94 protein-coding genes (1 of these 94 running past the window's edge) are annotated in these 115,343 nt (G+C 38.9%); 58 read left to right on the top strand and 36 right to left on the bottom strand.

Going from position 1 to position 115,343, the window contains the following annotated elements; all coding sequences use genetic code 11:
* The 4 genes from I6F50_RS09605 to I6F50_RS09590 all read left to right on the top strand — a co-directional run.
* A protein-coding gene (locus I6F50_RS09605; RefSeq protein WP_165728412.1) for a DNA-3-methyladenine glycosylase 2 family protein crosses the window boundary here: on the top strand, positions 1 to 1,127 show its 3' portion. 226 nt of this gene lie to the left of the window's left edge; the window shows 1,127 of its 1,353 coding nt (coding positions 227–1,353); its start codon lies off the left edge, out of view; the stop codon is at positions 1,125 to 1,127.
* Positions 1,127 to 1,597 carry a methylated-DNA--[protein]-cysteine S-methyltransferase gene (locus tag I6F50_RS09600; RefSeq protein ID WP_197119911.1) on the top strand — a complete coding sequence of 157 codons (471 nt, stop codon included), beginning with the start codon at positions 1,127 to 1,129 and terminating at the stop codon, positions 1,595 to 1,597. Before I6F50_RS09605 ends, I6F50_RS09600 begins: the two co-directional genes overlap by 1 nt.
* Before the next feature lie 75 nt (positions 1,598 to 1,672).
* Positions 1,673 to 2,515, top strand: coding sequence for an amino acid ABC transporter substrate-binding protein (locus I6F50_RS09595; RefSeq protein ID WP_165740471.1), 843 nt, complete (start codon positions 1,673 to 1,675; stop codon positions 2,513 to 2,515).
* Positions 2,516 to 2,857: 342 nt separating this feature from the next.
* Positions 2,858 to 3,451, top strand: a complete 594-nt coding sequence (locus I6F50_RS09590) for a thymidine kinase (protein WP_007582344.1) — start codon at positions 2,858 to 2,860, stop codon at positions 3,449 to 3,451.
* Here I6F50_RS09590 and ltaE read toward each other — a convergent pair.
* Complete coding sequence (ltaE, locus tag I6F50_RS09585; protein WP_197176092.1) at positions 3,425 to 4,429, bottom strand: low-specificity L-threonine aldolase; 1,005 nt, start codon at positions 4,427 to 4,429, stop codon at positions 3,425 to 3,427. The two genes, I6F50_RS09590 and ltaE, sit on opposite strands and share 27 nt — an antisense overlap.
* Before the next feature lie 40 nt (positions 4,430 to 4,469).
* Complete coding sequence (gene rlmF / locus I6F50_RS09580; protein WP_165728408.1) at positions 4,470 to 5,402, bottom strand: 23S rRNA (adenine(1618)-N(6))-methyltransferase RlmF; 933 nt, start codon at positions 5,400 to 5,402, stop codon at positions 4,470 to 4,472.
* A gap of 128 nt (positions 5,403 to 5,530) precedes the next feature.
* Here rlmF and I6F50_RS09575 point away from each other — a divergent pair, with 128 nt between their 5' ends.
* Positions 5,531 to 6,433 (top strand): alpha/beta fold hydrolase, encoded by a 903-nt coding sequence (locus tag I6F50_RS09575; RefSeq protein WP_165741399.1) that lies wholly within the window; start codon positions 5,531 to 5,533, stop codon positions 6,431 to 6,433.
* A 165-nt stretch (positions 6,434 to 6,598) separates the two neighbouring features.
* Here the strand turns inward: I6F50_RS09575 and I6F50_RS09570 are convergent, their stop codons facing one another.
* From I6F50_RS09570 to I6F50_RS09560, 3 genes are all read right to left on the bottom strand, one after another.
* Entirely contained in the window at positions 6,599 to 8,032 is a 1,434-nt protein-coding gene (locus I6F50_RS09570; RefSeq protein ID WP_165728406.1) for a sulfotransferase, read from the bottom strand.
* Between the two features lie 90 nt (positions 8,033 to 8,122).
* Positions 8,123 to 10,705, bottom strand: coding sequence for a TonB-dependent siderophore receptor (locus I6F50_RS09565; protein WP_010553992.1), 2,583 nt, complete (start codon positions 10,703 to 10,705; stop codon positions 8,123 to 8,125).
* Between the two features lie 310 nt (positions 10,706 to 11,015).
* On the bottom strand, positions 11,016 to 11,186 hold the full coding sequence (locus I6F50_RS09560) for an oxidoreductase-like domain-containing protein (RefSeq protein WP_010553991.1): 171 nt from the start codon (positions 11,184 to 11,186) through the stop codon (positions 11,016 to 11,018).
* Positions 11,187 to 11,298: 112 nt separating this feature from the next.
* Between I6F50_RS09560 and I6F50_RS09555 the strand changes: the two genes are divergently transcribed.
* Both I6F50_RS09555 and I6F50_RS09550 read left to right on the top strand, forming a co-directional pair.
* Positions 11,299 to 11,721, top strand: a complete 423-nt coding sequence (locus tag I6F50_RS09555) for a hypothetical protein (protein ID WP_007582356.1) — start codon at positions 11,299 to 11,301, stop codon at positions 11,719 to 11,721.
* 87 nt (positions 11,722 to 11,808) lie between these two features.
* Positions 11,809 to 13,173 carry a M17 family metallopeptidase gene (locus tag I6F50_RS09550; protein ID WP_197176091.1) on the top strand — a complete coding sequence of 455 codons (1,365 nt, stop codon included), beginning with the start codon at positions 11,809 to 11,811 and terminating at the stop codon, positions 13,171 to 13,173.
* 37 nt (positions 13,174 to 13,210) lie between these two features.
* Here I6F50_RS09550 and I6F50_RS09545 read toward each other — a convergent pair whose 3' ends face one another.
* Positions 13,211 to 13,597: a VOC family protein gene (locus I6F50_RS09545; RefSeq protein WP_197176090.1), complete on the bottom strand. Its 387-nt coding sequence runs from the start codon at positions 13,595 to 13,597 to the stop codon at positions 13,211 to 13,213.
* A 70-nt stretch (positions 13,598 to 13,667) separates the two neighbouring features.
* Positions 13,668 to 14,747, bottom strand: coding sequence for a ketoacyl-ACP synthase III (locus I6F50_RS09540; RefSeq protein WP_197153068.1), 1,080 nt, complete (start codon positions 14,745 to 14,747; stop codon positions 13,668 to 13,670).
* 330 nt (positions 14,748 to 15,077) lie between these two features.
* Between I6F50_RS09540 and I6F50_RS09535 the strand changes: the two genes are divergently transcribed.
* The 6 genes from I6F50_RS09535 to I6F50_RS09510 all read left to right on the top strand — a co-directional run bounded on the left by I6F50_RS09535 (position 15,078) and on the right by I6F50_RS09510 (position 19,233).
* A complete protein-coding gene (locus tag I6F50_RS09535) occupies positions 15,078 to 15,482 on the top strand; it encodes a DUF4440 domain-containing protein (protein WP_197176089.1) in 405 nt (134 codons plus the stop codon).
* A gap of 61 nt (positions 15,483 to 15,543) precedes the next feature.
* Positions 15,544 to 16,785, top strand: a complete 1,242-nt coding sequence (locus tag I6F50_RS09530) for a sensor histidine kinase (RefSeq protein WP_197176117.1) — start codon at positions 15,544 to 15,546, stop codon at positions 16,783 to 16,785.
* On the top strand, positions 16,782 to 17,309 hold the full coding sequence (locus tag I6F50_RS09525) for a response regulator transcription factor (protein WP_197176088.1): 528 nt from the start codon (positions 16,782 to 16,784) through the stop codon (positions 17,307 to 17,309). The genes I6F50_RS09530 and I6F50_RS09525 overlap by 4 nt, the downstream gene beginning before the upstream one ends.
* 24 nt (positions 17,310 to 17,333) lie before the next feature.
* Positions 17,334 to 17,756: a thiol-disulfide oxidoreductase DCC family protein gene (locus I6F50_RS09520; RefSeq protein WP_197176087.1), complete on the top strand. Its 423-nt coding sequence runs from the start codon at positions 17,334 to 17,336 to the stop codon at positions 17,754 to 17,756.
* A gap of 102 nt (positions 17,757 to 17,858) precedes the next feature.
* On the top strand, positions 17,859 to 18,137 hold the full coding sequence (locus I6F50_RS09515; protein ID WP_008171402.1) for a peptidylprolyl isomerase: 279 nt from the start codon (positions 17,859 to 17,861) through the stop codon (positions 18,135 to 18,137).
* Between the two features lie 133 nt (positions 18,138 to 18,270).
* Entirely contained in the window at positions 18,271 to 19,233 is a 963-nt protein-coding gene (locus tag I6F50_RS09510; RefSeq protein WP_197176086.1) for a DUF2971 domain-containing protein, read from the top strand.
* Between the two features lie 819 nt (positions 19,234 to 20,052).
* Here I6F50_RS09510 and I6F50_RS09505 read toward each other — a convergent pair.
* From I6F50_RS09505 to I6F50_RS09485, 5 genes are all read right to left on the bottom strand, one after another.
* Entirely contained in the window at positions 20,053 to 20,712 is a 660-nt protein-coding gene (locus I6F50_RS09505; protein ID WP_197176078.1) for a DsbA family oxidoreductase, read from the bottom strand.
* Positions 20,713 to 20,833: 121 nt separating this feature from the next.
* Entirely contained in the window at positions 20,834 to 22,054 is a 1,221-nt protein-coding gene (locus tag I6F50_RS09500; RefSeq protein ID WP_197176075.1) for a Xaa-Pro peptidase family protein, read from the bottom strand.
* A 73-nt stretch (positions 22,055 to 22,127) separates the two neighbouring features.
* Positions 22,128 to 22,739 carry a flavin reductase family protein gene (locus I6F50_RS09495; protein WP_197176073.1) on the bottom strand — a complete coding sequence of 204 codons (612 nt, stop codon included), beginning with the start codon at positions 22,737 to 22,739 and terminating at the stop codon, positions 22,128 to 22,130.
* A 9-nt stretch (positions 22,740 to 22,748) separates the two neighbouring features.
* Entirely contained in the window at positions 22,749 to 23,471 is a 723-nt protein-coding gene (locus I6F50_RS09490) for an SDR family NAD(P)-dependent oxidoreductase (protein ID WP_197176071.1), read from the bottom strand.
* On the bottom strand, positions 23,468 to 23,866 hold the full coding sequence (locus I6F50_RS09485) for a thiol-disulfide oxidoreductase DCC family protein (RefSeq protein WP_165740764.1): 399 nt from the start codon (positions 23,864 to 23,866) through the stop codon (positions 23,468 to 23,470). The genes I6F50_RS09490 and I6F50_RS09485 overlap by 4 nt, the downstream gene beginning before the upstream one ends.
* Before the next feature lie 120 nt (positions 23,867 to 23,986).
* Between I6F50_RS09485 and ppc the strand changes: the two genes are divergently transcribed.
* Positions 23,987 to 26,632 (top strand): phosphoenolpyruvate carboxylase, encoded by a 2,646-nt coding sequence (ppc, locus tag I6F50_RS09480; protein ID WP_165724946.1) that lies wholly within the window; start codon positions 23,987 to 23,989, stop codon positions 26,630 to 26,632.
* A 159-nt stretch (positions 26,633 to 26,791) separates the two neighbouring features.
* A complete protein-coding gene (gene cdd / locus I6F50_RS09475) occupies positions 26,792 to 27,718 on the top strand; it encodes a cytidine deaminase (RefSeq protein ID WP_197176062.1) in 927 nt (308 codons plus the stop codon).
* Positions 27,719 to 27,903: 185 nt separating this feature from the next.
* On the opposite strand, the gene udp is transcribed toward cdd, so the two are convergent.
* Entirely contained in the window at positions 27,904 to 28,659 is a 756-nt protein-coding gene (gene udp / locus I6F50_RS09470) for a uridine phosphorylase (protein WP_197176060.1), read from the bottom strand.
* 464 nt (positions 28,660 to 29,123) lie between these two features.
* Between udp and I6F50_RS09465 the strand changes: the two genes are divergently transcribed.
* The 7 genes from I6F50_RS09465 (at position 29,124) to I6F50_RS09435 (ending at position 39,248) form a co-directional block, all read left to right on the top strand.
* Positions 29,124 to 30,233: an arginase family protein gene (locus I6F50_RS09465; RefSeq protein WP_166420019.1), complete on the top strand. Its 1,110-nt coding sequence runs from the start codon at positions 29,124 to 29,126 to the stop codon at positions 30,231 to 30,233.
* Positions 30,234 to 30,362: 129 nt separating this feature from the next.
* A complete protein-coding gene (locus tag I6F50_RS09460; RefSeq protein WP_197160476.1) occupies positions 30,363 to 31,052 on the top strand; it encodes a transporter substrate-binding domain-containing protein in 690 nt (229 codons plus the stop codon).
* Between the two features lie 149 nt (positions 31,053 to 31,201).
* Positions 31,202 to 32,503: a hemolysin family protein gene (locus tag I6F50_RS09455; RefSeq protein ID WP_197139336.1), complete on the top strand. Its 1,302-nt coding sequence runs from the start codon at positions 31,202 to 31,204 to the stop codon at positions 32,501 to 32,503.
* Positions 32,504 to 32,792: 289 nt separating this feature from the next.
* Positions 32,793 to 33,962 carry an efflux RND transporter periplasmic adaptor subunit gene (locus I6F50_RS09450; protein WP_007582389.1) on the top strand — a complete coding sequence of 390 codons (1,170 nt, stop codon included), beginning with the start codon at positions 32,793 to 32,795 and terminating at the stop codon, positions 33,960 to 33,962.
* 12 nt (positions 33,963 to 33,974) lie between these two features.
* On the top strand, positions 33,975 to 37,109 hold the full coding sequence (locus I6F50_RS09445; RefSeq protein WP_165728365.1) for an efflux RND transporter permease subunit: 3,135 nt from the start codon (positions 33,975 to 33,977) through the stop codon (positions 37,107 to 37,109).
* The gene (locus I6F50_RS09440; protein WP_197176058.1) at positions 37,106 to 38,524 is read left to right on the top strand and encodes an efflux transporter outer membrane subunit; all 1,419 of its coding nucleotides are present in this window, start codon (positions 37,106 to 37,108) and stop codon (positions 38,522 to 38,524) included. The genes I6F50_RS09445 and I6F50_RS09440 overlap by 4 nt, the downstream gene beginning before the upstream one ends.
* 97 nt (positions 38,525 to 38,621) lie before the next feature.
* Positions 38,622 to 39,248: a TetR/AcrR family transcriptional regulator gene (locus I6F50_RS09435; protein ID WP_197176056.1), complete on the top strand. Its 627-nt coding sequence runs from the start codon at positions 38,622 to 38,624 to the stop codon at positions 39,246 to 39,248.
* Positions 39,249 to 39,314: 66 nt separating this feature from the next.
* On the opposite strand, the gene I6F50_RS09430 is transcribed toward I6F50_RS09435, so the two are convergent.
* The 6 genes from I6F50_RS09430 to I6F50_RS09405 form a co-directional block, all read right to left on the bottom strand.
* The gene (locus I6F50_RS09430; RefSeq protein WP_197176054.1) at positions 39,315 to 40,427 is read right to left on the bottom strand and encodes a HupE/UreJ family protein; all 1,113 of its coding nucleotides are present in this window, start codon (positions 40,425 to 40,427) and stop codon (positions 39,315 to 39,317) included.
* On the bottom strand, positions 40,424 to 41,449 hold the full coding sequence (locus I6F50_RS09425; RefSeq protein ID WP_197176052.1) for a hypothetical protein: 1,026 nt from the start codon (positions 41,447 to 41,449) through the stop codon (positions 40,424 to 40,426). Before I6F50_RS09425 ends, I6F50_RS09430 begins: the two co-directional genes overlap by 4 nt.
* A gap of 53 nt (positions 41,450 to 41,502) precedes the next feature.
* On the bottom strand, positions 41,503 to 42,012 hold the full coding sequence (locus I6F50_RS09420; protein ID WP_197176049.1) for an Ig-like domain-containing protein: 510 nt from the start codon (positions 42,010 to 42,012) through the stop codon (positions 41,503 to 41,505).
* 11 nt (positions 42,013 to 42,023) lie between these two features.
* Positions 42,024 to 43,616, bottom strand: coding sequence for a DUF4331 domain-containing protein (locus I6F50_RS09415; RefSeq protein ID WP_197176047.1), 1,593 nt, complete (start codon positions 43,614 to 43,616; stop codon positions 42,024 to 42,026).
* Positions 43,617 to 43,774: 158 nt separating this feature from the next.
* Positions 43,775 to 44,458: an anti-sigma factor gene (locus I6F50_RS09410; RefSeq protein ID WP_197176045.1), complete on the bottom strand. Its 684-nt coding sequence runs from the start codon at positions 44,456 to 44,458 to the stop codon at positions 43,775 to 43,777.
* Complete coding sequence (locus I6F50_RS09405; protein WP_007582398.1) at positions 44,455 to 44,979, bottom strand: sigma-70 family RNA polymerase sigma factor; 525 nt, start codon at positions 44,977 to 44,979, stop codon at positions 44,455 to 44,457. The genes I6F50_RS09410 and I6F50_RS09405 overlap by 4 nt, the downstream gene beginning before the upstream one ends.
* 349 nt (positions 44,980 to 45,328) lie before the next feature.
* Here I6F50_RS09405 and I6F50_RS09400 point away from each other — a divergent pair, with 349 nt between their 5' ends.
* Positions 45,329 to 46,948 carry a diacylglycerol kinase family protein gene (locus I6F50_RS09400; RefSeq protein WP_024593136.1) on the top strand — a complete coding sequence of 540 codons (1,620 nt, stop codon included), beginning with the start codon at positions 45,329 to 45,331 and terminating at the stop codon, positions 46,946 to 46,948.
* Positions 46,949 to 46,998: 50 nt separating this feature from the next.
* Here the strand turns inward: I6F50_RS09400 and I6F50_RS09395 are convergent, their stop codons facing one another.
* Positions 46,999 to 47,307, bottom strand: a complete 309-nt coding sequence (locus I6F50_RS09395) for a VF530 family DNA-binding protein (protein ID WP_010553962.1) — start codon at positions 47,305 to 47,307, stop codon at positions 46,999 to 47,001.
* A gap of 54 nt (positions 47,308 to 47,361) precedes the next feature.
* The gene (locus I6F50_RS09390; RefSeq protein ID WP_165728355.1) at positions 47,362 to 47,664 is read right to left on the bottom strand and encodes a DUF1496 domain-containing protein; all 303 of its coding nucleotides are present in this window, start codon (positions 47,662 to 47,664) and stop codon (positions 47,362 to 47,364) included.
* A 138-nt stretch (positions 47,665 to 47,802) separates the two neighbouring features.
* On the opposite strand from I6F50_RS09390, the gene I6F50_RS09385 reads away from it, so the two are divergent.
* Positions 47,803 to 48,036 carry a TIGR02647 family protein gene (locus I6F50_RS09385; protein WP_007582405.1) on the top strand — a complete coding sequence of 78 codons (234 nt, stop codon included), beginning with the start codon at positions 47,803 to 47,805 and terminating at the stop codon, positions 48,034 to 48,036.
* A gap of 33 nt (positions 48,037 to 48,069) precedes the next feature.
* On the opposite strand, the gene maiA is transcribed toward I6F50_RS09385, so the two are convergent.
* Both maiA and hmgA read right to left on the bottom strand, forming a co-directional pair.
* Complete coding sequence (gene maiA, locus I6F50_RS09380; RefSeq protein ID WP_165741414.1) at positions 48,070 to 48,699, bottom strand: maleylacetoacetate isomerase; 630 nt, start codon at positions 48,697 to 48,699, stop codon at positions 48,070 to 48,072.
* A 2-nt stretch (positions 48,700 to 48,701) separates the two neighbouring features.
* The gene (hmgA, locus tag I6F50_RS09375) at positions 48,702 to 50,003 is read right to left on the bottom strand and encodes a homogentisate 1,2-dioxygenase (RefSeq protein ID WP_165741415.1); all 1,302 of its coding nucleotides are present in this window, start codon (positions 50,001 to 50,003) and stop codon (positions 48,702 to 48,704) included.
* A 153-nt stretch (positions 50,004 to 50,156) separates the two neighbouring features.
* Here hmgA and I6F50_RS09370 point away from each other — a divergent pair, with 153 nt between their 5' ends.
* A complete protein-coding gene (locus I6F50_RS09370) occupies positions 50,157 to 50,588 on the top strand; it encodes a MarR family winged helix-turn-helix transcriptional regulator (RefSeq protein WP_197176043.1) in 432 nt (143 codons plus the stop codon).
* A 52-nt stretch (positions 50,589 to 50,640) separates the two neighbouring features.
* Here I6F50_RS09370 and I6F50_RS09365 read toward each other — a convergent pair whose 3' ends face one another.
* From I6F50_RS09365 to I6F50_RS09355, 3 genes are all read right to left on the bottom strand, one after another.
* The gene (locus I6F50_RS09365) at positions 50,641 to 53,754 is read right to left on the bottom strand and encodes a TonB-dependent receptor (protein ID WP_165741878.1); all 3,114 of its coding nucleotides are present in this window, start codon (positions 53,752 to 53,754) and stop codon (positions 50,641 to 50,643) included.
* 336 nt (positions 53,755 to 54,090) lie between these two features.
* Positions 54,091 to 57,264: a TonB-dependent receptor gene (locus I6F50_RS09360; protein WP_197176041.1), complete on the bottom strand. Its 3,174-nt coding sequence runs from the start codon at positions 57,262 to 57,264 to the stop codon at positions 54,091 to 54,093.
* Between the two features lie 43 nt (positions 57,265 to 57,307).
* Positions 57,308 to 58,162, bottom strand: coding sequence for a S1/P1 nuclease (locus tag I6F50_RS09355; protein WP_166420036.1), 855 nt, complete (start codon positions 58,160 to 58,162; stop codon positions 57,308 to 57,310).
* A gap of 251 nt (positions 58,163 to 58,413) precedes the next feature.
* Between I6F50_RS09355 and I6F50_RS09350 the strand changes: the two genes are divergently transcribed.
* Together I6F50_RS09350 and I6F50_RS09345 are read left to right on the top strand one after the other, a co-directional pair.
* Positions 58,414 to 59,280, top strand: a complete 867-nt coding sequence (locus tag I6F50_RS09350) for a hypothetical protein (RefSeq protein WP_197176115.1) — start codon at positions 58,414 to 58,416, stop codon at positions 59,278 to 59,280.
* The gene (locus tag I6F50_RS09345; RefSeq protein WP_197176039.1) at positions 59,273 to 60,217 is read left to right on the top strand and encodes a hypothetical protein; all 945 of its coding nucleotides are present in this window, start codon (positions 59,273 to 59,275) and stop codon (positions 60,215 to 60,217) included. Before I6F50_RS09350 ends, I6F50_RS09345 begins: the two co-directional genes overlap by 8 nt.
* Positions 60,218 to 60,246: 29 nt before the next feature.
* Here I6F50_RS09345 and ushA read toward each other — a convergent pair whose 3' ends face one another.
* Both ushA and I6F50_RS09335 read right to left on the bottom strand, forming a co-directional pair.
* The gene (gene ushA / locus I6F50_RS09340; protein ID WP_197176038.1) at positions 60,247 to 61,881 is read right to left on the bottom strand and encodes a bifunctional UDP-sugar hydrolase/5'-nucleotidase UshA; all 1,635 of its coding nucleotides are present in this window, start codon (positions 61,879 to 61,881) and stop codon (positions 60,247 to 60,249) included.
* Between the two features lie 92 nt (positions 61,882 to 61,973).
* Positions 61,974 to 62,144 (bottom strand): hypothetical protein, encoded by a 171-nt coding sequence (locus I6F50_RS09335; RefSeq protein WP_165741117.1) that lies wholly within the window; start codon positions 62,142 to 62,144, stop codon positions 61,974 to 61,976.
* A 240-nt stretch (positions 62,145 to 62,384) separates the two neighbouring features.
* On the opposite strand from I6F50_RS09335, the gene I6F50_RS09330 reads away from it, so the two are divergent.
* Positions 62,385 to 63,134, top strand: coding sequence for a peptidylprolyl isomerase (locus tag I6F50_RS09330; RefSeq protein WP_197176037.1), 750 nt, complete (start codon positions 62,385 to 62,387; stop codon positions 63,132 to 63,134).
* 232 nt (positions 63,135 to 63,366) lie between these two features.
* On the opposite strand, the gene I6F50_RS09325 is transcribed toward I6F50_RS09330, so the two are convergent.
* Positions 63,367 to 63,783: an MAPEG family protein gene (locus I6F50_RS09325; RefSeq protein WP_197176036.1), complete on the bottom strand. Its 417-nt coding sequence runs from the start codon at positions 63,781 to 63,783 to the stop codon at positions 63,367 to 63,369.
* A 239-nt stretch (positions 63,784 to 64,022) separates the two neighbouring features.
* Here I6F50_RS09325 and I6F50_RS09320 point away from each other — a divergent pair, with 239 nt between their 5' ends.
* Positions 64,023 to 66,905: an insulinase family protein gene (locus I6F50_RS09320; RefSeq protein ID WP_197176035.1), complete on the top strand. Its 2,883-nt coding sequence runs from the start codon at positions 64,023 to 64,025 to the stop codon at positions 66,903 to 66,905.
* Positions 66,906 to 66,972: 67 nt separating this feature from the next.
* Here the strand turns inward: I6F50_RS09320 and I6F50_RS09315 are convergent, their stop codons facing one another.
* The 4 genes from I6F50_RS09315 to I6F50_RS09300 form a co-directional block, all read right to left on the bottom strand.
* Positions 66,973 to 68,355 carry a Na+/H+ antiporter NhaC family protein gene (locus I6F50_RS09315; protein WP_007582429.1) on the bottom strand — a complete coding sequence of 461 codons (1,383 nt, stop codon included), beginning with the start codon at positions 68,353 to 68,355 and terminating at the stop codon, positions 66,973 to 66,975.
* Between the two features lie 457 nt (positions 68,356 to 68,812).
* Positions 68,813 to 69,421, bottom strand: coding sequence for a PqiC family protein (locus I6F50_RS09310; RefSeq protein ID WP_007582431.1), 609 nt, complete (start codon positions 69,419 to 69,421; stop codon positions 68,813 to 68,815).
* Entirely contained in the window at positions 69,421 to 71,076 is a 1,656-nt protein-coding gene (pqiB, locus tag I6F50_RS09305) for an intermembrane transport protein PqiB (RefSeq protein ID WP_165740449.1), read from the bottom strand. Before pqiB ends, I6F50_RS09310 begins: the two co-directional genes overlap by 1 nt.
* A complete protein-coding gene (locus tag I6F50_RS09300) occupies positions 71,073 to 72,239 on the bottom strand; it encodes a paraquat-inducible protein A (protein WP_024593151.1) in 1,167 nt (388 codons plus the stop codon). Before I6F50_RS09300 ends, pqiB begins: the two co-directional genes overlap by 4 nt.
* Positions 72,240 to 72,403: 164 nt before the next feature.
* On the opposite strand from I6F50_RS09300, the gene I6F50_RS09295 reads away from it, so the two are divergent.
* Entirely contained in the window at positions 72,404 to 73,150 is a 747-nt protein-coding gene (locus I6F50_RS09295; RefSeq protein ID WP_024593152.1) for an ABC transporter substrate-binding protein, read from the top strand.
* Here I6F50_RS09295 and I6F50_RS09290 read toward each other — a convergent pair.
* Complete coding sequence (locus tag I6F50_RS09290) at positions 73,139 to 73,954, bottom strand: thioesterase family protein (protein WP_024593153.1); 816 nt, start codon at positions 73,952 to 73,954, stop codon at positions 73,139 to 73,141. The two genes, I6F50_RS09295 and I6F50_RS09290, sit on opposite strands and share 12 nt — an antisense overlap.
* 242 nt (positions 73,955 to 74,196) lie before the next feature.
* On the opposite strand from I6F50_RS09290, the gene dnaK reads away from it, so the two are divergent.
* The 12 genes from dnaK to I6F50_RS09230 all read left to right on the top strand — a co-directional run bounded on the left by dnaK (position 74,197) and on the right by I6F50_RS09230 (position 87,361).
* Positions 74,197 to 76,110 (top strand): molecular chaperone DnaK, encoded by a 1,914-nt coding sequence (gene dnaK, locus I6F50_RS09285; protein WP_008171317.1) that lies wholly within the window; start codon positions 74,197 to 74,199, stop codon positions 76,108 to 76,110.
* Positions 76,111 to 76,312: 202 nt separating this feature from the next.
* On the top strand, positions 76,313 to 77,452 hold the full coding sequence (gene dnaJ, locus I6F50_RS09280) for a molecular chaperone DnaJ (protein ID WP_010553942.1): 1,140 nt from the start codon (positions 76,313 to 76,315) through the stop codon (positions 77,450 to 77,452).
* Positions 77,453 to 77,548: 96 nt separating this feature from the next.
* The gene (ybaK, locus tag I6F50_RS09275; protein ID WP_010553941.1) at positions 77,549 to 78,010 is read left to right on the top strand and encodes a Cys-tRNA(Pro) deacylase; all 462 of its coding nucleotides are present in this window, start codon (positions 77,549 to 77,551) and stop codon (positions 78,008 to 78,010) included.
* Positions 78,011 to 78,160: 150 nt separating this feature from the next.
* Entirely contained in the window at positions 78,161 to 78,565 is a 405-nt protein-coding gene (locus I6F50_RS09270; protein WP_024593154.1) for a DUF1761 domain-containing protein, read from the top strand.
* 92 nt (positions 78,566 to 78,657) lie between these two features.
* Entirely contained in the window at positions 78,658 to 79,026 is a 369-nt protein-coding gene (locus I6F50_RS09265; RefSeq protein ID WP_024593155.1) for a response regulator, read from the top strand.
* A 146-nt stretch (positions 79,027 to 79,172) separates the two neighbouring features.
* Positions 79,173 to 79,424, top strand: coding sequence for a hypothetical protein (locus I6F50_RS09260; protein ID WP_165729466.1), 252 nt, complete (start codon positions 79,173 to 79,175; stop codon positions 79,422 to 79,424).
* A gap of 203 nt (positions 79,425 to 79,627) precedes the next feature.
* Positions 79,628 to 79,891, top strand: coding sequence for a hypothetical protein (locus I6F50_RS09255; protein WP_010553937.1), 264 nt, complete (start codon positions 79,628 to 79,630; stop codon positions 79,889 to 79,891).
* Between the two features lie 170 nt (positions 79,892 to 80,061).
* Positions 80,062 to 81,792, top strand: coding sequence for a cache domain-containing protein (locus tag I6F50_RS09250; RefSeq protein WP_024593156.1), 1,731 nt, complete (start codon positions 80,062 to 80,064; stop codon positions 81,790 to 81,792).
* On the top strand, positions 81,785 to 83,149 hold the full coding sequence (locus tag I6F50_RS09245) for a sigma-54 dependent transcriptional regulator (RefSeq protein WP_024609208.1): 1,365 nt from the start codon (positions 81,785 to 81,787) through the stop codon (positions 83,147 to 83,149). Before I6F50_RS09250 ends, I6F50_RS09245 begins: the two co-directional genes overlap by 8 nt.
* 174 nt (positions 83,150 to 83,323) lie before the next feature.
* Positions 83,324 to 84,280 (top strand): porin, encoded by a 957-nt coding sequence (locus I6F50_RS09240; protein WP_024593158.1) that lies wholly within the window; start codon positions 83,324 to 83,326, stop codon positions 84,278 to 84,280.
* Positions 84,281 to 84,288: 8 nt separating this feature from the next.
* Positions 84,289 to 85,764 (top strand): DASS family sodium-coupled anion symporter, encoded by a 1,476-nt coding sequence (locus I6F50_RS09235; protein WP_165729468.1) that lies wholly within the window; start codon positions 84,289 to 84,291, stop codon positions 85,762 to 85,764.
* Between the two features lie 178 nt (positions 85,765 to 85,942).
* Positions 85,943 to 87,361, top strand: coding sequence for a coniferyl aldehyde dehydrogenase (locus I6F50_RS09230; RefSeq protein WP_197176034.1), 1,419 nt, complete (start codon positions 85,943 to 85,945; stop codon positions 87,359 to 87,361).
* A gap of 130 nt (positions 87,362 to 87,491) precedes the next feature.
* Here the strand turns inward: I6F50_RS09230 and I6F50_RS09225 are convergent, their stop codons facing one another.
* Positions 87,492 to 88,217: a tetratricopeptide repeat protein gene (locus I6F50_RS09225; RefSeq protein ID WP_007582012.1), complete on the bottom strand. Its 726-nt coding sequence runs from the start codon at positions 88,215 to 88,217 to the stop codon at positions 87,492 to 87,494.
* A gap of 731 nt (positions 88,218 to 88,948) precedes the next feature.
* Here I6F50_RS09225 and I6F50_RS09220 point away from each other — a divergent pair.
* The 7 genes from I6F50_RS09220 to I6F50_RS09190 all read left to right on the top strand — a co-directional run bounded on the left by I6F50_RS09220 (position 88,949) and on the right by I6F50_RS09190 (position 96,825).
* On the top strand, positions 88,949 to 89,812 hold the full coding sequence (locus I6F50_RS09220) for a DUF6279 family lipoprotein (RefSeq protein ID WP_166377205.1): 864 nt from the start codon (positions 88,949 to 88,951) through the stop codon (positions 89,810 to 89,812).
* A gap of 85 nt (positions 89,813 to 89,897) precedes the next feature.
* Entirely contained in the window at positions 89,898 to 90,926 is a 1,029-nt protein-coding gene (locus I6F50_RS09215; protein WP_197176033.1) for an XdhC family protein, read from the top strand.
* Positions 90,920 to 91,513, top strand: a complete 594-nt coding sequence (locus I6F50_RS09210) for a nucleotidyltransferase family protein (protein ID WP_010553929.1) — start codon at positions 90,920 to 90,922, stop codon at positions 91,511 to 91,513. The genes I6F50_RS09215 and I6F50_RS09210 overlap by 7 nt, the downstream gene beginning before the upstream one ends.
* 199 nt (positions 91,514 to 91,712) lie before the next feature.
* Entirely contained in the window at positions 91,713 to 92,201 is a 489-nt protein-coding gene (locus I6F50_RS09205) for a (2Fe-2S)-binding protein (protein WP_007582016.1), read from the top strand.
* 12 nt (positions 92,202 to 92,213) lie between these two features.
* Complete coding sequence (locus tag I6F50_RS09200) at positions 92,214 to 94,505, top strand: xanthine dehydrogenase family protein molybdopterin-binding subunit (protein ID WP_197176032.1); 2,292 nt, start codon at positions 92,214 to 92,216, stop codon at positions 94,503 to 94,505.
* A 140-nt stretch (positions 94,506 to 94,645) separates the two neighbouring features.
* On the top strand, positions 94,646 to 95,617 hold the full coding sequence (moaA, locus tag I6F50_RS09195) for a GTP 3',8-cyclase MoaA (protein WP_197176030.1): 972 nt from the start codon (positions 94,646 to 94,648) through the stop codon (positions 95,615 to 95,617).
* Positions 95,618 to 95,787: 170 nt separating this feature from the next.
* The gene (locus I6F50_RS09190) at positions 95,788 to 96,825 is read left to right on the top strand and encodes a diguanylate cyclase (RefSeq protein WP_197176028.1); all 1,038 of its coding nucleotides are present in this window, start codon (positions 95,788 to 95,790) and stop codon (positions 96,823 to 96,825) included.
* Positions 96,826 to 96,835: 10 nt separating this feature from the next.
* Here the strand turns inward: I6F50_RS09190 and I6F50_RS09185 are convergent, their stop codons facing one another.
* Entirely contained in the window at positions 96,836 to 97,774 is a 939-nt protein-coding gene (locus I6F50_RS09185) for a LysR family transcriptional regulator (protein ID WP_165729475.1), read from the bottom strand.
* A 119-nt stretch (positions 97,775 to 97,893) separates the two neighbouring features.
* On the opposite strand from I6F50_RS09185, the gene I6F50_RS09180 reads away from it, so the two are divergent.
* From I6F50_RS09180 to I6F50_RS09140, 9 genes are all read left to right on the top strand, one after another.
* Entirely contained in the window at positions 97,894 to 99,063 is a 1,170-nt protein-coding gene (locus I6F50_RS09180) for an efflux RND transporter periplasmic adaptor subunit (RefSeq protein WP_197176025.1), read from the top strand.
* 9 nt (positions 99,064 to 99,072) lie between these two features.
* Positions 99,073 to 102,225 carry an efflux RND transporter permease subunit gene (locus I6F50_RS09175; protein ID WP_165729477.1) on the top strand — a complete coding sequence of 1,051 codons (3,153 nt, stop codon included), beginning with the start codon at positions 99,073 to 99,075 and terminating at the stop codon, positions 102,223 to 102,225.
* A complete protein-coding gene (locus tag I6F50_RS09170; RefSeq protein WP_165729478.1) occupies positions 102,218 to 103,630 on the top strand; it encodes a TolC family protein in 1,413 nt (470 codons plus the stop codon). The genes I6F50_RS09175 and I6F50_RS09170 overlap by 8 nt, the downstream gene beginning before the upstream one ends.
* Positions 103,631 to 103,640: 10 nt before the next feature.
* Positions 103,641 to 104,669 carry a zinc-binding dehydrogenase gene (locus I6F50_RS09165; protein ID WP_165722564.1) on the top strand — a complete coding sequence of 343 codons (1,029 nt, stop codon included), beginning with the start codon at positions 103,641 to 103,643 and terminating at the stop codon, positions 104,667 to 104,669.
* Between the two features lie 334 nt (positions 104,670 to 105,003).
* Positions 105,004 to 107,259 (top strand): acyl-CoA dehydrogenase, encoded by a 2,256-nt coding sequence (locus I6F50_RS09160; RefSeq protein WP_165740175.1) that lies wholly within the window; start codon positions 105,004 to 105,006, stop codon positions 107,257 to 107,259.
* 457 nt (positions 107,260 to 107,716) lie between these two features.
* A complete protein-coding gene (locus I6F50_RS09155; protein ID WP_197176024.1) occupies positions 107,717 to 108,523 on the top strand; it encodes a hypothetical protein in 807 nt (268 codons plus the stop codon).
* A complete protein-coding gene (locus tag I6F50_RS20300) occupies positions 108,523 to 113,373 on the top strand; it encodes an RHS repeat domain-containing protein (RefSeq protein ID WP_231613003.1) in 4,851 nt (1,616 codons plus the stop codon). Before I6F50_RS09155 ends, I6F50_RS20300 begins: the two co-directional genes overlap by 1 nt.
* A gap of 15 nt (positions 113,374 to 113,388) precedes the next feature.
* Entirely contained in the window at positions 113,389 to 114,030 is a 642-nt protein-coding gene (locus tag I6F50_RS09145; protein ID WP_197176023.1) for a hypothetical protein, read from the top strand.
* 330 nt (positions 114,031 to 114,360) lie between these two features.
* Positions 114,361 to 115,335: a transposase gene (locus tag I6F50_RS09140; RefSeq protein WP_197176021.1), complete on the top strand. Its 975-nt coding sequence runs from the start codon at positions 114,361 to 114,363 to the stop codon at positions 115,333 to 115,335.
* Positions 115,336 to 115,343 lie beyond the last annotated feature (8 nt).

Below are 115,343 nucleotides of genomic sequence, written 5' to 3'. Positions count from 1 at the left end.
CTTGGCAGGGTACAAAAACCACAGCTCTGAGAGCTAAGCAATTAATTGATCAGCACGATGAGCACGACTGCGAAAAATTAGCAGCTCGTTTAGGTATAAGCAGTCGTTATTTAAGACAGTTGTTTAAGCAGTATTTTGGCGTGTCGATTACGCAATACCGATTATTTAACCAGTGTCACTTTGCTAAAAAGCTGATTCAAGAAACACATTTACCTCTTACCGAAATAGCATTTGCCGCTGGCTTTAAAAGCATTAGGCGCTTTAATGATGCATTTTTACAGCAGTTAAATATAGCTCCCTCGAAGCTGCGCAGTGGCGATAAAAAACCAACGTCAAAACTCACTTTAACCCTGCCATTTAGGCCGCCTTATAATTGGCCTGCTTTGCAGGGCTTTTTACAACGGCGCTTGATAAAACCAATGGAGTGGATAACACAAACGAGCTACGGACGTACTTTTGCAAGTGAGGAATATAAAGGAAGCTTTACCGCTGAATTTATAGCGAGTAAAAACCACTTTAGTGTATCTATCAATATAGACAATACGGTGTACTTACAACCCGTTATAAATAATATACGCCGTGTGCTTGATTTAGATGCCGATATTAATTTAATTGAAACGCATTTAAGCGCCAATATTAACAATGCGTTTACAGTGTGTGAAGGGCTCAGACTTCCAGGGATTTGGTCAAGTTTTGAAGCCGGTATAAGGGCGGTACTCGGACAACAAGTGAGTGTTACTGCGGCGCATAATTTAGTAACAAAGTTAGTTGATGAATTAGGCGAAAAAGAGGGCGGTGTTATTTACTTCCCTACGGCTAAAATTGTCGCTAATAGTGATTTTGCATTTTTTAAAATGCCACAAGCACGCAAAAATGCGCTACACAACTTAGCCCAGTTTTGTGCACTAAATCCTGAAAATGACGATTTAGACGAATGGCTTAATTTAAAGGGAATTGGTCCTTGGACAGTAAATTATGCAAAGTTGCGAGGGCAAAGCCAGCCCGATATATTACTTGATGGCGACTTAGGTGTTAAAAAAGCTCAAGCGGCGGCAAACCCTTTCGTACCTGCTAACAGCGCTCCTTTTCGCTCTTACTTAACTTTTCAACTTTGGCAGCAATTATAATGATCATTCAAACATCCATTTCGAGCCCTATAGACGACATAATTATTCAAGCGACCGAGAAAGGCGTGAGTTACGTTGGGTTTTATCCACCAGTTGAACACCCTCATACGCCATTTGAACAAGTCGCTAACAAGGCGGTGCTTATTTGTGCTGCGCAGTTAAATGAGTACTTTGCAAAAAAACGCACTACTTTTGATGTACCACTTGATACAAACGGTACAGCATTTCAACAAAGCGTATGGCAAGCACTATTAACGGTGCCTTTTGGGCAATCACAAACATACGGCTATATTGCAAACCAACTCAATAACCCAAAAGCAGTGAGGGCAGTAGGTGCTGCGAATGGTAAAAATCCGATTAGCATTATAGTGCCTTGCCACCGAATTATTGGCGCAAATGCAAAGTTAACGGGCTATGCTGGTGGGCTTGATAGGAAACTTTGGTTGCTGAAACACGAAGGATTAATGTAAATTAATTTAACGAATATTTTGTATGTTTAGTTCTACATACTACACTGTAGATTTAGTTTATAAATAAAAATCACTATGAAAATTAGAACGTTACTTTATATTTTTGTTTTGAAGTGTATTGTTTTTTGCGATGGAGTTACGGCCAAAGAATTACTTTTTTGTTATGAAGATAAAAATGCAGCACCACTATTTTTAGGTGTTGATAAGGCTATACCTATTGATCAACCTGATGCCTCAGTTGAGGTTTTAAGTTTATTAGATAAAGCGATTGATGGTGTTGAGATTAAGTTTGTTAGAAAACCATGGCGTAGATGCTTAAGCGATTTAGAATTTAATCGAGTTAATGCTGTTATTGCCAGTTACCGCAAAGGACGAGAAAACCTTGCTGTTTACCCTGTTGATCAGCAAGGTAAGTTACAAGATGACTATGCAGTAAGTGAATTTAGTAGCTGCCTTATAGGGCGTTATAAATTTCATAAAGAATGGGAGACTCGCGAAGTATTTCAAAATAAAGCATTTACGATAGCTATTCCTAATGGCTATGGACTAAATAGCGCGTTGAAAGAAGAACCATTTTTTATTCATAATACGTTTTCTAAAAGCAAAGCTTTTGAGTTGCTAGATAAGGGCGTGGTGCAGGCGAGCGTTGATATATGCCAAGTTGATGGTTTAAAAGTGTCGAGTTATCCGTATAAAGGTAATAACGTTAAACCGATTTACCCACCGTACGAAACAAGCCATGGTTATCTTATTTTTTCAAAACAATTCTACGAAGAAAATAACGCTCTAAGCTTGCAAATGTGGCAGTGGTTATCAAAATTTGAAAGTGCACCTATCTATATTAAATATTTACAAACACTTAGGGCCTGTTTATCTTTCGAGGTTGAATTTGCAGCAGACTGTTTGGTATTTAGGTAAGGCAGAGCCTATATATGTGGTTATTCCCCATAAATAGGCGATAACGCAGCATAAATGCCAAACATGCGCTGCCCGAAGGGTTCTGCCTAGGGGCAATTTACTCTTTGTTGCCTACATGGATGTAGGTAAGGGGCGTGAGCAGGACGCGGAAGCTTTGCTCGGTTTTTACTTAGCCCGCTAGGTTACAAACCTCACGCCGCGATTAAATAGCCCCTAGGTTGAACAAATTTTAATCCTGAAAGGTCAGCAGGCCCTAATAACCTCGTTAAATTCGCGTTTGTAAATTGGTATTAATTTAATATTAAGGTAGCATAAGCGCACTTTTTATAAAATGGCACTGCAATGGCTCAATTATACTTTTACTACTCTGCAATGAATGCAGGTAAATCAACCACGTTATTACAATCTGCATTTAATTATAAAGAACGTGGCATGGAACCTGTGATCCTTACTGCTGCCATTGATGATAGACAAGGCGTGGGTAAAGTATCGTCTCGTATTGGCTTGCAAGCAGATGCGCATGTATTTGATGCTAGCAAAGATGTTTTTGATCTTATTCAATCACTCAACAATGATAAAAAACGCCATTGTGTATTAGTTGACGAGTGCCAATTTTTATCAAAAGAACAAGTAATGCAATTAACCGATGTGGTTGATGAATTAGGTATACCGGTATTGTGTTATGGCTTGCGTAACGACTTTAGAGGCGAGCTATTTATAGGGTCGCAATATTTGCTTGCGTGGGCTGATAAGTTAGTTGAGCTTAAAACTGTATGCCACTGTGGACGTAAAGCAAACCATGTACTGCGTACCGATGAAAATGGTGAAGCAATAGCCGATGGTAACCAAGTAGAAATTGGCGGCAATGACCGATACGTTTCGGTATGCCGCAAACATTATAAAGCCGCGTTAAATATGGGCCGACAAAGCATTTAAAAATGTATCAATATCTTCGCGCGTAATATCTAAATGCGTCACTAGCCTAAGCTGCTTGCTTGGGCTAAATAGTATACCTTGTTGTTTAAGTGCCTCAGCAATCTCTTCAATGTTTATACTGCTAGTGTATGTTGCGTAAACCATATTAGTGGTGTTACTCATATCTACAGTAAAGCCACTGATTTCACTTAATTGTTGAGCCAAATAACGTGCATTTGCATGATCGTCTTTTAAGCGCTCTACATTGTGCTCAAGTGCAAACTGCCCGGCAGCTGCAAGCATTCCGGCTTGGCGCATACCGCCACCAAGTACTTTTCTCCATCGTCTTGCTTTATTAATAAGTGCTGGTGAGCCTAATAATAAAGAGCCTACGGGCGCCCCCAAACCTTTAGATAAACAAATAGAAATTGAGTCAAAGTGCTTTGTGATTTCAGTGATATCAATATTTAGCTCAACAGCGGCATTAAAAGCACGTGCGCCGTCTAAGTGCAGCGCTAAATTATGCGTATTAACAAAGTCACGAGCTTGGGCTAAGTACTCAAGCGGGAGCACTTTTCCGCCTATGGTATTTTCTAAGCTAAGTAATCGCGTGTTTGCAAAATGGCAATCGTCTGGTTTTATTGCTGCAGCTATTTTACTGAAGGGGATGCTACCATCGGCTTCATTTTCAATAGGCTGTGGTTGCACAGACCCTAAAACAGCTGCGCCGCCGCCCTCAAACTTATAATTGTGAGCATTTTGGCCACATATGTATTCGTCACCTCGCTCACAATGCGCCATTATTGCAAGTAAGTTGGCTTGTGTACCTGAGCTACAATAAAGAGCAGCTTCAAAGTTAAAACGCTCATACGCATAAGCTTCTAGCTGGTTAACGCTTTCATCATCACCGTATACATCGTCACCAACCGGTGCGCTGTACATAATATCGCGCATTTCTTTTGTTGGTTTTGTAACTGTATCAGAGCGAAAATCTATCATGATTGCCTTATCCTTTTTATTGTTTTTAATAAAATTGGTACTAAGCCAGCTCGCTACAAATTTGTTCACGAGTTTCTTTATCAAAGTAGCTCCATGCAATAAAGCGGCTAATTTTTTGACCTTGTGCCATATCAACTATTTTATATTGTGCTATTGGGTGGGCTTTTAATACTTCTTCAAGGGCTGCAATATTATCTTTTTTAGAGACTAACGACGTAAACCACAGTACTTGCTCTGCAAAGTCTTCGCTCTCTTTAATCATGTTAGAGATAAACTGTACTTCACCGCCTTCACACCATAATTCATTATTATGACCACCAAAATTAAGCGTGCTACTGGGTGTTTTTCCTAGGTTTTTCCATTTACGTTCACTGCCTTTACTTGCCTCTTCTTCACTTGCATGAAACGGAGGGTTGCAGAGCGTTAAATGGTATAAATCTTTTTGATTTACAACGCCTTTAAAAATATGTGATGCGTTTTTTTGTTGTTTTAGGGTTATTTTTAAACTATTAAACTGAGCAATTTGCTTTGCTATTTTTACCGAAGCTGCATCAATATCAGTCCCTGTAAAATGCCACTTATATTCACTTGTACCAGTAAGCGGATAAACTAAGTTAGCGCCAGTGCCAATATCAAGCACTTTAATTTGCTTACCTAAAGGTATTTGTTGTTGATTATCATCACTTAATAAGTCAGCTAAGTAATGAATGTAGTCAACACGCCCAGGTATAGGTGGACATAAATTGTGCTCAGGAATATCCCAAAAATCAATATTATAATGTGCTTTTAAAAGAGCTTGATTGAGTGTTTTAACGGCTTTGTTATCACTAAAATCAATACTTTTAGTACCTGCAGGTGTGGTTATAACAAAAGGCAGTAGAGCAGGGTGCTCTGTTGTTAATAAATCGAAGTCGTACCCATTTTTATGTAGGTTACGAGGGTGTAATTTTGAACGTGCTTTATTTTCTTTCATGGCTTCATTTTAACAACAGATATGATGTGGTGATTGTAACAAATGCTGATGAGTAAAGTGCAGACATTTCCTTTGGTATATTTAATATTGCTGGTAGGATGAGTTGAAAATAATAAAAAGGAATAACTGTGGCGATTTCTCAGCAATCAATAATTATCAATTTAGACGCTCACCAAACACTTCATTTACGTCGAATCAGCGATGATAATCAGCAAGGGCCTGTCGTATTTTTTATGCATGGAGCTGTAGAAAACGGTAAAATTTTTTACACCCATTCTAATAAAGGGCTTGCCCCTTTTTTGGCTGAGCATGGGTACCGATGCTATGTGGCTGATTTACGTGGACGAGGTGATAGTAAGCCAATTATTTCGAGCGAGTCCGAATATGGACAAACTGAGTCTATCCTAGAAGACATCCCTACCTTTATTAAGCAAATAGAGTTGATTGAAGGCAAGAAGCCTGACTACTGGGTCGCTCACTCTTGGGGCGGGGTATTGATGAACAGCGCGTTTGCACGTTTTCCAGAGTATATTAATGATGTAAAAGCGTGTGTGTATTTTGGCTCTAAGCGTTCTTTATTTAATAACCATCCTCAAAAATTATTACAAGCCAATTTAATTTGGTATTTTATGGCACCTTTACTTGCTAAAAAACACGGCTATTTAAATGCTAAAGGTTATAAGTGGGGAAGCGATAACGAAACTCAAAAGTCGCATTATCAAAGTATGCAATGGGCTAAAAAGAAGCCATGGATAGATTCTGATGATAATTTTGATTATGCAAAAGCTCTAAACAACCTGCATTTACCGCCAACGCTTCATATTGCTGCGGTAAAAGATAAAGCATTAGCGCAACCAATCGATATTCAAAAGTTTATGGACGAATCAGGGCCTGGCATTCAACAAATGCGAATTTACGGTCGTAAACACGGGCATAATTTTGATTACGATCATATTAATATGCTTACCCACCCAAGTGCGCGTGATGATCAATTTAAAGATTTACTTAATTGGTTTAAAGCACATCTGTAGGACCTGTTGACCTTTCAGGGTTGAACCCAAAAGGCAGCGCATGTTTGGTCTTTATGCTACGTTATCGCCTATTTATGGGGAACAACCACACTACATAGGCTCTGCCTTGCCTAAATACCAAACAGCCTACTGCAAATTTAACCTCGAAAGATAAACAGGCCCTAATTAATTCTCATCAAGTAACTTTAAAAGCGGTGTTTTGTAACGCTCCCACTTAGCGATTGCGGCGTTATTAATAGGTTGGCGAATAGCATGTTTACTCAACGTGGTTACCGGTGTTTTTTGTTTATAAAACGCTAAGCAACGCTGTTCAAAATGACAGTTTAAAAAACCAAGTAACTGCGTTAGCTGCTCTTTTGGGTTGCTCACTAAATCTTCGTAACTGACATCATAAATTGGCATACTTTTAAAGGAGTACCAATGGCTCATCAGTTTTTCATACACACTATGGTAAAGCTTAAACTCAGGTAGTGAGCAAAAATAAGGCTCGTTTTCGGCAAAGTAATTAGTGAAAATAGAAAACGCAGTAGCATTAAAGTTGCGGCTTAAGTTTATAAATTTGGCATTTGGAAATAGGATATATATTAGTCCGAGCGACTGATAATTACTCGGCAGTTTATTTATTATAAAAGGTCTGATGGGCGATGCTGTTTTTAATGTTGCGATATAAAGCTCGCGGGCTTTTTTGATTAAGTCAGGCGTTAAATGCGCTAAACATTGCGGGTAAGCAACTCCCGTTTTTTGCTCGATAAAAGCAACCGCGTTATTACTAATACTCGTACTTTCTCCTAGGCTCGAAAACTGACTATGGCTTGCCAACATTTGCTCCAAAAGGGTAGAGCCACTACGAGGCATACCAATAATAAATACAGGTGTAATATTACCTGTAAATTTTTTATCGGCAGAGGCAATAAATTCCTCGGTGTTGTATTTTATTATTTCATCGTAAAAAGGGATTAAATCTTTAGTGTTAAATTCACTTAATTTTCTTTGTAATTTATTTGCCAATATAAAATAATTAAATGCTTGCTCGGTATCTTCAAGTGCATCGTAACTGTTTGCTAATGCGTAGTAACACACCATTTTTAAACGTAAATTGCTCGTTTGAGTTAGTAAGTGGTGCAAATTACTTACATAATTATGCTCTTTATCAAACCGGCCTAACTGCACAAGTTCAAATAAAATATAAGCTGTTACAGGGTATACCCCAATACTGAGTGCATGAGCAAAGGTTGTATGGGCTTTATCTAACTCGCCATGTGTTAAATAGTGCTGTGCTAAGTAATAATGAGGCTCTGGGTTATGACTTGCTAATTTTTTTGCGTATTCGAGCACCGTTAACGCATCGTTTGGCGAATTAACACCGTTAAATGCATCAGCAAGGGCATGTAATGGTTCAAGCATATGAGGCATGCGCTCACACGCTTTTTGGAGTAAGTACACGGCAGCGTCATAACGCTCTAATCGTAGGGCAATTCTGCCTAAGCCAAATAAAGCTTCACCATTTTCGGGATTACTATTTAATAGCGTTTTAAAATGAAACTCAGCTTCTTTGAGTTTATTTTGTTGAAATAATTGGTTGGCTTTATTAAGTAACATAGTTAGACATTATTATTATTTTTATTAACTATAAAATTAAAAAGGCGAAATGTCTTTAACATTTCGCCTTTGGTTCTTCATGAAAATAGTTTAAAAAGTATATGTTGCTTTAGCGTAGTAAAAGCCACCGTTAATACCAAACGGAGATGTTTCGTAGAACTGACCACCCCAGTTGTTATTAGGGATACCCGTTGCATCTGCAAAATCAAGTTTTTCAGCATCTTGGTCGAATAAGTTTTGAGCGCCTACAGAGAAGCTAACTGATTCATTTAAGAAGTAAGTTACTTCAGCATCAATAGTGACTGCAGCATCTGCTGTTTTAGCTGTTGCATCATAATCAACGTGAACACCTTGGTATTCGCCGTAGTAGTTTGCACGAGCAAATGCAGAAACTGATTCCCATTGTTGAGACAATGTGAACGTTGCACGATGGTTAGGTAAATCTTCTTCTAAGCGTTTAACTTTAAACGCACCTGTAATCTCACTAAATTGAGTTACTTCAGTATCATTCCAGTTATAAGCAAGGCTAAATGTAGAGCTACCGCCCATTAGTTCAGCAGTATAGTTTGCAACTAAATCGATACCTTGAGTTGTTGTATCAAAGTCATTTGTAAAAAAGCTTACTTGAGCAAGACCTTGTACATTAGGCACGCCAGCCGCTGTAAGCGTATCTTTATCTGCTTGGCTTAAGTTGATTTTATCTGATTGGCTAATACGGTCATCTACTTGAATGTTGTAGTAATCAAGCGTTAAAAATAACTCGCCGATTGTGTATACAGCACCAAGCGTATAGCTTTGTGATTCTTCTGGTTCAAGCTCTGTACCACCTAATTGCACTGCAATAGGGTTTGTTGGTGGAAGAAGCGCTGAATCTTGTAATACACCGCTGTCTAAGCTTGTTTGTACGTTACTTACGTTAGCTTGACCAACTGTAGGTGCACGGAAACCGCTACTTACAGAACCACGAATATTTAAATCTTCAGTTAAATGGTATTGAGCCATTACTTTGTAGTTAGTTGTAGTACCAAAGCTGTCGTAGTCTTCAAAGCGAAGCGCTACGCCCATTAAAAAGTCTTCAGTAAAGGGTGCTTCAACATCAACATACGCTGCATAGTTACGACGAGAAAACTCACCTGCTTGTGATGGTTTAAAACCAGGGAAGCCGTTAGAGCCAATACCAAAACCTTGTGCTGTTAAAGGGCCTGCTGTGTAAGATTCTTCATCACCAGAAATGATAGTGAATGTTTCTTCATGCCATTCAAAACCACCGGCAATGTTTACATCATAAGCTAAACCAAAGTCGACACCCTTTGATAAATCAAAGTTAAAGTTTTTCTCTAGCTGTTCATATTTACCCGGACTGAAGTCACGTGGCGTATCCGCACCTAAAGAAGCATTAACCGTGTCATAGATGAAGTAACGTGATTCATTTAAACCCACAGTACCGCTTAAGTCATAGTAAGTATCTTTTAAGAAACCACCAGTGAATCGCCCTTTAGTACCAATAGTTAAAGAAGTATCAGTAATGTTGCCGCCAAAGTTAGGTGTAAAGCCACCTGGAAGCGTTTCGTTAAAGGCAAAACAATCTGGGTTGTTCGCTACACCATTTATATAAGCAGGATCATCTAATACGTTGCCATCTGTTATTGCAATAGTAGGACAGTTAGCGCTCATATCAGGTGTTAAATCTGCAACAAGTAGTGTTTCGCCACCATCATTTGAGTAAACGCCAGAACGTGTTTGCGGGTTACGGTAGTAAAAGCCACCACGTACATCACGTTCAGAGTAATTACCAAACATGTAAAATTCAGAATCGTTTGTTAGCTCTAAACCTACGTTACCAAAAATTGTAATATCGTCGTTTACTTCTGGTGCGCCCCATACTTGTGCAAGAGAAGATACATCAGGAACACCGGCAGCTGAAAGTGCTGCGGCATCGGCACGTTGAACTGAGCGGCTTGTTGCATCAGCTGTTTTATATTGAAAGCTTAAATTAGCAAAGCCATTGTCGGTAAACGGTAAACCCACGTTACCCGACACTTGTGTTGTATCGCCGTCACCTTCATAAAATTGACCATGGCGGATTTCTAATTTGCCACCTTCAGAAGCGTCTTTTAGTTGGAAGTTCATTACACCCGCGATTGCATCAGAACCATATTGTGCAGCTGCGCCATCACGAAGTACTTCTACTTGTTTAATAGCAATGCTTGGAATAACTGAAATATCTGCGCCTTGCGCGCCATCGTTAATACCACCGCCTAAAAATGCAATTACAGAAGCACGATGACGACGTTTGCCGTTTAAAAGAACCAATGTGCTGTCTGATGGTAAACCACGTAAGTTAGCTGGGCGAACAAGAGAGGCCGCATCACTAATAGGATTTTGATGTACGTTAAAAGATGGCACGGCACCTTTTAAAAGCTCAAGCATGTCGGTATTGCCTGATCTTTCTAATTCTTCGCCGCCAATAATATCGATTGGAACTGGTGAGTCACCGATTGAACGTGGAGCTGAGCGCGTACCTACTACGGCAATTTTCTCTACGTTTTTATTTACTTTAGTTTGCTGTTGCTCGTCTGCTGCAATAGCAGAACCCGAAAAAAACAACCCTGCAGTGGTTGTAGCTAAAGCAAATTTGATTGCTTGGTTTAGCGCATTATTTTTTAATTTCATTCTAATTTTCCCCAGTTAGAATAATTCTTATTTTTGATGCTAATTTCACATCATTTATTTTTAACTTAATTTTTTGTTTCACATAAGTTTGAGGGTTTAGCTCAAAAGCCTAATCAATTAAGCTTACTTTTTGTGAAGTCCTATTTACAGACTATAGGTAAAAAACGGGAAGGGCAATTACTAATTAACCATTTGATAACAAAAAGATTCAATTTAAGAAAAAATGCAACAATGGTGCAAAGTAAAGCTAAAATGAACTAAATAAGTGCAAATAGGGTTGTTGAGAGGAAAATTAATGCGTTATCAGTATTTAAATGTTATTTATTTGTTTCTTTTTGGTGGGGTTTTCAATGTTTTGTGCACATCGCCAAGTTGCTAATTTTTCTTTATATTCATCCCACACGCAGGGGCAGCAACTGCCACCACCACAACATTCATCAGATTTTGGTTTTTCAGGTTTTTGCGGTAGTTGGTTTGTCATATTCAGTGTTGTTGTATGTATTTAATACTAATTTGGTGCAAAGGATAAGTTAAAGGATGTTGTAAGTAAATTATTCTTTGTGAACCCGTGCTGCTGTGTAAAAATAAAAGTTATGCGATTATATAAAGTTATTCACCGTGCACCTTGGCGGGTAGTTAAAATTAGTAAAAAACGCCAACAGCTGCGTTTTCGCCGTGCTATGGTGGCGCTTAAAATTGCACTTGCGCAAGAAAAACAAGAAACCAAAGAAATGCTCTCTATTTATAGGCGCTACACTCAAGGCCAAACAAGTAAAGAGGAGTTAAAACGCGCCAATGAACAGTTTGTTGATATTTTAAAAGGGTTAGGGCTCGGTGTGTTTGCAGTATTACCTTTTGCCCCGCTTACAATTCCTTTAGTTGTTAAATTAGGGAGTTTAGTGGGAGTTGATGTACTGCCAAGTTCGTTTAATATGAACAAATCTATTAAAGAACTTGATGCTAAAATAGATCAAGAAAATCAAAAGCAAGAATCCAAAAATAGCTTAAAAAAGTAGCTAAAATCCCTTCAAATTAGCGATACCTTTTAGGTGCGCTTATTGATATGCTCTTAAGTACCATTTTTATATTATATGAGCTTTTTAATGAGTGCATTACTACGTCATACATCTTCTGGTATTCCTTTATCTTTTATTCTTAAAAACGAATTATCTGACTGGCAAGCACAGCAGCCTGCATTTATACAAAATTGGTTAACTAATACAGGTTTCGAAAAGCAAGGTGTTGCTTTAATCCCTGATGCTAAAACGGGCGAGTTAAGCCAGGTATTTTGTTTAATGCAAAGTAGCGATGATTTTTGGGCTGCGGGTAATTTAGCAAATACACTTCCTACTGGTACTTATCAAATTCAAGGCGAGAGCGCTTTTGTAGAGCAAGTTGCTTTAGGATTTGTGCTTGGTGGTTACGAATTTAGTGAATATAAAGAAAAACCAACAGCAAAAGCGCAATTAGCCATTAGCGATAAAGCGTTGTTTGAGCGTATTAGCCAACAAGCTGATGCCATTACACTTGCACGTGATTTAGTTAATACTCCAGCGGTAGACATGATGCCGCAACATTTATCGCAAGTAATGGAAGATTTAGCTGTGACTTACAATGGCGAATTTTCACAGTGGATTGGCGATGAGTTACTAGAGCAAAACTACCCGACTATTCACATGGTGGGTCGTGCAAGTGAAAACAAACCGCGTTTACTCGATTTAAAATGGGGTGCAACAGATGCTCCATTAATTACACTAGTAGGTAAGGGCGTATGTTTTGACTCAGGTGGACTTGATTTAAAACCAAGCTCTGGCATGCGTAACATGAAAAAAGACATGGGCGGCGCAGCACATGTTATTGCACTAGCACAGCTTATTATGGCCGCTAACTTACCAATTAGATTACGAGTGCTTGTACCCGCTGTTGAAAATGCAGTATCGCGCAATGCATTTCGCCCTGGCGATGTTGTTAAAACACGCAAAGGCATTATGGTCGAAATTGATAATACAGACGCAGAAGGGCGCTTAGTATTGTGTGATGCATTAAGCGAAGCACAAAACGATAATCCTGAGCTAATTATTGATTTTGCCACCCTTACTGGCGCATGTCGTGTTGCATTGGGTACTGAGCTTCCGGGCTTTTTCTCAACAGAGCGCGATGTAGCAAATGGTATTATTGATGCAGGTTTAAGTGTACATGACCCTGTTTGGCAACTTCCGTTGTTTGAGCAATACAAAAACTTACTAAAAAGTGATGTAGCCGATATGGCAAACTGTGCAAGTACACCGTTTGGTGGTGCTATTACAGCGGCGCTTTACTTAAAAGAATTTGTTGAGCCAACAACACCATGGGTACATTTTGATGTAATGGCGTGGAACTTACGTGCATTACCGGGTCGTCCAACGGGTGGTGAAGCATTAGGTATTCGTGCTGTATTTAACTACTTACAAAATCGTTTTAATAAGTAGTTTTTGATTCAATAGTAAGAACTTGAGCTTATGAGTTTTAAACCTCATAAAGCTCAAGTGGCAAGTTATCTGGATCGGCAAAAAAGGTAAACTTTTTGCCGGTTATTTCATCCACTCTAATATCCTCAACGTTTACTTCGCACGACTCTAAATACGTTTTTGCAATCTGTACATCCGCTACCTTAAAAGCTAAATGTCTTAAGCCTTGTGCTTCGGGATAGCTTGGTCTTGCGGGCGCTCCATCAAACGAAAATAGCTCTATTTGGCTATCATCTGGCATGGCTAAATCTAACTTATATGAATTACGATCAGCTCTAAAGTGCTCATTAATAACGTTAAGTTTAAGTACATTGCTATAAAAGTGTTTAGAACGTGCATAGTCACTACAAATAATAGCAGCGTGGTGAATACCTAAAAGTTTCAAATTTAATTCCTTAAAAAGCAAAAACGCACTTAATTAAGTGCGTTTTATATGTGACTTATTACATGTTGTGTTAGCTTGGCTGTGCTTCTTTACATGCTTTAACGGCCGGTGCTACAAGTTCTAAACCGGTTTTATTACATGGCGGTAAAGCGGCATCGCTTACACTAATAGGCGTTACGCGTTCGCCCCATTTTATGTAACTTGCAGCCCAGGTAAGGCCTGCACCAAATGCAGCAGACATAATGTTCGAATGCGGTTTAATTAACCCTTGCTCAACGGCTTCACATAACGCAATAGCAATCGTAGCAGCAGAGGTATTACCATACTCACCAATGTTAACCATTACTTTTTCGTCAGGTACTTTTAAACGATGCTGAATAGCCTGAATAATACGTAAGTTAGCTTGGTGTGGAACGAGTACATTAATGTCATCAAGGCTCAAATCGGCTTGTTTAAGTACATCGTCGCACGCTTCGCTCATGCCTTTAACAGCACGTTTGAAAATTTCACGACCTTCAAATAATAAATCAGATGGACCAATTGGCTCATATTTATTTAAATCACTACCAAAGTTAGTGATGTGTAAAATATCGCGGTCTTCACTGTCACAACCAGTTTTGGTTGCTAGTAAACCAGCTGGCGTATCTGCCGCTTCAAGTACTACTGCACCTGCGCCATCGCCAAATAAAACAGCGCTATCGCGACGTGCCCAGTTTACGTACCAGGTCATACGCTCAGCGGCAATGACCACTGCTTTTTTGATCATACCCGCTTGAATTTGTGCTGTAGCGGCTTGCAATGCATATAAAAAGCCCGAACATGCCGCGTTTGTATCCATTGCGGCAGCGCCGGTTGCACCAATATTTTTTTGCACTTGTGAGGCGGTATTTGCCACAACAGTAGAAGGTGTACAGGTTGCTAATATCACTAAATCAATATCTTTAGGATCAACGCCTGCGCACGCAATAGCATGCTTAGCAGCAACGGTTGCCAGCTCGGCGGTACTTACATGGCTCACTCGGCGAGATTTAATGCCTGTACGCGAGGTTATCCACTCGTCGGTGGTATCAACTATTTCACTAATTTCATCGTTGCTAATGCTTGCTGGTGGAATGCATTTACCCCAACCTGTGATATGTGCGTAAGGCATAGTATGTTCTCTTAAGGTGGTCTGACATGTGTTACTAATGAAGACGTTATATCAAAAATTGCCTTTCAAGACCAGTTTATAGGTGTTTTGGCTTGTAATTACTGATAATTAAAAGAGAATTATATATAAGTTGATTTAAAAAAGAACAAGCAGGAGTACAATAGTAATATGTGGGTTATTAACGATGCTTACAATAAAAAGTAGCCGATTAAGTGTTCTCAGGCAAACAGATATTATTAATTTTACTAGCGTATTGTCGAAATGTTAGCTTATTTTTATGGTGTCATAGGTTGTAAAAACAAAGTCAGTTTATAAACAATAGGGAAGGTTATGAGCAGCAAAATAAAAGTGTCGTTGTTTAATCATTTGATTGACGCTGAGCGCCAGTTATTAGACCCAGAAATTCGCCAGTCTGAGCGCGCATTAGATGCTTTACTCGATGATGAATTTATCGAAATTGCAGCCAACGGCACTACATTTAATAAATACCAAGTACTTACCCGCTTACCTACCGAGGTTGTGCCACAGTTTTATAATCAGCATTTTAAGGGCCGAATGCTAAGTGGTGATGTAGTGCAACTTAGCTACCAAGCTGCTTATAGGCGCTCTGCTCGGGCGGAGTTTAATTACTCGTTACGTATGTCGCTTTGGCGTAAACAAGGCGAGCAATGGCAAATGGTGTTTCACCAAGGAACGCCTTGTGCGCCGTTTTCAATTTCGATGGATGATGATTAAAAGCCATATACCCGTTAAAATACCTTTATTAAACATTTGATTGGGCAATTACCTCTTGTTAATGCGTACCGACCCTACTATTAGTCGACTATTAATGCTGCGAAGCGGCGCAATTGCCGTGCAATTAATTGCTGTGCTTAGCGTTTATTTTTTACTAGAACATCAAATTGCATTACTGCCTTTACTGATTGTTATTGCCGTTGAGGCTGTGTTTCAGCTTATTAGCCTGTTTGCTTATCGTAATGTAAGCCAAGCTAAACCTGTAGGTATGTTGATGCAGCTAACTGCAGACGTATTATTTTTAACGGTTTTGCTTTCGCTAAGCGGCGGTGCAACTAATGCATTTGTATCACTGTTATTGCTCCCGATAATGATAGCTGCTGTAACGCTACGAGAAAAAGGATTAGCTTATATTGCAGTACTAGCGATTGCTGCATACAGTTTTTTGCTGATAAAGATGCCCGATCACAGTATGCATCAAATGAATATGAGTGGTCACTTTATTGGGATGTGGGTTAATTTTGTTTTAAGTGCTAGTGTAATTGCACTTGTTATTGGCGCAATGAACAGGGCGCTTAAAGAGCGAGAGCGTATTATTGCAAATGTGCGTGAAAAACAATTACGTAACGAACAGCTTGTTACCTTAGATGGCGCTGCTGCACAAATAACCCATCAACTAGCGACTCCAATTGCAAACTTACAGTTACTGTTTGAAGAGTTATTAGAAGATCAACCAAACAACCCTATTGTTAAGCACATGCAAGCGCCGCTTACTCAGTGCAGTACGCAACTTAACAGCTTTAGAAAACTCTCAGAGCAATTACGCCTTAAAAATTCGCAAGAGCATACAACGGTAAAGCAGCTGCAAACACAAATTACAGATACACTTTTACTGCAATACCCTGATCAGCACATTAAATGGATTACGGCACCTATTGCGGCAACGCTATTGAGTGATGCGATGTTATTGCCTGCTATTTTGAATTTATTGCAAAACGCCGCGCTCGCCAATCAAAATCAAAGCCAAACTCAATTAGAGCTGAGTTGGCAGCAAGATAACATACATAGTGAATGTGTTTACTTGTTAATTCGTGATTTTGGCCCAGGCTTTTCATCATCGCAATTAGCAGAGCTGGGCGGGCAACTTATGCCAAGCGATCAAGGAATGGGGCTTGCTGTGCTTTTATCAAATGTTACTTTTGAGCGTTTAAATGGCTCACTTACCTTATTTAACCATGCAGATGGCGGCGCTGTTGCCAAAGTGAAACTCGCTATTGTAAACACTGAGAATAACGCCTCATGAAGTTACTTATTATTGAAGACGACATTAATTTAGCCAATACACTTGCAAGGCGCTTAACTAAGCAGGGCTTTATTTGTGAAGTGGCGCATAACCAAAGTGATGCCTTACTTGCTGCACGTAAACTGCTACCTAACTTTGTTTTATTAGACATGAAACTCGGTGACGATAATGGGCTTGCACTCATAAACCCATTGCGTAGTTTACTTGCACAAGCACATATTGTTTTACTAACTGGGTTTGCAAGTATTGCAACCGCAGTAGAGGCAATGCGTTTAGGCGCAAACGATTACCTTACCAAGCCAGTTGATATGGCAACATTATTAAAAGCGCTTAACACCGAGCCTGTGGCACCTACATCCAGTGCTATTGATGATGCGGTTATGTCGCCAGAGCGCTTAGAGTGGGAGCATATTCAACAAGTATTACGCAGTAATAATGGCAATGTGTCGGTTACCGCAAGGCAACTTAATATGCATAGGCGTACGTTACAGCGTAAACTACAAAAAAAGCCGGTGCAGCAGTAAAGTACTTAATTTAAGGAAAGTGTTATGAGTGATGATGCAGCTAAATTAATGCTTAATCAAAAAATTATATTATTCGACGCGCAATGTAAGCTATGCAGCGCGTGGTGTAATTTTATTATTACTCACGATACAAATACCATTTTTAAATTATGCAGTGTGCAATCTCCAAAAGGGGAATTGTTGTTAACACACTTTGGTTTTTCAACAATTGAATACGCCTCAATGGTGTTTGTTGAAAATGGTAAAGCATTTACACAAAGCCATGCTTTTTTTAACGTTGTTAAGCAGCTAGGTTACCCATACAAGCTAGCAAACGTATTTAGTATTTTGCCAAATAGGTTTAATAATTGGTTATACGATAGGGTTGCTTTAAACCGCTATACCTTATTTGGAAAATATCAGTACTGCAGAATTCCCAACCCAGATGATGCTAAACATTATTTATAAGTTAGGCATTAATACACTGCAGTATAAGTAGATGCTAGGTTTATGGGGTTGTGTTAAAATCGCCGCGTTTAATTTTAGCTAACGGTATAAAAGGCTTTTTTCATGGCAAACACAGCACATGCACTTCACATTTTGGTTAAGCACAAAGAGATTGCAGAAGATATTATTAAGCAATTAGGTAAAGGTGCAAAGTTTCAAACCTTAGCTAAAAAATACTCATCATGCCCATCGGGTAAAAAAGGCGGTGACTTAGGTGAATTTGGACGCGGACAAATGGTCCCACAGTTTGATAAAATTGCATTTAAAGGTGCAATTTTAGAACCCCACCTAGTTAAAACAAAATTCGGCTGGCATGTAATCAAAGTACTTTATCGTACTTAATTTACTTAAGCAATTTGGCAATTGACGCGTCTTAACAAGCGTCCACCTCAGCACCTATCCAAAACTTTACACTTTGACGAACTAAGAATTAGGATGGGTGTCATCTTAATTTGGCGATGTTTTTTGGGAAGATATGAGTAGATTCAAACAAATAAAAAAACTCAAAAGAAGAGTTAACTTTTTGAATAAAAAGATAAAAAATAGGGTTAGAAGTAAAGATGATGAAAGTTCAGCTACAGTAGAACATAAAGAATCGACATCTGAAGCTTACTATAAATATATGAACCAAAGTACTTTAAGGTTATTACTAAGATACAAAACAATAAAGTTCACAGATCCATTAAAGTTCAATGATCCTATGGACTCGACAGTTCCTGAGCTAGAATTAAATGTCATACGTCTACAGGACACAATGATAAGTGCAGTCGCGAAATATTATCCGGAGTTTAATGGCTTTCAGTCTGAGTTTAAAAACCACTTAAGTGCTGAAGAAAGAAATTGGAAGAAAGAATTTAAAGTAATTAGTAACGAATTATTAAATAGTTGGTCGGATATTATTAGCCATTTCAGAATCCTATCATTAACGACTAAGCCAGATAACTTGCTCATGTGGTCACATTATGCAGACGAACATCGAGGTATTGTTGTTAAGTTCAAGAAAAATCCATCATTTGGCTCTCCACAAAAAGTAAATTATAAAAATGGTCATCAAAGCTTAAACAATGCCTTCAACGTTATGGCTTCAGTTGTTGTGAAAATGGAAGCAAAAGGTGGTTTCAATGACAAACACTCAGATATATTTTCTGATATTACTCTAAATATTATGCAGAAGTACTTCTTTATGAAAATGTCGGAATGGAGTTATGAAAATGAATATAGAATTGTTTGCTCTGAATCGAATGCTAAAGTAAGGAACATCAATAGTAATCTAGATGTAGTTAAAGTAAATGAGAATGATATTGAAAGTATTATCATTGGTTCTTCCGTGTCGCCTTTGAGAGCAAGTCGCCTTACTAAGTTAATAAAAAGGAGGCTGCCTAATGAAAAAGTGGTGGTTCACCAATATAAAAGAGTTGGGTGGCAACTAAAAATATAACAAACAATTTAGAGTGATTCACTAAAATTTAAATAACACTGACCCCCATCCCAATTTTTTAGCGAAAAATGGAAAAAGATGAACTCTAAGTTTAGAAAGTAAATTTAGTAGCACAGTTTTGTTAGTCCAATTAAAGTGGCAGTCTACTTTAATTTTTGAAGCTGCTATTAAACAACTAATAATTAGGATGGATGATGAGATGGACGCTCCCAAAAACGGCGTCAATGCGCCAAACTGGTTATAACTCAAAAGCAAATTAACGTGACACCCATCTTAATTGGGATAGCTTAGCTTGTTCAATTAAGGTGCCTGTCTTGCTTTTTTTTGCTATATAAATTAGCTATTTATGTGCGCCGACACTCAAATAAGTTACTGTGTCGGATGGCGCTTTGCTTATCCGACCACCGTTTTCAAATATGTTTGAAAACGGTGGTTACCCTCTCTGCCAAGCTAGTTGTCTAATATTGAATATTCGTTGGGTTTCGCTACGCTCTACACAACCTACGTGTTTAACTTAAATTTTTACGCAGACGAAAATAGCGTTGCCTGAGCGTTGTGCCCATCAGCCGAAATTAGTTGAGCACTACAAATACCCATCCTGATTTTTATACAGAGAAGTTCATTTACGAGAATCTTAGAGGCTGTGTTAGAGATAAATCGCTTGTGGTGTTACGAATAACCACACGTATGTCAGTGCTGTATGTTGACGATAAAATATCAAATAAGTTTATAGTAAGGTGATTATTGTTCGCTTACTTATACGCAATAAAAAAGCTGCAATGTGCAGCCTTTTTAAGTGTTAAACAACTATTTAACTCGTTAAGCGTCTTGCTTGGCTTCTTCTTCACTAATTTGTTTTAGTGCTTGAATGAATGAGTCGCTTGGTTGTCCGCCAGTAAGTGCATATTTATCGTTTATGATAAATGTAGGGACGGAAGTAATACCCATCTGTTTAAAGTTGTCTTGCTCTTGGCGTACGTCTTGTACGTATTTGTCTGAATGTAGAATACCGCGCGCAGTTTCTTTATCAAGACCCACTTTTTCAACAACGTCGAGCAACGCTTCTTCTTGATTTAAGTATTTTAAATCTGTGAAGTGCGCTTCAAAAAAGGCGAGTTTTAACTCTGTTTGCTTACCTTCTTCACGTGCCCACATTAATAAACGATGCAAATCAAAGCTGTTGATCATGATTCGTTTGCCATCAAAGTTAAAGGTAAACCCAGCACGTTGACCTGCTTCGAACATGTTTTTACGATTTTCGTCGCCTTGCTCTTCTGTTAGGTTGTACTTTTGCATTAAATGTTCGTTTAAGTCTTGACCTTCAATTGGCATATCTGGATTTAGTTCAAAAGGATGCCACGTAATATCTGCACTCATTTCGTCTTTGAGTTGCTCTAGTGCAGTTTCTAGGTTTTTGTAACCCACTACGCACCAAGGGCACATTACGTCTGAAACGATATCAATTTTAAAGTTTTTCATATTTATCCTTTTGAGGATTGCTTATAACTAAGTATAAAAAAGGATATTGGGACGAAGTATGCATTATCAATCCTCAAACTAAAAAGAGCAGCTAAACAGCTGCTCTTGAAGGTAATCAGTTTTAGGCGTTAAGCCCAAATGGGTCGTCAATGCTATAGCTAGGTTGTGTAAACCAATGAGGGCCGTTGTCGGTCATGTAAAAATGATCTTCTAAACGCACACCAAATTCATCGGGTATAACTAACATTGGCTCGTTACTAAAGCACATGCCTGGGGCAAGTGGGGTTTTATCACCGCCAACTAAGTATGGCCATTCGTGAATATCTAGCCCAATGCCGTGGCCCGTTCTATGCGGGCAACCCGGTGTTTGATACTGCGGCCCGAGCCCTTGCGCTGCTAAATAAGTACGTGCGCCAGCGTCTACGTCTTCGCAGGTAGCACCGATTTTAGCTGCATTAAACGCCGCCATTTGCGCTGATTTTTCATGATCCCAAAACATGCGTTGGCGCATTGTTGGTTCGCCAAATACATAAGTACGGGTTATATCAGATAGGTAATCGTGCACTTTACAGCCGGTATCTATTAATACCATATCGCCTTTTTTAAGTACTTGAGCGTCTTTAACACCATGCGGAAAAGACGTTGCAACACCAAATAAAACAATACAAAAATAGTTACCTGGCGCGCCTACTTTTTGGTGTGCTTGTTTAATAAAGGCTTCTACTTCGGTGGTAGTTATTCCCTCATAAAGCATGCTTGCTGTGGCTTGATGCACGGCTAAGGTCATATCCATAGCGCGCTGCATTAAGCTAAGCTCGTGAACTGATTTATGCATACGGCAATGCGCAGTGACAGGTTGTGCGTTTATGAGTGTTAAACCCGTTTGCGCTTTATTAATACCGTCGAATATAAAAAATTGTGCGCTTTCATCAATGCCAATAGTTGCGTTTTCATTAATGTTTAGTTCTTTTAGCTCTTCTACAAAAAGTGCATAAGGGTTCTCGTGCTCTTGCCACCCGTGAATAGGCCCATCTATCACTTTAAACCCGTTTAACGAGCCAATCTCAAAGTACGGTGCTATATATTGAACGTCACCAAGGGCGGGTAATATTGCGCCAACCATACGCTCGCTCGCGTACCATTTCATGCCTGTAAAGTAGGTTAGATTGGTGCCAGCGTTTAAATAAATTGCATCTATGTTGTTTGCTAGCATATAAGCTTGCGCCTTGGCTATGCGCTCTAAATGTTCGTCAGCAGCAATAGGGGTTAGCGTTTGTGTCATATTACTTAAGCTTGCCAGCGCTTGCTCGCTTGATTGTGTACCTATACCTATGGTGGTCATGTTTTTCTCCTTGGTTTTTAGGCATTGTGCGCAATGTGAAAAGGGAATTCAATTTTATGAGATAACATGCATGCTAAGGTTTTTTTGCATAAGGCAGGCGCATTAATTTATTACTGGTGTGGTAGCTATCAAGCCCGGTTACTGCCACTGTTTCTATTGCTTGTAAATCTAAAAAGCCATCACTTTGTAGTGCTGCTTTATCTACATATACATCCATAATTTCGCCAATAACAAGCTCGGTACCATTGATGGCTAAATGTTGGTTTTCTACAAATTTCACCGAGTACTTTAAACGGCTTTCTTGTACAAAAGGCGCTGCAAAGTCGTTTAGGTACTCAGGTGTTAAGCCTGTAGCGTCAAACTCAGACTCGTCTTTATCGTAACGGGCTGAAGTTTGATGAGCTTGCTTATAAATTGACTTATTCACTTGGTTTATGGTGTAATTGCCCGTTTGTAATATGTTTTCAAACGTATGACGCGGCACACTGTGAGGGCGCATTATCATGGCGACTAACGGTGGATTTGCACCTAAGTGAATAACGGAGCTGACAATAGATAGGTTGGTATTGCCAAGTAAGTCTTGCGTACCAATTAAATTAGCGCTTTTAAAACCCGAAAGAGAATTAATTAAATGTGTACGGGTATGTTTTTCAAGTGCGTCTATTTGCGCTTTAGTAAAATGCATTAAAAGTCCTTACCACGGTATTGTAGAGCCTTGCCAATCTAAATAAGCAGGTTCACCGTTTAGTTTTAAATCAGGGTTGTTGTTTGTTAATTCAAAAAGTTGCTTAGCTACAAATTCAGGCGTAAATAATTTACCTGCAGGTACGTTTTTTTGAAAAGGCTTAGAGAGTTCTGTATCGGTGGTGCCTGGATGAAACAAAATGAGTTTGGTGTTTTTAGCACGACGAGCAAGCTCTATAGCGGCAGTTTTAAATAGCATGTTAAGCGCGGCTTTAGACGCTCTGTAAGTATACCAACCACCTAATTTGTTATCGTTTATGCTGCCTACGCGCGCACTTAATGCAGTAATAGTACACTGCGTTTTGTGGGTTAACAGCGGCAAAATACTCTGCAAGCAAAGTAGGGGAGTTAGGGTGTTTGAATTTAGAAGTTGGCTAAAATACTCAGCGTCTAAATCCTCCATCTTTTTTTCAGGCATATGGGTTTCGTTGTGCAGTGTACCATTGAATATAATAACTTGTTGTATATCGGCATTTTGCTCTTTTAGGTAATTAGTAACGCGCGCTAAACTTTGTTTTGTGTAGTCAGTATGCAGGTGGACAACACTTGAGCCAGATTCAATACTTTTTGAACTAATACAAACGATCTGATGAGTAGGCGTGTTTATTTGTAGATGTTCTATATATGCATTTGCTATGGCACTGCTTGCGCCGAATAAAACAATAGTTTTCATTTATCACCTTTTGCTTTTAGTCCACATTGGCCATTACTGCACTGAGTATTTGGCATTAAAAAGCGACTGATGGGGTGCCGATACTTAGCAAATAATAGGTATCCGCAGTCAGCGAAAAAGCGAATTATTGGCAAGCGAAAAATTTTCAACCAGCCGTGTTTACCCACTATTTTCCATGCTTCGTAAGTTACATCAAGCCCATAAATCATTTCACCTGATTGCTTTTGAGCTTGAAGGTAGTTCATTGCTTTGTCTTTATCAATATACGGGTAGCGCTCGCTGAAGTCGCTCGCGTTAAGATCTTCAAGCGTAATTAAGTTTTTGTTATCAGCGTGTTTTAGTTGCTGCATTTCGGTGCTACAAAGAGGGCAGTTACCATCGTAAAAAATGATCATGTGAATGCTTTGTGATTATTTTACATATACTTTTTTACGACAAGACATTGCAAATGGATCTATTAAATATCTCTTCATGATGATATTAATAGTGTCCTACGAAAAAATGGAGACTGATAAATGAGTGAACAATACGCCGCCTTGCGAGGTAATGTAAATTTACTAGGGCAACTACTAGGACAAACAATCAAAGATGCCCAAGGTCAAGCGATTTTAGATAAAGTGGAAGAAATTCGTGCTTTATCAAAATCATCTCGCAGTGGTAACGAAGACGACAGACAAGCGCTAATAGATGTTTTACATGCGCTTAGTGATGAAGAGCTTTTACCGGTTGCCCGTTCATTTAATCATTTTTTAAACCTTGCTAATGTAGCAGAGCAATTTCATACCGTTTCGCGTTTTAATGACGTTGGCCTTGGTCAACAAAACCCTCTCACTCAAACATTAAAAACGTTAGCTACAAAAGCAGAACAAGGCCAGTTAGACAGTAATCATTTGGCCGAAACACTCTCAAAACTCCACATAAACTTAGTACTGACCGCTCACCCAACCGAGGTTACGCGCCGTACTATTATTAACAAACACGTTGAACTAAGTGATTGCTTAGCGTCATTAGAGCGAAAAGATAACTTAGTGCAAGAGCGAGACAATATTTTAAATCGTATTGAACAGCTGATTAGCCAAGCTTGGCATACCGACGATATTCGTCGCTCTCGCCCAACGCCAGTTGATGAAGCCAAATGGGGCTATGCAGTAATAGAAAATAGCCTGTGGCATGCGGTTCCGCGCTTTTTACGTGAATTTTCAGCGAATGTTAAAGACCAGTTGAGCTTAGAGTTACCAATAGATTACAGCCCAATTGAGTTTACATCGTGGATGGGTGGAGACCGTGATGGTAATCCGTTTGTAACATCGCAGGTAACAAAAGAAGTGCTTGATCATGGTCGTTGGATGGCACTTAACTTATACATTCAAGACTTAAAAACGTTGTGCGCTGAACTCTCTATGTCAGATGCCAGTGATGAGCTTGTTGAGCTTGCAGGGCAGGAATTTGAACCATATAGAGCAGTAATCAAAAAGCTTAAAAATCAGGTTGCAGAAACAGTGGCGCACTTAGGTGCTAAAATTAAGAATAAGCGCAGCGATTCACAAGATTTAATTACTAATATTAATCAGCTTAAGCACCCAGTTGAAGTGTGCTATCGCTCGTTATTAAAGTGTAATATGAAAGTAGTTGCGGATGGCTTATTACTTGATTTACTGCACCGTATAAATAGCTTTGGTTTGCGTTTAGCCAAACTTGATGTGCGCCAAGATTCATCTCGCCACGGCGATGTGTTTTCAGAACTGACTCGTTATTTAGGTTTAGGCGACTACAACCAATGGCAAGAGCAAGACAAACAAGCATTTTTACTTGCAGAGCTTAACTCGCGCAGACCGCTTATTCCAAAACATTGGCAACCAAGCCCTGATGTACAAGAAGTACTTGATACCTTTGATGTAATTGCCAAGCAAGACGAAGCAACATTTGGTTTGTATATTATTTCGATGGCACGAACAGCGTCAGACATTTTAGCAGTACAACTGTTGCTAAAAGAAAGCGGCTGTAGCTTTGATTTACCAGTAGCACCGTTGTTTGAAACACTCGACGATTTAAACGCAGGCAGTGATGTAATTACCACATTGCTTGATAATGTTTGGTATCGCGGGCACATTAAAAACACCCAAAACGTAATGATTGGTTACTCTGATTCAGCTAAAGATGCTGGCATGATGGCAGCAGGTTGGGCGCAGTACGAAGCAATGGATAAGCTAGTACAGCTTGCTGATGCACGTGGTATTGAGCTTGTTTTATTCCACGGACGTGGTGGTACAGTAGGACGTGGTGGTGCACCCGCTGCACAAGCGCTGCATTCACAACCGCCTGGCTCATTAAAAGGTGGCTTGCGTGTAACCGAGCAAGGCGAGATGATTCGCTTTAAATTTGGTTTACCCGATGTAGCACTGCAAAGCTTAAATATTTACGCAGGCGCAGTTCTGCAAAGTAACTTATTACCGCCGCCGGAGCCAAAACCGCAGTGGCGCGAAGTAATGAAGCTAATAAGTGAGGAGTCGTGTGAGCATTACCGTAATGTAGTTCGCCATGATGAAAACTTTGTACCTTACTTTAGAATGGCAACACCTGAGCTTGAACTGTCTAAGTTACCGCTTGGCTCGCGTCCTGCAAAACGTAATCCTAATGGTGGCGTTGAAAGTCTACGTGCTATTCCATGGATTTTTGCGTGGAGCCAAAACCGTTTAATGCTTCCTGCATGGCTAGGTGCGTTAACAGGCTTAAAAGCTGCGCTTGATAAATACGGCGCCGAAACACTAAATGAAATGAGCTTACAGTGGCCGTTTTTTAGATCGCGCCTAGAAATGCTAGAAATGGTATTTAGTAAAGCCGATTGTTGGTTGAGTGAGCATTACGATAATGCGCTGGTGGAAGATATGTACAAACCACTGGGTGTAACACTTCGTAAAGAGCTTCAAGAAGCCATTAGCTTGGTACAATCACTTAGCCCGCAAAAAAGCCTACTAGCCGAACAACCTTGGATTAAGGAGTCGATTAGTTTACGTAACCCGTACACCGATCCACTTAACTTACTACAGGTTGAGCTTTTACGTCGTGCTCGCTCAGAGGAAAAACGCAACGAAGGTGACATTGATAATGCATTAATGATCACGATGACAGGTATTGCAGCAGGTATGCGTAATACCGGCTAACATGTTATTTTGTTAGGTATACCAATTAATTATTTTGTTGGGTATATCAGTTAAAATTAAAGGGAGCACGCGATGTGCTCCCTTTTTTGCGTTTAATAACCTAGCAATTAGCGGCTTAACCTTTTAAACTACTTAGCCATTGAATAATTAAAAAATGTTATGGCTTCAGCAACTTTTACTGTACAGCAAGATACAGCACTTACAAATTCTCACATCACATTAAACTTAGCGCAAACAGCGTCATTACGTAGTCAATTAAAATCACAACATGGCATATTAAATTCTAATAATATTAAAGCGTTATGCGCACAATTCAATGTGTCTGATGATGCATTATTACAAGGTTTAGTACCTTTGGCTTCTGAGTATGCTGTTGCGCCGATATCAGATTTTCATGTAGGCGCAATTGTTAAAGCACTTGATGAAAACGATGAGGTAAACTTTTACTTTGGTGCAAATGTAGAGTTTGATCATCAAGCATTGAGTTTAGTGGTTCATGCAGAGCAATCGGCTATAAATAACGCATGGTTAAACGGCGCTAAAAAAATAGTTAAAATAGCGATTAGCGATGCACCGTGTGGATACTGCCGCCAGTTTATGAACGAACTCGCTGATGCGAAAGAGTTTGATATTTTATTGCCAGAGCAACACTTTAAATTGGCAGAATTACTGCCGCACTCGTTTGGGCCGACTGATTTAGGTAACGCGTTTAGCTTGTTTAATCCAGAGCCTCACCAGCAAGTATTTGCAAATGATCAACTAGATGAAAAACTAGCAAGTACAGCATTAAACGCATACGTACCCTATAGTAAAAACTTTAGTGCAGTAAAAATTAGTACATTTGAAAATGGTGATTTTTACGGAAGTTACGCAGAAAACGCAGCGTACAGCCCAAGCTTGTCGCCACTACAAAGTGCACTTAGCCAATTATTTATCGCAGGGCTTAGCTTTAACGAAAGTACAGTAAAATCAATTACACTTTTAGAAACCGCAGGCCATGAAAACCAAGAGGGTGTAGCACGTGCTGTACTTGCAAGTTTTAAAAATCTACCGGCAATAGAAGTAATTAGCGCTCAGCTAAAATAACCTCTTAAAAACAATAAAGCACAGGCAAAGCTGTGCTTTATTAAAATGCGCCATTCTATCGAATTAAATAACTCACTAACTGCGTTAAAAATTATTCATATAAGACAACTATACTTCATAATTTTTGCCTTGTTACTGAGCCATTTTCTTATCGTTATAATAGCCCATTAATAATAGAATCCGTATTAATCAAGTAATACTTTAGCCGCTTCTAATACTACCGCTACAGATTTACGCTCAATTTCACCATGGTCAACATTTGGTATTTCTTGGCGAGTACGATTAACAAGTACGCCTGCTACACATGCTGCTTGTAAACCAAGGGCTGCACACATAGTGAATAATGTTGCTGATTCCATTTCGTAGTTCATCACGCCCAGTTTTTGCCACTCTTCGCAGCTACCTTGTAGTGATTTAGGAACGTAACCAGAATGCGTATCGTAACGCTCTTGTCCTGGATAAAATGTATCGCTTGATGCAGTAATACCAATATGAAAATCGATATTTAAGTTTTCACATGCTTGTACCATAGCTTGTGTTGCATAAAAGTCAGACACAGCAGGGTAGCTAAGAGGAGCAAAATGCTGGCTTGCACCGTCTAAACGTACAGACGCTTGGCTAATTAAAATTTCGCCTTCGTTGATATGTGGCTGAATCGCACCTGTTGTACCAATACGTAAAAATTTACGCACGCCAAGTTGTGCTAATTCTTCTACTGCAATCGACGTAGATGGACCACCAATACCCGTAGAACAAACAACCACCGAATGGCCGTTTAGTTGACCTAAGTAAACATGAAACTCACGAGTTTGAGCAAGGCAGGTTGGGTTGTCTAGGAATTGTGAAATGCGTGCAGCACGATCTGGATCGCCCGGTACAATCGCAAGTTTTGCACCTTTAAGATCGTCAATACATAGTCCTAAGTGAAATACCTTTTCCATAGCTAAGCCTTTTTATAATAAATTGTGTCAATCTAGCATCATTGCTAGAAACGTTTATCAAGTACAGGACGATTGTCCGTTTTATCTTAACTCCTCCAATTAAACCTTAATAATTTTAAGTACTCATTTGATTTATTCACCAACTATGAATATTCAATCAAACACTTATATTCGCAGCTCCGTTACGGTGTTGACTTGTTCAAGCAGACATAATAAGTATCACTCAAGCGCGTAACTACAATTTAAAAGTTGATTGCCGAATCATTTAAATACCATTTAAATTCATTTGCTTATGGCTTTGTTGATTGCATGAAAGTAAACGTATTTATTTACATTAGGCACTCACTTATTTAGAAAAACGAAATTTATTTGAAGTTTAGGCATTTTTAGTAATTTTGCATAACTAATCAAAAGTAATCGAAACTAATTAGCTGCGTACAGAACAAAAACCGAAGGAGTTTACTATGAGCACACAATTTGAAGCATTTAAAAACAAAGTTGAACACTATTTATGTTCACCAGGCGATGGTGTATTTACAGTAAACACTGCTAAAGAGCGCAAAGCCGCACTACGTAATAAGCTTTATGGGCAAACCGAAAACGTAGATTCACTTTGGCGCGACTCTTTAAATGAGCTACCAAATTCTCCACATAAAGCCGTAATGTTAGGTATTAGCTCAGACTGTGGCGGTGGTATTTTACGCGGCGCAAATTGGGGGCCGTTATTTGTGCGCTCAGCATTAATTGATCAGCAGCCGCAGTGTCATTCGTTTGATTTAGGCGATGTACGTGTAATCCCACATTTACTTCACGATAAATACTTAAACGATGCAACTATTTCTAATTGCCAAAAAGCCCTATACGGTAATGAAGATAACGACTATTACGTAAGTCCGTTATCAATCACAGAGGATGTATGCGACAGCTTTTACGCAACATTTAAAGATAAAGGCATATTTGGTATTGGTGGCGATCACTCAATTAGTTACCCACTTACTAAAGCGTATTTAAAGGCAAAACGTGAGCAAGGTAAGCGTACCGCTATTATTCACTTTGACGCGCATACCGACTTACTTGTTGAGCGCTTAGGCATAGATTTATGTTTTGGCTCGTGGTGTACACATATTTTAGAATTTTTACCGGCACCGCATCATTTAATTCAGTTTGGTATACGCTCAAGTGGTAAGCCAAAAGCGCATTGGGAAAGTACATTTGGTGTTAAGCAGCACTGGGCACATGAAATTATTGAGCGCGGTGCAGCGGCCGTTGCTGCTGATGCAATTGCACAGCTAAAAGCCGATAACGTTGATGAAGTTTACGTAAGCTTTGATATTGATGCGCTTGATGCCGAGTTTGCATCAGCCACAGGTACGCCAGAACATAATGGTTTAACACCACAGCATGCGCTTGATATTTTATCAGCTATTGCGGATGAGTTTCCGATTACGGGTGCTGATATGATGGAAATAGCCCCCTTTACCGACAGCTCTTTAGTGGGTCAATCAAGCTCTGAAACAACACTTAGAGAAGGCGCCAAAATTTCAGCATTTTTAATTAGTGCGATGAACAAGTAAGCTGTAGGTGCTATAAATACTAGCACTATCAGCGTATAAGTGTGCATTACATGACTAAAAACTAGCAGTTCATAAAGCCTCAGCTATATTTATTAAACACATATAATGAGTTGGTTGAGGCCTCACTGAATGAAATTATTGATCTTTTTATTGCTCATTAGCTGTATTAAAGTTGATGCAACTGAAATTACAATAGTAACGGAAGTATTTCCGGACTTTCAGTATCTCAATGAAGATAATAAACTCGTTGGCCGTTCTGTCGATAAAGTTCATAAAGCGCTAGAAGGCACTGGTATAAAATACACTATGTTGGCGCATAGTTGGGCCATATCTTACAATGCAGCGCTACGCGATAAAAACACCTGTATATTTTCAATTGTTCGACTACCTAATAGAGAAAGTAAGTTTAACTGGGTAGGCGAACTGGAAAGCTTTGATTCTGCTATTTATGGTCTAAAATCTAGAGGTATAAAGTTAAATACTCTCAATGATGCTAAAAAATATAAAATAGCAGTACTGCGTGATAACTTTAGTCATCACTATTTGCTTGAAAGGGGCTTTAGTGAAAGCAAGCATTTATTACTCATCGATAGCCTAGATAAAATAGATAAACTTATAAGCACTCGTCACGATATTCTTGATTTTGTTGTTCTTAGCAAAAAGCAATTTAGCTATCGAATAAAAACTGAGCCAAGGCTTGAGCTACTCGAGCCATTACTAAATCTAAATACAGCTCAATCTCCATTATTTTTTGCTTGTAATATAAATATGGATCCGGCCTTAGTTGTTCAATTAAAAGTCGCCTTTAAAGGCAATTAAACAGTTTAAAAAAAACAGTTTGATCAATGTAACCTCATGAAATTAAATTACTTTAATATATTTTATAAATATAAATTGCCGCATTTTAAAAACCGATTATAATCCAGCTGCTTTTTGTTTAAAAAAGCACTAACTTTTTGGAGCGTTAAATGGGTGATTTAATCGGGATTAGCTTATTGATCTTGATCAGTGCGTTGTTTGCTATGTCAGAAATAGCAATTGCAGCGTCGCGTAAAATAAAACTGCGAGTAATGGCAGATGAAGGGAATATAAAGGCAGCAGCGGTACTAAAGCTACAAGAAAATCCAGGGGCTTTTTTTGCCATGATCCAAATAGCACTCAACGCGATAGCGATATTGGGCGGTATTGTGGGCGAGCAGGCGCTATCTCCTTATGTTGAAAGTGTGTTGGTATTGTTTTATCAAGGTGTGCATTTAGAAAAGATTAGCTTTTTACTTTCATTTTTTACTATTACATCTTTGTTTATATTGTTTGCCGATTTAATGCCGAAGCGTTTAGCGATGATCATGCCAGAAGCCGTTGCAGTTCGTGTAGTAACCATTATGCGCTGGGTTACCTTTGCATTAACCCCGCTGGTGATGTTTTTTAATGGTGTTACTAACTTTGTACTGCGCTTATTTAAGGTGCCGGCTGAGCGAGAAGACAATGTAACAACAGAGGACATTGTTGCCATGATGGATGCAGGTGCTGCATATGGCAGTTTGCAAAAGCAAGAGTATGAACTCATTGGCAATGTGTTTGACCTAGAAGCACGGTTTTTATCAAGCGTGATGACGCCACGTGACCAAATTGTGTATTTTGATTTAAACGAATCTAGCCATGATATTGCCACTAAAATTATAGATCATCCTCATAATCACTTTTTAGTGGTGTCAGGAAATTTAGATAAGTTGCATGGCTCTGTTGAATCTAAAGATATTTTACGACAAGTCCTAAAAGGCGAAGCCGCCAATATAAACGACGACCTAATTGATAAAGATGTTTTTTACTTACCCGAAACATTAAGCCTATCAGAAGCTTTAAATGCGTTTAAAAGTGCAGCAAAACCATTTGCGGTAGTAGTAAACGAATATGCGCTTTCTGTGGGTATTGTTACGGTAAAAGATTTAATGAAAGGGTTTATGGGTGATTTAATCACTCATCAAGGCGACGAATTAATCATAGAACGCGATAAAAATTCATGGCTTGTAGATGGCTTAACCCCAATTACCGATTTAGCAAAAGTACTTGATATAGAAGAATTTCCTGACCAGATGCACTATGAAACGGTCGCTGGCTTTTTAATTTACAATATGAAGCGAATACCTAAACGCGCGGAGCATTTAACTTTTTCAGGTTTTAAGTTTGAAGTTGTTGATGTAGAAGGAATTAGGGTAGAGCAGTTGTTAGTTTCAAGGGTTATTAACCCGCAGAGTGCTAATATCCTTTAAAATAAGGTGTGCGCTTTAGTTTTTATATAAATAGCCAAGCTGTATTTGCTTGGCTTTTTTGTGTCTGTTAAAAGCTTTGTTTCTAAAATGAGATATTATTTCAATATGTTAAGTTGTTTTATTTTCATACAGTCTTGATTCTATTTTCATCTAATTAACATTAAATGCAACCTAAGACGTATATTGTACTGAGGAGTGTAAGTTTGTGTAAATTTCTTCTAATTAAGATTCATTATCAGCGCGTTTTAATTTAGAATGATCGTTCACTCTAAACTAAAAGGTATTTAACATGCAGCGTTCCCGCATCGCTTTATTTGTATTGTCAGCCCTCGTCGGTTCTGTTGCTTTAACTGGTTGCGATCAGGCTGCTGAGCAGTCACAAGCTTCAGCTCCTAAAGCTGTACCAGTGGGTGTACTTACATTAAAAAGCCAAGCGCTTACTCTCAAAAAAGAACTTCCTGGTCGTATCAGTGCATTTCAAATTGCTGAAATTCGCCCACAAGTAAGTGGTATTGTGCAATCTCGTTTATTTGTTGAAGGTAAAGAGGTTAAACAAGGCCAGGCTCTGTATCAAATAGACCCTGCGACATTTGAAGCAGACTTAGCAGCAAGTGAAGCAAGTGTTGCACGTGCTCAGGCGAGTATTTCAAGTAGTAAAGCTAAAGCATCTCGTTTTAGCGAGCTTTTAAAAATAAAAGCGGTAAGTCAGCAAGACTTTGATGAAGCAGATGCCGCATACAAACAAGCAAAAGCAGAATTATTAACGGCTAAAGCGCAGTTAAAATCGGCGCAAATTAACCTTGATTACAGCCATGTGTCGTCACCAATTAGTGGTCAAATTAGTAAATCAAGCGTAACTGTAGGTGCACTAGTTAGTGCTAACCAAAGTACTGCACTTGCTACAGTGACTCAGTTAGATCCAATTTATATCGATTTAACACAATCAAGTAATGAGCTTACCAAACTTAAAAAAGCAATATCATCAGGTGCTCTAAGTGTTGATTCGACTAGCCAAACTGACGTTGAACTTATTATGGAAGATGGCTCTGTTTATCCTCATAAAGGCACATTGCAGTTTTCTGAAGTGACAGTTGATCCAAGTACTGGCTCAGTAATACTACGTGCTAAATTTTCAAACCCAGAAAAATTATTACTGCCAGGCATGTATGCCCGAGCTTCTATTGTGGAAGGTGTTAAGGCGGGTGCTATTTTAGCTCCGCAACGTGGTGTTAGCCGTAATTCAAAAGGCGAACCAACAGCAATGGTTGTCAGCAAAGATAACACAGTAGAAAGCCGCGTATTAAAAGTAGATAGAACGATTGGTTCTGATTGGCTTGTTACTGATGGCTTAATGGATGGCGATAAATTAATAGTTGAAGGTTTACAAAAAATCCGCCCTGGTGCACCAGTGAATCCATCTGAAATTCAATCGTCTGCTAAAGCCGATCAAGCGCAATAACGGAGAGTTTTAATGTCACGATTTTTTATCGATAGACCGATATTTGCTTGGGTACTCGCTATTGTAGTGATGCTTGCAGGTATTTTGGCGATTAGGAGTTTACCTATTTCGCAGTATCCTTCAATTGCACCACCTGCAGTGAGTATTACTGCAACGTACCCTGGTGCATCTGCACGTACACTTGAAGATACGGTAACGCAAGTTATTGAGCAAAAAATGAAAGGACTTGATGGCCTGCTTTATATGTCATCTACGTCTGAGTCGAGTGGTTCTGCTACGCTTACACTTTCGTTTAGCGCTGAAACTGACCCTGATATTGCACAAGTTCAAGTGCAAAATAAACTAGCGACAGCGACTCCACTATTACCAGAAGCCGTTCAAAGGCAAGGTGTTGTAGTTGCAAAGTCAGCGCGTAACTTTTTAATGGTTTATGCTTTTGTGTCTAAAGATGGCAGCATGACCAATATTGATATTGGCGATTATGTTTCATCAAACGTGCAAGATATTGTCTCGCGTGTTGAAGGCGTAGGTGAAGTGCAGCTGTTTGGTTCTCAGTACGCGATGCGTATTTGGTTAGACCCTTCAAAGTTACAAAATTATAAGCTGACACCTGCTGATATTAGTGCATCAATTAGTGCGCAAAATGCACAAGTATCTGCTGGTCAACTTGGCGGTATGCCTGCCGTTGATGGTCAGCAACTTAATGCAACAGTAACGGCTCAAAGTCGATTACAAACGCCAGAGCAATTTGAACAAATATTGGTTAAAACCAATCCAGATGGCTCTTTTGTACGTCTAGAGGACGTTGCTAGAGTAGAGCTTGGCGGTGAAAGCTACCGCGTTGTTGCTCGTTACGATGGGCAACCTGCATCAGGATTAGGTATTAAATTAGCCAGTGGTGCTAACGCACTTGATACTGCCGCTGGAGTTAAAAAAGCAATTGAAGAGCTAAAACCGTTTTTCCCTGAAGGGTTAGATGCTGTTATACCTTACGACACAACGCCGTTTGTATCGTTATCTATTGAAAAAGTTATTCACACCTTAATTGAAGCCGTTGTACTTGTTTTTGTAGTTATGTATTTGTTCCTACAAAACTTTAGGGCAACACTTATACCAACAATAGCAGTGCCAGTGGTTTTACTCGGTACGTTTGGTATTTTATACACCTTTGGTTATTCAATAAATACGCTAACGATGTTTGCAATGGTACTTGCCATAGGCTTATTGGTAGATGACGCAATCGTTGTTGTAGAAAACGTTGAGCGCTTAATGACCGAGGAAAAGCTCTCGGCACTTGAAGCTACGCGTAAATCGATGGATGAAATTAAAGGCGCGCTGGTAGGTATTGCCATGGTGCTTTCTGCGGTATTTATCCCAATGGCATTCTTTAGTGGCTCTACCGGTATTATTTATCGTCAGTTTTCTATAACACTGGTATCGGCGATGGGGTTATCTGTTTTAGTTGCTCTTATTTTAACGCCTGCATTGTGTGCAACGCTTTTAAAACCAAGCCATGTACATAACAATGAGACGTTATTTGGCCGATTTTTTACAGGCTTTAACCGTGGTTTTGATAAAACAAATTCAGGTGCACAAAGCTTTGTAGGCCGTATGCTTACGCACTCTAAACGCTACTTACTTATTTATGGCGTGATTGTGGGCGGTATGGTTTATGTATTCTCAAGCTTGCCAACGGCATTTTTACCTGACGAAGACCAAGGTATTTTGTTTAACCAAGTATCATTACCGGCAGGCTCTACAACACAGCAAACGCTTGAGGTTGTTAAAAAGGTAGAAAATCACTTTTTAAACGATCAATCTGAAGCCGTAAACGGTATTTTTACCGTTACTGGTTTTAGTTTTGCAGGCTCTGGCCAAAACTCAGCAATTGCCTTTGTTAACCTTAAACATTGGGATGAGCGTCAGCGTGACGAGTTATCTGTTCAAGGTGTTGCAGGTAAAGCGATGGGCTACTTTTCAACGATAAAAGAAGCATTTGTGTTTGCATTCCCGCCACCTGCAATTGTTGAACTGGGAACTGCTAATGGCTTCAATATTTTCTTACAAGACCGTGTAGGCCTTGGCCATGACGCACTTTTAGCTGCACGAAATCAGTTATTAGGTTTAGCAAGCCAAAGTCCAATTTTAGCGGGCGTGCGTCCAAACGGACAAGAAGATATGCCAGAACTACAACTTGATACAGATTTGGCAAAAGCCGAAGCGCTTGGCGTGTCGCAAAACGATATTAACAGTACACTTTCGACAGCATGGGGTAGTAGTTATGTGAATGACTTTATTGACCGTGGTCGAGTTAAAAAAGTGTATATGCAAGGTGATGCACAATCGCGCATGGTGCCTGAGGATCTAAATAAGTGGTATGTGCGCAATGATAATGGCGATATGGTGCCGTTTTCAGCGTTTGCTAGTGCCTACTGGACGTATGGTTCGCCACGTTTAGAGCGTTACAATGGTTTTTCAGCAATGGAAATTCAAGGTAGTGCAGCGCCGGGTTACAGTACAGGCCAAGCAATGGATGAAATGGAGCGTTTAGTTAAACAGCTGCCTAATGGTATTTCGTCTGAATGGACCGGTATTTCATTCCAAGAGCGCTCTAGTAGTGGCCAAGCGCCATTATTATATGGCTTATCGCTGTTGTTTGTATTTTTATGTTTAGCTGCACTTTATGAAAGTTGGTCGGTACCATTTGCGGTAATGATGATTGTGCCACTGGGTATATTTGGTGCAATTATGGCGGCGCTTGGTGGTGGCTTATCTAACGATATTTACTTGCAGGTAGGCTTGTTGACCACCATTGGTTTAGCCTCTAAAAATGCGATATTAATTGTTGAATTTGCTATTCATAAAATGGATGAAGGACTAGGGCTTGTTGATGCTGCAGTTGCTGCGGTACGCCTTCGTTTACGTCCAATTTTAATGACTTCAATGGCGTTTATTTGTGGTGTAATCCCACTAGCAATCGCCTCAAGTGCAGGTTCTGGTGCGCAAAATGCGCTAGGTATTTCAATTATTGGTGGCACACTTGCATCATCAATATTAGTTGTTGTTTTTGTACCTTTATTCTTTGTTTTAGTTCGCCGTGTATTCCCAGGTAAAGCTAAAGAGACAACGAAGGAGAGTGCAGAATGAGTATTAAAACATTCAGCCTAAGTGCAATTACTTTATTGGTGCTAAGTGGTTGTCAATTAGCGCCAGAGCAAAAAGACCTTGCTCTACCAGTATCTGATGCTTATGCATCAGGTACTGAGCAAAGCGCTGCGCAGCAATTAAATTGGCAGCAGTTTTTTAATGATGAAAAACTACAAACCTTAATTACGCAAAGCCTTGAGCATAATAAAGACATGCAAATTGCAGTGCTTAATGTGCAGCGTGTGCGTGGTTTGTATCAAATTGAAGACTCTGCTTTGTACCCGTCGCTTGATTTAAATGCTTCTGGTACTCGCCAGCGTTTACCGGCTGATTTATCGGGTACTGGCGATGCAGCTATTAGCTCGCAATACAGTGCAACGGTAGGTATTACCTCATACGAGTTAGATATTTGGGGCAAAGTGCGCAATCAATCAGCGCAAGCATTGCAAAATTTATACTCTACAGAGCTTAGCCAATACAGTACGCAGGTGTCTTTAATTTCAGAGCTTGCAAATGCATGGCTTAATTACGCAACAGACTTACAACTGCTAGAGCTTGCAAAAGAAACGTTAACCTCTCAGCAAGAGTCATTATCGCTTACACAAAAAAGCTTTGATTTAGGTGCAACGTCTTCTATTACGCTTGAGCAGCTTAGAAGTACAGTTGCTACAGCAAAAGTAGACATAGCAACGTATAAGCGTTTATTAAAGCGTGATAAAAGCGCTCTAGATTTATTAGTGGGTAAATCTGTTTCGGCTGATTTACTGCCAAATAAAGACCTTACCAACTTGATTACCATGCCAGAAGTACCGGTTGGCTTACCGTCTGATTTGCTATCGCAGCGCCCAGATATTAAAGCCGCTGAGCATTTACTGCTTGCTGCAAATGCCAATATTGGTATTGCACGTGCAGCGTTTTATCCAAGTATTAGCTTAACGGCCAATGCAGGGTCTGCTTCAAGTGATTTGAGTGGCTTGTTTGATTCGGGCTCAGGTACATGGAGTTTTGTACCGTCAATTAGCTTACCTATTTTTAATATGGGACGTAACCAAGCAAATCTTGATGTAGCAAAAGCAGATCAAGAAATTGCAGTGGCAACGTACCAGCAAAAAATTCAAAATGCGTTTCGCGAAGTGGCCGATGCACTCGCCGACAGAGAAGGCTATCAAGAGCAATTAAGTGCGCTTGATATGCTTATAAGTAGCCGACAAACCACGTTTGATTTATCAAAAATGCGTTACGAAAAAGGCGCAGATAGCTACTTACAAGTACTTGATGCTCAGCGTACATGGTATGGCGCGCAGCAACAGTTAATTAGCGGCCAGCAATCATATCTTGCTAGCCAAATTAACTTATACAAAGCGCTTGGTGGCGGATGGAATACGAGCGACAAAACAACTCAGGAAGAGCAGTAATATTAGCAGCTCGCTGGCGAGCTGCATTTTAATGATACAGCGAGGCTATTTATAGTGCTCGCTTTACTGAGTTTAAGACTTAGTAGTGGAGTTGAACATGAAGCCTAAAGCAAAAAGGCAAACAGATCCCGCGATAGCGCAAGCTAGGCGCGAACAAATACTAACAGCTGCTGCAGAGTGTTTTCACCGAAAAGGTTACCACGGTGCAGGCATGGCTGAAATATCTAAAACAGCAGGGATGAGTGCAGGCCATATTTATAATTACTTTGAAAGTAAAGAAGCAATTATAGAAAGCATTATTGAAAAAGACATGGAAGAGATGTTTTCTATCTTCCAACAGTTTGAAGATCATCCTGGTGATGTACTTCAAGCGCTCATTGATGGCTTAAACATTGGTGTGCAAAGGCACATGGACACGGGATCGTGTGTTATTGATTTAGACATGATGGCTGAAGCAGGTCGAAATGTTAAAGTGGCAACACTTTTACGCGAAACTGATGTTCAGGCAAGAGATCGCATGAGACAGCTTTTAACAAGTGAGCGAAGTGCGCTAAAAGATATTGATGAACTTGAACTTGAAAGCCGAATTAATGTTATTTTTTCGATGATGGCAGGGTTATTACTCAGAAAGTTACTCTACCCTGAACTAACCGAAGAAACGGTACTAATAGCACTTCGCCCTGCAATGAAAACATTACTGATGCCATTTGATGAAGCGCAGTAACGCTCAAAATAAATAACCAAAAGTAAGCTAGCCAATATTTTGGCTAGCTTTTTTATTTTAGTCTATTTAAAAGCGCTCGATTGACCACTGAAGTGCAATGATTGCGATAGCAACGGAGCCCATTGGCATTAACCACTTTTTATACCAAGTGTAGTGTCGTACATAAATGAGTATTGGTAAGGCTACTAGTAAGATACTAAGTTGACCGATTTCGACGCCTAAATTAAACGCTAAAATGCTAAGCAGTTGATAGTCGCTCGATAAGCCAAGTTCGCCAAGTACGCTCGCAAATCCCATCCCGTGCAGTAAACCAAAAGCAAAAGTAAGCCAACCTAAACGAAGTACCAACGGCCACACATTATTTAATGCTGCAAATAAAACCGATATAGCAATTCCAAGCTCTACCCAGCGGCTATTTGGTGATACTAAGTTCATAGCGGTGGCGGTAAGCGTAATAGAGTGCGCAAGTGTAAACGCGGTTACTATCCATGCTGTGTGTTTAATAATTTGTTTTTTAGAGCTAATACCTTGCCATGCTTTATCGCTGCGCTTTAAAACACAGGTAAGTAACAGGGCGATTAAAAATAAAATATGATCAATACCAATCCAAATATGTAAAACACCCTGATACACGTATTGATTAAACGTACTTAAATAACTTGTTTGCTCAAAGCTGAACGTTTGTTGTGCCTCGTTGATATTAAATACACGAGATACACCGTTTATATTTACGATGGATTTATGATTGGCATCGGTATTAAAAAAAGCAGAATAGGAAAGGGAGATTGCTTCATTGTCATCACAGCTAAACAGCAACGGAATCACCAAATAAGGCTGGTTAAAATGGTTATCTAGCTGATAGATACCTTCACTTTTTAAAAGGCATGATTGCGCGTTTTGCGTGATATTTAAATTTTCTTCAATGAAGTTATTAATTGAGCTGCGTTTTGCTTTTATTTCTGCCCACGAAATTTGCCCGTTTTTATCTAAATCCAGAGGCACTGCGGGCTCTAAGTCGGCTATATTAATTTGCCAGGTACCCGTGTATTGGTTTTTGTTGGTGTCGTTATTGCTCTCGCTATTTAAGGTTATATAACTTGTACTTAATTGATGGGCAAAGCTGTAAGTTGAAAAAATGCACAGCATTAAAGTGAGTATAAATAGATAAAGCGTTTTCATAGTGTGTCTCGTTGCATCGCTTTTGCTTGAGTAAGTAATTGCTCATCGGTGCTCATTTTAGCCTGTTGCCAATTAATATGAGCCCAGTAAAGTGCTTTTTCGCGATTTGGTTGTACATCAAGGTAATATTTAGCTAAGTCACTTGCATGAAAAGAATCTTTGCGAAGCTCTCGTAGTGCAACTCTTTGCGTCATTGTATTTTGCCATTTTTTATCGCGTTTATTTAGTTTTTTTTCTGCGATTGAAAGTCTTAACAAAATAGCATCCTCTAAATTACTTTTATCAGGAAGCAGTACGCTTAATGTATTTAATACTTGTTGCGGTTGATTTAGAGCAATTTGAATATCGGCCCATAAAACAATAAGGCTCACAGGGGCTTGAACTAAATCTACACTTTGTAAGTGAGACAAAGCTTGTTTGTAGTTGTTTAAACGGTAGCTCATTTCACTTAAAACATGGTTTGTAGCTAGGCTAGTTTGATTATTATTTATAATTTTTACTAATGCTTGGTAGCTGTCTAAAACGCTTTCATGTTGGCTTTGTACATCGAGTACACAGGTGCTAGCAGTAATAGTGCTTACTTGCCCAATTAAGGCTACGCAGTGTTTTTTTGCTTGTGCGAACTTACCTTGAGTCATAAATATATTGGCTAGCAATAAATGGCTATTATTATGTTTTGGCTCTCCAATCAAAACGTTGTTTGCAATATCAATAGCTTCGTCAAAAAGGTGCTCTTTTTGTAAAACGCGAGCATATAAGTAACCAATTTGAGATGAGGGTGTGTGTTTATATAGCTGGGCTAAACGGGTTTTAAGTAGCCCCTGTAAGCGCTCTGTTTGGCCGGCATATTGGCTGTTAGTGACTAATGTATTTATTTCGTCAACAGAGAGGGAAGCACTAAGCGTTGAATTACTTTTAGCAATAACTGCATCATCTTTTGGGGTAAAAGGCGCAGCGCTTAACGCAAGGGGTGTTAGGCATAAAGTAATAAATGCGACGGACTTAAAAATTGATAAATGCATTATAAATATCCTTTGAAAAAAGCCATCCATGGCCTGTCAGCTTAATTACTTGGTTAGTTACCGTTTGTTGAAATCAATCCATCAACATCGGTATCGGTGTTTGTAAACACCCGACCGTTAACAGTTAACGGCTCTGCATTTGGGGCTTGATTAAATGCATCGGTTGCAAATTGAGCAAAGTCGACTTGTAGTGCGTCAATTGTAATGTTCACTGTTGCAGTTACTTGCGAATTAACGCCATCACTTACACCAAACATAAAACTATCTGAACCTGTCACTTCTTTATTCGGTGTGTAGGTAAAGTTACCATCGCTATTAACGGTAACAGTTCCAAGAGTTGGCTCACTTGTTAACGAGTAAGTAAGCGAATCGCCATCATTGTCGGTTGCGCTAAGCATATCGGTAATGCTTACTTCAGTTTGTGTAGTTAGCATTGCATCACTTGGTGTAGGCGCTGTGTTTACAACCGGAGTAGGCTGTTTTTTATCATCATCGCTACTACATGCTCCCAATGTTAATGCACTGAGGAGAACACAAATATGGGTAGTTTTTAAATTACGCATTATTTTACTCCTTATTTAGAGCCAGCAAGCGGTGTTGCAAGGTATGGGAATGTTGAGTCCATCATTGTTGCATCAATAGGTGCGCCATCAGTAAATGGAACTGTACCCGTATTAGCATCCTCTGGTGCACAAAGACCTAAGTCAGTGTCTTCACCATTTACAGGAATAGGATGACATAAACGACCCATCACAACACGAAGTGCAATATCAACCACATCATCACCCGGGCGACGACCATTTGGGAAACCAGCTAAGTCATTGCCAGCTACACCAAATGCAGATTGATCAGCTTGCGCTGTTGCTGCAATGGCTGTGTTTAAACGCAGCATTTCTGAAGGTGTTACCGTTGCTTGTTGATTAACGCCTGCAAAACCCGTTAAAAATGCAGTGATTAAATCAGTACGCGGAAAGTTAGTGGGTGCTAGTGTTTCAAAGCTAGTATCAAGGGTAGAGTTAACAGCATCTTTAAACAAAATGTTTAATAACTCTGGTAGTGCTGGATGAGATACATAATCTAAAAATTGTGCATCATCTTTAGGATGAGCTGTAGAGAATGTATCTTTATCTTTAATACCAATTACAAGCTCGTTTACAAGTGGGCTACCAAGGCGTGAAACCTGAGTTAATGCACCGCCGTTTACCGCATTATTAGCAAATTTAGCATTTGGGTTTAATATACGTGCTTGGGGTAAGCTTGCTGTTGTCCACGAGCCAATTACTTTATTTCCATCACCTACAATACAACTCTTTGGTATTTCGATAGCAATTGATGTGACGTTTTTATCTGCAAGGTCGTCGTTATCTGCCGATTGTGTAATACCACCTGGAAAACCGCCGCCGTCACCAGCACCTGGGGCGCTGTCACCCTCTACAGGTACATAGTTAACTAAATCAAATGTTTTACCTAGGTTAACTACAAACGGGTCTTTACGCTGTCCTACAAAAACTTGTGCCATGCTTTCACAGTTAGGAATTGAAACCTGATACACAAATTGATCCGCATAAGTTTGGTAATCACTCATCGATCCAAATGTCTTATCACCTACATAATCAAGTGGTTTAGAGAATGTGCTTGAGTTTGAGGCTGTGTTGTTTAATACAGTAGCTTCGCCAGTACGCTGTGCGCCGCTAATCATGCTCATTGTGTATGATTCGCTAAAGTTAGCTGCGCTGTCATCACCTGCAGCCACACCGCCTACATTTTTAAGAGGTACAGACACGGTGCGTTGATTACCTTCAGGTCCAACCGTTAATTGCACACCTTGGTTATCATTAGGGAGCATGCTTTTAAAGTTAAACGCAAATGTAATATCTTCAACAGCATCGCCATCGTTATCGATATGAATGCTGTAAGTTGCATCTGGATCCATTGCAAAGTAATTAGGGCCGCCGAATGCGTCTTGTAGCGGAATATAGTTAGCTATTAGTGTTACAAAATCGCCACGACCTTGCTCGTAACTATTAAATACATAAAAATCGGTTGAATCTAAAGTTGGGAAACGGCTTATATTTGGCGCTTCTCTGTGGCTAGATGCTTCACTTGGAGCACTTACAAACGTACTACATATTACTACTGCGAGTATTGATGGAGTTAAAGCTTTCATGACTTTGTCCTTTAGTTTTGATTGAAGTCATAGCTAATAACGGGGCAGGATTTAAATTGGATGCAAAAAAGTTAAATTAAATTTATATTTTGTTGAAAAACTTGAATTGAGGGTTGGCTACTTTATACAAGCAGCCAACATTGGTCATAATAGCAAGGTTATAAAAGTACCAGCTCTGTGGTGTATAACACCTCAGTCGGTAATCCATTTGGCGAGCCACCAATAGGCTCTAAGCTTACTGCAAGCAATGCGATATCACTTGCGTTAAAGCGGTTATCTTTTAATAATATTTTACTGCCTTGCTTGGGAAGTAAACCCAATGAAATAGGTGCATCTTGCCCTTTTAAAATCATCCACAACTCATAATCTTTATTAGTTTGGGCAACCAATTGGCTACTGGCTTTAATTGAGAGCCCTTGCTCGCTTACATCAATAAACCATAATGATTGTTTATCTTGATTTTGAACCAAAGCAATTTGTTGAGTGTGCATAACATTGGTACTAGGTTGAATAACCAAAAAGGCTAAAACAATACACGCAGCAGTTGCCACAAAAGACCATGTACGCCAAATTGAAGGCTTGGTATGTATGACTGTTTTACTTGTTTGTGGCCTGTTTTCAATACGCTGTAGTATATTTACCCATACATCGTCACGTGGTGTTTGCGGTGTAATAGCACTCGCTAAGTTGTTTAGGTTTTGCTCCCATAGACTTGTTGCTTCACGTGCTTGATTTGAGTTAAGTAACAGACGCTGAAAACGCTTACGGGCAAGCCCTCTAAGTGTGCCAAGCACGTACTGCCCAGCAAGCGCGTCTAATAGTTCGGGTTTATTATAATTCATAATGTTAAACACCTTTGTAGCTGCATAAGCCCACGCCTGATCCAGCTTTTAACTGTACCTAATGGCGTTTCTATATGATCCACTAACTCGCTATGACTCAGCCCCTTATAATAAGCTAAGTGAATAGCTTGTTTTTGTTGCGGTTCAAGTTGTTCGATACAATTAACCAGTTTCGTTTCTTCATCGTAATTAACGTCAACACTTTCATTTTCATATTCGTCATCGCCTAACGACTGCTCTTTTCGTACTTTGTGATAGCGCAGTGAGTCAAGACTTCTATACCTAACTATACTTATCATCCAACTAATAACGGTGCCTTTAGAGGCGTTATATTCAGATGCGTTATGCCAAATTTTTATAAAAGCGTCTTGTAGTGCCTCTTCCGCATAAGCTCTGTTAGTGAGCATATTTAAACTAATAGCAAAAAGTTTGCCGCTAGTTTGTTGATATAAACTTGAGAAAGCATTTTTGTCTCCTTGTGCTGTTGCGCACAAAAGAGGGAGTAAATCATCGTTATCCATAGGGGTCCTGTTTTTCTTATTATCATTGAGAAAACGGTTGAGAGTGTGATTTGGATGCAAAAAATTTAATTGATTTTTAGATTAGCTGCTTTATACGTTAGTACAAGCAATAACCGATCAGTGTTTGAAATTTAGACGTGTAAGTATAATTTATTCACATGTTTGTAAAAAATGCACAAAGAGCAGATTGCACTTAAATTTATTTTATTATTAACATTATATATCAATAGCTTATAATTTTAATTTGAATTTAAAATGCCATTTATATGGCGTGATATTTGCAAAAGAGTACATAAAGCCGTTTAAATTAAAATTAGAAAATCGGAATTATTTACACAAAGGAGAAACTATGTGGGCTGCAATTGGTTATTCACTTTTAGCATTACTACTTATTTTTATTGGTTGGGAAGTAAACTCTGTTTACTTTGCTATTGTTTTTTATTGGACTGCACTGTCACTTTTATTAGTGAGTACCGCATATATTTTTAATACAGCAAAAATATTTAGAAAACGTGAAAATGGGGTGATCCCATTTTATATACGTTGGGCGTTTGTGCCATTTTTATTTGGTGTGCAAATTTATAATGCCTGGTCACGTAAGCGCGATAAAGTGCCGCCAATTCAAAAAATAAACGAAAACCTATTTTTAGCTTGCCGATTATTTCCCTCAGACATAGACACATTAAAAGATAACGGAATTACTGCAATTTTAGACGTTACGTGTGAATTTGACGGACTCGAGTGGAGTTCAACACAAGAGAATATAAATTACTTAAACATTCCGGTGCTCGATCATAGTATTCCTACCCATTCTCAGTTAAATCAGGCTATTAATTGGATACATCATCATATTAAAGAAAACCGTCGCGTAGTTGTACATTGTGCTTTAGGCCGTGGGCGGTCAGTTTTTGTAATGGCGGCTTATTTATTGAGTCAAAACAAAAATGCAGATGTACATGAAGTACTTGCACAAATAAAGGAAACCCGCGAAACCGCAAACTTAAATAAGCATCAGCTGCGTCATTTAGCTAAGCGCCATAAAAAAGGCGAGCTGCTGATTAAAAACAAAGCAGTTTTAATTGCAAATCCAGTATCTGGTACACGATTATGGCAAGAAAAAGAGCACTTAATTGTTGCGCGGTTATCGGCCTATTACGATTTAAAAGTACTTACTACTTCACAAGACGTAAACGGTATTGAGCTTGCTAAACAAGCGATTACACAAAAACCAGACATGATAATAGCGTGTGGAGGCGATGGTACAGTGGCCGAAGTTGCAAGCGTACTTGTAAATACACAATGTAAGCTAGGTATTATACCAATGGGGACTGCAAACGCACTTGCGCATGTATTAATGGGGATTAGCTCTAAATTTATTCCTGTTGAACAAGCCTGTGACTTAATTATAGATGGTCAAACAAGCACAATAGATACCGCTTATTGTAATAACGAATTAGTACTTTTATTAGCGGGTATTGGTTTTGAGCAATCTATGATAGAAAAAGCAGATAGAGAGTCGAAAAATAAGTCGGGGCAACTTGCCTATTTAAATGGTTTTTTTGAAGCCTTTGGTGAGCAAAAATCACAGCTACTTAGTGTAAAACTCGATGATAATGAGCCGAAAGAAATATGTACAAATAGCTTTATTGTGGCTAATGCTGCGCCTTTTACAACGTTATTGGCTCAAGGTGGTGGGCAGCCAGATCATAGTGACGGGCTTCTTGATGTAAATTGGCTAACACCAAATAATGAAAATTCTACGACAATATTGAGTATTGCAGAACTGATGTTTAGCAGTTTAACGCAAACACATTTAGCTATAAATTCGCATCATACAAATGCTAAAAGAGTCGAGGTGACAGGCGAAGGAGAGCTTAAGTACGTACTTGATGGGGAAGTTAAAACTGCTCACAGACTCGTTATTACTATTGAGCCGGCCTCATTAAATGTGATTTGCAAAGAGCAATAAATCGCGCTAGTTACAATTAAAAAAGGAGCTAAATTAGCTCCTTTTTTACATCATTTTTTAATTGATGGCCAAACAAACCCTGTTGTATCCGGCGCTTGAGAAGATGTTTCTCTCGGTGCACTTTTTGGTCTACGAATAGGTTTGTTATTTATAGTGTGAATATAAAGTGCTTCCACTTTATCGCGAGCCCAAGGCGTTTTACGCAAAAACTTTAAACTCGATTTAATGCTCGGTTGATCAGTAAAACACTTAATTTTCACTTGCTCGCCAAGGGTTCTCCAGCCAAGTCGCTGTTCTAACTCAACAAGTATTTGTTCTAACGTTACCCCATGTAAAGGGTTTTTAGGTTGATTATCCATAGCCATACTACTTATTTAAACTGCGTGCATTGTAGCTCAAATCAGCTTTTAGCGCTAATTCACAGTGATTGTTTTAGGAGCGGTTGGGTAAATAGCATTACCTTGTTTATCTATTTTAAGCCAAATGAGTTGACTGTTACTGTGTTGAGGGTTTTTAGCACCGCATAAAAGTGTAAAAGAGTGAATTTGTATTAACGCGCCTTCGCTATAGCGTTTGTTGTCGTACCAACAGTTTGATTCTTCATTTACAAACTGGTTTGCATCAATAATTGAATGGGTTTTAAGGGTTGTTGCTTCACTAAATATTGAATACGATAAGCTGCTAAAACAAAAGCATAGAATTAAAAAGTTACGCATTAGAGGCCTTTAAATAGGGAGGGTTAAAAATAATACATTAAGCTAAAAAACGTGCTAGTGTAAAGTACACAAAGTGATTTTAATTATAAACTTAGTTACTCACAGAACAACTTGGATTCAAATAAAAAGGTGCACACAATGCAATTTAATCAAACAATGATCGAAGAATTCACACTATTAGCGAAGTTTCCTCGCGACAGTAAAATGCAGGGTATTAAATTACACTCAGACGCAGAGCCAAGCTTACTTAGTGCAGCGCAACGTTTATTTGAAAAAGGGATTATAGATAGCCCAGATGGCGGATATTTAACTGATCTGGGCTTAGATTTAATTGAGCACATTACGGTTATTCATAGTGCGCTACAAAGCTAGCTAACCTGAACTCTAGTTAGTTACTGAACTAGCTTAATTTGCATCGGGTTGATTTTGCGGTGCAGCATCATTAAATGCAGCTAATTTATTACAGTGTTCGTAAATAGCTGCAATTTTTGGATAAGCGCTCATATTTACGTTAAAACGAATTGCATTAAATACTTGCGGCACTAAACAAATGTCAGCAAGTGTTGGTTGATTACCAAAACAGTAGTCATCATTTTCGTTTAGCATCAGTTCTATTTTTTCAAAACTCACTTCTATCCAATGTCGATACCACTTATTTTTAGCCTCGTCATCAACACCTAATTCGTTCGATAAATACTTCAGCACGCGTAAATTATTAACAGGATGAATATCGCAGGCAATGGCAAAGCTTAAATTTCTTATTTGTGCTTTTTGCCACGCAGTTCCTGTAATTAATGGCGATTGCGGATAAGTTTCATCAAGCCATTCCAGTATTGCAAGCGATTGTGCTAAAACACCATTATCGGTTTCAAGTGCAGGTAGTAACCCTTGCGGATTAGTCGCTAAGTATTCTTCCCCAAGCTGCTCCGATTTTAAAAGGTTAACAATAGCAAGTTCATGATCAATTGCTTTTAAGTTAAGCGCTATACGTACCCTATAGGCCGCTGATGAGCGAAAGTAGCTGTATAATTTCATAATTAATCCTGTGAACCTGTAAATTGTTTTTTAATAGTACGCCAGCAATCGGTATAGTTTGGTTGGCGCTCTTTGCCTTCTAGTGCATATTTTGTTGGTGAAATTATATAGCGCGACTCAAACATAAAGGCCAATGTGTTTTCGTATTTTTGTGGTGTAAGCTCAGCATTTGAGGCTTTTTCAAATACGTCGGCTTCAGGTCCATGTGGCGACATACAATTGTGTAAACTTGCACCACCAGGTACAAAACCATGCTCTTTTGCATCATACACACCCTCAATCAAGCCCATAAATTCACTCATAATATTGCGGTGATAATACGGCGGGCGGAATGTATTTTCGGCTACCATCCAACGTGGTGGAAATATCACAAAATCGACATTTGCCATACCCTCAGTAGCAGAAGGAGAGGTTAGCACGGTAAATATAGACGGGTCGGGGTGATCAAAACTCACTGTATTTATTACATTAAAACGCGATAAGTCGTATTTATAGGGTGAGCTATTACCGGTCCATGCAACCACATCAAAAGGAGAGTGCTTAATTTCACAGCTAAATAAATTACCGTTGAATTTAGATACAAGCTCAAAGTCACCTTTTTTATCTTCAAAGGCAGCAACGGGGTATTGAAAGTCTCTGTCGTTGGCGTAACCGTTTGCACCAACAGGTCCTCGCTCTGCAAGCTCTAACGCATGGCCATAATTTTCACAAATATAACCCCGCGCTGTATCATCAATTAAATCAACAGAGAACTTAATTCCTCTGGGAATTACAGCAATTTCACCTGGTTTAATGCTTAACTTGCCGCACTCGGTGTGAATTAATAACTCACCTTGCTGAGGAACAAACAACATTTCGCCATCGGCATTGCAAAAGTAACGTCCTTGCATTGACTGATTAGCGACATATACATGAATGCCAATACCCGATTGCCCATTAGCACTGCCATTAGCTGCCATCGTTACCAAGCCATCAATAAAGTCAGTAGGCTGTGAAGGCATATCAATAGGATTCCAACGTAGCATTGTTGGTGGTGTTACGGCCTCAGTAATTGGGGCTGTTCTTATTAGGCCGTTATCAATTGCTTGGTAATCACCTTGCACTACCGAAGGACGAAGGCGGTAAAACCAAGTGCGGCGATTTGAAGCGCGAGGAGCCGTAAATGCAGTCGAACTAAATTGCTCAGTGTATAAATCGTATTTAACCTTTTGTGGGCTAAATTGTCCTATTGGCAGTGCACCGGGTAGCGCTTGTGTTTCAAATTCATTACCAAAACCTGTCATATAACTTAATTGTGTCGCCATTACTGACTCCTGTGAGAGGGGGGGTTGGTTTAATATTATTTTTATTTCAGTTAAGATACTCTCAAGTGAGACTAATATCAAATGTGCAACTACGCACCTGCGTAAATATTAATGAACACCAAAGTAAACCTTACAAAGCTGGGATAACTAAAAATGAAAATTGATTTAGCAACGTTTTTACCTTATCAATTAACGAATGTAGCAACACGTGTAAGTAACGACTTTGCCGAGGTTTATCAAACTAAATACGGTTTAAATATTCCTCAGTGGCGAATACTTGCTAATTTAGCGCAGTATGGCCAAAGCAACGCAAAGGATTTATGCGCGCAAGCAAATATGGACAAGTCGACTGTTTCACGCGCGGTAAAAGTTTTAATAGATAAAGGTTTAGTGAGAAGTGAGCTAAATAAGCAAGACAAACGCGCGGCCTTACTTGTACTGAGCAAAGCAGGTCAAAGCTTATATGAACAAATAGCGCCCGATGCACTTAATTGGGAAAAACAATTACTAAGCTCTTTGACTAACAAAGAATACGAAGTGCTAGTGAGTATTATTGATAAGTTAAATAATAAATTAAAGGCATAAAAAAGCCCACCAAAGTGGGCTTTTAAAATAATAGCTAATTTAATAAGCTAAATTAGAAAGTGTAACGAACACCTACACGCATTTCCCATAGAGATGCGTCACGTTGAGTTGTAGTGCTTGCGTTATTTGCGTTAAAGTTTGAATAAACATAACGACCCTGATCATCAATATCAGTTGAAATCATACGAGCGCCAACGAATGGACCTTTCTTAAGCACACCCCAGTCATCATTTAACATGTTAGTTAAGTTATCGATAACAAAGAATGCTTCACCTTTATGGCCATCCATAAAGCCAGGTACTTCTTGAGTTAGTTTAAAGTTAAACTTCACAAACCAATCAGAGTTTTGTGCGTTACGACCTGAAATTTCACCACGTTTTAAGCCTTCAGATGCAATGAAGTCATTAAATTCATTGATATCATCAGCACTCATGTCATAAACAACGTTAGGATCGTTTACTAACGGTACATAAAGAAGTTGACGAGAACGGTTTGAATTGGCATCACCGAAAGCTTCATCACTGCCGTTAAATGTAAAGCTGTAAGGTAAACCTTTGTATGCTTCACCAAATAAATTAAAGCGAGTGTTGTAGCCATCGAAAAACTCATGCGTGTAAGCAAGGTTTAATGTAAAACGATGTGGAATTTCATAATCAGATGATGCAATACCCGGATTAAGCGCATTAGACGTTGCTAAGTTACCGTAGTTAGAGCTAGATGTAGAACTAGTCATCGGATTAACATCATCAGCATCTGTATAAGCATAAGATAGCTGTACTTTAATACCATTATCAAAAGCTTTGCTTACAGCTGCAGAGATGATTGAAGTATCACCATTGTCGCCATTGACGTTAGTTAATAATAAATCACCATCACGACCTTCAATTGATTCTAAAAGAGGACGGCCATCAAATGATGTTTCGTCAGATGATTGCAGAGCAATATCTTTTAGAATTGCAGCATCACGTTTTTTAGAATAAAGGAAATCTAATGCAATTACATACTCGTCTTCAGTTGTATAAGTTGCACCAACTGAATATTTCCATTCTGATGGAATTTCAAAATCTGGGTCAACAGCATTTACAGATGAGTCACCAGAACCTGGAGTAACGGCTGCAATCTCATCAAACATAGATTGAGGTACATCAAAACCTGGACCACCACCATTTACATTTGGTGTATTGAATAGGTCAACATCACGAATTTGTAAACCTATGTTAGTAATACCATCATTTGAATATGAGTTAGATAACCATACATTTGGATTACCGCCTGAGAATAAGCCTAGACCAGCACGAATTTCAAGTGCATCAGTTGCATACCATTCAAAACCGATACGTGGTTGAAATAAATCAATACCGTCAAATGTACCTTGGTTGCTATAACCATATCTGTCAGTAAAGTTTTGGTTTAATGTTGGTTTGTCATCACTGCTATAGCTGTCATAGCGAAGGCCGAACGTTAAAGATGCATCAATGTCTGAGAAGCTATATTCATCTTGTACATAGAAAGTACTTTGTGAGTACGAAAAGCTTGCAGCAGCATCTGCTGGATTGTTTGTACCAGCTGCATTATTGTAATAAATACGAGCTGCTTGGCCTGATTCGAATTTTTCAATATCATCAAAACGCCATTCACCTTGTGTATGCTGTACGAATTGGTTAAATACTTCTAACTCTTCATATTCAAAACCTGCAGTAATTGTGTGTTGATCAAGGTAGTAAGTACCAGCAAGTTTAAAGGTAGTTGTATCGTAATCTAAATCGTTTGATTGACGAGAGTCATCTGGACCTAAATATACAGTGCCGCCATCGCTTGTTTCTATTTGGAATTCGCCAAAGCTACTTGCTGCATCTAAAGACTCAACGCGAGCATCAAGCTCTGATTTTCCTAGACGAATTTCAGTTGAGAAGTCGTCGCTCCAATCTGAATAAACTGAACCGATAATTGAAGTGAATTCTGCACCTTGCTCATAAAAATGGCTATCTAATGAAAGGCGAGTTGAACCCGTATCTGATTGAGATAATGTAAAGCCATCATTGTAGTTGTATATTAAATTAGCACGGTGAGAGTCGTTGATGTTCCAATCTAATTTAATTAAGATTTTTTCATCATCTACTGGTGAACTTGAAGGTGTAGTACCTGCATTATAGCCATACACATCTTGAGAAATCTGTTGGATACGTGCTAAATCACTTGCAGAAACGCTTGAACCTAAAGGGTCATAGTTAAATTGTGCTACGCCTTCTAATTTTTCATATGAAGTGTATAAAAATAATGAATCTTTAATTAGCGGAAGACCAACATTAAAACCGTAGCGTTTTTCGCTGTAACTACCGTTATCAACGTCTTCGCCTTCAATTTTATCACCTTTCATTGAATCATTAGTGTAATCGAAGAACACACCGCCATGTAATTCATTACCGCCAGATTTAGTTACTGCATTGATATTACACGATGTAAAACCACCGTATTGAACATCAAACGGTGCAAGCTCTACTGCTACTTGTTCAATTGAATCGAAAGAGAAAGGGGCACGAATAGTTGGGTAACCATTTGAGCTTAAACCGAAGTTATCGTTCATACGAACGCCATCTAGCGTTAAGCTATTAAAACGTGGATTACCACCACCACAGTTAATAGTGCCACGACTATCATCAATTGCTACACGCGGGTCAACACGAATGATATCTTTCAAATCACGGTTAATAGCAGGCTGGTTCTCTAGATCTGTAAGTGTGAAAGTAGAAGCTGGACCAGTACCGCCAGACATAGAGCTAATCGGCGCGCCAGTAACTACAATTTGTTCCATGCTTGATTGTGACTCAAGAGAAACGTTTACTGGGTAGTCGTTACCAATATTAAGAATAATGTTATTAAATTCTTGGTCTGCATATACATCTGAATCAACAACTACTTTATAAGGGCCGCCAACACGCAGGCCTTTAGCTGTGAAATAACCAGCGTCATTTACTTCAGTTGTTTTTACTGAACCAGAAGGCACGTGTAAAATTGTTACTTTAGTGCCGGCTGCTGGGTTGCCATTAGGGCCCGTTATATGACCTTTAATTGCAGAGGTCGTTTCGTTAGCCATTGCAGCGCCACTTACACCAACACATGCTGCAATAGCAAGTGAAAGAGCTGTTTTGCGAAGTTGAGTTTTCATTTAATTTTCCCGTGTAGTTATTAATTAAATTTTTATATTTTTATTTTAAAATTTTGCAAAATAAACAGTTGAAGTTCATTTATTCAAAATCCGTTACTAGTGTACCTTATTTATTCGTTACAAATAAAATACAACTGCAATATATTTTTAATAAATAGTACTATTTTTGTCTATTTGAGTGTTTTTTCGAGCAATAACTCTATATCGGGGTATATATTACGTGGGCTTTATGACAAACATGTGAAATTGGGGTGTGAAAAACAAAAAACCCATTACAATTTTGCAATGGGTTTTGTTAACAAATAATTTAATGTGTTATTACTTACCTATTAAGACTTAAAACTTGTAGCTAATACCAACTTTAGCCTGCCAAGCTGATGACGATGAACTGATTTGCGAGTAATTACGCACATCCGCACCGCCAAAACTGTTGTCTATTATATATCTGCCTTGATCATCAAGACCACCAAAGTCATAAATAGTTTGGTTAGAGTAACCTAAGCGTTTTTCTACACCCCAATCGCTGTTTAGAAGGTTTGCGAAATTATCAATCATTAGATAAACCTCACCAGTGTGACCTTCAGCAAAGCCAGGTATTTCTTGCTTAATGCTAACGTCCATTGTAGTAACCCAAGGTTGCGTTGCTGTATTTTTACCTAAGATCCCACCACGTTGAGATATACCAGCACGCTCTAATAACGGTTCTAACTCAGCCCAAGTCATTTTAGAATCAGCCCAATTTACATTCGGATCATCAGCACCTGTAGGAATATAAGGTAAGTAAGCACCATTAGTGAATAAAGAGCTAGTATCACCTAAGTCTTCATCTTTATACATATTCATTGTGTAACTAAATGGGCGACCTGAACGACGTTCAAAATAAACATTGAACTTGGTTGCATATCCTTCAAAAAATTCAGTGTTATACGCTAAGTTAATTTTAAAGCTGTGCTCAACTTCGTAAAAGCCACGTGCTGCAATATCTTCATTACGATTTACAGTAATATTGTGCTTATAGTTACCTTCTGCCTGAGAAGCTGAACCTGCTGATGATTCTGTAACATCTTGGTGAGCATAGCTTGCCGATACAAACAGACCATTATCCCATTGTTTAGCAATACCCGTTGAAATAATAATTGAACGACCATCATCCGATGAATTCGTCATTTCTATATCAACATTATCGCCACTGTAAATACTTTGATTGATAACACGTTCGCCGTCAGCTGCTAAGCCCACTGGGTTAATAGACGAATTATGCCATACTGCTTCATTCTCTTTTTTATGGTAAGCAATTTCAGCTTGCCATTTAAAGCCATCACCTAATAATTCAGAGTCAAACTCATATTCAAAACCTATTTGAGTACGAATGCTTGAAGGCAATTTAAAGTCAGGGTCGATATACGCAACACTACCTGCGCCTTGCTCTAATGTATTTTTTATTTCATCAGGTACCTGAGTAATATCAGCTGTGTTATTTGCATAGTAATCATTAATTACATCGTTTTGTGCTGATACTAAGGTAATACCGTCACTTTGGAATGAGTTGTTATACCAAACGTTTGGTATACCACCTTGGAAACGACCAATCCCACCATTAATAGTAAGCGATTCCGTTGCGTAGTATTTAAAACCTACACGAGGAAGTATAATATCTAGACCATCAAGGTTTTCTTGGTTGGTAAAGCCATACGTATTAGCAAAATTCTCGTTTAAAGTTGGCTTATCATCTGATGATAAACGCTCGTAACGAAGACCGGCTGTGACTTCTAAATCATCACCTACATAAAAAGTATCTTCTATATAAAGTGCTAGCTGGTTACGTCTTACGTCGTAAGCTGTGTCAGCCGAATCATTAGTGTAAGCATTTTGATAAGAGAAATCATAAGAACCAATCTGACGATTTTCAAAATTTTCTAAGCTATCAAATTTCCATGAACCAAGCGAGTTTTGAGCAAATAGGTTATATAAACGAAGTGACTCGTACTGAGCTCCAAAGTTTATTTCATGCTCATCCATTAAATACGTAGCGTCTAATGTAAAAGTTAAATTTTGTGTTTCTGAACGGTTTGCATGGCGGTATTGATCGGTACCAAAGCTGTAAGAAGGACCATTTCGACCGTCTTCTTCAACAGTAACACTTCCTAAGTTAGAGCGAGTTGCACTATCAGAGGTAACATCTTTATACGACACACCAATTTCTGTTGAAAAGTTTTCAGTCCAATCAGAGTAAAGTTTAGATGAAAAGTTATTAAACTTAGTTACGTATGCATAAGTGCTTGAAACTAAGGCTATATTGTCACCGCCTGTACTAGAGTTACGCTCATCTTGGTCGTCTTGCCATTGATAAGTAAAATCTAAGCGATGATCGTCGCTTGCGTTCCAGCTTAATTTAACTAACAAGTTTTTATTTGTATCTTCAGGTGCACCGGCTAATGAATCTGTCAATCCGTATTCATTATTTAAGATAGAAATGAAACGATTATAGTTAGCTTCAGAAGTATTAAATTCATTTGAAGCACCAGAGCCATCAAAACCATAGTCTAAATCCTGTTCGCTTGACCATTCTGCATAGTTAACAAAATAAAACAGTTCATCTTTAATAATCGCTCCGCCGACATTAAAACCAAATCTTTCTTCAGTTTTAATCGGCTCTACTTTATTTGTAGAGTAAGTTTTATGACCTAACTCATCAAGATCGTCTTCTTGTACAATACTATCAACATCGCCAGCTATCTCAGGGGTAGAAATTTCGTAAAAGCCAGAGAACTTAAATTCATTTGTACCAGATTTTGTTACCGCATTAATAGTACCGCCACCAAAGTTACCTTTAGAAGCTGAAAACGGAGATACATCAACAGAAACTTGTTCAATAGCATCAAGTGCTACAGGAGGCTGAGAAGTGGGGTAGCCACCAAAGTTCAAGCCAAAGTCATCATTTTGGCCGATGCCATCAACAGTTAAACCATTCGAGCGAGGGTTACTACCGGCAAATGTAAGCTCGCCATTGCCATTAATGCTGGCAAGCGGGTTTAAGCGCGCAATATCTTTAATATCACGATTAAAACTTGGCATGTTTTCAATTGTGTCAGAGCCAAATGTGCTGCTAGAACCACCTGATTGTTGAACAATTTTATAACCAGACACTTCAATCTTTTCGATGTTTAGCGGAGCAAGCTGCGAGCTTAAACGATAAGTTTCACCAAGATTTAAATAGATGTTTTCAACGGTAGTATCGTTAAACGTATCAGAATCGATGATAACCGTGTAAGGGCCACCTACACGTAAACCATTAGCGATAAACGTACCACTTTCGTTTGTAGTTAGTTCGCTAATAGTTCCCGTTGGTTGGTGAACTACTTTGATTTTAACGTTTGCAGCACTGCCACCTGAAGGCGTTGTAATTTTACCACGCATTGCAGATGATGTATCAGCAGCCATTGCGCTTGTAGAAACACCTAGCGCTAAAATTACCGCTCCAGTTAATTTCGAAAGGCGAAGCTTAGTCATAATGTTGATTTCCCGTGTGTAGGTTATATAAATTTAATACAGTTTATTTGTCAGTCGTCATTTTTAGTGCTGTTTCTAACTCTTTTGCAGAAGGGTCAAATAAGGCATTTAATAATCCAGCTAATCGAATACCCGCCTGTTGTAAGCGCGTTTTTACGATAGGCGTATTGTTATAAATGTAGCTGTATCCAACTTCGTCGTTGGTGTACTTATAAATTTTTGTTGCTAAGTTGTGCGATTCTTCAACCCAAGTTTTAGGTGAGCTTTGTAAGTACTGTGCAATCAGTTCGCTGTTATTAGTATCGATAAATTGCGCGTATTCAGTGAACGACAAGTTTTCGTTTTCAACTAGCTTTGTATCCCAAAGGCTATGAAGATTTGTTTCTTCATTAAAAAATGAAACCTTTATACGATTACCACCTCTGTCTTCACCTCTGCCTGCATGAAATGGCTGATGGCTATCACCTACTAAATGCACTAAAAAACGTAAACTAAATTGCTTAGCATCTAATGTGCTATTGGTATCTGTAAGTGTCTGCATTGAGTAGTGAATACCTTCAAGGATATTACTTACAGATTCTTTGTTTTTAGTATGTTCGTGGTTGAAGCTGAAAGACTTACCCGGTGCTGCATTTATATAATGCCAACGAGATGATTTCTTTTGCCAAAACTCACCAGGAGCAGAACGCATTTCATCAGGCCACGTTGATATTTGAGCTAGTGACTCACCATCTAAATAAGGCTTAATTGCTGCTTTAGTTGTTTCGCTTATATGAGATTGTGCAATCTGCCCTACAATACGATGGCCATTTTGACCCCAAGCATGTGAGTCGGTGCTTGTGAATATCGCACTAACCAAAAGTGCAGAGGATATCGAGTACTTTATACTGTTATGCATTAGAACTTCCTAAATGAATATTTCATGGGGTTGCTATAAGCTAATGCGGTCAATTGTCCTCACTTTTCGCGTTGATAGGAAGGACTTATTAGAATTCATAGTTTCTTATTTAGATTTTATATAAATCAATGGCTTATGTTTAACAGGTAAAATTACTTGTTGTAATAAGTAAGCGAAATTGTTCAAATGCACTATATAATCTTTTTTTGAGTAGCATTGCTTTGAATTTTAAAAATATCGTGTTGCACAAAATGTTAATTGTTACATTTTTGTTTCTATTATTGGTCGTTACGTGGATTTGCGGTCAAGTTAGTGTATACAACGATGATTTGCATTTTCCAGTTATGATTGAAACCTCAACAGAATGTCAAACAACTGCAACAAGTAATAAAGACCAACTAATTATTTTCACGCAATCGAAAAAAATAGCCAAGTTATTAACACAGAATTTGTGTTCTGATAACGTAGTGGCTAAACAATATGGCTCTGTAAAAGGATATTGGGGGTATAGAACCGCAGAAAGCTTTGAGTTTGTTGGTAAAGGAATTGCTGACTTAATTTTAGCTAAAAATAATATTATGGCCGCCTTCAAAGCTGAGTCGACTTATAACTACCAGCCCGTTGTTGGGTTTTCTGATTACACTGCCTTTTTTATATCGTCTAAAGAAAAACCTCGCATTACAAAACAGTACTTTTTAGATAAGCGTATAGGTTTACTTGATTATCCAACTAGCCGCTCAGGGCACATATTACCAAAGAAGGTATTTAAAGAGCTGGATATTAATTTAGCTAATTTGAAAATTACCTATGCTAGTTCTCATAATGAATTACGTGATTTACTCGCCGACGGAAAAGTCGATATTATTGCTTCATTTTGGAAAGAGAGTGACGAAAAACGCTTTTCAAAAAATTATATTACGCCTTTGAGTAATAATATTTCTGGAACAAGGTGGTATTTAAAAATGCGGCAAAACAATACTGATTTGTTGTGTGCAGTGCAGGAAAATTTGCTTGATATGTCTAAAGATCAAAGGTTGCACTACTATCAAAATGTGCAGCCGTTTTGGAGTTGCGGTACTAGCCCAGTAAACTTAAAAGAGGACGCTGATGATGAGTAAATATAAGCAATTACTTGTTTTTATATGTTTATTTTTAATTCTATCATCTGTTTTTTATATCTCTGTAACCCAAAAAAGCCAGCAAGTAGTTAAACAAAAAATAATTCAGATAGAGAAGCAAATAGCACTAGATTTACCCTTACTTGATTTATCAAATGAGCTGCTTAAACACTCAGGCAATAAAGAAGCGGTTAATAGCTACATTAAAACCTTAAATAGCTATATCGATTCGGATGATCTTAGGGTTGTTACTATTGTGCCCAAAAGCGAGATGGTAACACCTATAAAGCCCAACCAAATAATACGTAGTTTGAGTACAAACAGCGGGTTTGTATTAGTTGTATTTAGCGTTAAGCGCACTCACTTTACGTTGAGTCAGATTATTTATTATTTAATATTTTTTGTTTTAAGTGTGTTGGTTAGTTTTTGGATAAAATTTGCGTTTATTAAGCAAAGTAATAAACAATTGATTAATACAGAGCATCAAACAATTACTGAGCCTACGCCGCTTGTACTTATTGTTGATCTTAACGATAAAACACTATCGAGTAGCTGTAATCCAGAACAAAAAATGAGTTTAGCTAATAAGCCATTATGCTTTTATTTAGCACTTGTAGAGTATTGTACAAATAACGATGATGTAGCGCTTAGTCATAATAAAGATGTACCAGAGGAGCTGCTAGAGCTTGCGAATAAGTATTTTTATAGGTTGATTGAGCTTGGTCACACGGTTAGAAAAAGGCCTAACTTTAATAATAGTCTTGAAAAAACCTTAAGTGAAATACGTGCGGCATTAGATGAAGTGCTTAACGAATGTCCTGAAGAGAAAGAATTATATTATCCCCCAAAAGCATATGGAGAAGGGTCGCGTTCTCGACTGCATAGTTATGGGCTGGCAAATATTAGAAAAGGCAATATTGAAATAATAGGAAAGTAACACAGTTACTTTCCTATTATTATCTTCATTTATTTAGGGGTAAATTCAGCCGCTTTAAGAGGGCTGTTTTTTGATATAAAGTCTTGTAGCGCTTGGGCATCTGTTTCGTCTGTACTAACAAAGCCTTCTTTATTTGTAAGCGTAGGATAACCATCACCGCCTGATGCGTTATAGCTATTTAGACTCATGCGGTACGTTTTATTTTTATTCAAAGGTTGGCCATTAATAACTACATTAACTAGTTGGCCATTTTTACGTTCAAACGATAGCTTATGGTACTGTAAGTAAGCACCTGCATCCGGTGGGAAGCTCGTTACTGTATTTAAGTAATCCCATAAATCACTGCCTTGCCAATCCATATAAGTAATACGGTTTTTAAAAGGATGCACCTTTAAAATATCTTTATAGCTTACTTCACCCGCTTCTATTGAGCTGCGAATACCACCACCACTTATTAGTCCAAAGTCTGCATTTACTACATCCATTTGAGCTTGAATAATTACGCGCGCAAGATTAGTTTGTTGGTAGCGAACTTTGTTTCTGTCGCCTTCTAAGCGAGCATCTACTTCACCAATGGTACCTTCAATTTGTTTAGCGCCTTTAGCTTGGTATACCGCTAAATAAGATTCAAGTTTAGGGTCTGGTTTAATGTACTCGTTTGCTAATACTTCTTTAGTAGAGCCATCAGCTTGTACTTTATCAACATACAAATTAACTGGCATAAGTTTGTAGTCAAGTAACGTTAATTTACCGTTTTCAAGTTTAAACTCAGCTTTACCAACATACTTACCCCATTCATGGGCTTGCATAATGTAAGTACCATTTTGTTGGTCTGGTTTACAGGCTAAGCCTGGTTTAAAGTTGTCGTCATTTACATTTGTATCACTCATACATACAGGTTCTTGAGAGTGACCACCAATGATCATATCAAGCGTGTTTGCTGGCAATGAACGAGCAAGTGTTACATCACCCGGTGCATTAATACCAAAGTTAGCATCAACATAATGACCCATATGGGTTAGTGCGATTGTAATGTCAGGGTTGTACTTAGCTTTTATTTTTTTAGCTAAGCTTGCTGTAACGTCAACAGGGTCTTTAAACTCTAAGTGCCCAATATATTGAGGATTACCAATTTTAGCTGTGTCGGTTGTTGTTAAACCAATAACAGCAATAGTTAATCCATTCTTTTTGAATATTTTGTAGCTATCAAACGCGTGTTCGCCTGATTCTTTTTCAAATATATTGGCTGATAAAAAAGGAAAGTTTACCCATTTTTGCTGTTGCTTTAAAACATCAATAGGGTTGTCGAATTCGTGATTCCCCAATGCCATTGCATCGTAACCAATCAAAGACATACCTTTAAAGTCAGGCTCTGCTTTTTGTAAATCTGACTCAGGAATACCCGTATTAATATCGCCACCAGAGAGAAGTAATACCGCATGACCTTGTTTTTGAGCTTTACTGCGTAAAGAGTCAATCAGCGTTTTACGGGCTGCCATACCATATTCGCCTTTTTCGTTGTGCCAAAAGCGCCCATGATTATCGTTAGTATGAAGTACAGTAAGATATTGAGTTGCAGGAGAGTTACTTACACTTGAGTCGGTTGTAGCCGATGTACACCCAAGTACGCTTAAAAAAACTGAAAATAAAATAATTATTCGCATAAAATACCTGTCTATTAAGGCCCACTTAATTTATTGAGCGGCTAGTTTAAACTAGTTTTATGCGAAAAAAACGTACTTATTTACATTTCATCTTAATTACGGCTTGTCGCAGCAGTTTCTCTGCGTTTTAATTCTTTACTCGCATATTCAGATTTTTCATGGTTTGCTGCAATCATCCACGTTAAAAAGCTGGCAGGTAGCTTTGTGTAAGCTTCGCCTCGGTGTAAACCAAAGTCGCAAATTGTGTGTCGTGTGTTTGACATTATTATTACCAGTGTTTTTTATTTTGGTTGATAGTAGCAAAAGTACACACAGGGGAAAGATGATTTAGCTTTAGCTGTTTTAATTTTTATAACTAAAAAGAATATATAAAATGTAATTTAAATGTTACCGAGGCGGTCTAATTTGTATCAATCACCTCTTTATCATCGATTTTTTAACTGAATAATATTAACTTACTTGTATTAACAATTATTTAAATAAATATAACAACAGGATATAACATGAAAAAACTCTTACTTGGCTCAGCACTCGCCGCAGCAAGCTTTACAAGTACTGCCACTATTATCGAAATGAACACGAGCCAAGGTGTCATAGAAATTAACTTATTTGATCAACAAACACCTAAAACAGTCGCAAATTTTTTAAGTTATGTTCAAGATGATTCATATAACGAAACAGTGATTCACCGTTCTGTGAGTAACTTTGTTATTCAAGGTGGTGGATTTACATACTCTGATTCATTAGATGCGATTACTACAAAGCCAGCCGTAGAAAATGAGCCTGTTTTTTCAAACGTTAAAGGCACCATTGCAATGGCTAAGTTATCAGGCAATGAGAATAGCGCTACAAGCCAGTGGTTTTTTAATATGGCTAATAACAGCGCAGGAAGTGCAGCGCTAGATACACAAAACGGTGGTTTTACTGTGTTTGGGCAAATAACAGCTGCGAGTCAGTCTACTTTAGATAAAATCGCCGCATTGGTGCATTGTGGTGATACACCGGTGGTTGGTATTACCACTGAGCAATGCTCAAGCAATGATGTAGCCATTAGTAGTGCTAATTTGGTAACTATTCAAAGTGTAACCGTGATGGATGATGATCCAAATTCTTCTGCTGGCCTTACTGTAACTGAAAACACGTTAATTGACTCAGGTGCACCAATAAACTCAGATAGTAGTTCTGGCGGTGGGCTAGCGTGGGTTTTAGGCGCTTTTTTACTTGTGCTTCCTCGCTTAAGACGTGCTAAATAATTAAATCTAATCGAGTAGTAATGTGGCAGGCGTAAATTGCCTTTCACATTACTACTTATACCAATTCCAATAAATAGCTGATCTATTTTACTTGCTAAAACAACCCATTTCTTTGTTGTAAATTTCGCAAAGGGAACAACCATTTACATCAATTTACGCCTAGAACTGAATTATTTTTTCGGCGTAAAATTTAGAACACATACTTAATGGAATTGGTATTAGCATGAGCTGTTTAAAGCATTACTCGCCAAACCATTGCCAGCCAAATTGTAAACACACAAACACAACCCAATAAAAACACTTTAAAACGTGCTCGTACGTTATTTTCACCTAAATGAATAACACTATGCACAATACGGGTTATTACAAATAAACAGGCCAGTATAGACACAAGTGTACTGGCGCTATTTAGTTGTAGTGCAAGTAAACATCCCGCGTAAAAAAGCACAGGTATTTCGAACTGATTCGAAAAGTTTCTATCTGCAACCCTAATAGTGTCGCCAGCCTTATCTAACTGCATTGTTTTAAAATCGCTTAAATCTAGCTGTTTGTTTTTAGCTGCTGCAAAGCGTCTTTTACCCATAATGAGCATAACAACCAGTGAAAGCCTAACGTGTGCAAACATGGCAAGTATGATGATTTTTTCCATCGTTTTTCCTTATTATTATTTAGGGTTTGTGTATATTTTGATATTGAGTGAATTTTAATCACGGAAGGTTGGTAGACTCGCAACTAATATCCGATTATGAAGACATTTTTCACAATGTGTTACACAAAATAGCGTTATTTTGTAGAAAGTTATTAATTGAAAATGTTAGTTTAGCTTAACTATATTGCTTTGAATTGGCGCATGCTATTTTGCGCAATACTTTTTAATGGAAAACAAAAATGAAAAAGATTATTGGTTTTAGTGCTATTGCACTTGCAGTTTTAAGTGGTTGTTCAAATACGGCTTCGGTTTCAGTGGCGCCTCAGGCCTCTTTATTATCAGATACGTTGGTCGTAAGCCCTAACGATAACCGCGAATATAAAACACTTAAATTAGCAAACGACATTGAAGTTATTTTAGTGTCTGATCCGAGCGCTGAAAAATCAGCAGCGGCATTAAGCGTAGGTGTTGGTTTACTACACGACCCAATGACGCAACAGGGTATGGCGCATTATTTAGAGCACATGCTGTTTTTAGGCACAGATCGCTACCCAGACACAAAAGGGTATTCTGATTTTATGACCAAAAATGGTGGCGCGCACAATGCGTATACATGGCTCGATATTACCAACTACATGTTTAAAATTAATAACGACGCGTTTGATGAAGGGCTAGACCGTTTTGCCGACTTTTTTAAGGCACCTAAGTTATACCCTGAATACACAGACAAAGAAAAAAATGCAGTAAACGCAGAGTGGTCAATGCGTCGCGAAATGGACTTTTTTGGTCAATTTAAACTAGCGCGTAAAATGATGGGCGATCACCCAGCTAATCGCTTTTTAATTGGTAACCTAGAAACACTTGGTGACAAAGAAAATAGTTCTCTTCACAAAGAAACGGTTGATTTTTATAATAAATATTATTCTTCAAATGTCATGAAAGTAGCGCTTATTTCTAATTTACCTATTGCTGAAATGGAGCAAAAAGCACAAAAATACTTTGCTGATATAAAAAATAAAAACATAGAAAAACCAACAGTAACTGCAAAGCTTGATTTTGATAACGCTGGCGGTAAACGCGTGTTTTATGCACCAAATGAAGATGTAAAACAGCTACAACTTGATTTCACCATTGCTAATAATAATAGCGAGTTCGCGCTTAAACCAAACCGATTTGTAGCGTATTTACTAAGTAATGAAATGCCGGGCAGCCCAGCGCAACTGCTTCGTGACAAAGGGTGGGTATCTCAGTTGTCAGCTTCAGCTGCACCAAATCAATATGGTAATTACGGGTCATTAAACGTAAACGCAGAGCTTACAGATGAAGGCATGAAAAATCGTGACGAAATAGTTGCGACTATTATGCAGTACATCGATTTAATTAAAAAAGAGGGCGTTGATAGCAAGTACTTCAACGAAATTCGTACATCACTAAATAACCAGTTTAAGTTTTTAGAAAAAGGTGATGAGTTTAATTATGTAAGTTCACTTACGCAAAGCATGCAAGACTATCCGTTAAATCACGCTATTAATGCACCTTACTATTATGCAAAATTTGACGCTGATGCTGTAAATAAAGTACTTGAGCAGTTAAATGCCGATACTCTTCGTATTTGGTATGTATCGCAGCAAGAAGAGACTGACTCGCAACTACACTTTTACGACGGCAAATACCGCATTAGTGATATTAGCGATGATGAAATTGCCAGCTGGAAAAAACCAAGCGAATTTAAGTTAGCACTACCAACTGTAAACAATTTATTGCCTGAAAATTTTGCAATAAAAACTCAAGCATTTAAAGAGCAAAAACACCCTGAGCTTGCTTACGATAAAAATGGTGTAAAAGTATGGCGCCAAGCAAGTCAAAAATTTGCAGAGCAGCCAAAAGGGCTTGTTGAAGTTTATATAAATACTCAACCCGGTTTGAACGATATTAAGGCAGAAGTACTTTATTCTGTTTGGGCTGATTTATACAATATTCAACAAAGTCAGTTAAGTACCGAAGCAGCAATCGCTGGTATGAGTGTAAGCCTTGCGCCGAGTAATGGTCTTGTTTTATCTATGAGTGGTTTTACAGATAAACAAGATGTATTGCTTAAACAAGCTTTAACCGGATTAAAAGCCGATGAAACAGCACAAGCATTTAGCCAAGCAGTTGATCGCTTTAAACGTAATTTACTAAACCAACAAAAACAGTTTCCGTATGCACAAGCATTTGGCGAGTATTCAAAACTAACGCGTACAGGTGGTTTTGATACAGACGCGCTTATTAAAGCCGCTGACTCAGTGAGTGTTGCCGACTTAGCACAATTAAAAACAGCTACGTTTGCACAAAACGATTTACGCGTATTTAGTTACGGTAACTACAATCAGCAAGATATAGACGCGATTGCAGACGAATTAAGTGCAACATTACCAAGCAACCATAAACGCAGTGAATTTGCGCGAAGCAAAGCATGGTTGCCACAACCGGGCGAAACGCTGGTACTGCAAAAAGATATTGATGTAGCCGATGTAGCGGTGGTTGATATGACCGTTCACCCTGTTGCGGGTTACAAACAAAAAGCAGAAGCGGCTGTATTACAAAGCCACTTTAGAACAGTTGCGTTTGATAAAATGCGTACTGAGGAGCAGCTTGCATACGCAGTAGGTGCATTAGCTCGCCCAATCGAGGATTACTCAGCAATTGGTTTGTATATTCAAACACCGGTTAAAGGTCCTAAAGAAATACAAGCTCGTTTTGATAAGTTTAAAAAAGAATACGCAGTTGAACTTGATAACATGAGCGAAGAGACTTTTGAGCAGCTTAAAAATTCAACCCTAGTATCGCTTAAAGAGCAGCCTAAAAACTTAAGTGACGAAATGAGCCCACTTATAAACGATTGGTACCGTGAAAATTTTACCTTTGATTCTAAGCAAAAGCTGATTGATGAAGTTGAAAAAGTAACGCTTGCAGATATAAAAGACTACTACAAGCAAACAATGCTTAATCCTAATGCGGCACGTTTAAATGTGCAATTACGTGGTACTAAGTTTATAGAAAGTGACTTTGCCGATTTACCAAATCAAACTAAAATCACAACGCTTGATGCCTATTACAATGGTATTAAACTACAAAAATAAGCTTTATTTATACAGCTAAAAATAAACCCCAATGTATTGCTACATTGGGGTTTTTATTTAAGTAAATTTAAGCCATTATTAAAAAGCCTATAACAGCTAATGCCGCAGCAATTAGCGTGTAAGGCAATTGTGTAACGGCATGGCTCATTAAATTACAACCAGAGCCTTGCGCTGCGAGTACGGTTGAATCTGAGTAAAAACACGCTTGGCTACCAAAAGAAGAAGCCGATAATAGCGCACCAATGACCAGTGGTATGTTTGCATCAACCGCATTTGCCAGTGGCATAACAATCGGAATTGATACAGCAAAAATACCCCAGCTCGACCCTGTTGCAAACGCTAAAATAGCCATTGAAATAAATACCACGGCTGGTAAATATGCAGCAGTCATATAAGGGCTTAAGCTGCCAATAACAAACTGAGGTAAACCAATTAAGTCGCATACATCTTTAAATATAAACGCCGCTATAACAGTACCAATCGCGGGGATCATACTTTTAAAGCCATCAAGCATGCGCTCAATCATTTCACTTACGCTCATTAATTTTTGTAGTGCATAAAATGGGAGAGTGACCGCCATTGTTGCTAATAAGCCTTTGTATACGTCAATTTCAAAGTAAACAGTAAATGCAACCAGTAAAATAATCGGCACCAAAAAGTTACGTAATTTACCTTTAGGATCAGCGTCTTCAAAGTTTTCTTCAGCTGCTTTTACTGCGTATTCATCTGCCGTTTGAACGTTATTGTATTGAGCTGGATCGACTTGAGCTTGCTCAATTTGCGCCATTTGTTCTGCTTTTTTCATTGGACCAATCGCAGGAATAACACCCAACACAACAAGTAAAACAACAAGCACTGCAAACCACGCGTAAAACATGTACGGAATAGCTTGAATATAAACAGCAATACCTTTGCCTTCTTCAGCAATACCGTTATCTACCAATAAGCCACTAAAAAATACCGCCCAGGTAGATAAAGGGACAAGCACACAAATTGGTGCCGCAGTTGAGTCAACAACGTAAGCAAGCATTTCGCGGCTAACTTTAAATTTATCGGTAATGCGTTTCATGGTTTCACCCACGGTAAGCGCATTTAAGTAGTCATCAATAAAAATAACCACACCTAAACAAAAGGTCATGAACAACGATGAACGCTTACCTTTGGTGTACTTAAGAGCTAACTTGCCAAAAGCCGATGCGCCACCTGTACGCACTAATAGTGCGATAAGTGCGCCAAAACCACCACATACAAGTATTAGCCAGCCGATGGTTTCGTCTGTCATCACTTTTAGCGATGTACTCGCAAAGTTAGTAAGTACCTGTGCAGGGTCGGCTATAACTAAACCAACTAAAGCACCAATAAGTAAAGATAAAATAGGGCGGCGTAATACAACAGCCAATACAACCACCACTAACGGTGGTAGTAAACTCAACGCAGAAGGTTCAAGCATTTAAGTATTCACAAAATTAAAAGCATGCATCAAAATTAAATTAATTTTCAAGCTGCTTATACAAAAACAAAGAAGATGATAAGTTTGTTGTTAAATCATTTTCCAAGTCACTGCTTTTGTACGCGTGGGAGGAACACATAAACAGTTATGTTAAATAGCGGCTTAAGTGAAACGCGTTGGCTTTGGCGCCAGACGGTGCAAGGAGTGCAAACCGCTATTGTTGTGCCTGTAAAAACATCGGCGCAAAAATAATCCGCTTTTTAATTTCAGTCAACAAAAATTTACATGTTTGATAAAATTTTATTAGAGGCGGTTTAATAGAGTGCTTTGTAGCGCTAATTCCTTGATGTAAAGAGATGCCATTCATCAACTTAAAAAATTATTGAAGAAGCAGCAAAAAGTAAGATTCGACGGTAATTGATGATAAAACCGCCGTAATTATATTTTCACTTAATGATTAAAGTCTTGCTTGTTCTATTTGTTTTGCAACATTTAGGTTTATATTTAGCCATGTTGCTTCAAGCGTTGAAACTAAACCGTCGTATCCATCATCATCGATAGGCACTAGGTTTGAAAAATTATGAATACTTATAAGACGTCGGCCTGTTTCAGGGTGTGTGTAATATAAACGCCAAAGCCCTGAAATATCAGCGTTACCTTCCATATCGCCATTAAAGTGGTGAATTTCGTATTCAAGCTCATAAAACGTTTGCTGATCGAGTTCAGTAATGACCGGTAAGCCCTTTATTACCATCCAATTTGGCATAGCATTAAAAAGAGTTTGCTGGGCTGTTGCAGTGAGCATTACATCCGGCGATTCGCCCCACAGGTTGTAATTTGCGGCATGAATTTGGTTGCTATCTATTTTCATAGCAATACCTAAATTATTTAAAGCACCTCTAAGTACAACTGTTTGTATTCTTAATTGTGCGTCTGTGTCTGTCACATTTCGAGACGAGGCGCCAATAGGCTGCTCAAACTGGTAATACTGTGTCGCAGTTTGTATTGATGAACTACAACCTGCCAATAGTAATAATAAACTTGCAGTTAAAAATAACGATTTCATTATTGCTTCCTTGGTTTTGGATCTGCTGGTAATGATTTATCAAAAATTAGCATATTAGGTTGCTCGTTTAATCCGCGAGTTAGAGGCTGTAGGCCCTCGCTTAAACGTTTAAACTCTTTTAATGTTTGCTGTATTTGATGATGAAGTTCAGAACCTGCTTGGTAACTGGCCATGGTTTTATCAAATTGGCGCATAGTTACTTCAAACTGCTCCATACTTTTTGTCATCTTTTCGAAATTACGATTAAAGTCGCCTGGTAAGTTTTGTGTATCTTTTTGGCTTAGTAACTCTCGCGTTTCATTAGCAAGCGCTCGGTAATCGGTAAATGTGGCTTGCATTTGTTCTAAGCTATCTTCAACTTTTAAGTTATTTACTTTATTAAGTACGTCAGATACTTGGTCTGCTAATACGGTTATGCCGCTAGAAATACTCGGAAAAACATCATACTGCACAAGTTTACCTAGGTGTGCTTGCGGTGCATCTGGGTATATATCAAAATCAACGTACACTGCACCCGTTAATAAATTACCAGGCTTTAACGAGGCGCGCATACCACTTTCAATCCAGCCTTTTAAACTACCTTGCCAATACTCTTTAGCTGAGGCACTGTCGTGATACAAGCGTCCGTATTCTACTTTTATAAGTACTGGAACCGCCGTATTATGGTTTCTAAAGTGGGCAGGTTTACCGTCAATAATTACATTGGCAGGGGTTTCAACAACAGTACCTACACGCATACCTCTATATTCGACAGGAGCACCTGTGCGTAGTCCTCGAACTGATTGTTCAAATTCAATGAGGTAGTAATCAAAATCGTAAAAGCGCTCTTCTAGCGCTTCTTTATAGCTTTGGCTTAATGAAAAGCTATGCCCATCTTGTGCTATTTCACCCGGGGCCTGTTGTTCAGGTAAGCCAACCGAAATACCGCCTTTTAAAAGTTTACTTAAAGAGCCCGTATTAATATTGATGCCATCGGCAGATAGGTCAATTTCAATCCCTGCGTTCACCCAAAAAATAGAGTTCATGGTGATGAGATTTTGATAAGGTTCTTTAATAAATACGCCGTACTTCATTGCTTGGTTTTCCCAATCAAAAGTGGCGGTTTCTATTTGACCTATTTTGTAATTTTTGAAAAATATACCGGTACTCACATCAAGCACTTCAGCGTTGTAACTCATTAATTTGAAACGGCCACCTTTCACATCTTTACCAATGAGGGCGGGTTCGTCTTGTAATTTAAAACGCTCTTTTAGCTCTTTACTTTCACCGGGTGAAAACTCTAAATATACACCAGACAATAGCGTGCTCATTCCGCTAATACCCGTTTCATCAATGCGTGGTTTTACGACCCAAATTTTGGCATCATCAGTTAATAAGTTATTGTAGTTTTTGTCTATTTGCGCACGGGCAATAACGCTGTCTTGGGTGTCTGATAGTCGAACATGATCAATTTGACCTATTTTTACACTGCGCACTTTTATTTCAGTTTTACCTGCAATAATGCCCTCAGCTTGTGGCATTTCGATAAAAATTGTAGGGCCTTTATTAGCTTGGTATTGGTATAACATCCACATGCCCACTAACAGCGCAATTGCCGGAATGATCCAGATAGCGGAAATTTTCGGTTCTTTTGTTATTTCGGCAGTTTCGGTCATGCTTTGTTCTCTGATTTTTTGTTTTTAGGGGAATCCCACAACAAGCGTGGGTCAAAGGCATGGGCAGCCATCATTTGGCATATTACCATAACTGTAAAAAATACAATGCCTAATCCTGGTGTTACTGACATTAAATTACCCAGTTGAACTAAGGCAACTAAAATAGCAACCACGAATACATCTATCATCGACCATTTTCCAATAAACTCAGTCAGTTGATAAATTCGGGTGTAACTTTTTGTATGTCTATTGGCAGGCCTCGTTACCATAAAGCATAAAAAGCTCAATACAAAAGCTTTAGCAAGTGGCACCACAACGCTGGCTAAAAATATAATAGCGGCAATAGGGTAGGAGCCACTTTTCCAAAGTGTAATTACGCCACCAATTAAAGTTGAAGGGGATTCATCCCCAAGACTAGTGGTATGCATAATAGGCAAAACATTAGCTGGAATATAACAAACAACAGAGGTAATTAGCCAAGCTGCTGCTTTTTGTACGCTGTAAGGGTTTCTGACATGTGTTTTAGTATGGCAACGCTGGCATACATTACCTGTACAAAGTTGATGGCACACATGGCAAGCTTTAATATTTTCATCTATTGCACGTTTAGCATGCTCTGCGCCTTCGAGTACTTTTACAGGCTTTATTTGAGCCCATAAGCGTGGGCGATTTAAGTGAACAAGCGCGGCTATGTATAAAATAACAAACCCCACATAAGCCCAAAAACTCGTGCCAAAGCTAATATCAGCCAGCGACATGATTTTAACCATACTAACAAGTACGCCAATTAAAAATATTTCCGACATAATCCAGGGCTCTAACGCAAGGGTGAACTTTAGTAGTCGCCTTGCTATGCCCTCTGGTAATGTTTTTAAAAGCCCAAGATGCAAAGGAATTAAAATAAGAAGCAAACCCATAGGCAGAGCAATAATGCTCAAATCGATAAATAAGCCAAGCAGTTCACTATCGTAATTAAATAAAATCCGAGCCGCGTCGGGCAGAGTAATAGTTTGAGTAATACCACTACTGCTAAAAGAAATAAAAGGGTAAAACATACTGCTCAGCAGCATTAATAGTGCGCTAAAGCTTAGTGCAACTATACGACTATCGTGATTAACATCGGCTTCGCAAAGTTTATGGTGGCAATGTGGGCATATCGCCATTTGTTTTGCGATTATGCGAGGTATATCTATGATCAGATCGCAGCAGGGGCATACAGTTTGCAATTTAATACCAAGCAAGAAGAATATTTCTTCAATTTTGCTATATTTAATACATTAATACAACGCGTTCTGCTATCAAGCTGTTCGTTATATAAAGGAAGCATGTGAAATATTATTTTTACTACATATTAATGTGGCTCTTTATTTGCTCGCAAAATGCTGTGGCTATTAATAAAGAGCGAGAGGTAATCATCGCTGCGAGCGCATCAATTCACCCCTATGTTTTTGTAAAAACGGACTCGGGTATACACCTAAATTTAATAAAAGCCGCGTTAAATGCCAATGGATTTGCTAATATTAATGTGCAATATATGTCGAATAAACGCGCTGAGCATCAATTACATAATAAAGGAGTAGATATACTTTTAAATTATGCTGGAGGAATTAGTGCGGGTATTTATCCAAGTAAAACGGTACTTAGTTATGAAAATGTGGCCATTACACTCAAGCGAAATAAATATAACATCGATAAAATAGAAGGCATGTTTAATAAAAACGTTCTTGCTTTTCAAAATGCAACGGCATATCTGCCTCCTATATTTAAAAGGAATGTTAAACACTTTAGCTCATATCAAGAGGTTATTAATCAAAAAGCGCAGGTAGATAAGCTGTTAAAAGGTTGGGTTGATGTAATTGTGTTAGATAAGCGTATTTTTTACTATTACTACAATCAACATAAATCCCCCGAAGCTGTGCAAATTTACACTTTATTTCCAAAAGCAGATCGACCTGCTTATTTTAACAACTTCTCTTTAGCTACTGAGTTTGATATTGGTTTGGCGCTCATCAAGCAAAATGGTACTTATAAAAGGATTGTTGATGAAGGCCAAACCCATTCATCAATCAAATAAAGCCACTGTTTGACGTGTAAGCGCTATTAGCTCACCCGACTGCGACCATATACAGCCATCCTCTAAACCGTAACCATCTTTTGAATGATGAGTAATTGCTTCAAAGCCAAGCCATTCTCCAGGTGTTAAGTTTGGCTCTTGCACAAATTCTAAATACCACGACATGCTACTTGCAGGAGCGGGTTGTTTAAACATTTGTAAAAGTGTTGGCGGCCATGCATCGGTAAGTGCAATCACATGGGCTTCAGTTATTTGTTCGGGCGTATGTTTAAAGCGCATCCAGCCACCTAAATGAGAAGTTTCTGCACTACTAAATGGCATAGCACCTTGTTGGGGGCATAAATCAACATGTTGGAAAAATTCAGGCATCTGACCTTTTATAAAAGGTAACGTGTGGCGCTCATCTACTGGCTTTAAACCCAAAGACTTCGAAACAGGCACATTAATACCCGACTCTCTACTTTTAGCAAAACACGCTTGTACAATTACGCACACTTGTTCATTTTGAATCGCTTTGGCGAGTACCTGTGTACTGCTTTTACCTTGGCGCAGTATTTCAACAGACAATGAAAAAGAGGTATCGGCAAGTAATGGCCCTACAAAATTAGTACTGAGTGAAAGTAAGCGACGATCATCCGTTACCTTGCCTCTGATTGCTTGATATAACAGCGCAGCCGAAAGCCCACCAAAAGCAGTTCTGCCCTGACACCAGTTTTCTGGGAATTGCATTGTGCTAGTTGATTGTTCGGTATTGTCTGAATTTCCAATTTTTGAAGCTTGCTGAAGTAATTGTTCAAAATGCATAGAAGATATCCTTTTATAGTGCGATTTAATAAATTTATAACACAATCAAACTAGTCAGACCAGTAATTAAAAGCGACTCCAGCGGTGTAAAAATCATCATTCCTTACAATTATTAGGGTTATTTTGTAAATAAATCATAAAAAATGAATTTTTTTTCATTTTTACAGTTGAAATAAGTTTGGCGCATCCCTATTTACTATGTCATCGAACGTATTAACGAATATTGAAGTTGGAGAAGTTTCATGGGTAAAATTATTGGAATCGATTTAGGTACTACAAACTCTTGTGTTGCAGTACTTGATGGTGGCAAAGCACGTGTTATTGAAAACGCGGAAGGCGATCGCACAACCCCGTCTATTATTGCTTACACGCAAGACGGCGAAACATTAGTAGGTCAATCTGCTAAGCGTCAAGCGGTTACTAACCCGACAAACACATTATTTGCAATTAAGCGTTTAATTGGTCGTCGTTTTGAAGACGAAGAAGTACAACGCGATATCGGCATCATGCCGTTTAAAATTGTTAAAGCTGATAACGGCGATGCATGGGTAGAAGCGGGCGGCGAAAAACGCGCTGCACCACAAATTTCTGCTGAAGTACTGAAAAAAATGAAGAAAACAGCTGAAGACTTCTTAGGTGAAGAAGTAACTGAAGCCGTAATCACAGTACCTGCATACTTTAATGATTCACAACGTCAAGCTACGAAAGATGCTGGTCGTATTGCGGGTCTTGAAGTTAAACGTATTATCAATGAGCCAACTGCTGCGGCACTTGCTTACGGTATGGATAAAAACCGTGGCGAAAACGTAGTTGCAGTATATGACTTAGGTGGCGGTACTTTCGATTTATCAATCATTGAAATTGATGAAGTTGAAGGCGAGCACACTTTTGAAGTACTTGCTACAAACGGCGACACTCACTTAGGTGGTGAAGATTTCGATAACCGCGTAATCAACTACTTAGTAGCTGAATTCAAGAAAGATCAAGGCTTAGACCTTAAAAATGATCCGCTTGCAATGCAACGTGTTAAAGAAGCTGCTGAAAAAGCAAAAATTGAACTTTCATCTGCACAGTCTACAGAAGTAAACCTTCCGTATGTAACCGCTGATGCATCTGGTCCTAAGCACATGAACGTGAAACTAACACGTGCTAAGCTTGAGTCACTAGTTGAAGATTTAGTAACTAAAACAATTGAGCCACTTAAACGTGCACTTGCTGATGCTGATTTATCAGTAAGCGACATCAACGACATTATTCTTGTTGGTGGTCAAACACGTATGCCTTTAGTACAAAAAATCGTTGCAGAGTTCTTCGGTAAAGAACCTCGTAAAGATGTTAACCCTGATGAAGCAGTAGCCGTAGGCGCAGCGATTCAAGGTGGTGTACTTGCTGGTGACGTTAAAGATGTACTATTACTAGACGTTTCTCCATTATCTCTAGGTATTGAGACAATGGGTTCAGTAATGACTGCATTGATTGAGAAAAACACGACGATTCCTACTAAGAAATCGCAAACGTTCTCAACAGCTGAAGATAATCAATCTGCTGTAACAATTCATGTACTTCAAGGCGAGCGTAAACGTTCAAGCGACAATAAATCTCTAGGTCAATTTAACCTAGAAGGTATTCGTCCAGCACAACGTGGTACACCACAAATCGAAGTAACATTTGATGTTGATGCCGATGGTATCTTACATGTATCTGCGAAAGATAAAGATACAGGTAAAGAGCAAAAGATTACGATTCAAGCATCTTCAGGCTTAAGCGATGACGAAATTGAAGCGATGGTTCGTGATGCAGAAGCACATGCTGAAGACGATAAAAAGTTTGAAGAACTTGTAGCTGCTCGTAACCAAGCTGACGCTTTAGTTCACGGTACACGTAAGCAAATTGAAGAAGCTGGCGATGCATTACCAAACGAAGACAAAGAAGCAATTGAAGCTGCTGTTGTAGATTTAGAAGCTGCAATTAAGAGCGACAATAAAGAAGAGATTGAAGCTAAAACTCAAGCTCTTGCTGAAAAGTCTCAAAAACTAATGGAAATTGCTCAAGCGAAAGCACAGCAAGGTTCAGCAGACGCTGGCGAACAACAGTCAACTAAGCAAGACGACGACGTTGTTGATGCAGAGTTCGAAGAAGTGAAAGACGACAAGTAATTGTTGCTACCGCTTCTCGCTAGCCAAAAACACTTAACTCAGTTAGGTGTTTAGGTTAGGATGAACAATTGAGGCGCGCGAGCAATAGCTTGTCGCGCCTTTTGCATGTATTCAAGGTTTAAAAATTCAATGATAAATCGATGCGATTTATCGATTTATCCTGCAGCTTACGCTGTAAACAGAAAAGAGTAGTGTGATAGATATGTCAAAACGCGATTATTACGAAGTCCTCGGCGTAAGCAAAGATGCGAGTGAGCGAGACATAAAAAAAGCGTATAAACGCTTAGCGATGAAATATCATCCAGATCGTACCGCAGGCGATAAAGATCTCGAAATAAAATTTAAAGAAGTTAAAGAAGCGTACGAAATTTTAACCGACGATCAAAAACGTCAAATGTATGACCAACATGGTCACGCAGCCTTTGAACAAGGTGGTGGCGGTGGTCACGGTGGTTTTGGTGGCGGACATGGCGACTTTGGTGATGTATTTGGCGATGTATTTGGCGATATTTTTGGTGGCGGCGGTGGTCGACGTCAATCTCGTCAACAACGTGGATCTGATTTACGTTACAACATGGACTTAAGCTTAGAAGAAGCTGTTCGTGGTAAAGAAGTTGAAATTAAAGTACCTACATGGGTTGGTTGTGAGCCATGTGATGGCAGTGGTGCTAAAGCGGGTTCTAAGCCTAAAACATGTACTACATGTCATGGTGCTGGCCAGGTGCAAATGCGCCAAGGTTTCTTTGCTGTTCAGCAAACGTGTCCAACGTGTCAGGGACAAGGTCAAATTATTTCAGACCCTTGTAACAGTTGTCATGGACAAGGCCGCGTAGAAAAAACTAAAACGCTTTCAGTTAAAATTCCAGCTGGCGTTGATACAGGCGACCGTATTCGCTTAACGGGTGAAGGCGAAGCCGGAATGCATGGCGCGCCGTCGGGCGACTTGTACGTGCAAGTATCGGTTCGTGAACATGAAATATTTGTACGTGAAGCGAATAATTTATATTGTGAAGTACCAATTAGCTTTACTACAGCAGGCCTTGGTGGCGAAATTCAGGTGCCAACACTTGATGGTCGTGCAAAACTTAAAATACCGTCTGAAACTCAAACGGGCAAAATGTTCCGTATGCGTGGCAAAGGTGTTAAGTCTGTACGCAGTGGTGCCCAAGGCGATCTAATTTGTAAAGTGGTAATCGAAACGCCAGTTAATCTTAACGAGCGTCAACGTGAACTACTTCAAGAGTTAGATGAAAGCATGGGCACAGACAGCTCTAAAAACCGTCCTAAAGAGCAAGGCTTTTTTGACGGTGTTAAAAAGTTTTTTGATGATTTAACTAAATAAATTTAAATTATTATGAACAAAAAACGACGCTTTTAGCGTCGTTTTTTTTGCTTTAAACTTAATTTTTGTTACTGTGAATAAAAAAGATGAAACAGCATGACACCAGCAATAGATCTACTTAAAAAGCAAAAAAAAACCTTTGAAGTACTCAGTTATGAGCACGATAAGAATAATAGTCACTACGGGCTTGAAGCCGTTGAAAAGTTAAATTTAGACAGTGCACAAGTATTTAAAACCTTAGTACTTGAAACACATGAAGGGCAACTGATTGTTGCTGTTACGCCTGTATCTCAACAAGTTAATTTAAAACAGTTAGCTAAACTATGTGGTGCTAAAAAAGTAATTATGGCTGCCCCACAAAAAGTACAAGTTAGTACCGGTTATATTTTAGGAGGGGTGAGTCCGCTTGGACAAAAAAAACGTCTAGCTACGTTTATTCATAGCAGTGCTTCTCTCTTTGACACTATTTATGTGAGCGCCGGAAAAAGAGGCTTAGAAATAGCACTCTCGCCAACTGATTTAGCCTTATTGACCAATGCAAAATTTGGCGATTTATAAATTTTATTTTTATAATTATCTTCTATACCAAAAATTAATTTAAGTTAGGCTATTTGCTCAATCCCCTATTTATAACTACATTGGGAGTATCTTTATACCGTTAATATTTAATACCAAACGGTATTACACTTTTTGTATACGGCTGTTTGTATGAACCTTTTAGATGTAGATTATTTTGCGATACTAGTGGCTGCACTGTCTTCTTTTATGCTTGGCGGTATATGGTATTCAAAAGCTCTCTTTAAAAATGCATGGCTAGAAAGTATTGGCTTAACTGATCTGGATTTACAATCGGCTAATCCTAAGTTGATATTTGGCGGCAGCTTTTTCTTAGTGTTTATAGCGGCTTTAATGCTGTCTCTTTTTTTAGGTAAAGACGCAAGCTTAGGTGAAAGTATAGGGACTGGCTTTATTATTGGCTTTTTTTGGATTGGAAGTTCATTAGGATTGAGTTATATATTTGAGCAACGCCCTCTAAAGCTTTTTTTAATTAACGGGGGGTACCATATTTTACAATTTTCGTTAATGGGGCTCATTTTAGGGATATGGCCGTAAGATTTAAATAATCAGCAAATCCAAATTTGATCCTTATCTACGAGTAGAGTAGTTTTATATAATCCCATTTATACAATTTGGTAAAGAAACTAATGAGAATATTAGTTGTTGATGATATGCCACTCATGCGACACGTATTAATTAATATGCTTAGAAAACTAGAGTATAGCAATATCGTTGAAGCAACTGATGGATTGCAAGCTTTGGTATTTCTGCGTAATCAACATTTCGATTTGGTTATTACTGACCTTCATATGCCAAAAATGGATGGCGTTAGTTTACTTACTAACATTCGAAAAGATAAAGAACTCGCTGATATTCCCGTTTTAATGGTTACTTGTGAAGACAGTACAGATAAAGTTAAGCAAGTTATTGCAGCTAAGGTATCAGGGTTTATAGTCAAACCTTTTAATATGAATGTATTGTCATCTCAATTAAACCGCTTCTTTTTTAAAGATTAGGATGTGTTTATTTTATAAAGGTTATATGTAATGGGGCTTTATAGATTAAGTCTGCCGTATCTAAATTCTAAGTCAGAGGTGGTAACCTTTACCCATCTAAACTGATATAATTGCTAATTACTCTTTATATAATACCGCAGGACGTAATGGCAAAACCCAACAAAAAAGGCCCTACTAAAACGGTTGATATTTTTTGCTCTGCTTGTAAAGCCTCTTTATTTAAATATCGAAAAGGGGGAAAAGGAACATTAATTAAGTGCTTTAAAGAGCGTATTAGCCAAGACTTTACAACAGAGGCTTGTATTTGCCCTAACTGTAGCCGGCCATTTGCCCGAGAAGCGATTATTCGCGGTGCGCCGGCCTATAAAATAATTGGCGGCAAAGTAACCTTTAAATAAGGTATATGAAGTAATACTAAACCGCAATAATACTTAATTAAGCGAATAAGTATAAAGCCTTGTGCATGCGGACATATGGCCTTGTTAGAATTTACCATATTGATAGAATCGCCCGGTTTGCTGTTTCAATGAATGAAAAAATACCCTCCCCATGGATCGGGCCAGTTTATTGGGTTATTTAAAAATGGATAAAGGATAGTTTCGTGATAGCACTCTTATTTGACATCATAGGCATGACAGGTACTTTTTTAGTAGTTGGTTCATTTTTTTTACTGCAGCTAGGTAAAACATCTCCAGCTAGCTTAACGTATAATATGATGAATTTAACAGGGGCAATTTTACTGTTAATTAGCCTTTGTTATAACTTTAATTTAGCGAGCTTTGTAATCGAGATATTTTGGATTGCAGCGTCGTTAATTGGCTTATATAAATATGTTAAAAATAGATCAACATTAGCTACAAATTAATTTTTTTTTAATTTAATGCTAAACAGATCGCTGTAAACATAGTTGTTTACGGCGATTTTTGTTTTTAAACACTTTAAAACTGTTGTTAACAAAAAGTTTATATCTCTGCTAGAGATTAGCCGTTACACTAGCGCCCTAAAATTTTCTTGGCTATTTTTTGCGAGTTCTTCATGTTTTCTTTTTCTAAAAAAATCATTACTGTTTGTGTGTTACTCGTACTTATATTAGTTGTTACGTTTTGGCTTGGTCGTTCTCATGATGTTGAGCAAGCAACCTACCAGGCTGAGCGCCAAGTTACGCAATTAAATAACTATATTGATACTGAGCTTGCTCGTTTTTCTGCTATTCCCCAGTTACTTACCTATAACTCGTTAATGATAGACTTTGTAGATGCGCAGCCACAGCACTATAACGCTATTAATAACTACCTTGCTGATATTCAACAAGCCAGTGGTGCCTCAGATATTTTTGTTCTAAATACTCAAGGCGAAGTTATTGCCAGTAGTAATTGGCAAGCCGATTATACTTTTTTAGGTAGCAACTTTGCGTTTAGACCTTATTTCAAACGTGCATTTGCAGGCGAAAAAGTAGCGTACTTTGCATTAGGCATGCGCTCTAAAGAGCGTGGTATTTACTTTTCACAAGCAGTATATCGCGACAATAAAGCCATTGGTGTTGTTGTGTTAAAAGTGAATGTAAGTAAATTTGAGGATGACAGAGAGCTTCTAAATACTTCAAAGGGTAGTCACTTTTTTTTGCAGCTTGCAGATGAGGTAATTGCAATGTCAGATATGCAAACGTGGCGATTAAACAGCTTCACTGAACTTGATATAACTATGCGCAGAGATATTAAATCTCGTCGGGCTTATTTAGATCATCAGCCTTTGTATATTAAGCAGTTTCAATTTTCTAATGAAGGTATTAAACATTTAAAAATAGATAAAAAACTTTACGTAATGTCGCAAAGACCTTTACGATATTTTAATGCCACAATGAACGTACTCGTTGATATAACAAAAGTTAATTCAGCTCAACTGCCTCGCTTATTTTGGGTATTTATTATCTGTAGTTTAGTTATTATTGTTAGTTATATTTTATTAACTCGTTTTGCGGGCTATAAAAAACTGGTGTACTCCAGACATAGCCTTGAACTTGAAGTCCTTGAGCGCACTCAAGCTTTGGAAAAAGTACAAACGGCTTTAGTTCAATCTGCAAAGCTTGCGACAATAGGACAGCTAAGTGCAGGAATCAACCACGAAATAAACCAGCCGCTCAGTGCTATTAATACTTATTTAGCTTCGGCAAAGCGTTTATTAGCTAAAGGAAATACTTCAGCACTTGGTGAAAGCTTAGTAGTGATTGAGGGATTAGTTAATCGAGTGCACCAAATTGTAGGTCAGTTAAAGCATTTTAGTAAACCTTCAAAAATGCAGCTCAGACCTTACCCTCTTGCAGGGCTTGTTAATAACGCATTAATGATTTCTAGCGCGCAGTTAAAGCAAGATAACGTACAAGTAGAGCCACCTCATTTTGATGAAACCGTCGTTGTGTGGGTCGATTCGCTTAAATTTGAACAAGTACTTGTTAATTTAATTACTAATGCTAGCCAAGCTATGAATGGTGCAATTATTCGTAACTTAAGTTTTCAGCTGGAGTGTTTTGAAGAGCGAGTAAAACTGTCGATTTTAGATACTGGCTCTGGTATTGAGCAACATGCATTTGGTAATTTGTTTGAACCTTTTTATAGTACTAAATCAAGTAAAGGTTTAGGCCTTGGTTTATCTATATCAAAACAAATAATAGATTCGTTTAATGGTTGTTTGAGCGCGCACAATCGAGTTGAAGGCGGGGCTGAATTTATAATTAGCCTCTCTAACAGGCAGGAAAATAAAGATGATTGATAGCTCCCCATGTAATCACATAATAGTCATTGATGATGAAGCAATGATCAGAGACTCTTTAAAGCAATTGCTCACTCTCGAAGGATACACCGTTGAGTGTTTTAATGACGCAAGCACCGCTCTTAGCAAACTCAATAGGCGCTTTGCTGGAGTTGTGCTGAGCGATATAAATATGCCGAACATGGATGGCCTAACGCTTTTAGAGCAAATAACGGCTTTTGATAGTGAGCTCCCTGTAATATTTTTAACTGGTTACGCTGATGTATCGATAGCAGTTAAAGCGATGCAATTAGGTGCGTATGATTTATTTGAAAAACCAGTTAACGAACATCTTCTTGATTGCATAGCACGAGCGTGCGACAAACGAAGCCTTGTTATGGAGAACCGCGCATTAAAAGTGGCTGTACAGAAAACCTCAGCCCCAGGTGTACGCATACTAGGTGACACACCTAAAATGCAACACATGATGCACTTATTAAACACAATTATAGATACCCCAACCGATGTAATGATTGAAGGTGAAACTGGCACAGGTAAAGAACTTGTAGCGCGGTATCTACACGATCAGAGTAATCGCTCTAGCTGTAATTTTGTTGCTATTAATTGTGGCGCAGTACCAGAGCAGTTAATAGAAAGCGAATTGTTTGGTGCAGCAAGTGGTGCATATACAGGGGCTACTCAAAGTCGAAAAGGTAAGTTTGAATATGCACAAGGTGGTACGGTCTTTTTAGATGAAATAGAAAGCACTCCAATGGCACTGCAAGTTAAGTTATTACGCGTATTAGAAGAGCGAAAAGTAACACCTGTAGGCGATAACAAAGCAATTGATTTAAACATCAGAATTGTTGCAGCTACAAAAGTAGACTTACTTGCGTTAGTTGAAAAGGGTGATTTTAGAGCTGATTTATACTACAGACTTAGTTTGGTTAACGTTAATATTCCGCCATTACGAGAGCGAAAAGCTGACATATTACTTTTGTTTAAACACTTTAGCTCTATTGCTGCAACTCGCTATCATAAGCCGCCGGCGGCAGTAAATTACGAAATACAACAGCGGTTAGTTGCCTATGACTGGCCGGGCAATGTGAGAGAGCTAAGAAATCAAGCAGAGCGAGCTGTATTACTTGGTGCCGAACTTGCCTTTGCTGAAGTTAAAACACAACAATTAGGTGGCTTATCTCCCGATTTAAGCTTATCTGAAAAAGTCTCTTTTTATGAGCAGTCACTTATTGAGTACGCGCTTGAGCAAAACCACGGCAGTATTAAAAACACTATGGAAACACTGCAAATTGCTCGTAAAACACTTTACGATAAAATGAGTAAATACAATCTTAATAGAGATATGTTTACTGACTAAATGTGTGGGTTTGGTGACAAGACCCACTTTCTTATGTGTGGTAATTCACACGTTTTTATTTAAATCAAACAATTTGTTTTAGTAAGTTATTGAAATATATTGCTTTTATACACTTGGCAGTAAAGTTGCCTTATTAGCGCTACAACAAGTAGATTCTAATAATTAGGGCACACGATGACAAAAACTACACACACCTGTATTTTATTTCTATCCTATGGTTGCTTAGCTACATTTTCACACACATCTTTTGCTGCAGAGTACGCTGTATACGGTAAAGCTGAAGTACAAATTGCCAGTACTGATACGGGCATAATGCGTTATGCCGAAGAGGGTACTCAAATTGAAGCGCCATACTCGCGTATTGGTATTAAGGGCGATCATAAACTTAACGAATATTTAAGTGCTGTTTTTAAATATGAGGTACAAGTTAAAGGTTTTGAAGAAGATGATACGCAAGAACCTTTCACAGCACGTAATACTTACTTAGGTTTAAAAGGCGCGTTTGGTGAAGTTGTTGTAGGTCGTAACGACACTCGTTTTAAATATTCTGAAGGTAAACTCGATAACTTTAACGAAACTCAAGCCGATATGGCACAGGTTATAGCAGGCCAAGATCGCCTCGGTGATACTATAACTTACACCTCAAACTATTGGCATAATACGCAGTTTTCATTTACTTATGCGCCAAAAGATGACAATAAAGACGATAAAGCAGGCTTTGCTGCTACGCTTATTTATGGCGACCGTAATTTAAAAAGTACTTCATATTATGTGTCGTTCAGTCATGTAGATTCACTTAACAATGTAAAAGCAAGCCGCCTTGTTGGTGTTTATAAGTTCGAACAATTACAGTTAGGTGCGCTGTACCAGCATTCAGAATCAGTAGATGGCAGTAAGTCGGGCAATGGTTACGTATTAAGTGCCAGTTATACACTTGATAAGTGGGTGCCAAAAATTCAATTTGCTAAAGATGACTCAACTCTTCGTCAAGCATCTGAGGCAACGCAATGGAGCACAGGCCTTGATTATGTATTTGATAAGCAAACTACAGCTTATCTTTTATATACCGATCTTAATTTAGAAGAACAAGACGACAGCAGTGTTGCTCTTGGCCTTAAATATAAATTTTAGGAAAAGTAATGACTCAACAAATTTTAAAAAACAATTCTCCTAAAAAACAGAGTATGCAATGGTTTTGGCTATTACTGGGCCCAAGCGTTATGTTGCTTACCTGTCTAGTAAACCCACCTGAGGGTATGTCGGTTGCTGCATTTAAAACAGCAGGCTTAGCATTTTGGATGGCATCGTGGTGGGTAAGTGAAGTAGTGCCAATTCCAGCAACAGCTTTGCTCCCTTTGGTAATATCACCACTTGCTGGTATAGAAGCCATAAAAAGTGTGGCTGCACCGTATGCGCACCCGCTAATATTTTTATTTTTAGGCGGATTTTTAATCTCTATCGCTATGGAGCGATGGGGGTTACATAAACGTATAGCGCTTAGCACCATGTTATATGCGGGTAAAAAGCCAAGTTTGCAAATTTTAGCAATGATGCTTGTAACTGCATTTTTGTCGATGTGGATGTCTAATACCGCAACAGCCGTAATGATGCTACCTATTGCACTTTCAATTACCAATTTGGTTAAGCAATCAGACCCAAGTAATGAAGGGTTTGGCAAAGCATTGCTACTATCAATTGCTTATGGTGCAAGCATTGGTGGTATTGCTACTTTAATTGGTACACCGCCTAATGCATTAATGGCTGCATACCTATCTGACAGTTACCAAATTGAAATAGGCTTTGCTCAGTGGATGATTGTAGGCGTACCACTGTCTTTAAGTATGCTTATTATTAGTTGGGTTTGGCTTACCAAATTTGCGTATAAAGTAGATGCTAATGTTAAAAACGATCAAAAAATTGATACAAAAGCGGTGTTTTCAACGCAGCTAAAAAACCTAGGTATAATGCAACGCGCCGAAAAAGGCGTGTTATTTGTGTTTGTTTTAGCAGCACTGTGTTGGATATTTAGACCTATACTTGGCGACATAACAGGGCTTAAAATTTCTGATACGGGTATTGCGATTGCCGCCGCATTATTACTATTTGTTTTGCCTGCAAACAAAGGCAGTGACGAACGTATTCTTGATTGGGAAAGCGCAGCTAAAGTGCCGTGGGGCGTTTTATTATTATTTGGTGGCGGGCTTACACTTGCATCTCAAATTAAGTCATCAGGGCTTGCTGAATTTATTGCTCACCTAATTGAAGGCGCTAGTGCCATTCCACTTGTTATGAGTGTACTTGTTGTAGTGGCATTAATTACATTTTTAACTGAGATCACGAGTAATACAGCGACTGCAGCTGGCTTTCTTCCTTTGTTAGGACCCGTTGCAGAGTCTATAACAGGTTCGCCTTTAGTTTGGGTTATTCCTGCAGCTATAGCGTGTAGTTGTGCGTTTATGATGCCGGTAGCGACACCACCAAACGCTATTGTGTTTGGCTCAGGGCAAATTCAAATGCGCGACATGATAAGAGCCGGCTTTGTGCTAAATATTGTCGCCATTGTATTAATTACGCTAGTGACAATGACTATCGCAGCGCAAGTATTTGGCTTTTAAAGCTGTACTAAATTAGTTCCAACCAGTAGCTTTGTTTATATTTACAGTTTTAAACAAAGCTACTCTTTATACTTATTTATATTGCTCAAGAAGCTCTTTTTTAGATAATTAGTGTTATTGCTCGAAAAACAGAACAAGGTTATAGTCTGCGGTAACTTTAAAAATTGAGTAATCTATTTTGAGCACCGACACATCACAGGCAATGCCTTTAATTCCTCAATTTGATGAATTGCAAAAAAGCTTTCTCGAAACACCTTACTTGCCAATTGATAAACGTCTCGTTTTATTAAAAAAACTCCGTGTACGTATTGTTGAACTTGAGCAAGAGCTAGTGGATGCTGCTTCAAAAGACTTTGGTTACAGAACCGCTTTCGATACTCTACTTGGCGATATATTACCTACGGTTCAAACACTCGCGCACATTATCAAAAAGCTACCAAAATGGGCAAAGCCAAGTAATCGCTCTGTGGGTTTAAGTTTGTGGCCTTCAAAAGTCAGTGTTAATTACCAGCCCAAGGGTGTAGTCGGTATTATTGCACCGTGGAATTACCCAATTCAGCTAGCGTTAGTACCTGTGCTTACCGCCATAGCTGCCGGTAATAGAGTCATGCTCAAATTAAGCGAGTTTACACCTCACACAAACGTCGTTATCGAAAAAATATTTAAAGACGACATGCAAACGCATTGCAAAATAATACAAGGCGGTAGCGACGTAGCCGCGCAGTTTTCATCTCTCCCATTTGCTCATTTATTATTTACGGGCTCAACGGCCGTAGGTAAATTAGTAATGGCTTCGGCTAGTCGTAATTTAACACCCGTAACGCTTGAGCTCGGTGGTAAATCGCCAGTTATTATTACTCAAAATGCCGATATTAAAAAAGCGGCGCAAGCTTTACTATTTGGCAAGATGGCCAACGCAGGGCAAATATGTGTAGCACCCGATTACGTATTTGTACCCAAAGCGCTTGAGCATCAACTTATTCAGCAGTTATGTGAGCTATATAAAAAGCATTTTAAAGAGGGTGTTGAAGGTAAAAACTTAACTTCTATTATTAGCGATGCACACTATAAACGTTTAGCAACCTACTTAGAGCAAGCCCAAGAGCTTGGCGCAAACATTATTAAGCCACTTGAGCAAAACCAGCAAGATGAGCAAAAACATCGTATGGGGCTGCACTTAGTGACTCAAGTTACTGACGAAATGCAGCTTATGCAAGATGAGCTATTTGGCCCAATACTACCAATAATGAGTTATGACAAGCTCGACAGCGCAATTGACTATATTAAAGCCCATCACCACCCGTTAGCGCTTTATATTTTAGGGCAAGATAAGCACGCTCAAGAATATATTATGAAGCAAACAATCAGTGGCACTGTGGCGATAAACGATACGTTAGTGCAAGTAACTGCTGACGATGCCCCTTTCGGTGGTGTAGGGCATTCAGGAATGGGGCATTATCATGGCATAGAAGGGTTTTTAACGTTTAGCCATGCTAAAAACACGTTAGTATCGGGCTCGTTTAATCCTCGTATTGTTATGCTGCTAAAACAAAGCAAACTTCTTATTAAGCTACTAAAGTGGCTTTACATAAAATAAGAGTATGTTGATTTTGTAAAGTTGAATAGATTTTGAACTTGCTAAATCAAGATATTAAAAAGGCTGAATTACGTTATGTAATTCAGCCTTTTTAGATTAGTTTCAAACTAAGGTCTTAAACTCTTAAACTTTAAAATAAGCGACCTTCGCCAGCATAAGTACCCACTTGTATTTTTGCATAAATGGCATCGGCCTTTTCTTTAGCTTCTTCAATTTCTTTAGGCAGCATTTTACGCTCATCAAGTTTGCGGCTATGACTCGCTTGCATATTGCCGTTGTACTCAGCGATAGTATTCCAAATGTATGACTTTTCTAAATCTTTTGGCATACCTAGCCCTTCAAAATACATGAGGGCTAAATTGAATTGTGCTAAAGAGTAATTGTTTGCAGCTGCTTTTTCGTACCAGTTGCGTGCCGCTTCATAATCTCGCGTAACGCCCACGCCATTGGAATACATTACACCTAAATTAAACTGAGCTGCAGGCAGGTTTTTATTGGCTGCTTTTTCAAATAAGGTAACAGCCATTTGGTGATCAAGCTTTACGCCTTTACCTTCGTCGTATAAAACAGCTAACGCAAACATTGAATCCGGATGGTTCTTTTTAACGCCTTGTTGATAAAGCGCAGCTGCTTTGCGGTAATCGCGTGTTACACCGTATCCACCTTCGTATAATTTAGCTAGTTCGTAAATTCCTGGTGCAAAACCTTTATCGGCAAGGTATTGAAACTCTTTTAGGGCGACTGCAAATTCACCTTCGTTAGCTGCTCTTATGCCATCTTCTAATGTTGCATGAGCGAAAGGGCTGGCAAGTAAAACGCCAGCAAGAACGAGTGCTTTCAAATTAAACTGTGACATATTAATGTCTCCAATTAGTAATAGTTACGATAGGTTTTAGGGCCAGTATATCTTGCCGCGATTAAATAGCGATTAAATAGCGATTAAATAGCGATTAAATAGCGATTAAATAGCGCCTAAATAGAACAAGTTTTAATCCCGAAAGGTAAACAGACTTTAGTTAAATGCTAAATTATTAAATTTTTGCACTATTTGCGCATTTTAAACGTTTAATACTCAATGCATTTAAGCAGAGACTAAATCGGTTATTATAAATAGATGCAAAAAAGGGTGTCTACTGTTATGTTTTACGCCAGCTTTAGCGCAAACGCAAGGCGATACCTTATCAGATCGTGCGTATAAAATGTAAATAATAGCGCGGTGGACTTTTAAGGTAAGTAAACGAGTTTAAGAAGTGTAAGATACAGATTTTATAGAAAATTTAAAGAAATAAAAAAAGCCCGTTAGGGCTTTTTTGAGTCATATTAACCGTCACTAATATGAGCAATGTAGCAAGTAAATGTGATATTTGATGTTATTACTTGGGTCGAGTAAGTAATAACACGAAGCGGCACGCTCTTCTTTTAATGTGTCAGCATCCTTGCTGAATATTCTTCCGTAGGCACTGAGGTCGTTACACTGTGTTTGTGCGAACGATTATCAGTTAGATCTAAATGCAAGTCAATGCTTAAATGATAATTATTATCAAATGAGTTTTGAGCTTCGCCACAATATAAATAATAGAGAAAGTTATGCTTAATAATTTCAAAGCAAAAAAACTAAAACAGATATGCCTTGCTGTAAGTATGTTGTTTTTATGTAGTTGTTCGGCATCTTTTACTTACAATAATTTGAGTTGGCTTTCATCGTTTTGGGTTGACGATTATGTTGATTTAAATAAAAAGCAAAATACACAGCTAAAAAACATAATTACAACAACACAAAATTGGCACCGAACTACCCAGTTACCCGCCTACAGACAAGACATACAAAATATAAAAGTATTGTTTAACCAAACATTGGAGGCTAAACAATTAAAAACACAGGTTGTGCTTGCAAAACAACATTGGCAGAACCTACTTGGATACGCAAAGCTGCCTTTAGCTGAGCTTGGGGCAACCTTATCAAGTGAGCAAAGAGGTGAGCTTTTAAACAATATCCAAATAAAAATTAACGACGAGCGCGAAGAGTTTAACGAACAAACCCCGCTTGAGCGAAAAAGTGAGCGTTTAGAAGAGCAATTTGAATACTACGAGCAGTGGATAGGCAAGCTTAATAAACAACAAAAAGCGCTGATTAAATCGACTAATGAGCAACATCAAGACTCAGGAGCGCTGTGGTTAGAGTACAAGCAAAACCGTTTGAATGCAGCCAAACAGGTATTTACAAATGCTGAAATTACAAAAAAAGAATTTATAAATCAGTTAAGTACGGTTATTGAAGAGCGCGAACTTTATATGAGCAACGCGCTATTGAAAAGCAATGAAGTAAACTTAAATTTATATATAAATTTACTCTACAAATTAAACCTAACTCTAAATGATAAACAACGCCAAAGTGTTAATGATCAATTTGATGAGTTAATTGAGACCTTAAACGATATAATAGAAAACTAAATTGTGCGTGAATTATTAAGTTTTAAATTAGCTGTTTAGGCTGGTTTGTTTTTAAACGCAAAAAATGCTTTTTAAAGGGCAATATATGGTTACAGATTTGAAAAGTATCTTAAACACTTGGCATCTCAATAGGGACAACCAAGAATGGGTTTTAGCTACTTTGTACAAAATTGAAGGCTCTAGCTACAGAAAACTAGGGGCTATGATGCTTATTTCGAGCCTAGGCGAGCGCTTGGGGATGCTTTCGGGTGGCTGTTTAGAAGCTGACATACAGCGCCACGCTAAACAAGTAATGAGTACTTTAACCAGTAAAACCATCAGTTATGATGCTACCGACGAAGACGATTTAACATTTCAACTTGGCATTGGTTGTGGGGGCATAGTACACATTTTATTGCAGCCCATCCACAAGGCTAATGACTATTTACAGTTAGAGCTTGTATCTAAAGCACTTAATGAGAATAAACCAGGGCGATACCTTCAACAAGTAAGCCCCATTTTGCCAGCCGGTAGTGGTGTATTTACGCAAAATGATGAGTTACATGGTTTATCAATGAACCGCAAAGCGCAGTTGGTAGAATTACAAGGCGCTACGTGCTTGCAAACTTCTATTTATCCGCCTCCTCATTTATTAATAGTGGGTGGTGGGGCCGATGCAGTTCCGGTTTATACATTTGCCAAACAACTTGGTTGGAGTGTAACTGTATGGGATACACGTGCTGCCAATGCAAAAAGGCAATATTTTAAAAATGCTGATGCTATTTTGCGCATCACACCGAGTGAGTTAAAAGAATATTGCATAACTAATAAAGTAGATGCTGCTATTTTAATGGCTCACAGCGTTGAGCTCGACGCGAATACGTTGGCTCAATTTAAAGATGTTCCGTTTAAATACATAGGGTTATTGGGTCCTAAGCACAGACGTGAACAAGTTTTAGAGCACGCAAATACGCGTGTTTCACAAATAAAGTCTCCTGTTTTTGGCCCTGTCGGTTTAAATTTAGGCGGCGACTCGCCAGAGAGTATTGCACTATCGCTGATCAGTGAAATACATGCAGTGCTGTGTGACAAAAACGCCCAATCGCTAAGCCGTTGGGGGCAAGAGGCGTGCTAATTGCAAAAGTTGTTTTAGCCGCAGGTCAATCATCTCGCTTTAACGGCTGTAAATTAACGGCTGATATCGGGTTTGGCAAAACAATGATTGAGCATGCAGTAAATACACTTCAAGCACTTGATGACACGCCGGTGTATGTAGTTACCGGGGCATGGCATAAAGAAGTATCACAAGCACTGGCAGGTTATAAAAACATAGAGCTCATTGAGAACAAGCAATGGAGCCAAGGTTTAGGTAATTCAATCGCGATAGCTTCTCAAACAGTGTTTAAAAATAAGTCCTTTGATGGGGTTTTATTTATGCTCGCGGATCAGGTTGAGCTAAAAGTAGCGCACTTAAGTGAGCTAGTTACTGGTTTTACACGTAATCCATCGCGCTGGTGCGCAAACTATGGTGAGCGTTTAGGCGTACCCGCTATATTCCCAGCAGTTGATTTATCTCAGCTTACAAGCTTAACTTCAGATAGAGGTGCACAGCAATTACTGCGCTCCAGCAGTGAGGTCGTCAATACAATTAGTTTACATAGTGCGAGTTTAGACATAGATACTCAAAAGCAGCTAAGTAATTTTATAGCTAAAAATGAGTGAAAAAGTAGTAGTAGGGCGAAATAAGTTTTAGCTGCGCTAACGCTTTAGTGCAGTGGTTATGGTATTTAGCTGTTAATGTAGCTGATGCGGTAACTATATGTGTTATGGATTAGTAGTTACAACAATCTTAACTGTTATAACCTGCGTTTAAATTAAATAATTTAAACGCAGGTTATAAAGCTTAATCAAGGGGCAAGCTATGGTGACGTTTACAATTAATGGCAAGGTGGTTGAATCACACGCAAGTGAAGATACACCATTGTTATGGGTTATTCGTGATGAAATTGGATTAAAAGGTACGAAGTTTGGTTGCGGTATTGCAATGTGTGGTGCGTGTACGGTGCATTTAGATGGGCAAGCAACTCGCTCATGTGTTTTACCAATTGGCGCAATTGCAGGAAAAAACATTACCACAATTGAAGGGCTTAATAACGAACACCCACTTCAAAAAGCGTGGGTTGAAGAGCAAGTACCGCAGTGCGGTTACTGTCAATCAGGGCAAATAATGCAAGCTGCTACATTACTTGCAGCTAATCCTAGCCCGTCAGATGAAGAAATAGTGAGCCACATGAATGGCAACTATTGCCGCTGTATGGCTTACAAACGCATTAAAACGGCTATTCAACGCGCTGCAGATGAGTCACAAAGTGTAGTAAATATATTTGATCCAAATGCACAAGACGCTTAACTGGAGCCGATAATGAAAAAATTATTTCAAAAAAATAGCGAAACCGTTAATTTAAATCGTCGCTCGTTTATGATTGGCACTGCTAGCGCGGGCTTGGTTATGGCGTTCGCCCCTGCGTTGTTTTCGGGTTCGCTCAGTGCAAAAGAATCTATTGCACAACAGGCTTTTTCACCGACTATTTGGTGGACTATGAGCACCGATGGCGCCGTAGAAGTGAGTATTGCAAAAGCTGAAATGGGTCAACATATTGGTACTGCACTTGCGCGCATTGTAGCTGATGAACTTGAATGTGATTGGGATAAAGTATCAATTACCTACGTAGATACTCACGAAAAATGGGGCTACATGGTTACCGGCGGTTCGTGGTCTGTATTTCAAAGCTTTAAGCCATTATCTCAAGCCGGCGCTGCGGGTCGAATTGCATTAATAGAAGCTGGAGCTAAAATGCTCGGCGTGTCTGCAGATAAATGTCGTGCTGAAAAGGGCTATATTATTGCAGGCGAAAAATCGGTTAGTTACGCTGACATAGTTAAAAAAGGCGAGTTTAATCGTACATTTACCAGCGATGAAGTTGCAAACCTTCCACTAAAACCTGCTAATAAACGTCATTTAACTGGGCTTAAACAAGACTTTAAAGCGCTTGATATACCAGCCAAAACAAATGGTACCGCAGTATATGGGATAGATGTAGAAGTTGAAGGCATGCTGTACGCGCGCCCAGTAATACCGCCAACCCGTTATGGCAGTACGGTGACAAATGTTGACGATACAGCAGCAAAAGCGATTAAAGGCTACAAAGGTTATGAAGTTTTAAATGATCCAAGCGAAACTGTACAAGGCTGGGTTGTTGTACTTGCGGACAACTACCCAAGTGCCATTAAAGCAGTAGATGCTTTAAAGGTGAGTTATAAAAAGGGTGAGTCGGCAAATATATCTGAAGCTGATATTCAAAACGAAGGTAAACGATTGTGCGAGCAACGCGACTCAGGTACGTTGTTTGTTGATGAAGGCGATATAAAGAAAACCCAAGCAGACGCCAGTGAGTCGTTAGAATCAATGTATACCACAGCGACAGCGAGTCATTATCAGCTAGAGCCACTTAATGCATTAGCCGAATTTAAAGACGGTAATTGGATTATTCATACGGGGAACCAATGGCAATCGCTTACGTTACCTGCTATTGCAAAAGCACTTGAAGTCGCCCAAGAGAAAGTGATTATTCGTCCTTATTATTTAGGCGGTGGTTTTGGTCGCCGACTATTTGGTGATTGGACTGTACCGGCAGCCCTAACTGCAAAAGCAGTGGGTAAACCAGTAAAGCTAGTATTTACACGCGCAGACGATAGTTTATTTGATCAGTCTCGCTCTGCATCTGCTGCAAAAATGACAGCTTCGTTTGATAAAAACGGCACTTTCATAGGAATGGAACATGCATTTGCGGCAGGTTGGCCTACCAAAGCAATGGCACCAGGATTTCTAGCTCCAGGTGTTGATGGTAAAGGTAAATTTGATGCGTTTTCAGCATCGGGCGCAGATCATTGGTATAGCATGAGTAGTCATCGAGCACGTGCTATTAATAACGAAGTTGCACAAAGCACCTTTACTCCAGGCTGGTTACGCTCAGTAGGACCAGGTTGGATTGCATGGAGCCTTGAGTCGTTTATTGACGAAATTGCCCATAAGCAAGGCAAAGATCCCGTTCAATTTAGAATCGAAATGTTAGATGGTAAAGGCAAGCAAGCAGGTAAAGCACCTGAGAGTGTTGGCGGAGCGCTACGTTTACGTAACGTACTTAAAACCGTGTCTGATAAAGTCGCTTCTGTTAAATTAGCGAAAGATGAAGGCATTGGTTTTTCAGTGAGTTCGGGGCAAGAGCGCACAATGCCAGCTTGGCTTGCAACCGCAGCACATGTTCATGTTAACCGTGATAGTGGTAAAATAACGCTTAAAAAGCTTTATGTTGTTGTAGATGCCGGCTTAATTGTTCATCCTGATGGGGCATTAGCGCAAATTGAAGGCTCATTATTATGGGGTAGCAGCCTTGCTTTACACGAGTCAAATACGTATAAAGATGGGCAAGTATCGGCTACTAACTTTAATACTTATTTACCGCTAAGAATGCAAGATGTACCAGATATAGACATTGAGTTTTTACAAAGTGATGAGTTTCCGGTTGGTTTAGGTGAACCTGGGGTTATAGGCGTTGCGCCAGCCATAGGTAATGCCGTATTTAATGCTGTAGGCGTGCGTTTGCGCGACCTACCAATGAAGCCAAGCGCAGTTAAAAAAGGCTTGGATGCGTAAAGCATAGTTAAAATAGTTAAAGGGGCCTAATTTAGAGAGCTCCTTTAGCTATTACACGTATTTTTGTCATTATTATTTTATATCAATAACTAAAGCAGTTTAGGTAGTGATGGCTTATTGATATTAGTTAAGGTTTGTTTATGCTAATCGACCCAACAGGGCGAGAGTTTAGTTACTTGCGTTTGTCTATCACTGACGTATGCAATTTTAAGTGTGTTTATTGTTTACCCGACGGTTATCAAGGCGGTAATGACCGTGGTTTTTTAAGTGTGAATGAAATTAGTAATACGCTTAAAGCATTTGCTCACCATGGTATTGAAAAAGTAAGGATCACTGGCGGAGAACCCACCTTACGTAAAGATTTTATAGATGTTATTCGCGCCGCAAAAGATATTGTAGGTATCAAAAAAATTGCAATGACCACCAATGGCTTTTCTCTTCATAAAAACATTCACAACTGGGTAGATGCCGGCTTAAATGCGATTAATGTAAGCATTGATACCTTAGATCCACGGATGTTTAACACTATTACTGGGCATGACAAATTTACCTCAGTAATGAAAGGTATTGATACCGCGCTTGAAACAGGGATTGATTCGGTAAAAATAAACAGTGTGCTTATGAAGCAATATAACGCGCAAGAGTTTGATACGTTTTTAAATTGGGTTAAGCATCGGCCCGTTACTATTCGCTTTATTGAGTTGATGCAAACAAACGATAACAAAGCCTTTTTTGATGCTAACCATGTCTCTGGTCAAGTGTTAAAAGCTCAGTTATTACAAACGGGTTGGCAGCAAGTTGCGCGTAGTGCATCAGCAGGCCCTGCGCAAGAGTTTGCACATCCTGATTATCAAGGCAGAATTGGTTTGATCATGCCTTACAGTAATGACTTTTGTAGTACCTGTAATAGGCTAAGGGTTACAGCAAAAGGTAATCTGCATTTATGTTTGTTTTCTGAAGAGGGTATTTCGCTAAGAGAATATATGAATGATAATTCCAATAGTGAATTAATGGCATTGCTATCGCGTTATATTAAAACTAAAAAACCAACTCATCTTTTACATCAAGGTAATACAGGCATTACGACTAATCTATCTATGCTAGGTGGCTAGCTTTTGAAACTACCTAGCAAAGTTAAAGTACCAAACGTGTTCCTAAAATGTGTAACATTATCCCTAAAATACCAACAAAATGGTGTGTTTACATGGTTTTAGAGCAACAAGGCTTGTTAAATTGTATTTTCACGTTAAACTTAATTTTTATTTTTTGTTAAGTGATTTGAATGGATATCGCAGCTCTTAATAGCACTAAATCATTAAGAAAGGACGTCCTCAGAGGAATGTGCCTTTGTTTTGGTTTTTTATCGGCTGGGTTTGCGGGGTTTAATTTAACCGTAAATAACTTTCCACTGCTTGGCTATATCGAAATCTGTTTTTCTATTTATTGTATATTTACTTATATTTCACTTACACGTTGTCCACTACAGTTTTGGCAATCCGTTGTGATGTGTGCACTTGTAACGTTTATTGTTATTTTAGCTACAGCTTTAGCATCTCCTCGTAACGGTGTATTCGTATGGTCGTTTGCATTACCTATTTTGTACTACCTGTTGTTAGGTAAACAATATGGTGTGATTTTCTCTGCAAATTTATTAGTTATCCAAGTGTTTATTTTAGGGAGTAAGTCTACATTTGCCCCCTTTGAAACTTTTAACTTATCCCTTAATCTACTCTGTGCTTATTTAAGTATTTGGGCGATTTCTCATGTTTTTGAAGGGAGCCGCTCACATTTTTCAAAGCGCCTTAAAAATTTAGCGTTACTTGATCCATTAACGGGTGCAGGTAATCGCCTTTCAATGAACCACTACTTTGAAGTAGAACTACAAGATAAGTCACAGTTATATTTGTTTTTACTCGATTTAGACTTTTTTAAGCAGATAAATGATGAGCATGGCCATGGTGTGGGTGACCAAGTACTTGTTGAAGTGGCCACTTTACTAAGGGTTGCACTTGGCAGAGGGTACGTATTTAGAGTTGGCGGTGAAGAGTTCGCTTTATTTAGCTCTTTTGCAAATGAAGAGGCTGCACTAGATACCGCAGAACAAATAAGAGCACGTTTTGAAAATACAACATTTGATATTGATGGCCTTGCTATCAATATTACAACGAGTATTGGAATCGCAAAATTTAAAAGTACTAATTCATTGGAAAGCTTTGTAAACCAAGCGGATAAACAGTTATACAAAGCAAAACAATTTGGTCGCAATAAAGTGTATTGTAAGTTTAAAAAAGAACATGACTACGAAACGGTAGTTGCTTAAGCAGGGTAACTTAATACATTTGCTCAAAATTGGGGATCCCGTTTTCCCAAATTGGTTTATCTTTTCCTATATGTTCGCGTACAGCATCAAAAAATAACCGAGTTCTTACCGGTAAATCTCGATGCGGATACACGGCATACATCGCACTAAACTCCATTAGTTTCACATCAGTTAATAAAGGCACTAGTTTACCCTGTGATATTTCATCACCAATAATAAATGCAGGGGCGACAAAATAAGTGGTGCCCGATAATGTTTTCATCAGTAATGACTCTGCATCGTTTGCTCTAAACACACTTTTTATTTTTTGCTCGCAGGGCTCACCTTTACTGTTGTAGTAATCTATTGCATCTATCCGAATAGAGTTACTGGCGTAGCTTGCTGCTGGCAATTGTGCTAAATCTTCCATTGTTTTGGGCATACCATAAGTGTCTATATACTCTGGTGCTGCAACAATGAGTAAGCGATTACGCGCTATTTTACGTGCAATAAGGGATGAATCTTTTGGCTCACCAACACGAAATGCTAAATCAAACCCTTCAGAAACTATATCTACTAATCTATCGTCTAAGCGCAGTTCAACTTCTACTTGCGGAAAGCGTTTTTGGAAATCATTAAGTACAGGTTGCAAATAACGCCTGCCAATCAATGTTGATGACGTGATTTTTAACACCCCGCGTGGCTCTAAATGGTAGTTTTCAGCCATGCGTACTGTTTCGCCGAGCAACTCTCTAAGCTCAGCGGCTTTTTTGATCATTTCGGCGCCCGCCGCTGTGAGCGAAAACGAGCGTGTCGTACGGTTAAGTAACCTAACGCCTAACTCATCCTCTAAACGGCTAATTTGCTTGGATATAACAGAGCGATCTATGTTGCGTAATTCTGCAGCTTTTGCAAAAGAGCCTTGCTCAACCACTTCAAGTAACATTAAAAGCCGACTTGTTGTATCCATTATTACACCTTAACTAATCTATTGATGCCATTTTGGCATTAATGAATTTAAAAATCTATGGTTTTTACACACGGGTTTAATCCGTATTATGCGAGGCTAATTAACAATGGAGCGTCTTCATGAACAAACATCTAATTGCTGCTGCACTTACTGCGGCATCTTTAACTCTTGCAGGTTGTGCCGATGAGAGCACAGCTCAATCAGCACCTGCACAGCAACTTCAACCAATTGATGTAGCACAGGTGCTTGTTAAACCAGTACAAAGCTGGCACACATATACAACTCGTTTAGAGTCTCCACAAGAAGTTGCCTTAATGCCGCGTGTATCAGGAATAATCGATAGCATTGAATTTAAAGAAGGCGATGTGGTTAAAGAAGGCGATGTTTTATTTCAATTAGATGCTCGCCCATTTGCAGCGGTTGTTGCGAGCTTAAAAGCGCAAATCAACAGCGCACAAGCCGCACTTGAACAAGCTAAAAGTGAAGATAAACGTGCTATACGCTTATTAGACCGTAAAGCAATTTCTACTGAGCAAGCTCAAGCGCGTACTTCAACACTACGCCAACGTGAAGCACAACTTTCTGCACTTCAAGCACAACTTACCTCAGCAGAGCTTGATTTAGAATTTACGTCAGTTGTATCACCCATTGACGGCATTATTTCTCGTGCAAATATTACTAAAGGTAATAACATACTTGCGGGTCAAAGCGTATTAACGTCGATTGTTTCAAACCAAGCTATGTACGCTTATTTTGATGTTGATGAACGCACATGGAATAGCTCTTTTAATGATGTTACTGCTGCGAGCCATCAAACTGTTGTAATGCAAAAAGTGGGTCAAAGCGATTTTGCATACAAAGGCTACATTAACTTTATTGATAACCAAATTAATTCATCAACGGGTACATTACGTGTACGTGCGGTATTTAATGAAGACAGTAACCAGTTACGCGCAGGCTCGTTTGCACGTATTAAGCTTGCAGCCAACTCTATTAGTGACGCGATTATTATCCCAGAACGTGCAATTGGTACCGACTTAAAAAATCGTTTTGTATTAACGGTTGGCGAAAACAACGTACTTGAATACAAGCTAATCACTACTGGTGAGCGTTACGGTGCATTACGTGCGGTTACATCGGGCCTTAACGAAGGTGATGTTATTGCTGTAAATGGCCCTGCTCGCGTAGGCCCTGGTATGCCAATCTCTCCGCAAACAGTAACAATTGATACAAGTGGTGTGGCATTTACATTGTTAAACGACAACGCACAATTTGTGGCTAAGCAATAAGGTTTATTGATGAAATTTTCGCATTTCTTTATACAGCGTCCAATATTTGCGGCCATGCTGTCATTGGTTATTTTAATTGCTGGTGGTATATCACTATTCCAACTACCAGTAAGTGAATACCCAGAAGTAGTTCCTCCAACTGTTGTTGTTACCGCTAACTACCCGGGTGCTAACCCTACCGTTATTGCGCAAACAGTGGCAACACCGCTGGAGCAAGAAATTAACGGCACTGAAAACATGTTATATATGTTTTCGCAAGGTACCAGTGATGGCCGCATGACACTAACGGTAACCTTTGCGTTAGGTACCGATTTAGATCGTGCTCAAGTACAAGTACAAAACCGTGTAAACAGCGCACTTCCGCGTTTGCCAGAAGAAGTACAACGTTTAGGTGTTGTGGCTGAAAAGTCATCACCAGATTTAACCATGGTAGTGCATTTATACTCACCTGAAAAAACGCACGACACAGCGTATTTATCTAACTATGCCGATTTAAACATTAAAGATGAAATTGCGCGTTTACCGGGCGTAGGTGATATTCGCATGTTTGGTGCTGGCAAATACTCAATGCGAGTATGGCTAAACCCAGATGCACTTGCTGCACGCGAATTAACAGCAACAGATGTAGTAACAGCGCTTCGCTCGCAAAACCAGCAAGTTGCTGCAGGTAGCTTAGGCGCGCAACCAATTTCAAACGACAGTCAATTTCAAATATTGTTAAACGTTAAAGGTCGTTTAAACAGTATTGAAGAATTTGAACAAGTTATTATTAAAGTAGGCGACGAAGGTCAGTTAACGCGTTTATCTGATATAGCCCGTGTAGATTTAGGTCAAGACACTTACTCACTGCGTGCAGAGCTTGATAATCAGCCAGCACTTGCAATGCCAATATTTCAACGCCCTGGGTCTAATGCTATTGAGCTTTCCGATCAAGTACGCGAAACAATGGCGCGCTTATCTAAAGATTTTCCTACCGGTGTAGAATACGACATTGTGTACGACCCTACGGTATTTGTTCGCGGATCGATTGACGCTGTAATTGCCACTTTGCTTGAAGCAATTGTATTGGTAGTTATTGTTGTTATTGTATTTTTACAAACATGGCGTGCATCAATTATTCCGTTAATTGCCGTGCCTATTTCACTCATTGGTACGTTTGCAGTAATGCAGTGGTTAGGCGTATCAATTAATACCTTATCGTTGTTTGGCTTAGTATTGGCCATAGGTATTGTTGTAGATGATGCCATTGTAGTTGTTGAAAACGTAGAGCGTAATATCGAAAAAGGCTTATCGCCACTTGAAGCAACCCGCGTTGCAATGAGTGAAGTAACAGGCCCTATTATTGCCATTGCGCTAGTACTAAGTGCTGTATTTATTCCTACTGCGTTTATTACCGGTTTATCAGGTCAATTTTATAAGCAATTTGCACTTACAATTACTATTTCGACTATTATCTCAGCGTTTAACTCATTAACGTTATCGCCTGCGCTTGCTGCATTGTTATTAAAATCGCACGATGCAAAACCAGATGCGTTCACGCGTTTACTTAATAAATTGTTTGGTCGTTGGTTATTTAAACCATTTAACCGCGTATTTAATCGTGGTGCTAAAGGTTACGAAAAACTGGTACAAAAACTAATTCGTATGACCGTTGTTGTTATGGTGGCTTACATAGCACTTGTTGGTGGCACAATTAAGTTATTTGATACCGTACCGGGTGGCTTTATTCCACAGCAAGATAAACAGTATTTAGTGGCGATTGCGCAGTTACCTGATGCATCAAGCCTTGATCGTACTGAAGATGTGCTTTCTCAAATGCAGCAAATTGCATTAGAAGTACCAGGCGTTGCACATACAGTTGCTTTTCCTGGCTTATCAGTGAACGGTTTTACTAATAGCCCTAACAGCGGCATTGTATTTACACCACTTGAAAGCTTTGACAAACGTACCGACCCAAGCCAATCAGCGATGGCGATTGCTGCAGAGTTGAATAAACGTTTTGCTGCCATTGATGAAGCATTTGTAGCGGTATTTCCACCGCCGCCAATTCAAGGTTTAGGCACTACCGGCGGTTTTAAACTGCAAATAGAAGACAGAGCAAATAAAGGATTTGAAGCCTTATTTAATAGTCTGCAAGCTGTTATCGGTAAAGCGCAACAAGACCCTGCATTAATGGGCTTGTACTCGAGTTTCCGTATTCAAGTTCCACAAATGGATATTGATATTGACCGTGAGCAAGCGCTAATTCAAGGTATTCCACTTGATGAAGTATTTAATGCACTGCAAATTTACTTAGGCTCTGTGTACGTAAATGACTTTAATATGTTTGGCCGTACCTACCAAGTAAATGCACAGGCTGATGCTGACTACCGCTTAGACCCTGATCAAATTCTTAATTTAAAAGTACGTAACCGCTCAGGTAATATGGTGCCTCTAGGCTCTGTATTAACAGTAACACCAACAATTGGTCCTGACCGTGTTATGCATTACAACGGTTACCCAAGTGCAGAACTAAATGGTAGCCCAGCGCCAGGTTATAGCTCTGACCAAGCACAAGTTGCTATTGAAAAAGTACTCGCAGACACACTACCAACAGGTATTGAGTATGAGTGGACTGAAGTAACGTACCAACAAGTACTTGCCGGTAACACCATGGTTTATGTATTCCCGTTAGTTGTATTACTTGTATTTATGGTACTTGCAGCGCAGTACGAGAGCTTACGTTTACCACTGGCAATTATATTAATTGTACCAATGACTATTTTCTCAGCCTTATTAGGTGTGTGGTTTGTTGGCTCTGACAACAACATATTCACCCAAATAGCGTTAATAGTACTGGTTGCGTTGGCTTCTAAAAATGCGATATTGATGGTTGAGTTTGCAAAAGATAGACACGACTCAGGCTTATCGCACTTAGAGGCAATACTTGAGGCATGTCGTATGCGCTTGCGCCCAATATTAATGACCTCAATTGCATTTACAGCAGGTGTTGTACCGTTAGTTCTTGCTACCGGTGCGGGCGCCGAAATGCGACACGCAATGGGTAACGCAGTATTCTCAGGGATGATAGGTGTAACCGTGTTTGGCCTATTGTTTACGCCGGTATTTTATATGTTAGTGACTAACAAAAAAGAGAAAGCGCAGGAGAATACTCATGACTAAATTAATGCAAAAAAGACTTAAAACAAGTCTGACCGCCAGTGCAGTATTAGTTGCTGCGTTTTTAGCAGGATGTGCGAGTAAAATAGACACCATGAGCGAGCAAAAAGCCGTTAACGAATTTGTTGCTAAAGCTAATATTGCTAGTAACGTTAGCGTTGCTGATGAGACAAACTGGTGGAAAAAGCTTAATTCTGATCAACTAAATGAGCTTGTTACTGGTGCGCTTGCAAATAACTATAATTTGCAAACAAGCCAGTTAACACTTAAAAGTGCATTAGCGCGATTAGGAGAGCAAAAAGCCCAATACCTGCCGCAAGGTGGCGTAAATGTTGGCGCAGCTCGAAGCGATGCACCAAGCGTGTTTGACCGCCAATCAAGTGCAAACGTTGCACTTGATTGGCAACTAGATTTATTTGGTCGCATAACGGCGTTGGTTGATGCAGCAAATGCATCGGCCATGAGCCAAGCAGAGCAAGTACGCTTATTACAAATTGAAGTTGTTTCGTCAGTCGTTAAAGGCTTTGTAAGTTACCAAGGGAATGTTGAAAAACAACACATTGTTACACTTCAAATTGAAGCGCTTGAGCAAAGTATTGACGTTTTACAGGCACGAGTTGATGAAGGTGTAGCTAACGAGCTTGATTTAAACCGTACGATGGCGCAGCTTAGGCAGCAACAAGCATTAATGCCTGCTATTGAGTATGCAAAATACAGCGATTTATCTGCGCTTGCAGTACTAAGCGGTAAGCTAGCGCAAAATATTGCTATTGAAAACGAGCAAGGCGTGCTTGAACGTGACTTTAGCGTAGCACTAAAAAACGCTAATAATGCCATTGCCTTACGTCCAGATATTAGCCGCGCGCTGTTTGACTTTAGCCAAGCAAATAGTTTAAGTGTTGCAGCTAGCAAAGCGTTATTACCCGATATTAGCTTATCTGCATTTGCAGGGGTTGTGAGTATAGATAGCACAGGCTTAAAAAATACCGATCAACAGTGGCAAGTAGCGCCGCAGTTACAGTGGTCTATTTTAAGTTATCCTGCGCTTTTAGCGCAGCGTGACGCGCAACAGTTTTTAAGTGAAGCTGCGTACAGCGATTATCAACAAGTAGTATTAACTGCACTAAGTGAAAGTGAACTTTCACTGCAATTGTTGGTCAATCAAGCACAGCAAAAACGCTTTGCCGATGAACGTTATGACTTTGCTAATAAAGCATTTTTACAAGCACAAGCAATGTACGAAGAAGGTCAAATTCCTTACCTTGAGTTGTTAGATGCGCGCCAGGATGTTTTAATAGCACAAGAAAATGCTGTTGAAACAACAATTTCTTCACTGCTTGCCAAAGTAAATGCTTACCAGTCATTTAATGGGCAATGGAGTTATGCGTTAAACGACACTAATAAGTAGAGTTATATTGATGCCAAATACTGAAAATTTACATGAATACATTATCCCGCAAACTATGCGCGCTATTGTACTGCCAGAACCAAATGAAGCAATTGACTTAGCGGATGCTGAGCTGCCTGTTCCTATTTGTGCAGATAACGAGCTGCTTGTAAAAGTAGAGTACGTTGGTTTAAATCCAGTTGATGGTCAATTTGCTAAAACAGGCTTTTGTAAATGGCAGTATCCACACATTTTAGGCTTAGATGCCGTAGGTGTTGTGGTTAAAGCTAATAAAGGTGTGTTTCCAAATGTTGGCCAGCGCGTTATGTGGCATGCCAACATTGGTGAGCAAGGTGCTTTGAGCGAATACACCAAGGTACCTAACTTTGCAGTGTCGGTTGTGCCAAGCGGTTTAAACCCGGCCATTGCAGCAACACTTCCATGCGCCGGTATGGCAGCACTTATTAGTTTAGATAAAATAGGCATTAGTGAAGGCGATACTATTTTTATTGAAGGCGGAGCCGGAGCGGTAGGGCAGTTTGCTATTCAATATGCAAAACAGCGCGGTGCAGACGTATTTACCACAGCATCAAAGCGTAATCATAAGTTGGTTAAGCAGTTAGGCGCTGATGTGGTTTTTGACTATAGCGATAAAAAGCTATGCGAAAAAATCCGCAGAGAACTTGGCCCGCAAGGCTTTGATGCGGTTATTGATACGATTGGTGGTGAGTGTACTCAGCGTAATATTGAGTTAATGCGTTTTTGTGGACGTATTGCCTGCTTAAATCCGCTCCCTTGTTTTGATCAAGATTTAATGTATCACCGAGCGCCCAATATTAGCGTTGTATCAATTGGTGGTGCATGGCTTGCTAATAGTTTATGTGCACAACAACGCTTGAGTTTTATGGGCAACCTGTTACTTGAAGGAGCTGTTAGTGGCGACATTAAACACCCAGAAATAACGCCCGTAGATTTTAGTGCTGAGTCAGTATCGCAAGCGCTTAATAAACAACTTGCGGGTGGTTTTACCGGCAAGCAAGTTGTTAAAGTTGCTAAGTGAAGCGCTTATACAATTTAAATTTAAGTAGTTTTAGCTAGATTAACTGATAATGTAGCCTCTACAAATTAAATAAAAACGCAGCCTTTTTTTGCTGCGTTTTTTTATGCCCATCAAAAAATAAATGCAGCGCTAGAGGTTTTGCTGTTTTATTCATCATTTTAATCAAAATACTTTTTTTCAGCGTACAACTGTAAGCCTTTGTGTTTCAACAGTTTACGTTCAGGTAAAGAAAATAAATTGAAAAAACTGTTAATTAATTGAATAGAGCAATTGATCTAAACGATTTTTTATGACGTAATGTAGGTATTATTTAGCTGGTCGGATGAGTTCAATCATGAGTTTACGTACAAAACTAAAAAAAGTATTACCAAGTATTTCTATCACAGAACAAGAAGCGCTAGACGCGGGTGATGTATGGCTTGAAGGTTCTATCTACCAAGGTAAACCTGATTTCAGTGCACTTCGCGACGTACCTGCTGCTACATTAAGCGCAGACGAGCAAGCATTCTTAGACGGTCCAGTAAAAGAACTACTGGGCATGATTGACGATTCAGTGATTCAAAACGGAATTCATTTACCAAATGACATCTTAGAGTTTTTGAAAAAAGAGCGTTTTTTCTCGCTTATCATTCCTAAGTCGTTTGGTGGTTTAGAGTTTAGCCCTTATGCAAACTCTACTATTGTTGGCACTATTGCGACTAAAAGCTCAGCGGTAGCGGTAACCGTCATGGTTCCTAACTCGTTAGGCCCAGGTGAATTATTACTTCACTTTGGTACGCAAGAGCAACAAGCACATTACTTACCACGCCTAGCAAATGGTACAGACATTCCATGTTTTGCATTAACAAGCCCAGAAGCGGGTTCTGATGCTGGTGGCATTCCAGACATTGGTACAGTTACTAAAGGCATGTATAACGGCGAAGAAGTACTTGGCCTTGAAATCACATGGGACAAGCGCTACATAACGCTTGCACCTATTGCTACCGTACTTGGTTTAGCTTTTAAAGTAATGGACCCTGATGGTTTATTAGGTGGTAAAGAAAGCTTAGGTATTACCTGTGCACTTATTCCTAAAGAGCACCCAGGTGTAGAGCTTGGTAATCGCCACGACCCAATGGGTATTCGTTTTTACAACGGTACTACGCGTGGTAACAAAGTATTTGTACCAATGGATTTTGTTATTGGTGGACAGAAAAACATCGGCCGTGGTTGGCAAATGCTGGTTAGCTGTTTAGGTGCTGGCCGTGGTATTTCATTACCTGCGCTAGGTGTTAGTACAGCACAAGTTGCATTTAAATCAGCATCTGAATACGCAGCAGTGCGTGAACAGTTTGGTTTAGCCATTGGCCAGTTTGAAGGTATTCAAGAAAAACTAGCCGACATTGCAGGTAAAACATACCTACAAGAAGCAATGCGCGTACTTACAACTGAAGGTTTAGGCATGGGCTTAAAACCATCAGTAGTAACTGCAATCGCTAAATACCACATGACAGAGCTTGGTCGCGACGTGCTTGATTCAGCAATGGATATTCAAGCGGGTAAAGCGATTCAAAACGGTCCACAAAATACATTAGCAAGTGGTTATGTTGCTCAGCCGATTGCCATTACGGTAGAAGGCGCGAATATTCTTACACGTAACCTAATGATCTTTGGTCAAGGTGTTATGCGTTGTCACCCATATTTACAATCTATGGTTGAGTCAATTCACAGCGAAGACAAAGGCGCAGATAAAGAATTTAACGGTATTTTACGTAAAACAATTGGCTACAGCACAGCAAACAGCTTACGTGCTTTCCGCTTAGGTGTTTTACCATTTACAGCAAGTGCTAATTCTGAATTACCAGAAGTACGCGACTACGAAAAAGCAGTACATAAATTATCTGCAAAACTTGCAGTGTACGCAGACTTTTCGTTACTTGTACTTGGCGGTAAGTTAAAACAAGCAGAAATGCTATCGGCACGTTTAGGCGATGTAATGAGCTTCTTATATGCAGCTATGGCATCAATTAAATACTACGAGCAAAAAGTATCAAGTAGTGACCGTGAGCAAGCAGCACCTTATTTCCATTACGCGACTCGTTTTGCACTACAAAGTGCTGAAGAAGCATTGCATAAGTTTTTAGATAACTTCCCTGCAAGTGGTACACGTAAGTTTATTCGTTTTATTACAATGAACTACTCAACTAAAATGCCAAAAATTAGTGACGATTTAATCCGCGAACTAGCTAAGCAAGCTCAGCTAGATACCGCATTTAAAGCGCAAATCACGCATTTAGTTAAACCAGTAGTGGGCGATGGCCATCATATTAATGAGCAAGCTTACAAAGCTAAAATGGCATCACTTGGCGAACTGGCTAAAGTTAAAAAAGCATTACGTGCTAAAGTAATTAAACCAGGTATACGCTTTAACATTACGCTTGATAACGCACTAGCGGCAAACGTAATCACGCAAGCTGAACACGTTCAGTTAATTGATTACAACATCAAACGTGAAAAAGCGATTCGTGTAGATGAGTTCGATTTTGATATGAACCTACTAGACGATAACGCACAGCCGATTAATCCGCTTAAAAGCGTAGTTAATCAGTAAGTTAAAGTAATAAAATTCAATGATGCAAAGCGCCCGCAGTATCGGCGCTTTTATTTTTGAGTAAAAAATTAGTGTGGAGCCCCGCTTGTGTAAAAACAAGCGGGGCTTTTTTGTGTTTTTAAATATCAGTTTTCAATAATATTTATTCAACTTTTGAGATTATTCTTGATATCAACTACGGTGGCTTTTCCTGATTTATGGTTGAATAAGATCAGGAGGAAAATCAATTGTCGAAGACAATAATATAACGAGATATTTTTCTCGTTATCCACAAAGCTGTCTTACCTCAAAGTAGCCCATTAATAAAGTTAGTTGATATAAAATTAACTAAAAACAAGTATTTAATTTTTGTAACTATTCTGAATAAGTGAGCACATTTCATACTAAAAATTTAATTTACTATGTACCTATAAAGGTGCACTATATGTTTAATTATTGTATATAAAAAGAAATTAAAATGAGATTCTTAGTAGCTTTTTTGTTAATGCTTTCTTGTGTATTTGATTCGAAAGGAGCTATTATCGATCCTGCAATACCTGCCCCTTCGTTGGTTCCAACGCCAAGCAACTTTAGGTATGAAGAAAATAATGGTTCGTTGCGCATTATGTGGAATTGGTATCCCAATGATGGCGTAATTACACTACCGCCTAAACTTCCACCACCGGCTGAGTTATTCTCTGTTCCAAGAGAGGGTAACTATAAATATAGTATAGACGTTGAGATTGCAGAGCTTAGCAATAATAATATATACAGTATGCTTAGTAATGACTATAGATTACTAGGCAGTACAATTAGCAATAGTTACTTATACAACATGGCTGTTTTTTCAGCAGTTAAATTTAGGGTGAGAGCTAAAAGAACAGATACCTTTACTGATAGTTCTGTTTATTCCGCTTATTTATATAGCCCTCTAATCAATCGTCAAGTTAAGTTATCCGCTCCTTCTATATCACCGGATGGGGGTAATGTAATTCCAACAGATAACATAATTATTACGAATGCTCAGCAAGCAGTAATGAAATACGCTTTGATACCTCTCGAGTCTGATTGTTCCAGTGTAAATAACTGGCTTACCTATGTTGCACCTCTTTCTATTAACTCTAGTCGCCAGTTATGTGTGTTTGCAACTAAGATCGGCTCATTATCTAGTGATATAAAAGAGGCCGTTTATACGGTTAGTTCACCAGCAAACACAAAACAAATTATATTTATACATACGGATTTACTTGGTAGTCCAGTGGCTGAATCTCAGGGAGAGCAATAATGAAAAATTTTACTTATTATTTATCAACAATGTTATTAGCTCCGCTGTTTACTTTAGCGGCACAGCCTCCGGGTGGAGGTGATGTTGAGTTAATAGCGCCTCCATCTGAGTATAATTTAGAGCGTTTTGCCGTCAAGCGAGAGGTTGAGGCGCTTACAAGTAATTTAGCTGGTGAAAGTATTTCACTGGCTGATGGTTCACTCTCATTTACTGTCACTGACTTAAGTATTAAAACGAACTCACAGATCCCTCTAAATATTACACGGACATATAATCGGCTTACAGGTAAAAATGATAAATCCTCAGCACAGTTCGGTGATTGGGAGCTCGAGTTACCAAAAATAGAAGCTACTTACTTAAAAGGCAGCACTCGCTATAGCAATAATTATTATTCTAGTACAGCTTGTTCAAGTGCTTTATCTCCTGGCCCCATTTCATTTTATGGTGATGTTTATGAGCAGCATGAATATTGGAACGGAGCCGATGTGATTATACCTGGTGCTAGTGGGAAATTATTAGGTGGTTCTGGCCAGCATCGTTACCGAACCAAGCTCAATGCATCAATAAACTGTAGTAGTGAAAATGGTAATGAGTATTTTATTGTAAAAACGAGTGAAGGCTTAATTTATACTTTAGGTCATCGTATCGAAAAATTGGGGTTACCACTTGTAAAAACAAAACCTGCACAACGTAGTAAACTTGCTTACGTTGCAACAAAAGTTGAAGATAAGTTTGGCAATACGCTGCATTATATATTTGATGGTAGTAAATTGGAAAAAATCACATACCAACCTTCTGGCTCAGCCCATAGCGAAGACCTCGTTTCGTTTTCATATGAATCATCGGGACGCATAAATAAAATAACAAGCCAAGAGCAGGTTTGGGAGTATTTATATGAAGAAAAGTATGCAAATCAAAACCATAACTTAACAGACGTCATACTTCCAACAGGCCAAAGTTGGGAGTATGATTTTCCTGAGTTTATAAACTACGCGAGCAAGATATATGTAAAACCAAATTTTAATGTAGAAAGCTGTATATATAGCCACACTACTCCGCTATATGGCCCAGAAAGCTCCCTTAAAGTAAAACATCCTAACGGCGCCAACATAAGTTTTAACTACAAATTGACCGTACATGGACGAACGGAAGTCCCGGCAAAAAGTCAGCGTCATACTCGTCAAGGCAAGCCTATAAACTATAATGCTTGCTATGCTAATTTAGCAATTTCAAGTAAATCAATAGATATTAATGATGAACAATATGTTTGGACATATGCCTACAGTAATAATTATTCACACTTTAGTTCTGCAGGTTTAAGTAGTTCAGAAGTTAGTAGTTTCAGACGTGGTATTGCAATTATTGGAAACACTAAAGAAGTTACTTGTAATACTAAAAGTGATTGTTCCTCTATCCCAAGTGGTTTGGGGCTATCTGCTTATGACTTAAGGGTACTCAAGGTCACAGCGCCGAATAATAGTTATATTAACAGCTATATTAGTAAACGCTGGGATGAAACTGAAGGGCAGGTTATAGCTCAGGTCGAACATGCCCCAAATGGAGAAATAAATCAAAAAACATTGACTCAATATTGGAAGAGTAGTTTTAAAGGTAACAGTGGTATTGTCGATCCAATTTTAACCACGAATACAGACACTTTATCTTATATCGTAAAGGATAAAAGAGTTACTAAACATGTTAACAGTGACAGCTTTACTAAAAGTTATATCTATAATATTTATGATGCACCTGAGCAAGTTGTTCTAGCAGGGCCATCGGGTACTTTTTATAAAAAGCAGTTTTACCAGCATGACACTTTAAATTGGATTTTAAATTTACCTACCATCACCCAAGTATCAAGCGATGATCAAAACTATATAGAAACTAAACGCATTCAGTACAATGCTTTTTCGAATAGTTACTTTTCAAACCAACAATTACCGTCAAAAGCGTACCTATTTGGTCAACTACAAATTACTTTCACTGATTACACCGCACAAGGCAATGTTGAGCGAATAGAGTTTAATTCAAATCGTTCAGTAGGCACTGGTAAGCGTTTTATTGAATATGCAAACTACAAGCGCGGTTTACCGCAGGTAATAACGGTGCCAAATAGGTCAACCACAGGAAGCATGAGTGCGGGTACGGTAGTTGATAATAACGGGTGGGTAACTCGTACAACCGATTATAATGGCGTATCAACTAATTACACCTATGATGACATGGGTCGTATTAAATCCGTAGATTTAACAAATGATGCGGCTAATGGCAACTGGTACGACACGTTATATACTTGGGATAACGATACCAATACCCGCACTGCGTCAACGTGTACGTTAAATAGTTCACGGACAGCATGTACAGGTAACGCTGTATTTAAAACCACAGAGTACTATGACAACTTACTGCGACTGACAAAAACAAAAAGCCAAGATTTAGTCAATAGCTCTGCAGCAAATAGTACCCGTTATCAGCGTTTCGAATATAACTATTTGAATCAACCAACGTTCCAATCTTATGCAAGCGAAAATGTGAGTGAAAATAAAGGCACTACAACCGTCTATGACTCACTAGGTCGACAGCAAAGTATTACGACAAGTGGATTAGGTACCGTTAATTACGCCTATTTATCAGGTAACCGCATAGAATTAACAAATGCAAAAGGTCACGTAACAACCACAACCTATCAAGCCTTTGGTTCACCAAGTTACTCGCGCGCAATAAAAATAGAATCGCCTGAGAATGTAACCACCACATTAGATATTGATATATTTGGTTTAACACATGCTATAACACAATCTGGTGCTAATCAGTATGGAAATTCAACGAGTGTTACTGAACGTCGTTATTACGACAATAGTAAACAGTTATGTTTAACTACACGACCTGATGTAGGCAATACCCTTTATAAGCACAATGTAATAGGTGAACTCATCTGGAGCCAAAGTGGCGTTGCTAATACGCAGTGTACAAGTACAGCCCCGAGTGGGAGTGCTTTTTATACATATGATAACTTAGGCAGTCTTAAACAAGTTAACTACCCAGATGCTTCAGGCGATGTTAGCTACGAGCGCGATAACAACGGGAACGTTAAAACTCTAACAGCTGGTAATGTGATTCATCGTTATGAATACAACAACCAAAATCGCCTTGAAGAAGAGCAGCTATTTGTGGCTAATGAGTTGCCTCTAATGCTTAATTATAAATACAATGCTTTGCAACAGCGTGAACAGTTAGGTTACCCAGATGGAACTATTGTAAACTTCAAACCCAATGGCTTTGGTGAGCCAACAGAAGCACAGGTGTATAAAAGTGGAAATGTTGATTTAAGTTTTGCGAAAAGTGCAAGCTACTATGCTAATGGTACACTGAGTTCGTTTACGTATGGTAATGGTGTTAAGCATCAAACAACACTATATGCAGATAGCCTACTACCAAAACAACTTAAAGACACAGGCCCCGCTGGCAGTAATATACCTAGTACTGTTATGGCTTTAACATATGATTACGACAATAATGCAAATGTAACGTCGATTATTGATAGCCAAAACAGCGCCTATAGTTTAACTAATTTACAGTATGACGACCTTGACCGCTTAACCAGTACCACTGGGGCGGCAGGTATTGGGTCGAGTGAAATGCACTACGATGGGCTCGGTAACATTACGTACTATAAAAATAAGAATAAAACACTTAATTACACCTACGACTACGCTAAAAATCGGTTATCTAAAGTAACCGGCGTAAGCGGACGATATGGCTCAATAGGTTACGATACCCGAGGTAACATCACTAATAATGGCGCATACAGTTTAGATTTTAATGTAGCAAACCAACTTACCACTGCAAAAGGTAATAGTTACTTATACGATGGCCATAACCGCCGCGTAAAACAGAGCGATGGCAATGGCACCAGCTATTCAATGTACAGCCAAGATGGTACATTACTGTATAGAGAAAAAGGCGAGACCATAACAGGCAACGGCACTAACTATATTTACTTAGGTAAAAAACTGATTGCTAAATATGGTGATGTTACACCGCAAACCGTGAATGCAAGTCGTCAACACAGTCGCCCATTTGGTGAATCGATAGAAGCACCCAAAGATGACGTAGGGTACACAGGGCATAAATTCGACACCGATTTAGGGTTGAGTTATATGCAGGCACGATACTATGATCCAGTCATAGGTCGTTTTTACTCAAATGATCCGGTTGGGTTTAACAATGTTCATAGCTTTAATCGATATGCCTATGCTAACAATAATCCGTACAAATATGTTGACCCTGATGGTCAATTGGCAGTTCCTTGGCATGGAGGAATAACTTTTTTTGCATCAATTGGTGCGGGCAATGATTTATGGTCAAGTCTTAAGATCGCTTATAGATCTATGCAGGCAGATTGGGAGGAAGGCTCTCAAGGGGTTGATAAATTGGCCGTTGCAAGACACGCTATGTCTCACAGTAATCAGAGCAAGTTAGAAGCGGCTGCGAATCATAAGGCTTTTATAAATACAGCGTTAAATAATGGAGACCTAGGATTGGCTGCTCATGCTATCCAAGATCAATTTGCAGGAGGACATCGTGGATATTTTGAGTGGCTTGGAGGTTTTTTCGACAAGGGTGTTGGAGTTGGGTTAGCCCATTTATGGCATGATATCTTTCCGTCATTTTCTACCATTTCTAATGCATATACTGCAACAAAAGATGGTATAAGTGGTAGAGGTGGAAAAGGAAGTGGAAGCAATTCAAGTGGAAATGGTGGTAAAAAAGTAAGTAATTCTACAGCAGGCTTACTTTGTGGAACTTTAGCGTGTAAAGAGAAAATTAGAAATGATAAGTTTCGTTAAAAAAAGGAAGAGCTCATGAAAATTAAAACTTTTGCTTTCATTCTTATTGTTGAATTAATGCTATCTTCGTGTACAGCAACAGAAAAAGTCAACTATGAAGGAATTATTAGTTCTGATTATTCTGAATATTCAAGGCCATCAATAAAGGATGTAGAAGCTATTATAAATAATCAAAACTATCTAGTTGGTTTCTCGTGGGTTGATAGTCCGATAAATAGTATCGTTTTAATCAAGTCAAGTAACAACGTATATTGTGCGGTAAAATTCACAAAAGTAAAAAGATTAAACGATGAAACTGAAGCGTCTACTTTTAATTCAGGAGCAGAAACATTTTTGGCTAACTTTGACATTTTAGAGTTGTCGAAAAGTGGAATTAAGCGAGAAAGCAATAATGTTGAATTAGTAGACTCTGCATCTATAGGTATTGGAAGGTTGGCGTTTTCTGTAAATAATAAAACAGTTCGTTGTGGAAATTCTAAGCTTTATTGGTCTTATCCTACAGCACTTTCAATTTCAGATGAAGATACAGCTACTAAACTAGCTCCTGCTAGAGCTTTAGATCTTGATAAAGTAAATTTTTTCGCAGATGGTCTAAATTGGGTAGGATATGATGATATGAGAAAACACTACAAAGTGCCAACTATTAAGGGTTACTAAGAGAGGATGAGGGTAAACATGAACGCTTTTCTCATCTAGCTAATCGTTTTTGAATCCAAAGCCCCGCAAGGGGCTTTATTTTAGGAGGGTAATTCAGTTTTGTATTATCTTTACTCAGTAATAGGTTTAATTACTTCTCGCAAGTGAGTTAATACGAATAAACAAGACACCCGAATTCATTATGCAAGTGCACCACTGACCATAACCCACCAATAAATATGACATTCTGAAGTATTTGCTGCGAATAAACAAGACACCCACTTTAAATTTTGCACTTTTAGAAGTTAAAGACTAGCCTTTATTTAGTGTAAAAAATAAGCAGGGTGTCTTATGGCAATCGCAAGAAAGCGTCAAGTAAGTTTGGTTGATACAAAGTACTACCACTGTATTTCACGTTGTGTACGCCGTGCATTTTTATGTGGCGAAGACCGTTTTACAGGCAAGTCTTACGAGCATCGACGAGGCTGGGTTGAAGACAAACTGCTTGAGTTAGCCAAGGTATTTTGTATTGATGTATGTGCTTATGCCGTAATGAGTAATCATACCCATTTAGTACTGTATGTTGATGATAAGAAAGCGAATAGGCTGAATGATAAAGCGATTGTTATTCGCTGGCATAAACTCTGTAAAGGCACATTGTTAACGCAAAAATATGTACAGGGTGAAAAGCTAAGTAAAGTTGAACTTATCTTTTTTAATCAAACAGTAAAGGAATATCGAGAGCGTCTATCAAGTATTAGCTGGTTTATGCGGTTGTTAAATGAAGATATTGCTCGCAGAGCAAATAAGGAAGATAACTGTACTGGCAGGTTTTGGGAGGGACGATTTAGCTCACAAGCACTGCTTGATGAAGCCGCACTTGCCGCCTGTATGGCGTATGTCGATTTAAACCCCATTAGAGCCAAGATGGCTAAAACGCCAGAAGAGTCAGACCATACCAGCGCTCAAGTACGCTTAATATGCGCAAAAGAAGGCAAGCAACCAAAACAACTCCTTCGTTTTGCAGGGATGCCACGTCAAATAATGCCAAAAGGGCTGCCGTTTGAGCTTAAATCGTACCTTGAACTTGTTGAATTAACAGGACGTTGTATACGAGAAGACAAGCGAGGGTATATTGAAAGTACACATTTGCCTTTACTGGAAAGGGTGAATATATCTCCAGAAAACTGGTTAAAGCTTACAACCCAATTTACGCGCGTATTTCATGGCGCAGTGGGCAGGCCAGCCTCACAAGAGGCTTATTGTGAAAACTTAAAGCGAAAGCGGCGAGCGAATATCAGTAACTGCGAAAAGCTACTGGCATAAAACGTAAA

The sequence above is a fragment of the Pseudoalteromonas sp. NZS127_1 genome (genome assembly GCF_015864295.1).
Taxonomy (GTDB): domain Bacteria; phylum Pseudomonadota; class Gammaproteobacteria; order Enterobacterales; family Alteromonadaceae; genus Pseudoalteromonas; species Pseudoalteromonas arctica.
Note: the sequence above shows the minus strand (reverse complement) of the source record. Positions and strands in the feature narration are given on the sequence as shown.

Coding starts and splice junctions, on each gene's coding strand:
- I6F50_RS09600 (WP_197119911.1), top strand. CDS start 1,127: ATGATCATTCAAACATCCATTTCGAGCCCTATAGACGACATAATTATT.
- I6F50_RS09595 (WP_165740471.1), top strand. CDS start 1,673: ATGAAAATTAGAACGTTACTTTATATTTTTGTTTTGAAGTGTATTGTT.
- I6F50_RS09590 (WP_007582344.1), top strand. CDS start 2,858: ATGGCTCAATTATACTTTTACTACTCTGCAATGAATGCAGGTAAATCA.
- ltaE (WP_197176092.1), bottom strand. CDS start 4,429: ATGATAGATTTTCGCTCTGATACAGTTACAAAACCAACAAAAGAAATG.
- rlmF (WP_165728408.1), bottom strand. CDS start 5,402: ATGAAAGAAAATAAAGCACGTTCAAAATTACACCCTCGTAACCTACAT.
- I6F50_RS09570 (WP_165728406.1), bottom strand. CDS start 8,032: ATGTTACTTAATAAAGCCAACCAATTATTTCAACAAAATAAACTCAAA.
- I6F50_RS09565 (WP_010553992.1), bottom strand. CDS start 10,705: ATGAAATTAAAAAATAATGCGCTAAACCAAGCAATCAAATTTGCTTTA.
- I6F50_RS09560 (WP_010553991.1), bottom strand. CDS start 11,186: ATGACAAACCAACTACCGCAAAAACCTGAAAAACCAAAATCTGATGAA.
- I6F50_RS09555 (WP_007582356.1), top strand. CDS start 11,299: ATGCGATTATATAAAGTTATTCACCGTGCACCTTGGCGGGTAGTTAAA.
- I6F50_RS09550 (WP_197176091.1), top strand. CDS start 11,809: ATGAGTGCATTACTACGTCATACATCTTCTGGTATTCCTTTATCTTTT.
- I6F50_RS09540 (WP_197153068.1), bottom strand. CDS start 14,747: ATGCCTTACGCACATATCACAGGTTGGGGTAAATGCATTCCACCAGCA.
- I6F50_RS09535 (WP_197176089.1), top strand. CDS start 15,078: ATGAGCAGCAAAATAAAAGTGTCGTTGTTTAATCATTTGATTGACGCT.
- I6F50_RS09530 (WP_197176117.1), top strand. CDS start 15,544: ATGCGTACCGACCCTACTATTAGTCGACTATTAATGCTGCGAAGCGGC.
- I6F50_RS09525 (WP_197176088.1), top strand. CDS start 16,782: ATGAAGTTACTTATTATTGAAGACGACATTAATTTAGCCAATACACTT.
- I6F50_RS09520 (WP_197176087.1), top strand. CDS start 17,334: ATGAGTGATGATGCAGCTAAATTAATGCTTAATCAAAAAATTATATTA.
- I6F50_RS09515 (WP_008171402.1), top strand. CDS start 17,859: ATGGCAAACACAGCACATGCACTTCACATTTTGGTTAAGCACAAAGAG.
- I6F50_RS09510 (WP_197176086.1), top strand. CDS start 18,271: ATGAGTAGATTCAAACAAATAAAAAAACTCAAAAGAAGAGTTAACTTT.
- I6F50_RS09505 (WP_197176078.1), bottom strand. CDS start 20,712: ATGAAAAACTTTAAAATTGATATCGTTTCAGACGTAATGTGCCCTTGG.
- I6F50_RS09500 (WP_197176075.1), bottom strand. CDS start 22,054: ATGACCACCATAGGTATAGGTACACAATCAAGCGAGCAAGCGCTGGCA.
- I6F50_RS09495 (WP_197176073.1), bottom strand. CDS start 22,739: ATGCATTTTACTAAAGCGCAAATAGACGCACTTGAAAAACATACCCGT.
- I6F50_RS09490 (WP_197176071.1), bottom strand. CDS start 23,471: ATGAAAACTATTGTTTTATTCGGCGCAAGCAGTGCCATAGCAAATGCA.
- I6F50_RS09485 (WP_165740764.1), bottom strand. CDS start 23,866: ATGATCATTTTTTACGATGGTAACTGCCCTCTTTGTAGCACCGAAATG.
- ppc (WP_165724946.1), top strand. CDS start 23,987: ATGAGTGAACAATACGCCGCCTTGCGAGGTAATGTAAATTTACTAGGG.
- cdd (WP_197176062.1), top strand. CDS start 26,792: ATGGCTTCAGCAACTTTTACTGTACAGCAAGATACAGCACTTACAAAT.
- udp (WP_197176060.1), bottom strand. CDS start 28,659: ATGGAAAAGGTATTTCACTTAGGACTATGTATTGACGATCTTAAAGGT.
- I6F50_RS09465 (WP_166420019.1), top strand. CDS start 29,124: ATGAGCACACAATTTGAAGCATTTAAAAACAAAGTTGAACACTATTTA.
- I6F50_RS09460 (WP_197160476.1), top strand. CDS start 30,363: ATGAAATTATTGATCTTTTTATTGCTCATTAGCTGTATTAAAGTTGAT.
- I6F50_RS09455 (WP_197139336.1), top strand. CDS start 31,202: ATGGGTGATTTAATCGGGATTAGCTTATTGATCTTGATCAGTGCGTTG.
- I6F50_RS09450 (WP_007582389.1), top strand. CDS start 32,793: ATGCAGCGTTCCCGCATCGCTTTATTTGTATTGTCAGCCCTCGTCGGT.
- I6F50_RS09445 (WP_165728365.1), top strand. CDS start 33,975: ATGTCACGATTTTTTATCGATAGACCGATATTTGCTTGGGTACTCGCT.
- I6F50_RS09440 (WP_197176058.1), top strand. CDS start 37,106: ATGAGTATTAAAACATTCAGCCTAAGTGCAATTACTTTATTGGTGCTA.
- I6F50_RS09435 (WP_197176056.1), top strand. CDS start 38,622: ATGAAGCCTAAAGCAAAAAGGCAAACAGATCCCGCGATAGCGCAAGCT.
- I6F50_RS09430 (WP_197176054.1), bottom strand. CDS start 40,427: ATGAAAACGCTTTATCTATTTATACTCACTTTAATGCTGTGCATTTTT.
- I6F50_RS09425 (WP_197176052.1), bottom strand. CDS start 41,449: ATGCATTTATCAATTTTTAAGTCCGTCGCATTTATTACTTTATGCCTA.
- I6F50_RS09420 (WP_197176049.1), bottom strand. CDS start 42,012: ATGCGTAATTTAAAAACTACCCATATTTGTGTTCTCCTCAGTGCATTA.
- I6F50_RS09415 (WP_197176047.1), bottom strand. CDS start 43,616: ATGAAAGCTTTAACTCCATCAATACTCGCAGTAGTAATATGTAGTACG.
- I6F50_RS09410 (WP_197176045.1), bottom strand. CDS start 44,458: ATGAATTATAATAAACCCGAACTATTAGACGCGCTTGCTGGGCAGTAC.
- I6F50_RS09405 (WP_007582398.1), bottom strand. CDS start 44,979: ATGGATAACGATGATTTACTCCCTCTTTTGTGCGCAACAGCACAAGGA.
- I6F50_RS09400 (WP_024593136.1), top strand. CDS start 45,329: ATGTGGGCTGCAATTGGTTATTCACTTTTAGCATTACTACTTATTTTT.
- I6F50_RS09395 (WP_010553962.1), bottom strand. CDS start 47,307: ATGGATAATCAACCTAAAAACCCTTTACATGGGGTAACGTTAGAACAA.
- I6F50_RS09390 (WP_165728355.1), bottom strand. CDS start 47,664: ATGCGTAACTTTTTAATTCTATGCTTTTGTTTTAGCAGCTTATCGTAT.
- I6F50_RS09385 (WP_007582405.1), top strand. CDS start 47,803: ATGCAATTTAATCAAACAATGATCGAAGAATTCACACTATTAGCGAAG.
- maiA (WP_165741414.1), bottom strand. CDS start 48,699: ATGAAATTATACAGCTACTTTCGCTCATCAGCGGCCTATAGGGTACGT.
- hmgA (WP_165741415.1), bottom strand. CDS start 50,003: ATGGCGACACAATTAAGTTATATGACAGGTTTTGGTAATGAATTTGAA.
- I6F50_RS09370 (WP_197176043.1), top strand. CDS start 50,157: ATGAAAATTGATTTAGCAACGTTTTTACCTTATCAATTAACGAATGTA.
- I6F50_RS09365 (WP_165741878.1), bottom strand. CDS start 53,754: ATGAAAACTCAACTTCGCAAAACAGCTCTTTCACTTGCTATTGCAGCA.
- I6F50_RS09360 (WP_197176041.1), bottom strand. CDS start 57,264: ATGACTAAGCTTCGCCTTTCGAAATTAACTGGAGCGGTAATTTTAGCG.
- I6F50_RS09355 (WP_166420036.1), bottom strand. CDS start 58,162: ATGCATAACAGTATAAAGTACTCGATATCCTCTGCACTTTTGGTTAGT.
- I6F50_RS09350 (WP_197176115.1), top strand. CDS start 58,414: ATGTTAATTGTTACATTTTTGTTTCTATTATTGGTCGTTACGTGGATT.
- I6F50_RS09345 (WP_197176039.1), top strand. CDS start 59,273: ATGAGTAAATATAAGCAATTACTTGTTTTTATATGTTTATTTTTAATT.
- ushA (WP_197176038.1), bottom strand. CDS start 61,881: ATGCGAATAATTATTTTATTTTCAGTTTTTTTAAGCGTACTTGGGTGT.
- I6F50_RS09335 (WP_165741117.1), bottom strand. CDS start 62,144: ATGTCAAACACACGACACACAATTTGCGACTTTGGTTTACACCGAGGC.
- I6F50_RS09330 (WP_197176037.1), top strand. CDS start 62,385: ATGAAAAAACTCTTACTTGGCTCAGCACTCGCCGCAGCAAGCTTTACA.
- I6F50_RS09325 (WP_197176036.1), bottom strand. CDS start 63,783: ATGGAAAAAATCATCATACTTGCCATGTTTGCACACGTTAGGCTTTCA.
- I6F50_RS09320 (WP_197176035.1), top strand. CDS start 64,023: ATGAAAAAGATTATTGGTTTTAGTGCTATTGCACTTGCAGTTTTAAGT.
- I6F50_RS09315 (WP_007582429.1), bottom strand. CDS start 68,355: ATGCTTGAACCTTCTGCGTTGAGTTTACTACCACCGTTAGTGGTGGTT.
- I6F50_RS09310 (WP_007582431.1), bottom strand. CDS start 69,421: ATGAAATCGTTATTTTTAACTGCAAGTTTATTATTACTATTGGCAGGT.
- pqiB (WP_165740449.1), bottom strand. CDS start 71,076: ATGACCGAAACTGCCGAAATAACAAAAGAACCGAAAATTTCCGCTATC.
- I6F50_RS09300 (WP_024593151.1), bottom strand. CDS start 72,239: ATGGCGATATGCCCACATTGCCACCATAAACTTTGCGAAGCCGATGTT.
- I6F50_RS09290 (WP_024593153.1), bottom strand. CDS start 73,954: ATGCATTTTGAACAATTACTTCAGCAAGCTTCAAAAATTGGAAATTCA.
- dnaK (WP_008171317.1), top strand. CDS start 74,197: ATGGGTAAAATTATTGGAATCGATTTAGGTACTACAAACTCTTGTGTT.
- dnaJ (WP_010553942.1), top strand. CDS start 76,313: ATGTCAAAACGCGATTATTACGAAGTCCTCGGCGTAAGCAAAGATGCG.
- ybaK (WP_010553941.1), top strand. CDS start 77,549: ATGACACCAGCAATAGATCTACTTAAAAAGCAAAAAAAAACCTTTGAA.
- I6F50_RS09270 (WP_024593154.1), top strand. CDS start 78,161: ATGAACCTTTTAGATGTAGATTATTTTGCGATACTAGTGGCTGCACTG.
- I6F50_RS09265 (WP_024593155.1), top strand. CDS start 78,658: ATGAGAATATTAGTTGTTGATGATATGCCACTCATGCGACACGTATTA.
- I6F50_RS09260 (WP_165729466.1), top strand. CDS start 79,173: ATGGCAAAACCCAACAAAAAAGGCCCTACTAAAACGGTTGATATTTTT.
- I6F50_RS09250 (WP_024593156.1), top strand. CDS start 80,062: ATGTTTTCTTTTTCTAAAAAAATCATTACTGTTTGTGTGTTACTCGTA.
- I6F50_RS09245 (WP_024609208.1), top strand. CDS start 81,785: ATGATTGATAGCTCCCCATGTAATCACATAATAGTCATTGATGATGAA.
- I6F50_RS09240 (WP_024593158.1), top strand. CDS start 83,324: ATGACAAAAACTACACACACCTGTATTTTATTTCTATCCTATGGTTGC.
- I6F50_RS09235 (WP_165729468.1), top strand. CDS start 84,289: ATGACTCAACAAATTTTAAAAAACAATTCTCCTAAAAAACAGAGTATG.
- I6F50_RS09225 (WP_007582012.1), bottom strand. CDS start 88,217: ATGTCACAGTTTAATTTGAAAGCACTCGTTCTTGCTGGCGTTTTACTT.
- I6F50_RS09220 (WP_166377205.1), top strand. CDS start 88,949: ATGCTTAATAATTTCAAAGCAAAAAAACTAAAACAGATATGCCTTGCT.
- I6F50_RS09215 (WP_197176033.1), top strand. CDS start 89,898: ATGGTTACAGATTTGAAAAGTATCTTAAACACTTGGCATCTCAATAGG.
- I6F50_RS09205 (WP_007582016.1), top strand. CDS start 91,713: ATGGTGACGTTTACAATTAATGGCAAGGTGGTTGAATCACACGCAAGT.
- I6F50_RS09200 (WP_197176032.1), top strand. CDS start 92,214: ATGAAAAAATTATTTCAAAAAAATAGCGAAACCGTTAATTTAAATCGT.
- moaA (WP_197176030.1), top strand. CDS start 94,646: ATGCTAATCGACCCAACAGGGCGAGAGTTTAGTTACTTGCGTTTGTCT.
- I6F50_RS09190 (WP_197176028.1), top strand. CDS start 95,788: ATGGATATCGCAGCTCTTAATAGCACTAAATCATTAAGAAAGGACGTC.
- I6F50_RS09185 (WP_165729475.1), bottom strand. CDS start 97,774: ATGGATACAACAAGTCGGCTTTTAATGTTACTTGAAGTGGTTGAGCAA.
- I6F50_RS09180 (WP_197176025.1), top strand. CDS start 97,894: ATGAACAAACATCTAATTGCTGCTGCACTTACTGCGGCATCTTTAACT.
- I6F50_RS09175 (WP_165729477.1), top strand. CDS start 99,073: ATGAAATTTTCGCATTTCTTTATACAGCGTCCAATATTTGCGGCCATG.
- I6F50_RS09170 (WP_165729478.1), top strand. CDS start 102,218: ATGACTAAATTAATGCAAAAAAGACTTAAAACAAGTCTGACCGCCAGT.
- I6F50_RS09165 (WP_165722564.1), top strand. CDS start 103,641: ATGCCAAATACTGAAAATTTACATGAATACATTATCCCGCAAACTATG.
- I6F50_RS09160 (WP_165740175.1), top strand. CDS start 105,004: ATGAGTTTACGTACAAAACTAAAAAAAGTATTACCAAGTATTTCTATC.
- I6F50_RS09155 (WP_197176024.1), top strand. CDS start 107,717: ATGAGATTCTTAGTAGCTTTTTTGTTAATGCTTTCTTGTGTATTTGAT.
- I6F50_RS20300 (WP_231613003.1), top strand. CDS start 108,523: ATGAAAAATTTTACTTATTATTTATCAACAATGTTATTAGCTCCGCTG.
- I6F50_RS09145 (WP_197176023.1), top strand. CDS start 113,389: ATGAAAATTAAAACTTTTGCTTTCATTCTTATTGTTGAATTAATGCTA.
- I6F50_RS09140 (WP_197176021.1), top strand. CDS start 114,361: ATGGCAATCGCAAGAAAGCGTCAAGTAAGTTTGGTTGATACAAAGTAC.